Genomic DNA, 115,343 nt, shown 5'->3' with positions numbered 1-115,343 from the left:
TATTCCGTTGTGTACTTTCGGAAAGTTCCAAAGACTGACATTGCTGTTCCAATGCTTCCACCAAAACCTTTCGGTTTGCCAAAGAAACTTGAGGTTGCTTTTCCTCTATCTGTTGTTTAAAGGCTTCCACTGTTGGAAACCTATGGTAAAAAGGCTTTAGATTTTGATTTTCTTCTAGATAATCACAGATAAGTTGTGAGAAGTAGTTGGTGTCTTTAAACGGAATACAGTCTGTTGGCATAGTCACTATTCAATTCTGACGTAAATATACAGCGCAAAACTGTTTTATGTCCTAAATTTTAGTTAATTCATATTCAATTTATATCATTATTTTTATCACCTAAACCAGCGCTATGCAAAAAATATTTGTTTTTATAGTTACTGTATTCTGTTGTTCAATTTTCTCTTTTGGACAGGAATTACAATCTCCCGATAGCTTTTTAGGATATGAATTGGGATCCCATTTTTCCAGACACCATCAAGTGGTAGATTACTTTAAATATGTAAGCCAACAACTGCCTGGTCAAGTGAAATTGGAACATTATGGGGATACTTATGAGCGACGACCATTATATGTTGCTTATATTTCTTCGGAAGAAAACCTGAGAAATCTTGAAACTATTCGCCAGAACAATCTTAAAAATGCAGGTGTTTTAGATGGCAACACAACTTCCAATGAAGTTGCCATTGTATGGTTGAGCTATAATGTTCATGGCAATGAAGCATCCAGCACCGAAGCTGCCATGAAAACCCTCTACACCTTATTGACCGAAAAACAGGAATGGCTTAAAAGCACCGTGGTAATTATTGATCCTTGTATCAATCCAGACGGAAGAGATCGTTATGTGAATTGGTATAATGAAACCTCCAGTGCTCCTTACGACACCGACCAACAAGCTAGCGAACATTTAGAACCATGGCCAGGCGGAAGACCTAATCATTATTTGTTTGATTTGAATAGGGATTGGGCTTGGGCTACACAAATTGAAAGTCAGTCGCGATTAAAAATTTACAACAAATGGCTTCCACATATTCATGTGGATTTCCATGAACAAGGGATCAACAACCCTTATTATTTTGCTCCAGCAGCAGAACCATTCCATGAAATCATCACCGATTGGCAAAAAGACTTTCAAACACAAATAGGAAAAAACCACGCCAAATATTTTGATTCCAACGGTTGGCTATATTTTACAAGAGAACGTTTTGATTTGTTATACCCAAGTTATGGTGACACTTATCCAACATTTATGGGAGCCATTGGTATGACCTACGAACAGGCAGGTCACGGCCGTGGTGGTTTGGGGATTATGAATGATGAAGGCACCGAGTTAACCCTTAAGGATCGCATTGCCCACCATACCACTACAGGTCTATCTACGGTAGAAGTTGCCAGCAAAAATGCGGCGAAGCTAAACTCCGAATTCAAAAAATTCTTCGAAAACAGTAATGTGGATTATCAAAGTTATGTTTTGAGTGGAGAACAAGATAAAATTGAAAGCTTAAAACAATTATTAGACCAACATGGTATTAGCTATTATAATGGCTCCAAAACTAAGGTGAACGGCTATCTATACAACAAAGGAGACAAAGGTTCTATGGACATCACCTCCTCCGATTTGGTTATAAGCACCAACCAGCCAAAAGGTAAAATGGTACAAGTATTGTTTGAACCAAATGTCAGCCTAAGCGATTCGCTAACCTATGACATTACTGCCTGGAGTGCTCCATTTGCCTTTGGATTGGATGCCTTGGCCAGTACCAAATTGATTCCGGCAAAAGCTGAAGCTGCAACCTCTACCCCAACACCAAAAATAGACACCAAAGCAACGGCATATATGGCCAAATGGAACCATATTACCGATGCCAAATTCTTGGTGGAATTAATGAAGCAAAAAATTAAAATACGCTTTACCGAAAAACCCATTACCACCAGTGCCCCTGAGCAAACATTTGATCGCGGTTCCTTGATTATCATAAGAGGAGACAATCAATCTGTGGAAGACTTTGATTCCAAAGTGATGGCTTCCGCTAAAAAATTCAACAAGAATCCAATTGCGGTGATGAGTGGTTTTTCAAAGTCTGGGCCAGATTTTGGATCGCCAGATGTGAAATTGGTCAATACGCCTAAAGTTGCGTTACTTTCTGGCGAATCTACATCTCCCTATGGTTATGGTGAATTATGGCACTTCTTTGAGCAACAATTACAATTCCCTGTGACTTCTTTAAACACTAAGTATTTTAAAATGTATGATTTGAAAAAGTACAACGTATTGATTGTGCCCGATGGCAACTATGCCAAGGTATTGGACAACGGTGCTTTAAAAAATCTGCAAGCATGGATTCAAAAGGGAGGCAAACTGATTGTCATTGACGGTGCCCTAAAAAGCTTTGCTGATAAAAAAGGATTCAGCTTAAAAGCCCATGAAGTTAAGGATTCCATTTCTATTGACAAGAAACTGATTTCCTATGCCGATCGTGAACGTGAAGGCATTAAAAAACTTATTACAGGGGCCGTTTTTAAAACGAAAGTGGACAGCACCCATCCATTGGCTTTTGGATATACAGACACCTATTACACATTAAAACTGGGCAATGATTCCTATGAGTTATTGGAGGATGGTTATAATGTGGTGCATATTGGAGAGAACCCAAAAAGTGTTTCTGGCTTTACAGGAACCGATGCTCTTGAAACCCTAGAAAACTCTTTAATATTTGGAGAAGAACGAATCGGCGAAGGAAGTATTGTCTATATGACAGACAATGTCATGTTCCGAAGTTTTTGGGAAAACGGAAAGCTATTCCTGGTGAATGCTGTCTTCTTTGTCAATAATAACCTATTTACCATATAAAAGAAAAGCAGCACAATGTGCTGCTTTTTTTATCTTGTTGCTTGAGGGCTTATTTTACCACTTCCGCATATAAATCGAAATCTTCTGCTTCTATTACTTTAACAGTCACAAATTCCCCAGTTTTCAAGTAAGTTGATGTGGCATCAATCAAAACTTCATTATCCACATCTGGGGAATCAAATTCAGTTCTACCTACAAAATAATTACCTTCCTTTCGGTCGATGACCACTTTGAACTCTTGACCGATTTTTTCTTGGTTCAACTCCCAAGAAATTTGTGATTGGATTTCCATAATTTCATTGGCACGTTCCTGTTTTACATCTTCAGGCACATCGTCTTCCAAATTATAGGCATGGGTATTTTCCTCATGTGAATAGGTAAAACATCCCAAACGCTCAAAACGCATTTCTTGAACCCATTCCTTTAGAGTCTGGAAATCTTCCTCGGTTTCACCCGGATACCCTACAATTAACGTGGTTCTAATGGTCATATTTGGAACTGCCTTTCTAAACTCTTCGATCAGTTTGGTCGTTTTGGCTTTGGTAGTTCCTCTTCGCATACTTTTCAAAATGGAATCAGAAATGTGCTGCAACGGAATATCCAAATAATTACACACTTTTGGCTCGCGGTTCATCACGTCCAACACATCCATTGGGAATCCTGTTGGGAAGGCATAATGCAAACGAATCCACTCGATACCTTCTATTTTCACCAAAGCCTCCAATAATTCGGCAAGATTACGCTTCTTATACAAATCCAAACCGTAATAGGTCAAATCCTGCGCGATCAAGATCAGCTCCTTCACGCCATTGGCCGCCAACTTTTCTGCTTCAATTACCAACTCCTCAATAGGTGTACTTTTGTGTTTTCCACGCATCAACGGGATAGCACAAAAACTACATGGACGGTCGCAACCTTCAGCAATCTTCAAATACGCATAGTTTTTAGGAGTTGTTGTTAAACGCTCCCCTATCAACTCATGTCTATAATCTGCTCCCAATGCCTTTAACAGCCCAGGAAGCTCTGTAGTTCCAAAATATTGATCTACGTTAGGAATTTCCTTTTCTAAATCCGGTTTATAACGCTCACTCAAACAACCTGTCACAAACACCTTATCTACATCACCTGCCTCCTTTTTTTGCATGAATTCCAAAATAGTGTTCACACTCTCCTCCTTGGCATTATTGATAAAACCACAGGTATTGATCACCACAATATTTCCTTCCTCTTCATGAACAACGTCCTTGCCACTAGCTTTTAACTGCCCCATCAACACCTCACTGTCGTAAACATTCTTACTACAGCCAAGAGTTACCACATTGATTTTGTTCTTTTTAAGTGATTTTGTTCTCATATCAAAAATTCAGGCTGCAAAGATACGTAATGCTTAACGATTTACCGTATGACATTAACAAATTAGAATGGCAATGGAAAGCTTTCGTATATTTAGAACACTAAAAACATCCCAAGACCATGAAACCTACTCATTTTACCTTGTTCATTTTACTGATTTTCGTCCTGTCTGGTTGCTCAAAAGATGACCAAACAGATAGTTCCCCCATAACTTCCGAAATCTATTTTCCTCCAATGAATTCCAACAATTGGGAAACTATTTCTCCTTCGGAATTAGGTTGGAATGAGAGTGAACTCCAACCTTTATTGGACTATTTGGAGGCCAAGAACACCAAAAGTTTTATGATTCTTTATGATGGCAAAATTGTGGTTGAAGACTATTTTAACGGGCATTCGTCCTCTTCCTTATGGTATTGGGCAAGTGCAGGAAAAACATTAACATCAACAGTTGCCGGGATTGCGCAAGATGAAGGCCTTATCAACATTCAATCTAAGGTTTCTGATTATTTGGGAGAAGGCTGGACATCTGCCCCATTGGAAAAGGAGAATTTAATTACCTGTAAAAACCTATTGTCGATGGATTCTGGATTGGATGATAGTTTGGGAGATGGGGTTTCACCTGAAAATTTGCAATACCTAGCCGATGCCGGCACTCGATGGGCCTACCATAATGTATATGTTAAAATGCAGGATGTAATTGCAGAAGCTAGCGACTTAACTTGGGACAGCTACTTTGAAACGAAATTGGCTTCTAAAATAGGTATGTCTACAAACGGTACTTGGACCAATCTAGGGGACCTTAGTGTGTATTTCAGCAACACCCGAAGCATGGCTCGCTTTGGCCTGCTTATTTACGCCAATGGTAAGTGGGAAGATGACACCATTGTCTCTGAAGAATTTCTAAATGAAGCGACCAACACATCGCAAAGTATCAATGAAGCTTACGGCTATTTATGGTGGTTAAATGGCAAATCCTCTTTTCACTTGCCACAAACCCAATATGAATTTAACGGGTCATTAATCCCAAATGCGCCATCTGATATGTTTGCTGCATTGGGGAAAAACGATCAGAAAATTTACATCTCGCCCAATGAAAAATTGGTCGTGATTAGGATGGGAGAAGCCGCCGATGGAGAAAACTTTGCCCTCTCCAATTTCGACAACGAGCTTTGGGAATACATCAATGCATTCATCAATTAATTATAACCTTTAGGCATTTCTCTCAGTTTTGTTGCCTGCTCATAGGCCATGGCCCATTGTAATAATTGTATTTCGCTAAAAGGTTTCGAGATAAAGGTAAGGCCTTTGGGTTCTCCACTATCAGCAGTATAGCCCATGGGCACCGTAATCGCAGGGTATTCGGCAACCGCGGCAAATCCTGCATGGAAATTATTAATAGACAATATGACATCTAGTTGATGCTTTTGCACTGGAGTGTCCAAAAACAATTTCCCATTTGTTTTAAGGGTCGATTTGATGTTTTCCAAGTCCTTCTCAGTCCCGTTGTCAGCTACAATGCCTTCAAACAGCTTTTGTCCATAAGGCATTCTATTGATGGAATCTTCCCTATTAAACACAATAACATCTTCAACCGAGGCTACCTTAACATTATTATCTGCGTAATGTTTCAAATAAGTTGGTAAATCCTTTTTCATATCAAGGTTAAGCAACCTTATAAAATCTGGGAGTTGTATTTCCTGTGCTTCAATCTCTATAATTTCAGCTCCAAAATTCGCCAAATCCTGTAAGGCTTTGGAGTATAATGGGTCTTCTTTTAGACTTGCGAAACATCCAAACTTTTTCCCTTGTAAATCGATAGGTTTAAAATTATCTAAATCGAAAGTCTCTTTTGAAATACCATCGGTTGCTTTGAAGTCGTCCATATCTTTTCCTAACATGGCATGAAGTAAAATAGCATTATCTATAACATTCTTGGTCATAGGGCCCGGCGTATCTAAAGTTGACGAAATAGGTACAATTCCACTTCTGCCCAACAAACCAATCGTTGGCTTCAACCCTACATTAGAATTTTGACTTGAAGGCGACAAAATAGATCCGGAGGTTTCACTACCAACCGCTGCCACACAAAAATTGGCAGCAACTGCTACCCCACTACCAGAACTGGAACCACCGGTATCCAAAACTTTTCTTCCATAAGGGTTTAAGGTTTGACCTCCAATGGCACTATACCCACTCGGGCAATCGCCGCAAAAGAAATAGGCCCATTCGCTTAAATTGGTCTTTCCTAATATCAATGCTCCATTGGCCTTTAATTCCTTTACAATAAAAGCATCTTCCGTAAAATTGTCTTTTAAAGCAACAGCCCCAGCTGTGGTAGGCATACCGGAGGCATTAATGTTATCCTTCAATAAAATTGGCATTCCAAAAATGGGATGCTTCAGGCCATGTGTTTTAATAAGTTCATCACACTTTCGTGCTTCTTCTATCACTTTTGGGTTTAAGGCAATGACAGAATTTAAAGAGTTCGGATTGGCTCTGTCATATTTTCTAATGCGATAAAGGTAGAATTTGGTCAGTAATTCATAGGACAATTTTCCCTCTTGAACATATTTCTGTAACCTTGGAATATCCTGCTCCAAAACAAACGGCTTCAAATTATTATATTCGGTTTCTGAAAAGGAAGCCAATTCAGCATTGAAAGGTTCCCATAACTGTTCGACTTCCATATATTTTGAGTCCAAAACCTTGAACTCGGTGAATTGCTTGGTAGAGATATCAATGATATCTGTAGTATCAGATTTTGATTGTACAGGACTTTGGGAATTATGCTGTTTACAGGAAGAAAACAGAAGCAACAATAGAGTGAAAGCTAAGAATCTCATAGTTAGTATTTTTACTAAAAATACTAAAAAAATAAAGCTCACCGATTAAGGTAAGCTTATTGTATCATTTATATGGTTGTGGAATTAGTTTTTGAAGAAAGAATCCACAAATTCAAATTTATTGAATACTTGTAAATCTTCAATCCCTTCACCAACTCCAATATATTTCACCGGAATTTTAAATTGATCTGAAATACCAATCACAACGCCACCTTTAGCCGTACCATCCAATTTAGTAACCGCCAATGACGTTACTTCTGTGGCAGCCGTAAATTGTTTTGCCTGTTCAAAAGCATTTTGACCTGTAGAACCATCCAACACCAATAACACATCATGTGGCGCATCTTCTACTACTTTCTGCATCACACGTTTCACTTTGGTAAGTTCGTTCATCAAATTCACCTTATTATGCAAACGTCCTGCTGTATCGATAATTACCACATCGGCATCTGAAGTCACTGCACTTTGCAACGTATCAAAAGCCACAGAAGCAGGATCACTTCCCATGGATTGTTTGATGATAGGCACGTCTACTCGATCTGCCCAAACCTGCAATTGGTCTATTGCAGCAGCCCTAAAGGTATCTGCTGCTCCAAGTACCACTTTCAATCCTTGTTGCTTGAACTGGTGTGCCAACTTACCAATGGTCGTCGTTTTTCCAACACCATTTACACCAACCACCATCATAACATAAGGCTTTTTATTGGAGGGCACCGTGAATTCAGTCGCGTTACCAGCATCAATTTCCGATAACAACCCCGCAATTTCTTCACGAAGAATTTTATTGAGTTCGGAGGTCCCTAAATATTTGTCACGTGCCACACGCTCTTCGATGCGCTCAATAATTTTTAAGGTAGTATCCACCCCGACATCACTGGTCACCAAAATTTCCTCTAGGTTGTCCAATACCTCATCATCGACTTTTGACTTTCCAGCTACAGCCTTGTTCAGCTTTGTGAAGAATGATGTTTTGGATTTTTCCAACCCTTTGTCTAGGGTTTCCTTTTTTTCCGAAGAAAATATTTTCTTAAAAAAACTCATGTTTAATTGGTGTTAGTTTTGGCCTTTCAAAAAGCCAAAAAGCACTTTACAAATTCCCTGCCTTAAACTGCAATCTGCAATTTTGGCAGAAAAACCTATCAAATATAGATATAAAAAAACTGCTTTCAAATGAAAGCAGTTACAATTAAATTATGAACAAATATAATTTATTTTTTGTTTAAAAAGTCGTTCACTAATTCTGGAGCCATAACAGATTCTACGAACATGTAAGCACCACTCTTAGGAGACTTCACCATCTTGATGGCTTTTGTTAATCTTTTAGATCCTGTTTGTAAAGTTGCTACTGATTTCTTTGCCATGATTCCTAATTATTTAATTTCTTTATGAACTGTCATACGCTTCAAGATTGGATTAAATTTCTTAATCTCCATTCTATCCGGCGTGTTTTTCTTATTCTTGGTAGTGATGTAACGTGAAGTTCCTGGCATCCCAGACTCCTTGTGCTCTGTACACTCCAATATAACCTGAATTCTATTACCTTTCTTTGCCATTGTACGTGCCTTTAACTGTTATGCTATTATTTTAAAAATCCTTTAGATTTTGCTTCTTTGATTGCAGCAGAGATACCAATTTTATTGATAGTCTTCAACGCAGAGGTAGAAACTTTTAGAGTTACCCATTTATCTTCTTCAGGAATATAAAAGCGTTTTTTGATCAAATTTGCATCAAATTTACGCTTAGTCTTATTCATAGCGTGAGATACGTTGTTTCCAACCATCGCTTTTTTTCCAGTAAGTTCACAAACTCTTGACATTCTTTCTAACTTTAAATTATGTTATTTCAAAACAGGCTGCAAATTTAGAAAAAAGATTATATATCAACAAACTTAATTCGCTTCTTTTTCAAATCTTTTTTAAAATTTCTTTTTGAAGCATCTCAAAGGCCTTGTTGGCCGCCTTGTTTATCACCTTTACGCGGTGGTTCCCAAAGTTAAATTCTTCACTATACACGCCACTTTTAGAGGCAATTGCAATAAATACCACGCCTACTTCCTCATCTGTATCATCTGTGGTAGGCCCTGCATTACCTGTGGTCGCTATGGCATAATCACTATTGAACATTTTCAAGGCTGCGGTCGCCATAGCTTCAGCCACTTGGGCACTTACCACGGAAAATTGATCAATAAGGGCTTCTGAAATGTGCAGTACATTCATCTTAGCTTCCTTAGTATAACTTACCACACTTCCCTTAAAATATTTGGAAGCACCAGGGTGTAACGTAAAGCTCTCTGCAATTTTCCCACCCGTACAGCTTTCGGCAGTGGCAAGTGTTTTACCCATGAGAGTCAGTTGCCTTCCTATAATAGCCTCTAGGGATTCATCCTCTTCAAACCCCACAAAAATATCTTCTATCTGAGGCAAAAGGGCATTTACTTGTCTATCTATTTCAGCTTCCACAACTTCCCTATCCATTCCTTTTCCGGTTAAGCGTAAACGCACTTTTCCCAAATTCGGCAAATAGGCCAACTTGACAAACTTTGGCAGATTGTCTTCCCAGTCTTCTATACGGGCAGCCAAATTGCTTTCGCCCATGCCATAGGTTAGAATGGTTTTATGTTTGATATATGGGAATTTAAATGCCTTTTGAAGTTTAGGAATGACCTCATTTTCAATCAAAGCTTCCATTTCAAAGGGCACCCCAGGTAATGAAACAAATACTTTTCCATCCCTTTCCATCCACATGCCTGGAGCAGTTCCGTTAACGTTCATCAAAACCTGTGCTTTTGAAGGCACCAAAGCCTGATCGATGTTCACCTGCACCAAAGGTTTCTTGATATAATGTTCCCAAAGGTATTTGATATGCGCCAACACCTCTTGGTTTTGGACTAGCGTATCGTTAAAATATTCTGCAATCGTTTTCTTGGTGATATCGTCTTTGGTAGGTCCCAAACCTCCAGTAACTATAATGATATCGGCATTGTCTTCAGCCTCCTTAAACGCCTTTAGAATATGCTCCTTATCATCCTGAACAGAAGTGATCTGATACACAGAGACCCCAATTTTATTTAGGGCCTTACTGATAAATGCTGAATTTGTATCTACAATTTGACCTATGAGAATCTCATCGCCAATTGTAATGATTTCGGCTTGCATTATAGGTTATAATCCTTTTTTAATTCTTCGGATGCATTTTCGATGGCTGTTAGCACAAGATCCAATTTATCCGAAACGTCTTCTTCTTTCTTCTCAAATTTCCCCCAATCCTGAACCACGATCAAATCTTCCAAAACACCAAGTTCGAACAAATCTATGGTTGGTTTCATTTTATGGGCCGCTTGATAGGTATTAAAATAATCCTTCTCCGATACGGCTTTTTTCAATCTAGCCGCATCTTCTGGTACTTCTTCCAAAAAAGCAGCCACCAAAGCCACGATAAAATCCTCGTCGTTATCGGCCAACTCTCTTACTCTATATAATTTATAATGCTGTTCCATTTATTTTACAGTTATTGAAAACAAAGGGGTCCCTTCTATAGCCCCAACCAATTTGTCATTTGCATTTACCTTGCCTACTCCGGCAGGCGTTCCTGTAAAGATAATATCTCCTATCTTTAAAGTGAAATATTTTGAGACATATTCGATGATTTCATCAATTTTCCAAAGCATCAAATTGGTATTCCCTTGTTGCACAAGCTCATCGTTTTTCTCCAAAGTAAAGTTAATGTTGTTCACATCTTCAAAATTGCTTTTTGGCAACCAATTGCCAATTACAGCTGCTCCATCAAAAGATTTTGCTTTTTCCCAAGGAAGTCCTTTAGCCTTTAACTTCGCCTGAAGATCCCTTGCGGTAAAATCGATACCCAAACCAATTTGATCATAATATTTATGGGCAAATTTCTTATCGATATATTTCCCAACCTTATTGATTCGCACCAAAACTTCTACTTCGTGGTGTACATCGTTTGAAAAATCTGGGATAAAAAACGGTTGTTTCTTTAACAAGATAGCCGTATCGGGCTTCAAAAACACTACAGGCTCCTCGGGTCTTTCATTTTCAAGCTCCGCGATGTGCTCTGTGTAATTTCTACCTATGCAGATAAGTTTCATAGTCCTAAAACAATTAGCAATACAACTAATTAGTCCAATTTATTATTAAACGCTCTCAATTTAATGGCGGTGAGTACCTTTTTGGTGTACAAAGGAAAATCGGCATTCAACAACCAACCAAAATATCCAGGTTCATCATTCAGTACATCCTGAACACGCTTCCCTTTGTGTTTTCCAAAGGTGAAGCATTCCTCTTCCTCTTTATTGAAAGCTATAAACCCTGCAAAGTCGGCAAATTTCTTTCTAGAGCTGAATTCCGCCAAAAACTTAGCATCATTTTCCAACTCCTCATACTTCGCCACCTGAGCTTTCAATACTTCGTAAGTAGCATTGGTATCGGCCTCTGCGCTATGTGCTCCGTCCAAATTCTTGTTACAGTAGAATTGGTAGGCTGCCGACAAGGTACGCTGTTCCATTTTATGATAAATGGTTTGCACATCAATAGCGACACGGTTTTTCATATCAAAATCCATTTCGGCACGAAGCATTTCCTCTGCCAATAAAGGAATATCAAATCTATTAGAGTTAAAGCCTCCCAAATCAGAATCCTTGATAATGTTATGAATCTCTTTTGCCAATTCCTTAAATGTAGGCTTGTCTGCGACATCTTCATCAGACACCCCATGGATTGCGGTTACTTCTGGCGGAATAGGCATTTCTGGATTTACCAACCAAGTATTGCTTTCTTCCTTTCCGTCTGGGTATACCTTTAAAATGGAAATTTCAACAATTCTATCCTTTGAAATATTTACTCCGGTGGTTTCCAGATCAAAAAAGCAAATTGGTTTTGTAAGATTAAGATTCATTTTTATCAAATTTTGGGCTAAGATAACGAGAATAAAAAAAGCCTTAAACTAAATTAAGGCTTTTTTATAAGGTCTGATTGAAACCTACACATTATCAATATTAAAATATCCCCCCTTGTTTTCGGTGCGTTCCAAAGACTGGCTCACGATTAAATGTGCCACATTAATCATATTCCGAAGTTCACAAAGCGAGGTCGTAATTTTTGATGCTTTATAAAAATCCTCCACTTCTCTATGGATGAGATCCAACCGTTTTTTAGCTCTTTCCAAGCGCTCATTACTTCGTACAATCCCCACGTAATTGTGCATCAATGCCTGTAATTCCTTTAAATTATGCTGAATTAAAACATGCTCTTTGGTAATGCTCGTCCCTTTGTCATCCCAATCTGGAATGTCAACATTAGCAAGCACACTTTCATGTGCTTCGTGATATTTGAAAATGTTATGCGCATACACCAAGGCTTCCAACAAAGAATTTGAAGCCAATCGATTGGCGCCGTGCAGACCTGTTCTGGAACATTCCCCACAGGCAAACAAATTGTCAATAGTAGTTTTTCCTAATTTATCCACTTGAATGCCTCCACATAAGTAATGCGATGCCGGCACCACAGGAATCCAATCGGTTTTTATGTCGATATGGCTGTCCAAACACTTTTGATAAATATTTGGAAAATGCTTGACAAATCCATTAAAATCCAAATGGGTGCAATCCAAGAACACATGGGACTCCCCCGATTTTTTCAATTCGCTATCGATGCTTTGCGATACAATGTCCCTAGAGGCCAATTCGGCACGCTCGTCATACTTCAACATAAAACGTTCGCCTTCCTTATTTCTTAAATAAGCCCCAAAGCCCCTAACAGCTTCCGATATTAAAAAAGAAGACTCCCCTTTGGCACCATACAATGCCGTTGGATGAAATTGCACAAACTCCATATCTTTAATGCGCGCCTTTGCACGATAGGCCATGGCAATGCCATCACCTGTAGCAATAATAGGGTTGGTGGTATGACCATACACATAACCAATACCTCCCGAAGCCAGTATGGTACTGCTTGCCTTTATGGTTGAAATCTCCCCTGTTTTTTGATTAAACACATAAGCACCGTAGCATTTCAGCTCTTCTGGGTCTGCTCCTTCTATATGATGATTGGTAATTAAATCTATCGCAAAATGATGAGGGAGAATAGAAATATTGTGCAGTTGATGCGCCCGCTTTAGCAAGGCACGTTCAATTTCATAGCCGGTGATGTCCTTATGGTGTACCACACGATATTCTGAATGCCCACCTTCTTTCCCCAAATCGAATTTTCCTTTGGCATCCAAATCAAAATTGGCGCCCCAAAGCAGAAGTTCTTCCATGCGCTTCGGACCTTCCTCGACAACCATCTTAACTACATCTTCCTCACAGAGTCCGTCCCCGGCGATTAAAGTATCCTTTATGTGTTTTTTAAATGAATCCTTTTGCTTATCCAACACAATGGCAACACCTCCTTGGGCATACTTGGTATTAGATTCTTCTTCATTGGCTTTGGTTACAATAATAACATTCCTATTAGGAAACTTCTCAGCAATCTTTACGGAAAAGGTCAATCCTGCAACTCCAGAACCAATCACCAAATAATCTGCGGTCATCATAATTTCATTCGAGATTAAACAACATTTATTTAGACAGTTCCAACATGCGCTCTATAGGCTGCAAAGCACGCTCAATAATATGCTCAGGGACTTCAATTTGTGGCGACTCGTTCAACAAACAATCATACAATTTTTGCATGGTATTCATTTTCATAAAATGGCATTCGCTGCAAGCACAGGTATTATCTTCCAAGGCTGGCGCCGGAATCAACTTGGCTGTTGGAATTTCCTCTTGCATTTTATGAAGAATCCCAACTTCAGTAGCCACAATAAATTTTTCGTTTGGATGCTCCTTCACGAAATTAATCATCCCAGCAGTGGACCCGATGTAAGTGGCCGTATCCAAAATGTGCGTCTCCGATTCTGGATGTGCAATAATTTTATAGTCCGGATACTTTTTATGTAGCTCGATCAACTTATCCATCGAAAAAGCCTCGTGTACCACACAACTACCATCCCAAAGCAACAAATCTCTTCCTGTTTCCTTCATGATATAGCGACCAAGATTTTTATCGGGCGCAAAAATGATTGGTGTTTCCTTTGGAATTGATTCCACTATTTTCAAAGCATTTGAAGAAGTACACACAATGTCACTCAAAGCTTTGATTTCCGCGGAACAGTTAACATAAGTAATCACCACATGGTTAGGATGCTGCTTAATAAAGGCGTCAAAACTTTCAGGCGGACAAGAATCGGCTAAGGAACACCCCGTATTTAAATCTGGCAATACCACTGTTTTGTTTGGGTTTAATATTTTGGCTGTTTCCGCCATAAAATGCACCCCGGCAAACACAATAATATCGGCATCTGTCTCGGCGGCTTTTTGGGACAATCCCAAACTGTCCCCTACATAATCGGCTATATCTTGTATTTCCGGCACCTGATAATAATGCGCCAAGATTACTGCATTCTTTTCCTTTTTCAGGCGCTTTATCTCTTTCACTAAATCTATTGTCTCACTCATAGCTTCATCATTTTCATTCACGAATTCTAAATCAACAGATCATCATTTTAATTTTTCACCTCAACATTGGCAATTTCCAACTGCAAATTGTTCAAAAGCAGCTCTCCTTTGCTAAGCATGTTAAAGATTTCGTTCTTGTTGTCTTCAAAATTATGTTTCAGTTCCAAAAAGAAATTATTGTAATAGGTTATTCCTGACTTTAAATTCTCTGCAAACGTTGCCAAATATTTCTGTTCCTTTTTGGTCATTTCCACTTTAGCCGTTTCCAATTTATTTTTCAGGTAATCGATATAGATATACAATTCCTTAATGAACATGTTTGGACGATCAGTTCTAGAAATTACATTGTCACGTCCGTAGATATGATCCACCATTGTTTTCAAACTCATCACTTTGGAATAATAAGCCATATTTGGCCCTGGGCAAATGGAAACACCTTCCCCTTCCTTCTTTGTATCTAAATTATATTTCAACAAGGCCGAAGTTCCCAAACCTACACAAGTGCATGATTTTTCGGTAATCTTGTTCAATTCCAATTGATAAGCTTCTTTTGAAAGATTTTGAGCGTCCAAAGCTTTAATTTTGAAATGCTGATACTCCCGAGACGCAGTACACACCCCTGTTTCCTTAAACTCCTTGTTCAAGGCCACATATTTTTTAGGACAGGAACTCCCTGGTCTTCCTTTATCAATCAAAGCATCACGCTCTAAATCTTTGGTGTTTTCCTTAAGATTATTGAAAGGCACTCCCAAAGGAGAAATATCGCTTAAATACAAATCCTTTTCTTGGGCGGAAGCCAATTTCTCTAAAGTCTTTTCATCTACGGTTGTTGCTTCCGGAACCAATAAAAATGGACTTCCCCATCCTACAGAATCCAATTGATAGACATCCAACAACAATTCGTGTTCCTCGTGAGTTCCCACTCCACCTTGAGCCGTAATTTTTATTTGCAAAGGTCCCTTTGAAATTGCTCTATTTTGAGCCTCCAATTCCTTGTTCAAAACTTCTTCAATAGATGCTCTCAGTTCCTCGCGTTTCTCCTTGAACTCCGCCAATACTGGACCCAACAAATACCCATCGGTGGCAAAGGCATGACCTCCACAGTTCAATCCAGATTCAATTCTATATTCAGATACCCAAAGTCCTTTTTTGGCCAAGAATTTCCCTTGAATCAATGCCGAACGATAATCGCTTACCTTTAAAATGATTCGCTTTTTAAAAGTCCCTTCTGAAGTTGGATAAAAATCATCAAACTCACTCATATAGGCATACAATCGAGGATTCATCCCTGCCGAAAGCACCACAGAACCATTCAAGTTACTATTGGCAAAACCACGCAAGGCGGCATGTGCATCATTATAGGCCACAGGGAGTTTTTCATCTTTGTTGTAATTGTCCTTGTCAACCTTGGTCATGATGTTCACATCGATACTTCCCTTCACCAAATGTTGGTTTAACCAAGACTTTAGCTCCGATAGTCCTTCACCTTTTTCTGTTAGCCTTTTAAACTCTTCTCTAAGGTGAGCATTGGAAGGCAGCATATCGAGATAGGCCTTAAAACTTTCTCCCGTGTCAAGAGCTGCTTGCTTTACAGCTTCTATTTTTTGATCGACTACTTCATTTATCAAGTTAAGGTATGAGGTAATGCGCTTTGCCCGAAAATCGTCTACCTTATTGGTAATTTCCTGATAAGGCAACTCAAAAGTTTCGCTGTACATTTTTCGTAATTTCTCGATAAGCATATCGTCTACCAAAGAAATCACCGAATCAATGCCATATTGCGCTACCTTCAAAGGTGAATCGATTGTAAAGCCAATCCCCATAACCGGAATATGAAATGAATGCGCTTTGTTATTCATTCTATGTTGTTTTTAAAATTGCAAACCTCAAATGTATCGATTTGAACTTGCAAGAATTATGATATATGTCATATAAAGATCCTTGCAGAGGACTGCATTTTTACGTAGAATTAGGGCACAAAAAAAGCCTTAACTAAAAAGTTAAGGCTTTAAATATTATTGGCTTTAAAGATTAAATATCTCTATTTACATCCCAAGCTTCCAAATAATCTTTAACAGCTTTTACAAATTGTCCACCAAGCGCACCATTCACTACTCTATGGTCATATGAATGCGACAAGAACATTCTGTAACGAATTCCAATGAAATCACCATCTGGAGTTTCTACTACCGCTGGCACTTTTCTAATAGCTCCTAAGGCCAAAATCCCAACTTGCGGCTGATTGATAATCGGCGTCCCCATAATGCTTCCAAATGTCCCCACATTGGTCACTGTGTAAGTCCCTCCTTGGATTTCATCGGGTTTCAGTTTATTAACTCTAGCTCTATTAGCCAAGTCGTTTACCTTTTTGGTCATTCCAACCAAATTCAGCTGATCGGCATCCTTGATTACCGGTACAATTAAGTTACCATCTGGCAAGGCTGCTGCCATCCCTAAATTGATATGCTTTTTCTTTATGATTTTATCTCCTTGAACCGAAATGTTCATCATAGGGAAATCTTTAAGGGCTTTGGCTATAGCCTCCATAAAGATTGGCGTAAAGGTTAAGTTTTCACCTTCGCGTTTTGCGAAACCGTCTTTAACTTTTTTACGCCAGTTCCAGATATTGGTAACATCGGCTTCTATAAAACTTTGTACGTGAGCAGAAGTCTGTACCGATTCCACCATATGGTGTGCAATCAATTTCCCCATACGGCTCATTTCGATGATTTCGTCCTCACCACTAGCTACAACAGGAGCTGCTGCAGGCTTGGCTTGCTGGGTTCCGTTAACTTGAGGAACGTCAACTTTAGCTGGTTGTGGTGTCGCTATCGCATCCTGAACTGGTTGGCTACCTCTGTTTTCAAGGTAAGCTAAAATATCATTTTTGGTCACACGACCTTCTTTTCCTGTTCCTGAGATTTTATCAAGTTCAGCTTGGCTGATACCTTCTTCCTTGGCAATGTTTCTCACCAATGGCGAATAAAATCTACCCTCTGTAGATACTACAGGCGCTACAGCTTCTTGCGCAGCCTGTACCGTTTCCGCTACTTGGGCCACAGCAGCTGGTTCTGCTTCAACTTCCTCCTTCACCGGTTCTGCCTGTGGTGCAGCTTGAGTATCTGCAACATCGGCATCCGTCTCAATAATAGCTATTGTTTGCCCTACTTGAACTACATCATCTACATTGAATAGCTTTTCAACCAAAACGCCATCAACCTCACTAGGCACTTCACTATCTACCTTGTCTGTAGCAATTTCCAAAACCGCTTCATCCATCTCGATAGTATCTCCTACCTCTTTTAACCATGATGTTATTGTTGCTTCCGCAACACTTTCCCCCATCTTCGGGAGCTTTAATTCAAATTTTGCCATATCTATAATGAAAAGATCTGTTTTTATTTTTCGTCTGCAAAATTAATAAAAAACCAATGTGTTCTTTAAGATTTTTTCAATTAATTCTGTTCTAACAAAATCACTTTCCCTCTGTTTTTTGAGCTGTTACTTCCGAGGATAAAGGTAGAGTTTTTTGAAAGAATTTTAAATTTTGCGTTTCTATTTATTTGATTGTCGCACATATACTGAATGATTTTTTTAAAACTCAATAGGTTAGCGTCAAATATTATTTCAGTGTGCGGTTTCACTTGCTGTATCTCATCAACGACGGAAACTTTTTTGGCTAGTGCTTCCTCCAAACCTTCTGCCATTTTATCAGAAACCAATATGTAATGATTTACCTTTGGATTGGCAGGTTTAGGTTCTCTACTGGCCACATATGCCATCCGAATTCCAAACCAAACGGCTAAGTTGAAAAGAATATTCTTTTTAAAATGTTTCTTGTAGAAAATTTGCATGGCACCGTAAAATCGGCGGGCGTAAACGGCATCTTTTAAGGTGCTTTCTCCTTTATAATGAATTGCTGTTATGGTTCCGTTATAATAGTTATCATAGCCCGCTTCAAGAACTTTATAAGATAAGTCTACATCCTCACCATACATAAAATAGTCCTCATCAAAACCTTGCACTTCATTATAAACTGCTCTTTTAATCAACATAAAAGCTCCAACAAACACAGGGATTTTGCCAACCTCAAACTCTCCAAGTTGATTGGCATAGTATTCCTTTGTAAACCCTGTCACCTTTTTTAAAGAGACATATGGGGTTGGAATGTTGCGTTTGCTTTCGGGCAGAAAATGGCCCGTACCGTCCACCAATCTACAGCCTACAATCCCGACCTTTTCCTTTGCATCTGCAAAAGCCAACAATTGTACAAAAACATCTTCTGGCAATACGGTATCTGGATTTAAAATACACAGATATTCCCCTTTTGCGTTACGAACCGCCTGATTATTTCCCTTGGAAAAACCTACGTTATCCTTATTTTCTATTAAAATAACTTCGGGAAACATTGTCTTGACCATTTCACAACTATCATCGGCAGAATGATTATCAACTACAATAATTTCCGACTCGATATCTTTAGTAGCTTCAACGACACTTCTTAGACAAAGTTCCAAAAAATAACGAACGTTATAATTTAATATGACAACGGATAATTTCACTAAAAAGAGACTAGGACTTTAAGGACACCTCAAAAGGAATTCTGTTAATGATACTTCTTCCCAAGGTAATCTCATCGGTATACTCGAGTTCATTACCAACGGAGATGCCTCGGGCAATGGTAGAGGTTACAATATTGAAGTCCTGAATTTGTTTGTAAATATAAAAGTTGGTTGTATCGCCTTCCATCGTAGAGCCTAACGCAAAAATAAGTTCCTTTATTTTGCCCTGCTTTACTTTTTCTACAAGCGATTCAATATTGAGATCGTTTGGACCTACACCATCCATGGGAGAAATTTTACCACCTAGCACATGGTACAAACCTTTAAAGGAACTGGTATTCTCTATAGCCATGACATCCCTAATATCTTCCACAACGCAAACTGTATCCTCCATTCTATTTGGGTTGGAACAAATTTCACAAAGTTCTGTATCGCTAATATTATGGCAACTTTTACAGAATTTAATTTCGTTGCGCATGGTACTCAATGCTTCCGAAAGCAATTGGGTGCGTTCCTGCGGTTGCCCTAACAAATGCAGGACCAATCTTAAGGCCGTACGCTTGCCAACCCCAGGCAACTGGGACATTTCATTAACTGCTTTTTCCAGAAGTTTTGAAGAAAATTCCATGCTGCGAATTTACTATAATTTACGGACTATTTAATTATGGGATTCTTATTAAATTACTTATTATTGTCTACCATAACAATTGAAAAGTAACATTCTAATTTTTAAAATCATCCTAAATTCCCCCCTATGACCCCGGTTACCATTGCGCTTTTAATTCTAGGTTATTTTGTAGTATTAATCCTTATTTCGTTTTTTACTGGAAAAGAAGACAGCAACGAAGCCTTTTTTAAAGCCAACAAATCGGCGCCTTGGTATTTGGTGGCTTTTGGAATGATTGGCGCTTCTCTATCTGGGGTCACGTTTATCTCGGTTCCTGGAGCGGTGGAAACCAAACAATTTGGGTATTTACAGGTAGTGTTCGGCTACTTTTTTGGCTATTTGGCCATTGCCTATATTTTACTCCCTATTTATTACAAACTGAACCTCACCTCCATTTACACCTATTTAAAAACCCGCTTTGGAATTATAAGCTACAAAACAGGTTCGGTGGCTTTTTTGGTTTCCAGGACGGTTGGTGCTGCCTTTAGATTGTTTTTGGTAGCCAAAGTGCTTCAGTTACTTATTTTTAATGAATTCGGCATTCCTTTCGCCGTTACCGTGGTAATTACCATAGCCCTAATTTGGCTATACACTTTTAAAGGCGGCATTAAAACCATCATATTTACGGACACACTGCAGACCTTTTTCATGTTGGTTTCCGTAGTGGTGACCATTACTTTTTTAGCTTCTGCTTTGGATCTTCACAGTTTTACTGATGTTTATACCACCGTAAGCGAAAGCCCTTTAAGCAAAACGTTTTTTTTAGAAGACATTAATGATTCCCAGTACTTTTTCAAGAGTTTTTTGGCGGGAATGTTCATTACCATCACCATGACCGGATTGGATCAAGATATGATGCAGAAAAACCTAACCTGTAAAAACCTAAAGGAAGCTCAGAAAAACATGATTTCCTTCAGTATTGTGTTGATTTTTGTAAACATTCTATTTCTGGTTTTAGGGCTTTTATTGACTCAGTATGCCCAACAAAATGGCATTACCGCCAAAAAGGACGATTTATTCCCTACCATTGCCATGCTACCGGAAATAGGCATTATAACTTCGGCATTCTTTTTATTGGGACTTATTGCGGCCGCCTACTCCAGTGCAGATTCTGCCTTGACAGCTTTGACCACTTCCTTCTGTATTGACATCATTGAATTGGACAAAAAACCGCAGGAACAACAAAAAAAGACAAGAAAAAGAGTGCATATAGCTACCAGCATCCTACTTATTCTTGTCATCCTCATCTTTGATGTTCTCTTTACGGATGTTTCTGTAATTTGGGAATTGTTTACCGCAGCAGGCTATACTTATGGTCCGCTTTTAGGATTGTTTGCTTTTGGAATCTATACCAAGTTCCAAATCAAAGACAAATTAGTTTGGATTGTAGCCATAGTTGCTCCAATAGTTTCTTACCTATTAAACACCTATTCTGAAGAGCTGTTAGGTGGTTACCAAATAGGTTTTGAAATTTTGATAATCAATGGTCTTTTCACATTTCTAGGATTAATACTGATTCGTAGAAAGCAAAACTAAAGTGCAAGTCACTTCATAGGCGATAGCATTAGCCTCCAGAATTTTGTAAAACTCAGGGTTCTCTGTCCCTGGATTAAAAATTATACGTTTCGGATGTAAGGACACCAGATGGTCATAATACGCGGTTTGCCGTGACGGATTGAGGTATAATGTCACGGTATCAACATGATCATAATTCAACAATTCATCATCAATATCAACACCAGCAACGCTTCCCTTTTTAATTCCATAGGCTACTACTTCATGGTCGTGAGCCAACAATCTTCCTATGGCAAAATTGGAATATCGGGAAGGATTCAAGGAAGCTCCAAAAACTAGGGTCTTTTTGTTCATCTGTTAAAAAGGTGTTAAGGTGTGTTAAATTAAGTAACACATCACTTTTGGGGGCGTCTATCCTCCAAACATTTTCACGCTAACTTACATATTTTTTGATGAAACACATTTCACTTTTTATTGCATTTCTATCATTGTCAACGCTATACGCAAAAACCGATTCAGAAAGCGCGCCAAGGGACGGTTCGGTTACAGGAACAGTGATAGATGCCAACCTGAACCAAGCATTACCCTACGTAAATATAATTATTAAAAACGAAGCAGGAGAAACCATTACCGGTGGAATTACCGATGACCAAGGTTACTTCGAAATCAAACACATTCCAGAAGGAAAAAATGTAATCACCATTCAATATATGGGCTACAAAACCGTATCAAAACCATTGGTCATTGGCAATGGTAAACATAAAATAGACTTAGGAAACATTTTACTGGAAGAAGACATTGCCAGCTTGGATGAAGTTACCGTGGTAGCCGAAGTGTCTTCTGTACAACAAAAGGTAGACAGAAAAGTCATTACCATAGGAAAAGACCTTACCACCACAGGAGCGTCTGCTTCTGAAATCATGAACAACCTTCCCTCAGTTACCGTAGACAGTCAAAGTGGAGACATTAGCCTTCGAGGCAATGAAAATGTACGTGTTCTGTTGGACGGGAAACCTACCAACGTTCCGGCGGCACAATTGCTCAAGCAAATTCCTTCTACGTCCATTAAAAGTGTGGAATTGATCACCAATCCTTCGGCAAAATATAACCCTGAAGGAATGAGTGGTATCATCAACATCATACTACACAAAAATGCAAATGTGGGATTCAACGGAAACCTGAACGTTGGCTTTGCTAAGGAAATCAGTCCAAACTTTAATAGTTCTATAGACATGAACTACCGAAACGGTAAACTTAACTTCTACGGGAACTATGGAAACAACATTGGTAAGAGTACCGGTGGTGGAAAAATAGACCGATTTGATGACAACACCGAACAAATTTTCAAGAACTGGAACAACAACAAATCTCATCTGTATAAACTTGGGATTGACTATTACATAAATGACAACAATGTGTTTTCGGTGTATACCAATCAAAACCTTTACGACGGAAAGAGAAGTAACAGTACAGACATTATTTATCTACTGAATGACAATCCAAATTTCCGTCAGTATTTAGACAATGAAAATGAAAACACCACTTCCTCATACAATGCGGCCTTTAAGCACGATTTTAAAAAAGAAGGCCACAATATTAGTTTGGAAGCCGACTACAGCACGTTTGACAGTGATGAAATTGCCGACTTCTCTTTTACGGACAATAGTTCTTACCGAGACCTTGTAAACAACAAACGTGACAATACCTTGATCAATTTGGATTATGTGAATCCACTTTCAGAAACTTCTAAGTTGGAAATTGGAGCAGAATATAGAGCCAACAATGCCGATAATTTTTACAACACCACCAATACCAATCTTTACGATTCTGATTACGAATACAACCGAAGCATTTATTCCTTCTACACTACTTATGGGCAAACTTTTGACAAGTGGTCCTATCAAGTAGGCGCAAGGATTGAGCAATATGAAGTAGAAGCCATTTTTGACCAAGTTACGCAAGAAACCTCAACTTTCAACGACGAGAAATTCAGCATTTATCCTTCTGCCTTTTTAACGTATAACACTTCCGAAAAAACATCTTTACAATTAAGTTATAGCAGACGTGTGGACAGACCTGGACTAGGACAAATCAATCCTATCAGAGAATGGAGTTCGCCTAGGGTAACCTCTATTGGAAACCCGGAACTGAGACAACAGTTTACCAATTCCCTAGAATTGAATCTTACCAAAAATGTGAAAGGCGGAAATATTACTGCGGGGACTTTCTATAGAATTATCAACGATGAAATCAATCGTTCTGTATTTATGGACCCGGAAGACCCTGCAGGAGATCGCGTGATATTAACCTATGACAATTTTGACCGCAACAATGCTTTCGGTTTTGAAGCTTCCAGCAATTACAGACCAACCAAATGGTGGAATTTCAATGCAAGTGCCGAATATTATTTTAAGACCGTAAGAGGTGTGGTGGAACAGGAAAATCTGGAAATCAAAAATTCCACCTTCAATTTACGTATGAACAACAACTTTAAAGCGACTAAAAGCTTGAGCTTTTCGCTTTTTGGAATGTACCGCGGACAAGATGAAAACCTTCAGCACAAAAGAAAACCTATGGTGATGGTAAATACAGGATTACGTTATAGCTTCTTGGAAGATGACAGAGCTACCTTCAGCTTTAGCTACAATGACATTTTCAACACTATGAAATTTGCTTTTGAACGCGACAGACCTTTCCCTAGCGAAGGTGAATTTAACTGGGAAAGTAACCAATGGCGTATAGGCCTTACATATCGTTTTGGAGGAGGTAAATACAAAGCTTTAAATAGAAAACAAAGAGACAACAATGAAACCCAAGGTAGCGGTGGATTCATGTAACAAAAATGACATATTTAGTAACCCATACAATAGTTGATGGTTAGTGTTAATGTTTGGTTACTAAATAAGAAACCCCGAGGTCTTAGGCCTCGGGGTTTCGCTATTGTTAAAATAATGTTATTATTTTAAGAATGTGTTAATTTTCTCCAAATCCAAGGGTATCTTTGTAATCGATTACTTCTGCATGTTTAAATTGATTTGAATTAGCCTTCATCAATTGAAAAACCTAAGGAATAATCAACCTCGAAGACCTCAATTTTTTGGGGTCTTTTTTTCTTCCAAAAACTGTAACAAACCATTTTCAAAACCGTCTTTTTTATACACAGCTCCTCAACTGATTTTAATTAATTTGAATTAGCCTTCATCAATTACAATTCGTTGATTTGGTAAATGTTGGATTTTAAAAACCCAGGTGCTTAGGCCCTGGGTTTTAGCTTAAATGTTAATTAACGTTAAAAGTGTTAATTATTGAAATAAAATTGAAATTTCAACGTCTATAGTGTAGTGATAAGTTTTAAAGTTAATCAACAGAAGTATTTTTATAGTTTTAGTGTTAGTAAGGTTGGTTAATAGCTGAAAAGCCCGTGATTCTCAATCACGGGCTTTTTATTTTATGAATGGTCATTAATGTTATTGAAAAGTGATTACCACTTAATAACCACACTTCCCCAAGTAAAGCCACTTCCAAAAGCTGCCAACACGACTAAATCACCTTCCTTAATTTTGTTTTGTTCCCAGGCTTCGGTTAAAGCAATAGGAATGGAAGCAGCTGTCGTGTTTCCATAACTTTGAATGTTGTTGAACACCTGGTCGTCATTCAACTTAAATTTATTCTGGATGAACTGTGAAATCCTCAAATTGGCCTGATGTGGAATCAACATATCAATATCGGAAACCTGCAGATTATTCTTCATCAATCCCTCCATAATCACTTCACTAAAACGAACTACGGCATTTTTGAATACAAACTGCCCGTTCATATGTGGCATATAACTAACATCGTCAGGATCGTTGGACCTTAAAATGTCGCTTACCCAACGTTTTCCCATCCCTGGTGCAATCAAGCTCAATTCTTCAGCATGCTCCCCTTCAGAATGTAAATGGGAGGACAATATTCCTTTTGTTGGATCTTCTTCTCTACTCAATACCGCAGCTCCTGATCCATCTCCAAAAATTACAGACACGCCTCTCCCCCTAGTGGTTTTATCCAAACCTCTTGAGTGTACCTCACTACCAATCACCAAAACATTTTTATACATCCCTGTTTTAATATATTGATCGGCAATGGAAATTCCATATACAAATCCCGAACATTGGTTTCTAATATCCAAGGCCCCCACAGTTTTAATGCCCAAAGCTTTTTGAACGGCAACCCCAGGTCCAGGAAAGTAGTAATCTGGACTCAATGTGGCAAATACAATAAAATCGATATCGTTTTTGTCTATTCCGGCACGTTCTATGGCTATTTCAGCCGCTTTAACACCCATTGTGGAGGTGGTATCTCCTGTTTTGTCTTCAACCCAACGACGTTCCTTAATACCTGTACGCTCTTGAATCCAGGCGTCGTTGGTATCCATCATTTTGGATAAATCGTCATTAGTCACCACATTATCGGGCACATAATAACCTAAACCAACTATTTTTGAATTGTACATAAATCCTTATTATTTTAATCAAATCGAACTGCTTCACTGCCATTTTTGAATAAATGACAAAAAACAAGGTGTAAATTTAATCATTATTCCATCTTTATTAAACTAAACCCCTAAAAGATTTCTTCCACACGAAGGCATTATTTCCTATTAACAATGTCAGTTTGTCACCTTTTTGGTCTTGGTACTTTTTTTGTCCTGTTCCAAGAAAATTATAAAAACATAAAATTTAGATATCATGGCAAAAGGAAATATTAATGTTTCGGTTGAAAACATCTTTCCGTTGATCAAAAAATTCTTATACAGCGATCACGAAATCTTTTTACGCGAGTTAATCAGTAATGCGACGGACGCTACCCTAAAACTTAAACACCTTACCAATATTGGTGAAGCGAAAGTTGAATATGGCAACCCACAAATTGAAGTAAAAATTGATAAAGATGCCAAGAAACTTCACATTATAGACCAAGGTCTTGGTATGACAGCCGAAGAGGTTGAAAAGTACATTAACGAAGTGGCTTTTTCTGGTGCCGAAGAGTTTTTGGACAAGTATAAAGATTCAGCAAAAGACTCAGGAATCATCGGGCATTTCGGTCTTGGGTTCTACTCTGCCTTTATGGTAGCCGAAAAAGTTGAGATCATCACTAAATCATTTAAAGATGAGCCTGCTGCTCATTGGACTTGTGACGGATCGCCTCAATTTACTATGGAGCCTCACGGCAAAACTGAAAGAGGGACAGAAATCATTCTTCATATTGCAGACGATTCAACCGAATTCTTGGAAGAATCCAGAATTAGAGAGTTATTGTTGAAATACAACAAGTTTATGCCTATTCCAATTAAGTTTGGAACCAAGAAAGTAAACGATCCAGATTTCACGCCTAAAACAACTACCGATAAAGACGGCAAGGAAACTACAGAGCCTCACAAACAAATAACTGTAGACAACATCATCAATAATCCAAATCCAGCTTGGACCAAGCAGCCAACCGATTTGGAGGACCAGGATTATAAAGACTTCTACAGAGAATTGTATCCAATGCAATTTGAGGAGCCTTTATTCCATATCCATTTAAATGTTGACTATCCGTTCAACTTAACTGGGATTTTGTATTTCCCAAAAATGACCAACGATTTAAGCATTCAAAAGGATAAAATTCAATTGTACCAAAACCAAGTGTTTGTAACGGACAATGTAGAAGGAATTGTTCCTGAATTCTTAACGATGTTGAAAGGGGTTATCGATTCTCCAGACATTCCATTGAACGTGTCACGTAGTTATTTACAGGCAGACGGTGCCGTGAAAAAGATTTCATCATACATCACGCGTAAGGTGGCTGATAAGTTGAAAACCTTATTCAACAACAATCGTGAAGACTTTGAGAAAAAATGGGATGACATCAAGATTGTGATTGAGTACGGAATGCTTTCTGAAGAAAAATTCTTTGAAAAAGCGGAGGCTTTTGCTTTGTACCCAACCGTGGATGGCACTTACTACACTTACCAAGAATTGATTGACAAAATCAAGGACAACCAAACGGATAAGGACAATAAAACAGTGATTCTTTATGCTTCCAACAAAGACGAGCAACACAGTTATATTGAAAGCGCCAAAGCCAAAGGTTACGAGGTATTGTTATTGGATTCTCCAATCGTGAGCCACTTGATGCAAAAGTTAGAAACCTCTAAAGAGAATATTTCATTCTCACGTGTAGATGCAGATCATATTGACAATTTGATTAAGAAAGATGACACAAAAATCTCTAAACTTTCTGAAGAGCAAAAAACTGCTTTAGACACCTTGTTGAAAGAAACGATTCCTGCAGAAAAATTCATGGTGCAATTGGAAGCGATGGATAGAGATGCTGCACCATTCATGATTACCCAGCCAGAGTTCATGCGCCGTATGAAAGAGATGCAAGCCACTGGTGGTGGTATGTTTGGAATGGGCAATATGCCAGAAATGTACAATTTGGTGGTAAATACCAACTCTGAATTGGTAGGCCAAATTTTGGATACCGAAGCTAAAGATGAGCAAGAGCGTTTGATCAACCAAAGTTTGGATTTGGCAAGATTGTCACAAGGCCTTCTAAAAGGTGAAGAGCTTACCAACTTCATCAAACGAAGCTACCAAATGATCAAATAATGGTAATTATATACTATTTGCAAAACCTTCCTGCACTTACAGGGAGGTTTTTGTTTTTATACCCTTTTCAAAAAACACCGTTTACTCAACAAACAGTCCCGTTTACTAAGTTCCCTTTTTAAAATCATGAATTGCCTAGTAGGTTTGAAGTATTAACTTTTAAATCTAACATCATGAACAAGCAATTCAACTTAAGCATTGAAAGTCCCTGTCAAGAAAACTACAATGAATTTTCTCCTACCTGCAACGGCGGATTTTGCAAATCCTGCAAAACAGAAGTAGTAGACTTCTCTGGAATGGACTCCCAAGAAATCACAGATTATTTCAAAAACAATACAACCCAAAACGTTTGTGGCAGATTCAAAAGCTCGCAATTGACGGCCCACCAACCTACAATACCAATCAAGAGAACATCAAACTTTTTAAATGGATTGGCCTTTGCCTTTTTATCCTTATTTGCACTCAACTCTGCGCAATCACAAACCATTCACCCCAAGCCTGCAACTTCGGAAAATCCACCATCAAAAATTCAGGATACTTCATTCCAAAAGACTTTTATAGTAAAGGGAACTGTGTCGGACAATGAAGCACCATTACCAGGAGTGAATGTGGTATTGCAAGGTACCTCTATAGGTACTAGCACCGATTTTGATGGCAATTTTGAATTCCCCATCAAACTAAAAAAAGGGGATGTTTTAGTGTTCAGTTATGTGGGCATGGAATCCCAAAAGTTGGTAATTACCAATGACCAAACAGCATCCAATGTCACCTTAAAAGTAAACATGTCAATGACTGAATGCATGATTTTAGGCAAAGTGGCCGTAAAAAAAGCTTATAAATCAAAAAGACGTTAACCCAATCTGCTGTATATGAAATACCTTGTTGTTATAGTTTCAATTTTCTATATAAATAGCTCTAAAGCGCAACTATCGGATTTTGCCCATATCGATTTCACAAAGGCAGATAATACGGCTAAACTTCACCAAGGAGCTGATTTGGAAAACCTAGGTTTGCTTGCCCACCAATTGACCGCAAATCTTTCCACCGACGTTGAAAAATTTAGAGCTATTTACTTTTGGGTATGCCACAACATCAATGGAGACAGCAATCAACACAACAAAGTTGACAGAAAACGCAAAAAAACGCATGGTGATAGCGCAGCCTATTCCATGTGGAATGAAGATTACAAAAAAATTGCCTTTAAAAAGTTATTGAAGCACAAAAAAACCATGTGCACTGGCTATGCCTATCTCATTAAGGAACTTTGTTTTTTGGCCAATATTGATTGTAAAATTATTGACGGTTATGGCAGAACTGTTAACTCCAATGTTGAGGAACTGGAAATGACCAACCATTCTTGGAATGCTGTAAACCTAAACGGCAAATGGTATTTGTGTGATGCCACTTGGTCTAGTGGCTACACCATAGGCTATACTTTTGTAAAAGATTATAACGATGGGTACTTTTTAACCGATCCCATTTTGTTTGCAAAAAACCACTTTCCTATTGACCAACAATGGGTATTGACGACCAACGTATCTCGAGAAGATTTCACCTCGTCTCCTATGGTTTACGGAGAAACATTTCAGCACCAAATACAATCGGTAACTCCAAGTAATTTAAATACGTCCATAAAAAAAGAGGAAGACCTCAACTTCAGCTTTAAAAGCCCCAAGGAAATTTCAAACAACAATATTTCACTGGTCTATTTTAACAGTTCACAGGAACAGACTTTAAAAATTTATGACCTTAAAAACGAAAACGGGTACATTTCCTTTAAAACCAACTTTAACCACAAAGGGATTTATGACGCTCATCTAAAAATTGGAAAGGACATTGTGGCGACTTACACTATTGAAGTCTCCAGGTAAAAACCTGCAACAGCCAAACGTAAGAAATTGTATATCAATAAAAAAACTAGTATTTTTAATCTTACGTAAGTCTTTATCTTTTCCAATATGAAAAAAATTCTAACCATTTTCGTCATCAGTTTAGTGCTGCTTTTGGCAGCCTACTTTGCCTTTGTATATTATGTGCCCTATAGTGAAGGCACACGATCTGGAGAACTCATTAAAGTGAGCAACAAAGGTGTTGTTTTTAAAACTTGGGAAGGAGAAATCAGCCAAGGGATTAGTGGCGCAGAAATATTTAAGTTTTCTGTTCTGGACAAGGACAAGGATGTCATACAGAAACTCAATGAACTTCAGGGCAATTATGTGAAGGTGACTTATATTGAACGCTACACAACCTTAGCATTTTGGGGCGACACCAAATACTTTGTAACCGCCGTAGATAAGGACATCTCTCCACACTTTAATAAAAAATCGGATTAAACTGATTGTAGATACATAGCCCCATGTATTTCCCTTAAAACATCTCGTTCATTCGTGACATATTTCATTCGTTAATCCATTCACAAAACAGGGCTCAGCTCTAACTTTTGCCCTATATTTGCTGTAAATAAAACCTTATGTCATTTAAAGATTTAAATCTCAACAAACCCCTTTTAAGAGCCATCGCCGAAGCTGGTTATGACGATCCTACCCTTATTCAGGAAAAAACCATTCCTGTTGTATTGGAAGGAAACGACCTAATAGCCTCTGCACAAACGGGAACTGGAAAAACAGCGGCGTTTGCACTTCCCATACTGCAACTGTTGTTTGACAAGCAGGATGCGCCTAAAAAAGGCAAAAAAATAAGAGCTTTAATTGTTAGTCCTACAAGGGAATTAGCCATTCAAATTGGCGAAAACTTTAAAACTTACAGCACGTACACCAATCTTAGGTCTACCGTAATTTACGGAGGCACGGGCATCGAACCACAAATTGATGTACTCAACAAAGGAGTGGATATTTTAATTGCAACCCCTGGGCGTTTACTGGACCTTCATAAACAGGACGTAGTTAATTTGGATTATGTTGAGACCTTGGTTTTGGATGAAGCCGATTTAATGCTAGACATGGGATTTATTGATGATGTGAAGAAAATAGAACGCCTGTGTCCTGAAGACAAACAGATTTTGCTGTTTTCTGCCACCATGCCATTTAAGGTGGAACAGTTGGCCAATACCATTTTAAAATCACCGCAACGTATTGAAGTAACGCCTACTTCCTCCGCGGCGAAAGATATCAGCCAAGTCCTTTACTATGTTCCTAAACGCAATAAAATTGAACTTTGTTTGCACTTGCTTCGTAACACCATCAAAGGGAGTATTCTAATTTTTAGACGTACCAAATTTGGTGTGGACAAACTGGAGCAGACCCTTCTCAAAAATGGTTATAAAGTTGAAACCCTTCACGGTGATAAAACTCAAAATGACAGGCAGGAAGCTTTGAAGAAGTTCAAAAATGGCTATGTAAACATTTTAATCGCCACAGATGTTGCCGCACGTGGAATTGACATCAATGAACTGGATGCAGTCATCAATTTTGATTTACCAAATGTGCCAGAAACCTATGTGCACAGAATAGGAAGAACAGGAAGAGCTGGTAATATTGGCCACGCCTATTCCCTTTGTTCCGCCGACGAAAAAACTTATATTAAATCCATTCAACAATTAATTAATGTACAAATACCAGTAGAGGAAGATCATCCCTATCCTTTAGATCCTAAAGCAAAGCCAGAGGTTCATCGCTCAAAAAAAACAGGCAGCAAGCATAAAAAAGGGAGAAAAGGAGAAGGTTCCAAAAAGAAAAAGAAACGCTGGTATTAATAGTTAATCCTCAATCAAACAATGAAATACTTCGGTATATTTTTAATTATTTTCGCATTTACAACACAAGGTTTTTCTCAAATTGACTTGCTGCATCACGACACTCAGCCAAGTGAAATGGCCGTTACCGTACCCTTCGAAATTGGAGACCGGGTTACCATGTATTCTTCAGTTTTGGACGAAGACCGTGTTATCAACGTCTATTTACCTAACAGTTATTCAAAGGCAACACATAAAGATTACCCCGTAATTTACCTTTTGGACGGAGCAAGGGATGAAGATTTTATCCATATTTCAGGACTTGTGCAGTTTGCCTCTTTTTTATGGATCGACATGGTTCCTGAATCCATCGTTGTAGGTATCGCCAATATAGATAGAAAACGCGATTTCACGTTTCCTCCTAGTGTAGCAGACCATTCACAAAATTTCCCAACAGCAGGAGGTTCTGAAAAATTCATCAATTTCATTGAGATGGAATTACAGCCTTACATTGAAAAAAGCTACAGAACCACTAGAACCAAGACCATTATTGGTCAATCCTTAGGAGGACTTTTGGCTACCGAAATTTTATTCACCAAACCTCATCTCTTCAATAATTATCTTATTGTAAGTCCTAGTCTTTGGTGGGATGAAGAAGCTATTTTGAAAAAACAGCCAGCTATCATCCATGCTAATTACAAGGTAGCAAAGAATATTTTCATTGCGGTAGGAGGACAAGAAGATGACGTTATGAAACGTGAAGCCAAAGCTTTATACACGCTTTTACAGGGTAGCGAAAATAGCGCCATTACCACCAATTTTGAATTGTTCGAAGAACAAAACCATGCAGACATTTTACATTTAGCCGCCTACAAAGGCCTTCAAACTATTTTTAAAAAGGAAGAATAATTACACTTTAAGTCGGCTGTTGAAATAATGTTTTAATAAAGGGATTTGCACCATCACCATTATTGCCAACATAGCCATTCCATACATTGTAGACTGTGAAAATTTAATCCCAGAAAATACATTCAGTTTAGGGATTTTTATATACTCCAAGGGAAGGCTTGATGCCCATTCTTTTGACTGGGAAGGTGCAATAAATACTATATAAAGCACCAAAGCGCATAAACCGGCCGAAAGCAGCCACCACACTGTTTTTGATATCAAAGGTTTGTAGGCGATGCTTTTTGACACAGATAACTGATTAATTTCCTGCATCACTTTTGAAGTAAACTCAAACGACGGTGATTCGGTTTGAGAATTCTCCATGAACTTTTCAACCAATTGCTCTAACTCTTTATCGTGTTCACTTTTCATAACGCGCTATCATTTCAGGTTCTAATTGTGCTTTTAATATGGAAGCCAACTTTTTTCGGCTTCTAAACAATTTCACTTTGACATTATTGGGAGTAATACCAACCACTTTAGAGATTTCCTCCAAACTCTGTTCTTCAAAATAAAACAAGGTCAACAAAAAACTATCCTCACTAGGAAGCTGCTTTAAACAATCTTGGATAAGCTGAGATTTTTCCGATTCCAAAATACCATCCAAAGCATTGTCCAATGTTTTTATTTGGGGCATTGTGATGTCATCTACAGGTACATTTGCCTGATATTTTTTGTTCTTTTTAATGCTGTCCAAACAACTGTTGTAGGCCACTTTATAAATCCAGGTTGACAATTTAGAATCTCCTTTAAACTTCGTCAAGGATTTATACACCTTTATAAAAGTATCCTGAGCCACTTCCTCTGCTTCTTCCCTATTTTTCAACATTCTAAGCGCCAAAGTAAAGACCATATCCTTGTAACGGTCTACCAATGTGGAAAATGCACTAGTGTCCCCTTCAATAATTTGGTTGATGATTATATGCTCTTCGATGGCCATGTGACAAATAGGACGACTCCTTCACTTTTGAGGTTACAACTTTTTCAAAAAAATATTTTTTCCATCTTTTTGTAACCTCCATGGAAAAAGTATCGTCATAAGATAAAAACATATTAAAAGTAATCAATTAAAAAACAAGTATCATGGAAGAAATATTAATACCTATTAGCTTTTTCTTGGCCGTTTTCGGGGTAATCTACCTTTTTTTATCCACCAGAAACAAAGAACGTTTGGCCTTAATTGAAAAAGGCGCGGATGCCAGCATTTTTGCAATGGGCAGACAGCACACGGCCCCCATTTGGAAAGTCATCATTTTAAACCTAGCACTTTTATTAATGAGTATTGGTGTTGGTATTTTTGTCTCACAAATACTTGTATCTATTGGAGTAGACGAAGATATTGCCATGCCAGGAACCATCTTTTTAATGGCTGGAGTTGGCCTATTCATAGGTTTTAAAATGACTCAAAATTTGGATAAGGAATAAATTACAAGCCTAATTTATAACCTCAATACCGCAAACTGCCATTCTTCGATGGCAGTTTTTTTATGCTTTAGAAACTGCATAGATTACGTATCTTTAAAACCTTAAATAAAATTTTATTGTTTTAATGAAGAAATTATTAATAGCTGCTGGTCTAATTGCAACGTTTATTGCTTGTAAAAATGAGACCAAACCCACCGAAACAGATTCTCAAACAATCAATGCAAATATGCCCAATGCCGACTTTGACAAAGTATTGGAAGCCTATTATCAAGATGCCTTAAAACTGAATCCTTTAAATGCTACAGCAGAGGGAGACAACAGATACAACGATTTGCTCCCGAACATGTTATCGGATGACTTTATGGCAAAAACGAAAGCTCATTATACCAACTATAAAGAGCAAGTAAATGCATTCCAGGATGCCCAATTGAGCGAGAGCCAACAACTTTCAAAAGCCATCCTAAATTGGGAATGCGATATCAATTTGGAACGCCTTACGTTTAGAGAAGACTTAATGCCTATCAACCAATTTTGGTCCCTGCCTTTAATGATAGGCCAATTGGCCAGTGGTGCTGGTTCGCAACCCTTCAATACTGTAGAGGACTATAATAACTGGTTACTTCGTGTAGAGGGTTATTTGGAATGGATGGCCTCTGCAGAAGCAAAAATGAAAGAAGGTGTAACCAAAGGCTATACCCTTCCAAAATCATTGATTACAAAAGTGCTTCCTCAATTAGAGGCTCTTACCAACGCTACTACCGAAGAGCATTTGTTTTTCCTTCCTATTAAAAACTTTCCAGAAGATTTTACAGAGGAAGACAAAACCAAATTGACTGAAGCCTATAAAAACCTTATCGAAACCAAAGTGGTGTCTGCCAACAAAAAGTTGTTGGATTATATGAGCAAAGACTATTTGGAAGCAGGAAGGACTACAAGTGGTATTTCAGAAATTCCAACTGGACTAGATTACTATGCCTTTGCGATTAAGCAGTACACCACGACCAACATGACGGCGGATGAAATTCACCAGTTGGGATTGAGCGAAGTTGCTCGTATTTCTTCTGAAATGGAAAAAGTGAAAGCTCAAGTTGGTTATGAAGGAGACCTAAAAAGTTTCTTTGATTTTGTGAGAAACAATAAAGAACTGATGCCTTATACGGAGGCACAACAAGTGATTGATCACTTCAACAATATCCATGCAACAATGCAACCACAATTGGAAAAACTGTTCGATTTAAAACCAAAAACCCCTTTTGAAGTAAGACGTACTGAGGCTTTCAGGGAAGCTTCGGCAAGTGCAGAATACAGTCCAGGTTCTGTTGACGGAACAAGGCCTGGTATTTTTTATGTACCGGTTCCAAATGCTTCGGAATACAACAACTTTATGGACGAATCATTATTCCTACACGAAGCCATTCCAGGGCACCATTACCAAATTTCATTGCAACAGGAAAATGAAGAGTTACCGAGCTTTAGAAAAACCTTATATTACAGTGCCTATGGCGAAGGATGGGCTTTGTACACGGAATCCCTTGGAAAAGAATTAGGACTTTACTCAGATCCCTACCAATATTTTGGAATGTTAAGTGCAGAAATGCACCGCGCTATCCGATTGGTAGTCGATACAGGAATCCACACTAAAGGCTGGTCAAGAGAGCAGGCTATTCAATATTCTTTGGAAAATGAAGCTGAAAGTGAATCAAGCATCATCTCTGAAGTGGAGCGCTACATGGCGATTCCGGGGCAAGCACTTTCATACAAAATTGGTCAGTTGAAGATTTTGGAATTGAGAGCCAAAGCCGAAAAGGAATTAGGAGACAAATTCAGTATTTCTGAATTCCACAACCAAGTATTAGAGTCTGGAAATATGCCATTGGCCTATTTGGAAACCAAAATAAATACTTGGATAAACGCTAATAAATAATGCGACACATCTTATTCTATATAAGCATCCTATTTTGTGGTGGTTTGGCAATGGCCCAAACCACCATCAAGGATGGAAGCACAAATGAACCTATTCCCTACGCCACTATTTCCTTCGGGAATGGCAACGGTATTTTTGCCGATGATGTAGGCATGTTCATTTTCACCAAAAAGCTATATCCGGATATTGATTCTCTTTTCATTTCGGCCTTAGGATATAAGGACTTAGGGGTTGCTACTGAAAACCTTCCTAAGAATCTACTTTTAGAACCTCATATTGACCAATTGGAAGAAGTTGTTTTAAATGTAAATGTGCCAAAAGAGGACCGAAAATTCAAAAAGGAAACTCAAAAACCCTATTTGGACGATGATTATTATAAATGTTGGTTACCAACCATAGAATCTGAAATTGCCGTCTTTTTCCCAAATGAAACCTCTCAAGACAAAGAAATAGCTACCATTCATTTCCCAATTACTTTGGAATCCAAAGACTGGGAAAAACGTAAAAAGGCCAATGCCGACAAACAACCGTTTTCTACCCTCTTTAAAGTAAAATTTTACGAGAATAAGCAAGGTTTTCCTGGAGACGTACTCACCTATGAAAACATCGTTTTTGTAGCGACTGAAAAACACGGCGATGTTTTTGAACTTGATGTAACCGAACATGAATTGGATATCCCCGACAATGGTTTTTTTGTATCGCTTCAAGTATTGGGTTATACCGATAAAAACGGAAAATTGCTACCCAACAAAAAATACAAAGAAGTGAAGTCTAGAGATGGAATTTTAAAAATCCCAACCAATTTTAGACCGCTGCTACCGTTTACAGATGAAATTGCAGAAAATAACACTTACATAAAGCGGGTATTCCTAAACGATAATGAGTGGGTTCGGTTTGAAAAAGGAAGCGGGATTGAATCCTCACTATTAAAATCCAACCTTACCAATTACGGTATTGGAGTAACTTACAAAGTTTTTAAAGAGGAATAGGCACTATTTACTTCACAGGAAAATCAAAATAAGTGTCTGGAAATGGCTCCCAACGCAAGGTAAAATGCCACCACTCCTTTGAATAACTCCTAAAGTTATGCTTATTCATAACCTTTTGCAGTAATTGCCGATTTTCCTTTTGTTCTTTAGTAATACCTTCATAAGATACCCAAGAAGGCATTCCAAAAAAATCGTAAGGACTTCCCATGTCCAAAGGCTCTAAAGTTTCCGCATCTACAATAGTAAGGTCCAAGGTACTCCCCCTACTGTGTCCAGAGCGCGTCGCAATATAGCCATCACGAAATAAATATTTCTTATTGACATTAGGATAGAATTCTTGCTTTTGAATCGTGTCCGTCAAATTACGTGCCCATTCCATAAAATGGTTAACAGCTCGTTGTGGCCTGTAACCATCATACACCTTTAAGCACAAGTTTTGCTGTTGCAATTCATCCTGTACCAACTTCAGAGCTTCGGCTGCCTGCTTGGTTAATATCAATCTGTTGGATTGATAGCCTGTAATAGTATCTCCAACAAAATTATGGGAGCTATAATATCGAAGTTCCACCTTAATATCCGGAATAACAGAATCTACATACACAAAACCATCGGGCAAGGTATTTGTCTCCTGTAATTTAAAGGCAAAACTTATGACTATAAATAGTATTATCAGTATTTTGTTCTTCATAATGTAAGGCTAATTTAGAAAAATTAAGGCTATGGATTTATTTTCTGGTGAAAAACTGATTTGGAAATTGCCTGACGCAGAACTTATTTACATCGCAAATTTCTTCTCAAACCATGAAGCTTCCAATTATTTTGAAAGGCTTTTGGAAGATATTAATTGGCAGCAGGATGAAATAAAAGTATTCGGAAAAACCTATCAACAGCCAAGATTAACAGCTTTATATGGCGAAAGCAATACGCCTTACAGTTATTCAGGTATTACAATGCATCCTAATCCGTTCTCCAAAGATCTTTTGGAAATCAAAACTAAGGTTGAAGAGGAAACCCAACATCATTTTAACTCCGTGCTTTTAAACCTCTACAGAAATGGCAATGACAGTAATGGTTGGCATGCAGACAATGAGGCTTCATTAGGAATCCATCCTGTGATTGCTTCGGTAAGTTTTGGTGAAGAGCGTTATTTTCATTTTAAACACCGTCAATTAAAAAATGAGCGACATAAAGTGCTATTACAGCACGGAAGTTTATTGATTATGAAAGGCGCTATGCAGGAACATTGGTTGCATCAAATTGCTAAAACGAAACGAAAGGTTGGCTCCAGAATTAATCTAACCTTCAGAAAGTTGATTTAAAGAATCCCATAAAAAGAAAAAACCGAGATCCCTCAATCTCGGTTTTCCTAATTTGCTGTTTTACATGTGTAGATTTAGGGTCTCTAAAGCCAACAACATAATGCAAATATTAATTAATTAATCCATTGAACTAAAAACTAAATTTCTAGTACACTTCAAATGTAAAACAATATTTCATTGCATCGATTAAAATACATAATAAATCGATGAAATACACATAATTTTAACATTTAAAGACAAAAACACACGTTTTACCGACAAAATGCATCTTGAAATTTTCAATTTTCTCCTCTGAAAAAGCAACAATTTAATAGAGAAAACGTTTCCCAAATAGAATGATGGGTACTTTTGTTTAAATTTGAAAATAAACCAAGGACCAGCTATGAAATCTATTTTTTTCCTTTTAACCTGTTTTGTTTGTGTCAACCATAGTTTAATGGCACAGGACGCAAATTTCACCACTGAAAATATCTCAGTAAACGAAATTATTGATGGCACCTTATTAATACCCAATGGCATTCAAAAGCCACCATTGGCAATTTTAATTGCAGGATCTGGTCCAACAGATAGAAATGGAAATCAAAATTTTGCAAAAAACAATTCACTAAAAAAATTGGCCGAAGCTTTAACCAGAGAAGGCATTGCTACATTTAGATATGACAAGCGTTCGGTGAAATTATTACAAACTGGAAAGTTAGACGAAGAAATCATGTTTGACGATTTTGTAACTGATGCCTCGGATGTACTACAATATTTCAAAAAGAAAAAGGCCTTTTCCAAGATATACATCATAGGACATAGCCAAGGTAGCCTCATAGGCATGTTGGCAGCCAAAGACAATGCCAATGGGTTTATTTCGTTGGCAGGACCAGGTAAAGGTATCGATGAAGTTTTAAAAGAGCAGATTGCTAAAAGCGCACCTCAATTTTCTGAAGAAAGCAACAGAGTTATCGATATCTTAAAGTCTGGTCAAACCACTACAGAGTACTCACCTGCCCTAAACTCCATTTTCAATATAGATATCCAGCCCTTTATGATTAATTGGATGCGATATGATCCACAAGCTAGTATTGCAATGCTGGACATGCCTATCTTAATACTAAATGGTACCAATGATTTACAAATTTCCGAGGCAGATGCGGAGCTATTGAAAAGTGCAGCGCCAAATGCCCAATTGAAAATCATAGATAAAATGAATCATGTATTCATAGAAGTGGATGACAACGAACTTGAAAATTTTAAAACTTACAATGATGCCTCTCTGCCTATTTCTCAAGATTTAGTGGAAAGTATTTCGGCTTTTATAAAATCAAATTAAACTAAGTACATTCAAGTTAAAACATTCATTTTCAAATATTTTACTAAGATTAACGAAAAATAAGGTTGCTAATCGATTAAATTGTGTACGTATAGTTGTGTTAAATTAGTTTTAATAGGATTACCAATCCCACTAATTAACCATGCGAGCAACAATTTTACTACTTGTCACTTGCCTATTGGGAATATATTCCTCCAAAGCCCAGGAATTTGCCATAGGAGCCAAAGGGGGATTAAATTACTACACCATAGGCGATATCAATTCTAGAGCCAATTCCATTGCAACTATGGATGAAGATGAAATATTCTCCCCAAACAAGGAATTAGGTTATCAATTTGGAGGTTATTTTACTGTTGAATATGGCAAGTTCTTTCTAAGGCCAGAAATAGTTTATCTATCCTCCAAAAACAGTTATGACTTTCCGGATAAAAAAGCTTATTGGAAAACCTCTAGGATAGAAGTCCCTATTTTGGCTGGTTTTGAAATCTTTGATCCTGTGTCCATTTATCTTGGACCAGGATTCAATTTTTATAATGATACCACACTTGATGGCGTTCAAGTAACGTCCTATAGTGATGGAGGTCCAGACTTGGATACAACCACGGTTAACTTCAGTTTTGGAGTCATGGTACGTTTTGGTAGGTTTGGAGTAGATCTTAGGTACGAACAAGGCCTTAAAGAAACCGAAGAAGAATTGTTGGACATTATCCACAGTGCTTATGGTGTTAACCTAGCAGATCTAAGATCCTATAAACCTAATATGCTACGCTTAAGTGTTTTTATAGACATCTTCCGCACCAACCCCGATGATCTCGATGGCTTTTTCTCAAACCTATTCAAGAGCAACAAATGCCATTGTCCTTATAATTAAATTATCGCCCTATATAAATGAAGAAAAGCACCCTCTAAAAAGGGTGCTTTTCATTTCAACTAATTAACCAACCAAATGTAATATGACTATTACGATTGCATAAATTCCAATAGTCATGCCAAAAACAATTTTGTCATGATTAAATTTTCACATATCTTTATGATATCATTTCAATATCACAATAAATCAATCAAAGATGAAAGAAGAAAAAATTATCGTCCCCGCCAATGGCTATCTTATGCTGTTTCTATTTCTTGTCCTATTTTTTGGAGGTATTGCGGCTATCGCCGTATTCCAAACCCCTTGGTTTGTATTTGCCATAATTTTGGCTATCCTAATTGCTTTAGGTTTTATAATGGTTCAACCAAATAACTCCAGAGTTTTATTGCTGTTTGGAGAATACAAAGGTTCTGTAAAAAAGAATGGTTTCTATTGGGTGAATCCCTTTTATACCAAAAAGAAAATATCGCTTAGAGCCAGTAATTTTGATAGCGAACGTCTTAAGGTAAATGACAAATTGGGGAATCCAGTAATGATTAGCACCATTTTGGTTTGGCGTGTACAGGACACCTACAAAGCCGCTTTTGATGTAGACAATTACGAGAACTTTGTAAGAGTGCAAACCGATGCCGCTGTAAGAAAGCTGGCAAGTATGTACCCTTATGACAATTTTGCAGACGAAGGTCATGACGAAGACATTACATTACGTTCCAGTGTAAACGAAGTTAGTAATGCTCTTGAAAAAGAGATTGACGAACGTCTTTCCATCGCCGGTATCGAAGTCTTGGAAGCAAGAATTGGTTATCTAGCCTATGCTCAAGAAATTGCAAATGCCATGTTAAAACGTCAACAAGCTACTGCCATTGTTGCGGCCAGACATAAAATTGTGGAAGGAGCGGTTAGCATGGTGGAAATGGCATTGGAAGAACTCAACAAAAAAGAAATTGTAGAATTGGATGAAGAACGCAAAGCCGCTATGGTTAGCAACCTCATGGTTGTTCTTTGTGGCGACAAAGATGCTTCTCCAGTATTAAATACAGGAACCCTAACTCATTAATATGAAAGAATACAAAGTAAGCTCTAGATCTATGGGGCTACGAAATCCAAGCCAAAAACTTGAGGACCATCTCAACCAACATGCCCGTGAAGGCTGGAAGTTGATACACATTAATGCATCCATGACAACCATAGTTTTTGAGCGTGAAAAATTTAGATAAAACATCTTAAAAGCACTTCTTATGGAAAAGGAGTTTTTTGAAAAACAACAAATAGGAAATTGGATTTATATCCTACTAGGGGTAGATTTTATGGTAGTTTCTCTTTTCCTTTTTAATGAATACAAGAAAGGAGAAACCAATTTAAATGAAACTCTTTTGAATCTAGGTTTTGTTCTAATTCTAAATTTACTAATAGTTTTTTTTATTCGAAATAATGCTATCTATACAAAGGTGTCAAAAGAAGGTGTCCTATACAAATTCCCTCCTTTTTGTAGCAAATGGAAATTGATCCCGTTTGAAAAAATTACAGATTTCCAAATTCAGAATTATTCCAGTTTTAACCATGGTTGTGCCGTTGGCAAATGGAATCTCTTTTCCAAAGAAGATACCATAACAACATTAGGAACAGACAAAGTAATGAGGATTATGTACGATGCCAAAAAGCCACTTCTTATAAGTACCTCCAAGGCCAATGAATTTTATGATACCTTGAAGAAGTTTAAATCAGAAACATATAATCCAGAATTTATAGAAGAAAATTATGTCTAAAAAGAAAGCTTTTGCATTACGGATTAATGAAGAGATGCTCAAAGCCATTGAAAAATGGGCTTCGGATGAGTTCAGGAGCACTAATGGTCAAATTGAATGGATGCTGATGCAAAGTCTTAAAAACCACAATAGAGCACCAAAAAAGAAAACAGATTCAAATGAAGAAAGCGACACTTAGAGGTCGCTTTTTTTTGTGGAATAATTTTGTCACTTTTGCAGCTCAATTCACTTACCCATGAGATATTTTATTTATTGCGTCATTAGCTGTTTATCAATGTTTTTTTCAATCCAAAACAGCCATGCACAAACCCTTTATGTTGGCAAACCCGAAAGCGCTTATTCCGAAGATTTTGAAATACCAGTTGCAGTAGACTCTATTAACTTCAGTAATTTCTCTTTAACCATCTCGCCAACGGATTCAGCCCTAAAACTGGAGCAAGTTATTCTCAACAAAAAACTATCCCAAGGTTCCTTAAGTTTTTCTGAAAACAATGGAAGCTATATCATAAAATATTCAGGAGATGCTCCAGTAGCTATATCCAAAAAACAAGCTTTATTCAACATAAAAGCGCACACGCAAGAACGTTTTAAAGACGTGCAGCTACTTACTATTGACAAAGCTCAATTTGACCATGCAGGCAACGTTGCTCAAGTGGCTACCAAAATAGAAAACAGTACCGTCAATAAATTTGTATTGTTTAAAAATGATGCCATTGTATTGGGATTACTAATGTTGGCACTAGGATTTGTCTTCTACACCGAATCTCAAAAAAAGGGATTCTGGCCAGTATTCTATAAATATGTTCCAGGCTTGTTGATGTGTTATCTTATTCCTGCAGTCTTCAATTCTTTTGGATTAATCTCTGCCGACGTTTCCAAAACTTATTATGTAGCCAGTCGCTATTTACTGCCAGCGTCCTTAGTTTTATTGACCATTAGCATTGACCTTAAAGCCGTTTTCAATTTAGGTTGGAAAGCTTTGGTGATGTTCTTTACTGGTACCATTGGTATTGTAATTGGTGGTCCAATTGCTATTTTAATTATTTCTACCTTCTCTCCCGAAACAGTTGGTGGCGTTGGCCACGATGCGGTTTGGAGAGGTTTAGCCACTTTGGCCGGAAGTTGGATTGGGGGTGGTGCGAACCAGGCAGCTATGTTGGAAATCTATGAATTCAACCAAGAACTTTACGGAGGAATGGTATTGGTAGATATAGTTGTGGCCAATATTTGGATGGCAGTCCTGTTATTGGGAATTGGCAAGCGAAACAAAATTGACAATTGGCTAAAAGCCGATAACAGTGCCATTGACAAACTACAGGAAAAAGTTCAGAATTTCAGTGAAAAGATTACCAGAAACCCAACACTCACAGACCTTATCGTTATTTTGATGTTTGCCTTTACAGCAGTTGGAATTGCTCATTTTTCTGCGGATAAAATTTCGACGTTTTTATCAGATAATTTTGAAGCTGTAAGCAACCCAAAAAGTGCCCTTTCCTCTTTTGGAAGTCAGTTTTTCTGGTTGATTTCCATAGCTACATTAATTGGTATTTTATTGTCATTTACCAAAGCCAAGAATTACGAAGGTGCTGGTGCCAGCAAAATAGGAAGTGTTTTTATTTATGTTTTGGTAGCTACAATTGGAATGAAAATGGACCTTGGTAAAATTTTTGAAAATCCAGGATTAATTTTAATTGGTTTGGTTTGGATGACCATCCATGCTGGCCTGCTTATTTTAGTTGCCAAACTTATTAGAGCTCCTTACTTTTTTATGGCTGTTGGAAGCCAAGCGAATGTTGGAGGTGCAGCATCGGCGCCTGTTGTTGCAGCTGCTTTCCACCCTTCCCTTGCAACGGTTGGTGCCCTTTTAGCAGTATTTGGTTATGTAGTGGGAACCTATGGAGCCCTCCTATGTGCCGAGTTGATGAGAATCGCTTCGGCCGGTTAGTTTTTAATTTTTTTTTATAAGATATTTGCCATCCAATAATTTTTTAAAATGAAGAACGCATTAATAGTAGCCCTTGCCTTTTTGGCAATTTCCTGTGGAACGGATTCTCACGATTTAACAGTTAAAGTTCGTGTTGACGGTTTAAAAAAAGGAACCGTTTACCTTGAGCAGCAGCAGGATTCAACTTTTGTAGTTGTAGATTCGGTTGTCGTGAATGGCAATCCCGAATTTCAGTTGCACAGCAGCTTAAACGAACCTCAAGTTTTGTCAATAAAACTGAACAAAAATGACAATGACGATCGTTACATTTCATTTTTTGCGGACAAGGGCATTACTGAAATCAACACAACCCTAAAGAACTTTAATTTTGATGCCTCTATCAAGGGATCGAAACAACAGGAGGTTTTGGAAGAATACCTATTGATGATATCTAAGTTCAATAACAAGAATTTGGATTTGATCAAAGAACATTTCGAATCGGAAAAAAGCAATGATTCTATAAGCTTTGATTTCGAAACTCAATACAACACGCTTATAAAACGTAAATATTTGTATACAATTAACTTTGCTGTAAACCATAAAGACAGTGAAGTATCTCCATATTTAGCCCTTACGGAAATCCCAAATACATCGGTTAAATATTTAGAAACCATTTACGATGCTCTAAATGATAACATCAAAGCATCTCTTTACGGTAAAAAATTAAAAGCTGAAATAGAAGTTAGAAAAGCAGATTCAACAACTGTAGCTTCAGATACAGAAGACGCTCAATAATATTTTGAAACATCATTAAAAAAGCCAGCATATTGCTGGCTTTTTTGTTTACAGTAATGACATAATACTTCTGTAATAATTTCGTTACCTTGTAGAGAAGTTAATTTTATGATTTTGAACAAGGAACGCTTACGAAAATGGGGAAAACGAATTGGTTATGGTCTACTACTTCTAACAGCTCTTTTAATTTGCTTTTATTACAGTATTTACTTTGGTGCTTGGGGAGAAATTCCAAGCAAAAATAAACTCTCTAGTCTCAAACAAAGCCAAGCAACTCAGCTACTTGACAGCAACAACAAACTTATTGGCAAGTTATATGTGTACGACAGGCAATCCATTCCTTTTACCGAATTTCCGCAACACCTTATCGATGCCCTCATCGCTACAGAGGATTCAAGGTTTTACGAGCATCATGGAATTGACAACAAAAGTCTTTTAAGAGTCTTTTTCAAAACCATTCTAATGGCCGATAAATCTTCGGGAGGCGGTAGTACCATCACCTTACAATTGGCTAAAAATTTGTTTGGGAGACAAGATTATGGCGCCATAAGTATTGTGGTCAATAAAATAAGGGAAAGTATCGTGGCCAAAAGAATTGAAGATCTATATTCCAAAGAAGAAATCCTGACACTGTACCTTAACACAGTTCCCTTTCCTGACAATACTTATGGTATTGAAAGTGCCTCTCAAAAATTCTTTAATAAACACGCCAAGGATTTAAACCTTTTGGAAGCAGCTACACTTATTGGTTCTTTAAAAGCAAATAACAGCTATAACCCTAGGTTATTCCCTGAAAATTCGATGGAAAGAAGGAATGTTGTGCTCAATCAGATGGTAAAATACGACTATCTTCCACAATCTAGCATTGACAATATTACTGAAACTCCCATTAACTTAGATTATCAGTATTACGCTCCTAATCAAGGTTTAGCTCCCTATTTTAGGGCTGAAGTAAAAAAACAGTTGGACTTTATTCTCAAACAAAAACAGTTTAGAAACTCCAATGGAGAACCCTATAATATTTTCCATGACGGCCTTAAGGTGTATACTACTTTGGACAATACCATGCAACAATATGCTGAAAGAGCCATGAAAGAGCATATGAAAAACCTTCAGAAGCAATTTGAAAAAGCTTATGGGAACAATGCTCCTTGGTTAAAGAACAAATCTGCTTTTCTTGCTGCCAAAAAAAGGTTACCAACTTACAAGCGTTTAAAAAATTTAGGTTTGGATGAAAAAGCTATTCAAGACTCTTTAAACAAGAAAAAATCCACGGAACTTTTTTCATGGGATGACAACAGTATTGCCTCTCTATCCACATTGGATAGTTTAGAATACTTCTCCAAATTTCTAAACGCAGGAATGGTTTCTGTAGAAGCAAAAACAGGAGCTATCAAGGCTTATGTGGGAGGAATCGATTATAGTTTTTTCAAGTACGACCACGTGGCCCAAAGTAAACGGCAGGTAGGTTCTACTTTTAAACCAATTGTCTATACGGCCGCACTTGAAAACGGTATGGTTCCATGTACTTATTTCCCTTTAAAAGCCATTACCTATACCAATGTGGACAATTGGACGCCTACAAACGCCTCAAAAGAAGTAGACGAAAACCTTAATTATTCGCTTCAAAAGGCTTTAAGCAATTCAGTCAACACCATTGCCGTAAAAGTATTGTACGAAACGGGAATCGATCATGTGATCTCCATGGCCCATAAAATGGGAATTGCTTCCGAAATTGAAAATGTGCCTTCCATTGCATTGGGTTCTTCAAATCTTAGATTATTGGAACTTGCCAAAGCCTATTCCAGTTATGTCAACAATAGCCTACCGTCAACGCCCATATTTATCACTAAAATTGAAGATAAGAATGGTAATGTCATTGCCAGTTACGAAGACCTCTATAAAAGTCCAAAAACTGTAGAAAAGGCCTTTAGCGACAATACTAGACAAATCATGTTGGAATTCATGAAAGCTACGGTTAATGAAGGTACGGCGCAGCGCTTGCGCACTTCTTATAAATTCAGAAATGATTTAGCAGGAAAAACCGGAACCACCCAGGACAATAAAGACGGTTGGTTTGTTGGCCTAATGCCAAACTTGGTCACCATTACTTGGGTTGGAAACGACAACCAACAAATTGGGTTTCAAAGTACCCGAATGGGTCAAGGCGCCAATTCGGCATTACCCATTTTTGCCAATTACTTAAAACTGCTTAACCAAGATTCTAGGTTCAACCGTTATACCAGAGCTCGCTTTGAATCTCCTTCCTTTGAGGTCTTGGCGAGTTTAGATTGCCCGCCTGTCCAAGAAGACAACTTTTTACAACGTTTACTTGGCAACAAAAAGGACCAAAGAGAATTTAAGAAGAAAAAGAAAAAAGGGATTTTTTCATGGCTGAAGCGCAAAAAGGATAATTAACAAAAAAGCATAAAAAAAGCCTCTCAAAACTGAGAGGCTTTTTAGAGCCGATAGAGGGACTCGAACCCACGACCTGCTGATTACAAATCAGCTGCTCTAGCCAGCTGAGCTATATCGGCAAAGCGAGTGCAAATATAATCCTGAAAACTATATTTGCAAACATTTTTTTAAAAGAAATTATCCTAAAGCGTTAATTTTTTCAATCAGTGTTTCTGCGCTTTCTTCCAGCTCTTGGTTAATAGACTTAAAATGAGCTTTTTTGTCTTCTACATTCTTGTCATTTACCTTTGCAATTAAAGCATCAAATTTTTCAATTGCTTCGTCAATAATTGCTTCGCTCTTCTTTGTGTCCTTGTCTGTATTGTTATATTCCCATACATACACAGCCTCAATAATATCACCTAAAACGTAGTTAATGTCCTTTTTTAGGTTTCTAACATTTGCCATAATTTGTAATTTTAATTTGCTACAAAAGTAAGTAATTAATTGAAATAAAGTGAGGTCCTTCCTCTAAATACAAAGCTTTGTAAAGGCTTTGTAGTTTTAAACGTAAACTTCCAAAAGTGTGGCATCCTTGGCATCTATAGTAAACGTATCAATAGCATATGGCATCAATACGGTTTCACCTTTCACCAAGGTTGCCTTTGCCCCTTCAGTTTCTATGGTAGCTTTTCCTTCCACACACATGTAAATAATAAACGAATCGTGAGTGTTCTTCTTTTCAAGTTTGGAATCTACTTTTAAATAATTGGTAGTAAAATATGGGCAACTTACCATTTCATTAGATTTGTTTGCATCAGTAGGATACTCTACCCTAAAGTTGTCTGGCATATCAAAATCTATCGCATCAATTGCCAAATCGTTGTGCAACTCCCTTCCGTTACCATTGCTGTCTACCCTATCCCAATCATACACCCGATAAGTAACATCGCTGGTTTGTTGTATTTCTGCCAAAAGCACCCCTGCCCCAATGGCATGTAAACGCCCTACTTCAATAAAATAAGTATCTCCTGTGCCTACTCTATCGAAGTTCAATATTTTGGTCAAGGTCTTTTTTTCTAGATGTTTTAAGTACATCTCTGGAGTTACCTTTTGGTTGAAACCAACAATAAGATTAGCGCCTTGATCTGCCTGCATAACATACCACATCTCGGTTTTACCGAATGAATTATGGCGCTTTAATGCCAATTCATCATTGGGGTGTAATTGAATTGAAAGATCTTCCCTGGCATCGATGAATTTGATAAGCAACGGGAATTTATCACCAAAAATTTTATAGTTATTTAATCCTATGAGCTTATCCTTGTAAGTATGTAATAATTGCTTTAAGGTTTTACCTTTTAGGGCTCCATTAGCCACTACTGAAGTGTCTCCTTCCACATCACTAATTTCCCAGCTCTCACCTACATTTTTTGAAGTTCCTTTTTTATGCAGTACTTTTTTAAGTTTTTCACCTCCCCAAATCTTATCTTTTAAAATGGGGTCAAATTTTATGGGGTATAAAAGTTCGTTCATGCCTTACTGTCCTGAGTAGGTTACATAATTTCGTTGGGTTTCATATAAGGTGACTTCCAAATCGAGTTTGGAATCCAATCGGGCCTTGAGTTTGTTGTAGATCACTACGACAATATTTTCAGCAGTGGGATTTAGGTCCTTAAATTCTTCGACCTCCAAATTCAAGTTTTTATGGTCAAAAGGCTCTTCTACTTCTTCCCTAATGATATTCTTTAAGACCCTAAGGTCTATAACATAACCTGTTTCTTTATCAATCCGTCCCGTGACGCTCACAGATAATTCGTAGTTGTGACCATGGTAATTTGGATTACTGCATTTTCCAAATACCTCTAAGTTTTGCTCGTCCGACCAATCTTTCCGATAAAGCCGATGTGCCGCATTAAAATGGGCCCTCCTACTTACAGTGACTATCATTTTGAAATATTTATATGTTGGTAGAATTTTTCAAAAATAATCTTAAACCATGCTGTATACACTTCTGGGTGTGTGACCATATCGGACTTTACTTCTTCCAATCCCATCCATTTCCAAGCAGCTACTTCGTCTGGGTTTATTTCAGGTTCTTCATTGTAATGTCCCACCAATATATGGTCATATTCATGTTCTGTAAGCCCATTGTCAAAAGGTGCTTTATAAATGAAGGAAATAGTATCTTTCAAATCAGTTACAAAGCCCATTTCCTCCTGCAATCGTCTTTTCCCTGCTTGAATATTGGTTTCTCCAACACGTTGGTGACTGCAACAGGTATTGGTCCACAACCCTGGTGAGTGATATTTATGAAGTGCACGTTGCTGCACCATCAATTCATTTTTATCATTGAACACAAACACAGAAAATGCCCTGTGCAACAATGCTTTTTCGTGAGCTTCCATCTTGGCCATTGTACCAATTTGCTCATCGTTTTCATTAACTAAAATGACTTGTTCTTCAATCATACCGTAAAAATACCAATCAAATTTCAAATGAACATAATCCTTACCCTAATTGTTGCCTGAAAAATCACAAAAACAAAGATGATTACTTTTAAGTGAAATTGGTTAAAGTTAATTATACATAAGTCATCAAAAAATAACGTTTATACTATATCCTCTGCAAATGAAGCCTTTAAAAAGTGGAATCCTTAATTGTAACATGCCTGAAGAAGACGTATATTTGCCGTCCAATTTAAGCGCATGAATTTTAAAGACGAAATCAAAAGAAGACGTACGTTTGGTATCATTTCTCACCCTGATGCCGGAAAGACTACTTTAACAGAAAAACTCTTGCTTTTTGGTGGGGCCATTCAAGAGGCCGGTGCCGTAAAAAGCAATAAAATAAAAAAAGGAGCTACGAGTGACTTTATGGAAATTGAACGCCAAAGAGGGATTTCTGTAGCTACTTCGGTACTTGCTTTTGAGTACAATGGTATTAAAGTGAATATCTTGGACACACCAGGTCACAAAGACTTTGCCGAAGACACTTTTAGAACCTTGACCGCTGTTGATAGTGTTATTGTTGTAGTTGATGTAGCCAAAGGAGTTGAGGAGCAAACCGAAAAACTGGTAGAGGTTTGTAGAATGCGAAACATTCCAATGATTGTGTTTATCAATAAATTAGACCGTGAAGGAAAAGATGCCTTCGATCTTTTGGATGAAATCGAACAAAAATTAGGCTTAAGTGTAGTACCATTGAGTTTCCCAATTGGTATGGGGTATGACTTTAAAGGTATCTACAACATTTGGGAAAAGAACATCAACCTATTTAGCGGCGATAGCAGAAAGAATATTGAGGAAACTATCGAGATTTCCGATTTGGAATCGCCAGAACTGAACAAATTGGTAGGTGATAAAGCAGCGGATACCCTTAGAGAGGAAATAGAATTGGTACAGGGTATCTATCCTGAATTCAGTAAGGAGGATTATTTAAGTGGTCAACAACAACCTGTATTCTTTGGTTCTGCCTTGAACAATTTTGGAGTAAGGGAATTGTTGGATTGCTTTGTGGATATAGCGCCTTCTCCAAGACCAAAACAAAGTGAAGAGCGTTTGGTAAATCCAGATGAATCAAAATTTACCGGTTTTGTATTTAAAATCCATGCTAATATGGATCCAAACCACCGTGACCGTTTGGCATTCATTAAAATTGTATCCGGAGAATTTAAACGTAATGCGCCTTATCTTCACGTTAGAAATAACAAGAAATTGAAATTCTCTAGTCCAAATGCCTTTTTTGCAGAGAAAAAGGAAATCGTAGATATCTCCTACCCTGGTGATATTGTTGGACTTCATGATACGGGTAACTTTAAAATTGGAGATACGCTTACCGAAGGTGAAACCATCAATTACAAAGGAATCCCAAGTTTCTCTCCGGAACACTTTAGATACATTAATAACGCCGACCCATTAAAGTCAAAACAATTGTTCAAAGGAATTGACCAATTGATGGACGAAGGGGTTGCTCAGTTATTTACACTGGAACTCAATGGACGTAAAGTAATCGGTACTGTTGGAGCCCTTCAATATGAAGTAATCCAATACAGATTAGAGCACGAATACGGAGCCAAATGTACCTACGAAAACCTAAATGTTTTTAAGGCTTGTTGGGTAGATCCTGAAGATGTCAAAAATGAAGAGTACAAAGAATTTTTACGTGTGAAGCAACGCTACTTGGCTAAAGACAAGCAAGGACAACTTGTATTTTTGGCTGATTCAGCATTTTCATTGCAAATGACACAGCAAAAGTACCCGTCAATTAAGTTCCACTTTACTTCAGAATTCAAGTAATAAATTAACATTTCAATCGTTTTAGTAAGAAATTAAATACAAACGAAAGGGTTTGCCACTTATTTGTTGTCGCTTATCGAAAATATTGTTGAAAGATTCGGCATTTTGATAATTTCAACCTGTGAAGATAACCCCAAAATCGTCTACTTATGAAAATCCAAGCTAACCAATTCAGTAATGGAGACATTACTGTATCTTTCGATCCTTGCCAATGTATCAACTCAGAACGATGTGCCAAAGAACTTTCAAGTGTCTTCAGGCATTCTGTTATTCCTTGGGTTGATTTGGATGGAGCTCCAAGTGAAAAAATCATTAAACAAATTGAAAAGTGTCCTTCTGGGGCCTTAAGCTATAAAGCAAAAGTTGCAGAGTTTGCTTAAAAAACTTTCAATTCAATACCATAAAAAAAGCCTTTGATAATCATCAAAGGCTTTTTCTTTTATGCTTGTCCCGTTGGTCCAAAATTTAATGGAATTGGTGGTTGCTCATAATCTTTTATCTCACCATGAGCTTGCTCAAATCTATGAACATTATCCCCCAATGCCTTTAATAGTCTTTTGGCGTGCTGTGGAGTTAAAATAATTCTAGACTTCACCTTACTTTTTGGAGTTCCAGGCATTATACTAACAAAATCAACAACAAATTCTGAAACTGAATGGTTAATGATTGCCAAGTTGGAATAAGTTCCTTCAGCAATTTTTTCATCCAATTCAATATTGATTTGTCCTTGTTTCTTTTTCTTTTCTTCGTCTGCCATATGTTATGTTATTCAAATTAATGTAAAAAAAGAATCCCGCTTACGCGGGAATTCTTTTTAGTTATAATTCATTTCTTCTTTGGCTTTCATCATTTCATTGAACTCCTCTTTAGATCCTACGATAATACTATCGTATCGTCTAACACCTGTACCGGCTGGAATTCTATGTCCAACAATTACGTTTTCTTTCAAGCCTTCAAGAGCATCAATTTTTGCACTTACTGCTGCTTCGTTAAGAACTTTTGTAGTTTCCTGGAACGATGCCGCAGAGATAAATGACTTAGTCTGTAGAGAGGCTCTCGTAATACCTTGTAGGATTGGAGTAGCTGTAGCTGGACTAGCATCTCTAGCCGATACTAAAGCTTTATCCTCTCTTCTCAAGATAGAATTTTCATCTCTTAACTGACGAAGGGTAACGATTTGACCTGGCTTCAATTTCGCAGAATCTCCTGCGTCCTCTACTACTTTCATTCCGAAGATCTTGTCGTTTTCTTCAATAAAGTCAGATTTGTGTACCAATTGGTTTTCTAAGAAGATAGTATCTCCAGAATCAATAATCTGAACTTTACGCATCATTTGTCTTACAACCACCTCAAAGTGCTTATCGTTGATCTTCACCCCTTGTAGACGGTATACTTCTTGAACTTCGTTCACCAAGTATTGTTGTACTGCAGATGGTCCTTTAATGTTCAAGATATCTGTAGGCGTGATCGATCCGTCAGACAATGGCATACCAGCTTTAACGTAATCGTTCTCCTGAACAAGGATTTGGTTAGATAACTTCACTAAGTATTTCTTAACCTCTCCAAGTTTAGACTCGATAATGATTTCACGGTTACCTCTCTTAATCTTACCGAAGGATACCACACCATCAATCTCAGTTACTACCGCTGGGTTAGATGGGTTACGAGCTTCGAACAACTCGGTTACACGTGGAAGACCTCCAGTAATATCCCCTGCCTTAGCAGATTTACGAGGAATCTTAACCAAAATCTTACCTACGCTAATCTTCTCTCCATTATCAATCATCAAGTGAGCACCTACCGGTAAGTTGTATGAACGGATAGTTTCACCTTTTGAATCTTCAATATGAAGTGTTGGAATCAATTTCTTGTTTCTAGATTCTGAAATTACTTTTTCTTGGAATCCAGTTTGCTCATCGATCTCAACTTGATACGTCATCCCTTGCTCGATGTTTTCATAACGTACCTTACCGGCAAATTCTGAAATAATTACACCGTTATAAGGGTCCCAAGAACAGATTACATCACCTTTCTTAACAGCATCTCCACTGTTTACATATACAAACGATCCATAAGGAATGTTGTTTGTACTTAAAGTGATACCTGTTTTGGCATCTACAAGTTTCATTTCTGAAGTTCTGGAAATAACAACATCTACTTCCTTCCCTTCATTATCAACGGTCTTAACAGTTTTTAAATCTTCGATTTCTGCAATACCGTCGTACTTCACGATTAACTTGTTCTCCTCAGAGATGTTACCGGCAATACCCCCTACGTGAAAGGTACGCAATGTTAACTGTGTACCAGGCTCTCCAATAGACTGCGCTGCTACAACACCAACGGCTTCACCTCTTTGTACAATTTTACCAGTGGCAAGGTTTCTACCGTAACACTTAGCACAAATTCCTTGTTTAGCCTCACAACTTAATGGTGAACGTACTTCTATAGTTTCAAGTGCAGAGTTCTCGATTGCTCTAGCAATAGGCTCATCGATATGCTCTCCTGCTTTTACCAATAATTCTTCTGTAATAGGATCGTAAACATCGTTCAATGAAGTACGACCTACAATTCTATCTTCAAGTTTCTCAACAACCTCTTCGTTTTTCTTCAAGGCCGCTACTTCAATACCTCTTAATGTACCACAGTCTTCACTGTAAATGATAACATCTTGAGAAACGTCTACCAAACGACGCGTCAAGTAACCCGCATCGGCCGTTTTAAGAGCCGTATCCGCAAGACCTTTACGAGCACCGTGCGTAGAGATAAAGTATTCCAAAATTGAAAGTCCTTCCTTAAAGTTAGAAAGAATTGGGTTTTCAATAATTTCACCACCTCCAGCATTAGATTTCTTAGGTTTTGCCATCAAACCACGCATACCGGTCAACTGACGAATCTGCTCTTTCGATCCACGAGCTCCAGAATCAAGCATCATGTATACAGAGTTAAATCCTTGTTGGTCCTCACGGATACGCTTCATAGACAACTCCGTCAATTCAGCATTCGTAGACGTCCAAATATCAATTACCTGGTTGTAACGTTCGTTGTTGGTAATAAGTCCCATGTTATAGTTGGCCATGATACCATCTACCAAAGTATTGGCTTTATCGATCATGCTGTGTTTTTCAGCAGGGATAATAATATCACCTAAACTGAAAGACAATCCCCCTTGGAATGCAAACCTATATCCTAAACCTTTGATGTCGTCCAAGAAAGCCGCTGTTTCAGGTACACTAGTAACTTTAAGAATGTTACCAATAATATCTCTAAGCGATTTCTTAGTCAAAACTTGGTTAATATATCCTGCTGCTGCGGGTACTTTTTCGTTGAAAAGTACACGTCCAACAGTAGTTTGAATGATTTGGGTGGTCAATTCACCTGCCTCATTAAAGTCTTTTGTTCTTACCTTGATACGGGCATTCAAGTCTACTCTTTTCTCGTTGTAAGCAATAGTTACCTCGTCTGGAGAGTAGAATGTCAAACCTTCACCTTTAACAGTTACATCTTCGGTAGTTAAACGCTCCTTGGTCATGTAGTACAGACCAAGTACCATATCCTGAGAAGGTACGGTTACCGGAGATCCGTTAGCAGGGTTCAAGATATTGTGTGATGCCAACATCAACAATTGTGCTTCCAAAATAGCCTCTGGTCCTAATGGTAAGTGTACCGCCATCTGGTCACCATCGAAATCCGCGTTAAACGCCGTACATACCAATGGGTGTAACTGGATAGCTTTACCTTCGATCAACTTAGGCTGGAAAGCTTGGATACCAAGTCTGTGAAGCGTAGGAGCACGGTTCAAAAGCACTGGATGTCCTTTTAATACGTTTTCCAAGATGTCCCACACAACTGGTTCTTTTCTATCTATAATTTTTTTCGCAGATTTTACAGTCTTAACAATTCCTCTTTCAATCAATTTTCTGATGATAAAAGGCTTGTACAATTCTGCTGCCATGTTCTTTGGCAATCCACATTCAAACAATTTTAATTCCGGTCCAACAACAATTACCGAACGTGCAGAGTAATCAACACGTTTTCCTAATAAGTTCTGACGGAAACGCCCTTGCTTACCTTTTAAGGAATCAGACAATGACTTAAGTGGTCTGTTAGAATCTGTTTTTACAGCAGACGACTTACGTGTGTTATCAAACAATGAATCTACAGACTCTTGTAACATACGCTTTTCGTTACGTAAGATTACTTCTGGAGCCTTGATTTCTACCAATCTCTTCAGACGGTTGTTACGGATGATTACACGACGGTACAAATCATTCAAATCTGACGTTGCAAAACGACCTCCATCCAATGGCACCAATGGACGTAATTCTGGTGGAATGACAGGAATAGCCTTCATGATCATCCACTCTGGTCTGTTTTCACGGTTAGCATTAGAATCTCTAAACGCCTCAACAACCTGTAAACGTTTTAACGCTTCGGTTTTACGTTGTTTAGAAGTTTCGTTGTTGGCTTTGTGACGTAGGTCATAAGACAATTCATCCAAATCAATTCTCGCTAAAAGCTCGATCAAACACTCGGCTCCCATTTTAGCGATGAATTTGTTAGGATCTGTGTCGTCCAAATATTGGTTTTCTTGTGGAAGTGATTCCAAGATGGTCAAGTATTCCTCTTCTGTCAAGAAATCCAATTTTTGTAATGGGTCACCTTCTACACCTTTTGCATTACCTGGTTGAATTACCACATAACGCTCGTAGTAGATGATCATGTCCAATTTCTTGGATGGCAATCCTAATAGGTAACCAATTTTATTTGGAAGAGAACGGAAATACCAAATATGTGCTACTGGCACAACAAGGTTAATGTGTCCTACTCTATCTCTACGTACCTTCTTTTCTGTTACTTCAACACCACATCTATCACAAACAATTCCTTTGTAACGGATTCTTTTATATTTACCACAAGCACATTCAAAATCCTTAACGGGACCAAAAATACGCTCACAGAATAAACCATCTCTTTCTGGTTTATGAGTTCGATAATTAATAGTTTCAGGTTTCAGAACCTCACCACGAGATGCCGCCAAAATAGACTCTGGCGATGCTAAACCAATCGAGATTTTATTAAATCTCTGTACTGTATTCTTATCTTGTTTTCTAGCCATAATACTTTGTAGTCTTTATCAGTTTCCGGTAAGTGATACTCACCTACCGGAAGACTGAAAACTTTTTTATTCTTCTAATCTAATATCCAATCCTAATCCTTTCAATTCGTGCATTAATACGTTGAAAGATTCAGGTAGTCCTGGTTCTGGCATCGGCTCTCCTTTTACGATTGCTTCGTAAGTTTTAGCTCTACCTATAACGTCATCAGATTTTACTGTTAAGATTTCACGTAGTGTGCTTGATGCTCCATAAGCCTCAAGTGCCCATACCTCCATCTCTCCGAAACGCTGACCTCCAAACTGAGCCTTACCTCCAAGTGGCTGTTGCGTAATCAATGAGTATGGCCCGATAGAACGTGCGTGCATCTTATCGTCGATCATGTGGCCTAGTTTGATCATGTAGATAACCCCTACAGTTGCAGGTTGGTCAAAACGATCTCCTGTTCCACCATCATATAAGTAAGTGTGTCCAAATCTTGGGATTCCTGCCTCATCGGTAAGTTCATTGATCTGGTCTAGAGTTGCACCGTCAAAAATAGGGGTTGCATAAGTGCGTCCTAATTTTTGTCCAGCCCATCCAAGAACCGTTTCATAAATCTGCCCGATGTTCATACGTGATGGTACCCCTAGTGGGTTCAACACGATATCAACTGGAGTTCCGTCTTCCAAGAACGGCATATCTTCCTGACGAACGATACGTGCAACAATACCTTTGTTACCGTGACGTCCTGCCATTTTATCACCTACTTTAAGTTTACGTTTTTTAGCAACATAAACCTTAGCTAGTTTTATGATACCAGATGGTAACTCATCTCCAACAGAGATTGTAAATTTCTCGCGACGTAAAGATCCTTGTAAATCATTTTCCTTGATTTTGTAATTGTGGATCAAATCTGCTACAAGTTCATTTAAGTGATCATCTGTAGTCCATGTTCCTGAAGTTAAGTGCGTATAGTCATCTACAGCATTTAACATCTTAAGGGTATACTTTTTCCCTTTAGGAATAATTTCTTCACCAAGATCATTAAAGATACCTTGTGCAGTTTTTCCGTTTACAATGTTGAATAATTTTTCAACCAATACATCTTTAAGTTCATCGAACTTTCTGTAGTAAACGCTTTCTAATGCATCGATATCCTCTTTATCCTTAGCTCTCTTACGTTTGTCTTTTATAGCTCTAGAGAACAACTTCTTGTCGATAACAACACCATGTAACGAAGGTGAAGCTTTCAAAGATGCATCTTTAACATCTCCAGCTTTGTCACCAAAGATTGCTCTCAATAATTTTTCTTCTGGAGTAGGATCGCTTTCTCCTTTTGGTGTAATCTTACCAATAAGAATATCTCCTGGCTTGATCTCTGCACCAATACGAATCATACCGTTTTCGTCAAGGTCTTTAGTAGCCTCTTCCGATACGTTAGGGATATCATTAGTTAACTCTTCGTTACCCAATTTGGTATCTCTAACTTCCAACGAATACTCATCGATGTGGATAGATGTAAAAATATCATCGCGTACTACTTTCTCAGAAATCACAATCGCATCCTCGAAGTTGTACCCTTTCCATGGCATGAAGGCCACTTTCATATTTCTACCTAATGCAAGCTCTCCATTTTCTGTTGCATATCCTTCACAAAGTACTTGTCCTTTCTTAACCTTGTCACCTTTAGTTACAATTGGCTTAAGGTTGATAGATGTACCTTGGTTAGTTTTTCTAAATTTAATTAATGGATAAGTTTTAGTATCGCTATCAAAACTTACCATAGCTTCTTCCTCAGTACGCTCGTATCTGATTACGATTTCATTGGCATCAACATACTCAACTGTACCAGCTCCTTCTGCATTGATCAATACCCTTGAATCTGAAGCTACTTGACGCTCTAATCCGGTTCCCACAATAGGTGCTTGAGGACGTAATAATGGTACTGCTTGGCGCATCATGTTAGATCCCATCAAGGCACGGTTCGCATCATCATGCTCCAAGAATGGAATTAAAGATGCCGAAATAGAGGCGATTTGGTTAGGCGCTACGTCTGTATAGTGTACATTTTCCGGTTCAATTACAGGGAAATCACCTTCCATTCTGGCAATTACCTTATCATGTAAAATCTTTCCTTCGTCATCCACCTTAACAGTTGCCTGAGCAATCAATTTCTCTTCTTCTTCCTCTGCACTTAAATAGATTGGCTCTCCTTTGATGTCCACCAAACCTTCTTTAACCTCGCGGTAAGGAGTTTCGATGAATCCCATAGAGTTTACTTTGGCGTAAACTGACAATGAAGAAATCAAACCAATGTTTGGTCCTTCAGGAGTTTCAATAGGACAAAGACGTCCATAATGCGTGTAGTGAACGTCACGAACCTCAAATCCGGCACGCTCTCTAGAAAGACCACCTGGCCCTAATGCCGAAAGACGACGCTTATGCGTGATCTCTGCCAATGGGTTGGTTTGGTCCATAAATTGAGACAACTGGTTTGTACCAAAGAACGAGTTGATAACAGAAGATAAGGTCTTCGCGTTGATCAAATCGATAGGGGTAAACACCTCATTGTCCCTAACGTTCATACGCTCACGGATAGTACGAGCCATACGCGCCAAACCAACACCAAATTGGGCTGACAACTGCTCTCCTACCGTACGCACACGACGGTTAGACAAGTGATCGATATCATCAATCTCTGCCTTAGAGTTGATAAGCTCGATTAAATATTTAATAATGGTAATGATATCTTCTTTGGTAAGCACTTGCTTGTCCATTCCAATATCCAAACCTAATTTTTTATTCATTCTATAACGTCCAACTTCACCTAAAGAGTAACGTTGGTCACTAAAGAACAATTTTTCAATAATACCTCTCGCAGTTTCCTCATCTGGCGGCTCGGCATTACGTAATTGACGATAGATATGTTCTACAGCTTCTTTTTCAGAGTTTGTAGGGTCTTTTTGAAGGGTATTATGAATAATGGCATAATCTCCTTGTTGTGCATTTTCTTTGTGTAAAAGTACGGTCTTAACACCTGCATCAAGGATTTCCTCGATGTTATCCTTATCGATAATAGTGTCACGGTCCAATACTATTTCATTACGCTCGATAGATACCACCTCTCCTGTATCCTCATCTACGAAATCTTCGTGCCAAGTATTCAATACACGAGCAGCTAACTTACGTCCTAAAACTTTCTTTAAACCTGATTTGGAAACTTTAACCTCTTCAGCAAGGTCAAATATTTCAAGAATATCTTTGTCTCGTTCAAAACCAATAGCTCTAAACAATGTGGTTACAGGTAATTTTTTCTTCCTATCAATGTAAGCATACATTACTTGATTGATATCTGTAGCAAATTCAATCCATGATCCTTTAAATGGAATAACTCTTGCTGAATATAATTTGGTTCCATTTGCATGGAAAGATTGGCTGAAGAATACACCAGGAGAACGGTGTAATTGAGAAACTACAACACGTTCAGCACCGTTTATACAAAAGGTACCACTAGGTGTCATGTAAGGAATAGTTCCTAAGTACACATCCTGGACAATGGTCTCGAAATCCTCATGTTCAGGGTCTGTACAGTACAATTTAAGCCTTGCCTTTAATGGTACACTGTATGTTAAACCTCTTTCAATACATTCCTCAATTGTGTATCTTGGTGGATCGATAAAATAATCCAAAAATTCCAAGACGAATTGGTTTCGCGTGTCTGTGATTGGGAAATTTTCCATGAAGGTGTTGTATAGACCTTCATTCCCTCTTTCTTCCGATTTTGTTTCTAACTGGAAAAAATCCTGAAAGGACTTTATTTGAATATCCAAGAAATCGGGATATTCCGTTCTATTTACAATAGAAGAGAAATTTAATCTTTCAGCTGTTTTTGCTAACATCGATGAACGAGATTTTGATTAAAAATAATATAAAGGATGTATATAACAGTTATATACACAAAAGGGTTTAGGTCTTAGAGGTTACCTCTAGACCTAAACCATATTTTGTAGGTTAGTTAAGCTTACTTAAGCTCAACCTCAGCTCCAGCTTCTTCCAATGAAGCTTTTAAAGCTTCTGCTTCATCTTTAGATACAGCTTCTTTAACTGTGCTAGGTGCACCGTCAACTAATTCTTTAGCTTCTTTCAATCCTAAACCAGTTAATTCTTTAACCAATTTAACAACTGCTAATTTAGAAGCACCAGCTGCTTTAAGGATTACGTCGAATTCAGTTTGCTCTTCTGCAGCTTCTCCACCTGCAGCAGCTCCACCTGCAGCAACTGCTACAGCAGCAGCAGCTGGCTCAATACCGTACTCGTCTTTTAATATTGTAGCTAATTCGTTTACTTCTTTAACTGTTAAATTAACTAATTGTTCTGCGAAATCTTTTAAATCTGCCATTTTCTATCGTTTTAATAAAATTTTTAAAAATATATTTGTTTAAGTGCGTACTTATTTGGATTATCCTTCTTTCTCGGATAACGTCTTGATGATACCGGCCAATGTACCGCCTCCAGACTTAAGAGCAGACACAACGTTCTTAGCAGGCGATTGTAGCAATGCCACGATATCTCCAATAAGCTCTTCTCTAGATTTGATGTCAACCAATGCATCTAATTGATCGTCCCCAACATAAATTGCTTCTTCAATAAAAGCTCCTTTAAGCAACGGCTTTTCAGATTTTTTACGGAAGGCTTTGATAACCTTTGCTGGCGCGTTTCCTGTTTCAGAAAACAAAATTGACGTATTTCCTTTAAGTACACCTGGCAGCTCTCCAAAATCTTTCTCAGAAGCTTCCATGGCTTTAGCCAATAATGTATTCTTTACTACAGCTAATTGTACGTTTGCTTTAAAACATGCACGACGTAACTCTGAAGTGTTTCCTGCATTTAATCCAGAAATATCTGCTAAATAAATATTAGGATTCTCTGCTAACTGAGCAGTCAACTCTTCAATAACTTGTGATTTTTCTTCTCTTGTCATAATATAAAAGTTTAACTACTTAGTTTATTTTTGTATCTACTGCAATACTTGGACTCATAGTACTAGAAATGAAAATACTTTTCACGTAAGTACCTTTAGCTGCAGTAGGCTTCAATTTCATCAATGTAGAAAGTAATTCCTGTGCGTTACCTACCAATTTGTCAGCGCTAAAAGACGCCTTCCCGATTGGAGCGTGAACGATACCAGTTTTGTCTACTTTGAAATCAATCTTACCTGCTTTTACTTCACTAACAGCTTTAGCCACATCCATAGTTACAGTACCAGTTTTAGGGTTAGGCATTAAACCTCTAGGTCCCAAAATTCTACCTAATGGTCCTAATTTACCCATAATGCTAGGCATTGTAACGATAACGTCTACGTCTGTCCAACCGTCCTTGATCTTTTGTAGGTACTCGTCTAAACCTACATAATCAGCTCCAGCTTCTTTAGCTTCAGCTTCTTTGTCAGGAGTTACCAAGGCCAATACTTTCATATCCTTACCTGTTCCGTGAGGAAGAGAAACTACACCTCTAACCATTTGGTTAGCTTTACGTGGGTCTACTCCTAAACGAACAGCGATATCTACAGAAGCATCAAATTTAGTATAAGTAATTTCCTTTAATAAGTTTGAAGCTTCCTCAAGAGAATAAAGCTTGTTTTTCTCAACTTTAGCTCTTGCTTCCTTTTGCTTTCTTGTTAATCTTGCCATTTCAAAAATTTTTAGTTAGGAGCTTCCCCGCCTTTAACAGTGATTCCCATTGATCTTGCAGTACCTGCAACCATTGTCATAGCAGACTCAATTGTAAATGCATTCAAGTCTTGCATTTTGTCCTCTGCAATAGCTCTAACTTGATCCCAAGTTATTTTAGCTACTTTCTTTCTGTTCGGTTCTCCAGATCCCTTTTTTACTTTGGCCGCTTCCATTAATTGTACAGCAGCTGGAGGAGTTTTGATTACAAAATCAAAAGATTTGTCTTTGTAAACAGAGATAACTACTGGTAATACTTTACCAGCTTTATCTTGGGTTCTCGCATTAAATTGCTTACAGAACTCCATGATATTAACTCCAGCAGCACCTAAAGCGGGTCCAACTGGTGGCGACGGATTCGCAGCACCTCCCCGAACTTGTAATTTAACTACTTTACTTAATTCTTTTGCCATTTTAATAAATTTAGTTTTGCATGTCTCTTAATATGGAAGCAAAAAGACATACGATATATCTGGTAACAATTATTAAACTTTTTCCACTTGCATATAACTCAACTCCAATGGTGTTTTTCTTCCAAAAATTCGCACCATAACTTCAAGTTTACGCTTCTCTTCATTGATCTTTTCGATAGTACCATCAAATCCATTAAATGGACCGTCAATTACTTTTACTGTCTCACCAATGGTGTAAGGGATTGCCACATTAGCATCGGCATCTACCGTAAGCTCATCCACTTTACCTAACATTCTGTTTACTTCAGATTGTCTTAACGGCACAGGATCACCTCCCTTTGTTTCACCTAAAAATCCAATTACGTTGGTAATGGATTTGATGATGTGTGGAATTTCTCCACTTAAATTAGCTTGAATCATTATATAACCAGGAAAATACACACGTTCCTTGTGTATCTTTTTCCCGTTACGTATTTGAATCACCTTTTCTGTAGGAACCAATACTTGGTCAACAAAATCCTCTAGACCCAATCTCGTAATTTCATTCTCGATATAGGTTTTGATTTTGTTTTCTTGACCACTTACGGCTCTAACAACGTACCATTTCTTATTTGTGTTTGTCTCAGACATTCAAAAGTGTTTTAGCTGATTAAATCAAAATATTGTTTAATAACTTTACTAAAAACAGTATCCACTCCCCAAATAGCCAATGCAAAAACAATAGAGAAAACAGCCACAAGAACAGTTAAGCTTTGCGCTTCTGCCCAAGTAGGCCATGACACATTATTCTTTAATTCCTCAAAGGATTCCTTTATATAATTAACAATTCCTGCCATTTGACTTAAAAGTTTTTATCAGATTACAAACTCTCAACTTACGTTAAAAAAATGTAATCTAAAAATTTGCACGGGTTGCGAGACTCGAACTCACGACACCTGGTTTTGGAGACCAGTGCTCTACCAACTGAGCTAAACCCGTAAATATAAATCAAGGCGTCTTGCTAAAATGTACAAGACACCTTAATTTATAAACTATAAATATTATTAGTCTAAGATTTCAGTTACCTGACCAGCTCCTACTGTACGTCCACCTTCACGGATAGCGAAACGTAAACCTACGTTCATCGCGATTGGTTGGATCAATTCTACAGTAATAGTAAGGTTATCTCCAGGCATTACCATCTCAACTCCATCAGGAAGGCTAATGTTTCCTGTTACGTCAGTTGTACGTACGTAGAACTGTGGACGGTAGTTGTTGTGGAATGGCGTGTGACGTCCACCTTCTTCTTTCTTAAGGATATAAACCTCAGCTTTGAACTTTTTGTGTGGAGTTACAGAACCTGGCTTAACGATTACCATACCTCTAGAGATTTGGTTTTTATCGATACCTCTTAATAAGATACCTGCGTTATCTCCAGCCTCACCTCTATCCAAGATTTGACGGAACATCTCGATACCAGTAATAGTAGAAGTCAATTTCTCAGCTCCCATACCGATGATCTCTACAGGATCTCCAGTTTTAGCTACACCAGTTTCGATACGTCCAGTTGCAACAGTACCACGACCAGTAATAGAGAATACATCTTCGATAGGCATCAAGAAAGGCTTATCCATATCACGTACTGGTTCTTCAATCCAAGCATCAACAGCTTCCATCAATTCCATTACTGTATCAACCCACTTTTGCTCACCGTTAAGTGCACCAAGAGCAGAACCAGCAATTACAGGACCGTTATCTCCATCATACTCATAGAAAGACAACAAATCTCTGATTTCCATTTCTACTAACTCTAAAAGCTCCTCATCATCAACCATATCAACTTTGTTCATGAAAACAACGATACGAGGAATACCTACCTGACGACCTAAAAGGATGTGCTCACGAGTTTGAGGCATAGGACCATCTGTTGCAGCAACCACCAAGATAGCACCATCCATTTGCGCAGCACCAGTTACCATGTTCTTAACGTAATCGGCGTGACCAGGACAATCTACGTGTGCGTAGTGACGATTTGCAGTCTGATACTCTACGTGAGATGTATTAATTGTAATACCTCTTTCCTTCTCTTCCGGAGCGTTATCAATTTGATCGAATGATCTTGCTTCAGATAAACCCGCATCAGCTAATACTTTTGTAATAGCGGCAGTTAAAGTTGTTTTACCGTGATCTACGTGTCCGATAGTACCAATGTTTAAGTGTGGTTTCGAACGATCAAAAGTTCCCTTTGCCATGTTTAATTTATTTAATCTTAATTTATATTAGTGTTCAAATTTAATTCACTGTAATATGAGCCAATGACGGGATTTGAACCCGTGACCTCTTCCTTACCAAGGAAACGCTCTACCCCTGAGCTACACCGGCTTTTTAAAAAGAGCGGGAGACCGGGTTCGAACCGGCGACATTCAGCTTGGAAGGCTGACGCTCTACCAACTGAGCTACTCCCGCTTTTTAAAAATTTAAATAGAGTAAAAAAGTGGGGAGAGCAGGATTCGAACCTGCGAAGACATAGTCAGCAGATTTACAGTCTGCCCTCGTTGGCCGCTTGAGTATCTCCCCAATGGTTTTTACAATATTTTAGATCATTTCTCTTAAAGAACTTGAGCCGATAGAGGGACTCGAACCCACGACCTGCTGATTACAAATCAGCTGCTCTAGCCAGCTGAGCTATATCGGCTTTTGATGCCTTTTTGTACAACAAAAAAGTCCGCTATTTCTAACGGACTGCAAATGTATATATTTATTTCTTTATTCAAAACATTTTTTGAAAAATTTTGTCATATATGTGTTCTTAATTTTTCTTTTCGCTTTTTGAGTTGGCGCTCCAAGGATGAAACGGCACTATCGGCCCCTTCTTCAAATGTCTTGCATTGTTTTTTAACGACAAGACTATCTCCGGGAACACTTACCCTAGCCTCGAAGATTTTATTCTCCTTAGCACTAGTATTTTCCACTTTCAGAAATACGTCAGACTGGATAACCCTGTCATAAAATAAATCTAATTTATCCATTCTCTTTTGGATAAACGCTATCAACTTTTTGTCTGCATTAAAGTTGACTGACTGTGTGTTTACTTTCATATGTTTAAAAATTTAAAAAGAATGTAAGACCGCTGCCCATAAAAAAAATTTAATTTTTCAAATTCCTATTTAAAAAATTAAATTCTGCTATAGGTATGGATGCAATCCTTCATTCTTAATGGTTAGACATTGAACAATTATCTATTCGTGTTTTTTACTTCTTGGATGTGCGTTTGAATACACCTTTTTCAACTCGTTTATACTGTTGTGGGTATAAACCTGTGTTGCTGCAAGACTGGAATGCCCAAGAAGTTCTTTTACTGCATTCATATTTGCACCTTGACTCAGTAAATGTGTGGCAAACGAGTGCCGCAATATGTGAGGGCTCCTTTTTACTTTTGTAGATGCCCTACTAAAATAATCATTTATAATTCTGTAAACAAGAGTTTCGTAAATTTTCACACCTTTTTTTGTCAAAAAAAGAAACGCTTCATCCACAATATTATCTAAAGAACTTCTTACTTCAAGGTACTGCTTGGCTGTTTGCACCACAGAATCTATTAACGGGATGATACGCTCTTTATTTCGCTTCCCTAGAACTTTTAACGTTTTATTGGCTAAATCCAAATCGGCCACCTTCAACTGCACCAATTCAATCCTCCTTACACCAGTAGCATAAAACAGCTCTATAATCAAACGGTCACGCAGCCCTTCAAAATCGGTTTCGCATTGCAGAGCCGTGATTACCGCATTCATCTCATCTTCGGAAAAAGGAACCTGTACCTTTTTTGGAGCTTTTAGCGCCTTATGTTTAGCCAATGGATTACTTTCCATATCTCCGATCTTTACCATAAACTTATAATAGGAATTCAATGACGACACCTTTCTATTGATACTGCGGTTACTTATTCCCTTTTCTACCAAGGAAACAATCCAGGTTCGTATTTGTCGATACTCTAAATCCTGTAACGACTGTTCTCCATATTCCGAAGCGATAAATTCTTGAAAGTCTCCCAAATCTTTAGAATATGCCTTTATGGTAAGCAGGGCATATTTCTTTTCGTGCAGTAGGTAATCTGTAAAAGCTATTATGGACATATTCTCTATGGAATGAATATCATTAAAAGTACAAAGTATTATTTACTTAAGTAACGGCAAAAAAAAATCCTGCGATTGCAGGATTTTAATTAAGAATAAATGTATTCTTAGATGTTTTCTAGATCTCTAAGAGTCTGGATATATTGAGCTTTTTGAATTTGAGCTCTACGCTCTACTGATGGCTTAGTAAACTGCTTTCTAGTTTGCAATGCACGCTTAGTACCAGTTTTATCAAATTTACGCTTGTAACGCTTTAGCGCTCTATCTATATTTTCTCCTTCTTTAATTGGTATAATTAACATAGTATCTTAACCTCCTCTCTTTTAGAATTTTTCGGTTGGCAAATATAAGAAGTAATCTATTAATTGCAATTAAAATGAAAAAAAATATTTACTCCTTATATAAAGACGATCTTTTGGTTAAATCCTGAATCAATTGTTCATCTTCTTCACTCTCCAACAAGGTGTTATAGGTTTTCCAAAATTCCTTGTTATATGGTTTCACAGAAAAGATATCCGGATTCCAATCCTTTTGCGCTTCTAATGCAATCGCTTCTGGATCTACAATAATCTCCGTAAATAGGATTTCCTGCACCGAATAATAATAGCGTTCAATTGGATCGTAAGCTTCATTTTGATCTTTGGAAGAAACCTTTGCCCCCACATTGACCAGTTTTGGAGTTTCATAATAAATGTAACTAGGATACATTTTGTCATTATACTCCATATAGGTCATTACCAACTTATGGTTTACCTGTGTCCCGAACAAATTTTTACTTCTACTCTTTTGCTGAGGGGAAGATGCTACCAATTCGTATTCTATTTTCTTCACCGCGTAATTGTCCCAATAAATGTAAATCCAACCATTGGCCACATAACCGTCGTTATAAATCCCAGGTGTTTCCAGATTCACAAAATCGGTACTAGCATCAATCTTAATTTTATAAATCTTTCTACCATTATCCACCAAAACAGTATCCAATTCAAATTGATGGTTTTCTAACATGTGATCACCAAAAAGTGCTTTATTGGAATTAGTGTTTCTAAGTAAATTCAATTTACCCTGAAACAAATGCTCCAAACCATTGGTTCTTCTATCATTCCATTTTATAGCTTTAACCAAGGAAGCCGTTGCAATGGTATCGCGTCTTAGGTTTTTAGCCCTTAGGTTTCTAAGCTTCTTTTCCTGCTTCAAATAAGCTGTATAGGCCAACAAACTATCTACATCGCGCAAATCATAACTCTTGCGCATTTCATCTACATTAATCTTTAAGTTTACGTCGGCATCGGAAGTAAAACTGGAATCGTATAGGGTAATAGCGCTTTCTATGAGCCACTTGAATTCCTTTTTATTTCGTTCCTTATGTCTTAAAAAACCTTTTTGAACATATGGTTCCTCAGGGAAATTGTCCCCCAATTTCCCCAAGGCCCGTTCCACAATTTCGTTTCCTGTTTCTGGTCTTGTTTCAGCCACCAAAAGAATCTCATCCAAGGAAGCAATATCTTCCTCCAAATAAATTTCCATGCTGTTGTCAAATTCACCAACTGGCACTTTATAACTCTTATACCCAATGGAAGATATTACCAAGGTGTCCTTTGCAAACTCGTTAGGAACCAAAAGGACAAACTTTCCATCGGCGTTACTTACCGTACCAATTGTTGTGTTTTGAACATAGATACTGGCACTTTCAACAGGCATCAATGTTGCAAAATCCACAATTTTATTTTTGAGTTCTTTTTGCGCAAAGGAAGGCATCGCACAAAAGCCGATAGCCATGGCAAAAAGAACCTTAAAATGGGGACTTCTCATAAAATATTAGGTTGCTGGTTTATAATCTTTTTTGTCGATTACCATTTTGGAAATGATCTCACGAAGGATTTCGGAAGTACCTCCTCCAATAGGCCCTAGCCTACTATCTCTTAAAAGGCGCGCCATTGGATAGTCCTCCATATAGCCATACCCACCTAAAAACTGTAAACAACCATAGATTACCTCATCTGCCATTTTAGTGGATTGCAGTTTGGAAATTGTCGCTTCCTTAACCACATACTCTCCTTTATTCAATCTATTGGCTACAGAATAGTTGTACTCCTTGCACAATTCCATAAAACTGTACATATCGGCATACTTGTGTCTTAAGGCTTGGTATTGATCAATTGATTTACCGAAAGTTTTTCTTTCAGACATATATTGAAGGGCATACTCCAAAGCATACTCTGCTCTAGCGTGGGCGTTCACTCCCATAATCAGTCTTTCCAAAGCAAAGTGCTGCATGATATAAGGGAATCCTTTTCCTTCTTCACCCATTAAGTTAGAAGCTGGCACCACCACATTGTCAAAAGCTATTTCCGCAGTATCAGATGCTCTCCATCCCAATTTATCCAATTTAGAAGCAGAGATTCCTGGGGTATCCTTATCAATCACAAACATACTGATCCCTTTATTTCCCAATTCTGGGTTTGTCTTGGCAGCCACTACCATATAGTCACAGTAGTAACCATTGGTAATAAAAGTCTTTGATCCGTTAATTAGATAAGAATCTCCTTCTTTAACCGCTGTAGTTCGCATTCCTGCCACATCACTTCCTCCAAAAGGCTCACTTACACAAAGGGCTCCAATTTTGGTTCCAGCAATGCTAGGTTCCAAATATCTCTTTTTAATATCGTGGTTGCCTTCTTTATTCAAATGCGTCATGGCCAAATAGGTGTGCGCCCAAATAGCTGCAGCAAATCCTCCTGAATTCACTTTCTGTAATTCTTCCAAAAGAATCACGGTATAAAACAAATCTAAATCAAGTCCCCCGTAGGCCTCTGGATAAGGCAATCCAAGGTATCCCATCTCTCCAAATTTCTCCCAAATAAACCGCTCTATAGTCCCAGTTTTTTCCCATTTATCTATATGTGGTACGACTTCTTTTTTTAAAAATTCCTTAAGGCTTTCGCGAAAAAGCTGATGTTCTTCAGTGAAGTACATGCTATTCATAAATATAGTATTCTAGAGTTAATTAAGCGTCAAATATAGCTTAATTATCTCAAACCGATGAACAGGAAAGTCTTTTACTTTTGTTAATTCCTCCAGCGATTTAAACCCCTCGCGAAGCGTCCGTTCTTCAATAATTTTATGGGCAATTTCATAGTCAATATACTTAATGGTCACCAGCTCATCCCTGGAAGCTGTGTTCAATTTTACCTTAATTAAATTCTCCGGTTCCTTCACAAAAAATCGTTCGGACATGCGCTCGATGACCTCAGGTGACAGACCATATACCTCCTGCAACTGCACCATCGATATAAAGCCTGAAGACAATGTTTTTCTATAATCAACAATCCGTTTGGAAAGCACTTCTCCAATACCGTTCACTTTCCTTAAATCCTCTTGACTCGCCTTATTTAAATCTATTTTTGTTAGTGGAGGATTTACCTTAATGGATTTCGGTTTTGCTTCAGAAGTATTCATCACCCAATCTGGGAATTTAAAATAGGGAGCCATGGTATTCAACAACGAATCAGAAACCATTGTAACCTGTTGGAATTCCTCTTTGGAATTAATCCACTTTCCCTGTTCCCTAAAATGAAGCAATCTGTCAATTTCCTCATTGCTCATCCCCAAAGTATACCCTTTGTAATCTGTAATAAAGTTTGGGTTGAATGGAAAGATTTTTGGTTGGCGTTTTTCGATTTCAACAACTTTAAGAGAATCGATCTCCTTTTGAAATTTTTCAAGATTTTCATTATCGAAATCAATTTCCTTCCTTGGGAAATCCACAAAGAAATATACTAATTGAAGAATAACAATTAGGCTCAATAAAGACAAAATCCCATTCCGTTGTTGTTTGGTAAACACGAAATGGGATTTTATATTTTTCATTTTAATTGTTTTTACATATGTTCGGTCAAATCTGTTGCTCCTTCTTCCAATGCATCATGTTTCACCTCTATGGCTTCCTTATATTTTCCAAGTTCTCTACGGATAATCGGTGCCAAAATTATCACACCAATAATGTTAGGTACCACCATTGCAAAAATCATGGCATCGGAGAAATCGATAACAGCTCCAAGGCTGATAGAAGATCCTACAACCACAAAAAATAGGAATAAAATTTTATATACTAAATCTGATGTTTTTCCTTTTCCAAACAAAAACACCCACCCTTGCATTCCGTAGTAAGACCAAGAAATCATGGTAGAAAACGCAAATAGGATTACTGCCAAGGTCAACACTACAGAGAAATGAGGAATCACAGAGTCAAACGCAATAGCTGTTAACTCAACACCTTCCTTAATTGGCACCCCGTACTCCATAAATTGCCCGTTGAAATTGGTAATTACAATTACCAAAGCAGTCATAGTACAGATAACCACGGTATCTACAAATGGTTCCAAAAGCGCTACAATTCCTTCAGAGGCTGGATACTTGGTTCTTACTGCCGAGTGGGCAATAGCTGCCGAACCAACACCTGCTTCATTGGAAAATGCACCACGACGAATCCCTTGGATCATCACTCCTACAAGACCTCCCGCGATTCCCAGTCCTGAAAAGGCTCCATCATAAATCAACGCAAAAGCGTCATCGATAAGTGTGAAGTTAGCTCCTAAAATAATCAAAGCTGCCAACACATAAATCCCAGCCATGAACGGTACAATTTTTTCCGTTACAGAAGCAATTCTTTTGATTCCTCCAATAATCACTACGGCTACAATAACCGCCATCACAATTCCAAAATACATCCCTGCATTGGAAACGTCTTGCAATTCAAACAACTTAATAAATTGAGCTGCCGCTTGATTGGCTTGGAACATATTTCCACCTCCAAAAGAACCACCAATTACAAACACCGCAAATAAAACTGCCAATATCTTTCCAAAACCAGCCATTCCTTTTTCCTTAAGACCTTTGGTCAAGTAGTACATTGGTCCTCCGTAAACGGTTCCATCTTTTCCAACGTCTCTATACTTCACCCCTAAGGTACATTCTGCAAATTTGGAAGCCATCCCTAAAAGTCCAGCCATGATCATCCAAAAGGTTGCCCCGGGACCACCAATAGACAAGGCTACGGCCACACCTGCAATATTCCCCAAACCTACAGTGGCAGAAAGGGCTGCTGTAAGGGCCTGGAAGTGGGACACTTCTCCTTCCGCACTATCATCCCTTAAGGTTTCAATGATATTTTCATGATCGTTAGGCGTCACATCGCCATACAAAGTGTCAGCTCCATGCTTTTCAATATCTTCATATTTCCCCTGTACCACTCTAATTGCCGTACGGAAACCTGTAATATTAATGAATTTGAAATAAACGGTAAAATATATAGCACCTCCTATCAACACAATAAGCACCCACGGAATACTGTAGGTGTCTGAAAAGGGAATTTCCTTGAAAATCCACTCTACAAACCATCCGGTATAGTCCTTAAAAAAGGCATCGATTTTTTCGGAAGTTGACTCTTGTGCAAAAGTTAAAATTGGTAATAAAACTGAAAGTAACGATAGAAGATATTTCTTCATATGGAATTTTAAATTTAGTTATTTCTTAATTAATTATTGTTAGGGTCGCCAAGATGCTAAAAAAAATTGAACTAATAAAGCCTTGGTTGTTAAAATCAAAAATTAACTACCTGATATTGTAGACCGAATTCAGTTTTTGAATCTGCTCCGGACGCCCCAAAACAATGATCTTGGAGTTGACTCCTAGCTTCATTTCAGCCTCTGGATTTACAATATATTCCCCGGCCCCATTTTTAAACCCGATGATATTGCACCCCGTTTTATTGCGCAAATCCAAGTCTCGAATGGTCTTTTCATCGGCATCACTGCAAAGCTTTGCCACTTCAATTTCTTCAATATTCACATGCGACCTTCCTACTATGGAAAGGTTGTCTATAAACTCAATCAAATCAGGAACCACAACCAAGGAAGCCATATGGTCCCCTCCAATTTTATCGGGAAGAATGACATTGTCTGCTCCTGCCAATTTCAATTTATTATAGGTTGTCTCCTGTGAAGCCCTACTAATGATCCTTAAGTTCTTATTAATTTGTCTCGCGGAAAGTACCACAAACAAATTATCGGCATCATTTGGCAACGCCGAAATCAACGTACTTGCTCTGTTGATACCAGCCCTGTGGAGCACCTCATCTTCATTGGCATTCCCGTGAATGAAATTTACCAGCTCACTTTCAAACTTATCAATAAGCTCTTTATTCTGCTCAACGACCACAAATGGTTTATTGTAGGCTATCAACTTTTTGGCCGCCTGTGTCCCGTTTCGGCCATACCCACATATAATGATATGGTCCTGAAGTTGGTCAATTCGCTTTTGCATATTCTTTTGTTTTAATTCTTCAAAACTATTTTGGCTTAGCAAATACTCTGTCAATACACTAATCACATACCCCACAATGACAATGCTCGCCAAAATCAAAAACACTGTAAAAATTTTGGATTGATCATCCAACGGACGCACCTCTCCAAACCCCACCGTAGTAATGGTAATAACCGTCATGTAGAGGGCATCAATCCAATTATAACCAGAAATGATCCTGAACCCAATCATTCCCGAAAAAACCAAAAAAGCCAACAGCAATATCGCGATGGTTGTTTTGGATTTGGAAAGACGAAGTAAGGTACTGTTCATATATTTATAGATCAAAAACCGAAGAACGCTTGGTATAGAGTAAGTCCTTGACACGCATTAAAAAGGAAAGAATCAAATACAGGGCAAAACCAAAACCAAGGGTTACAAAGGTCAAGTAAATAAAGGACGTCCTTACCACTTTGGCCCTAATCCCCAAACGGTCGGCAATACGTTGACACACATAATAGCCGTGTTTCTGAAAATGCAGTAATATCTTGTAGAATATATTCATTAAAACAAATTTGATGATTTTAAATTACAAAAAAAAGCCACTTTCGAAAAAGTGGCTTTTTAAAACTATATATTCCGTTTAGAGATGAATTATAGCATCTGCATTCCCATCTGGATCACCGTTAACAGTTCCATCTGTGGAAGGATTACCCAATAACAAGACTCCTGCTGCATGTGGTGCCGCCATGGAAGTTCCGCTTATGCTATTATACCCTCCATTTTTCCATGTAGAATAAACACCTACTCCAGGGGCACAATAATCTACTGGAGGGTTTCCATAGTTTGAAAAATACGCCCAATTATCATCAGAATCCATGGCCGAAATGGTATAGATATTAGCTCCATTGGCTCTTGCTGGTGAATGACTATTGGCATTGTTGGATTCATTTCCTGCCGCCAACACAAACTTCACACCCGATTCTGCTGCAGCTGCAATAACTGCATTATCCAAAATCTGTGATACACCTCCGCCCAAACTCATATTGGCAACATCTCCTGCTTCTCCTTCAGCCTTAACATAATCCACACCCGCAATAACTCCTGATAAACTACCACTTCCGCGACGGTCCAATACACGAACGGCCACAACCGTAGTCCCGGGAGCAACACCCACAGAACCTATATTATTGTCCAAAGCTGCGATGGTTCCAGCCACATGGGTTCCATGACCATTTTGATCATCGGCACTGTTTGCTCCAGAGCCTGATAAGAAAGAAACGCTTCTAGACACATCCACGTTCAAATCGGGATGATCCAAATCTATACCCGAATCAATAATCCATGCCGTATGGCTTGATGCTGTGTTTCCACCACCAACTCTAGTAGTTCCGTAAGGTATTTGTTGTGTATCGCTAGTCCCCGTATTTCCTCCTCCAGGTTTTCCTTTATAGGGAGAAATGCTCATGGTGAAATTTTGTTCAATCCTCAAAACTCTTGGATCGTTCTGTAAATTTTGTAATTGGGCTTCAGATAAATTGGCAGCAAAACCTTTAACAGCATGGCCAAAGGTTGCCGTAATATGGGAATCCTCCAATCCTATTGTTTCAAACTCATTTAAAAACAAACGTTTTAACCCATTCATTTGCGAGGTATATTCCTGAAGTGTTTTCACCTTTGGCAAAGGTGCCATTCTTTGGTTGGCGTTATTATACACTACAATATAACTTCCAGGAATCACTTTTGACTCCATAAAAGACACCGTTTCTATTTCTTCATCTACTTGATCGGTTGCATCTGGTTGACAATTAAAAATTGTCAAACCCAAAGTCCCCATTATAGAATACTTAATAATTGATTTTAGCTCCATCTTTTTTAATTTTTATTCATTCAAATGTTAATTTATTTAACAATTTAAATTTTTAAGCCGAAAACCAAGAAAATAAATTCTTAAAACATTAAGCTATTAGACCAACTGTAGAATATTTGCGCCAATCGCACAGTCAAGACACTTTTGCCTTTCACAATAGTTCCTCTTTAACTGAATCAAGGCTTGCGATTGTAGTGCGTTTTGACATTTTATCCCCAAATTGGCAAAGGCAGAAAGCAAACTATTACTTTCTGCATGAATCTGTTGCGCCAATTGCACCACGTTATCAATCTCCTTTCCATTTGCTTTGCAATGGGCAAATTTTATTGGGATAATAGTATTGATAAGAAGTAAGTCGACGAAGGTTTTGGTCAATCGTTTTTTGGATGGCTTGGAGCTTTTGCCAAAAGAATAATGGGTTTCCCAATACAGTGACGTTTCACAATCCAAAACCTTATGATAATCTTCAAGCGAGTTAAGTTCCATAAGTTTTGAAAACAATTGCTTTTCATTTGCATATAGACTTGCCAACTGCGATAATCTGATAGTCGGGAAATTTGGCGGCCTCAGCCTAAAAAATTGCGGTGCTAAAACAGACACATTGGAAAGCTGAAATTTCTGCTTCAGAAATCCATACTCTTTTTGAAGTTTCAAATAGTAAACATCCTCCAATTCACTGTCCAACCAACCGCACTGCCCAAAGAAAAGTGCTTCCAAACCAAATTGGTTGCTCTGCAATTTTCTGACTACGGAAAAATCAACCGACTGTGCCAAACTGAAAAATGCGTCGCCATTGACTTTCAATCCAAAGTTTTTGGCCAACATTTTGAACAATACAGCCTCCCAATCATTTTTTGAATCTGAAAGCAGTTTCTCAATAGTTTGATACTTCTGTTCCAAACGCTCAATGTACAAACGCTCCAACCAATTGTTTAAAACAAACCGATCAGTTTTGGACAGATTGTCTTCACAATAAATCCATTTATTCCCTTTGGAATATAGTTCGGAATAGGTGTCCAACAACTGCGTGTCCACTTTATCCTTTAATTGCAAAGTGGGAATTTCGGAATTATCTTTTCTGAAAATTTCGGTATCATGTTCCCATACCACATGTAAAATCACATTGTCGTAAGCTTGGTCCTGTTCGTGCCCGTGCACAAACCAATCGGAAGATTTTACATGCACCTCAACATTACCCGCCCACAGCTGATTTCCAATTTTTATTTGAGCATTGAAAAAATCAGGACCAGAATCTGTATTATGCTGCCCTACATTTGCTAGGGTCACTGTTTCCCCAGAAGTAGTTTTAAGATTCGATGTCTTATGGATTTTATATTTCCAGAGATAATGTAGAAAATCTTCTTGCATCTCTTAAAAATAAGAAATATTTACATCGCAACATATTGAAATACAAACACAAGAAAGAAATCTAAAATAAAAAACATACTTTCTTTACTCAATATACCCCATTTTACTCATCCAGTCATTATTGAACATTTTCCCCACATAGCGGCTTCCATGGTCGTGAAACAGTACCACTACCACATCATCTTTGGTAAAATGCTCCTTCATTTGAAGCAATCCTTTTACGGCTGCTCCAGCAGAATTCCCAAGAAACATCCCTTCTTCCTTTGCCAATAATTGGGTGTAAATGGCTGCATCCTTATCGGTGACTTTGGTAAATCCATCAATAATACTAAAGTCTACATTTTTTGGCAGAATATCTTCCCCTATTCCTTCTGTGACGTAAGGATAGATTTCCTTCTCATCAAAAATACCCGTTTCATGATATTTTTTAAAAACACTGCCATAGGTATCAATTCCCCAGACCTTAATATTGGGATTTTGCTCCTTTAAATAACGCCCTACACCTGAGATAGTACCACCAGTACCCACTCCCACCACAAAATGCGTTACTTTCCCATCCGTCTGTTTCCAGATTTCTGGCCCTGTACTTTCGTAATGTGCTTTGGTATTACTAGGATTATCATATTGATTAACATACCAAGAATTTGGAATTTCTTTTGCCAATCGCTTCGCTACGGAATAATAACTTTGGGGATCGTCAGGAGCCACAGCTGTTGGGCACACTACTACTTCTGCTCCCATCGCCCTAAGCACATCCATTTTTTCCTTGGACTGTTTGTCGTTGATTACAAAAACACATTTGTAACCTTTTACAATGGCTGCAAGCGCTAACCCCATTCCTGTGTTTCCGGAAGTCCCTTCAATAATAGTGCCTCCAGGCTGCAGTCTTCCATCTGCTTCGGCATCTTCTATCATCGTTAAGGCCATTCGGTCCTTTACGGAATTTCCAGGATTGAACGTTTCATATTTCGCCAATACCAAACAAGGCAATTCTGCGGTAAGTTTATTGAGTTTCACCAAAGGGGTGTTCCCAATGGTTCCTAAGATATTTTCTGCGTAGTCCATGCTTTAAAATTACCATAAATAAACAAATGGCAAAAGTTAAAGATGTCACCTTCTTCTAATTACTCGAACCTGATGGCTTTGACTGGAGAAATTCTAGTAACAATATATGAAGGCACCAACAACATGAGCATACAAGCTAAAAAACAGCCTATATTCAGCAACAATATATTTTTAAGGCTCACGTAAACTGGAATAGTCGTCATATAATATTGTTCGGGATTTGGAAATTGCAAAACACCAAAATAATATTGGATAGCCAAAAGCGACAGCCCTATCAAATTTCCCCAAAACAAGCCCAAACCAACTAGGTAAGTCGCATTATAGAGAAACACTTTCCGAATGCTCCAATTAGAACTTCCCAAGGCTTTTAAAATCCCAATCATTTGGGTACGTTCCAAAATCAATACCAAGAGCGCCGTAATCATATTGATCCCCGCCACGATAATCATGATTCCAATAACCCCATAAGTATTATTGTCGAAAATATTGATCCATTCAAAAATTGAAATGTATTTCTCGGTAATCGTTTCAGCATTCAGGTTGGAAGGGGTTGCCTCATAAATCTCTAGTCCTTTTTCTTCAATTTGATCAAAATCATTAATAAACACCTCAAAATTCCCAACTTGATCTGCTTGCCATTTGTTAAGTCTTTGCACCTGCTTCAAGTCACCAATAATAAAGGTCTTATCAAAATCCTGAAACCCAGAATTGTAAATTCCTACCACCGTAAACTTTCTGATATTTGGGATTTGATTGGCATCCTCCTTTCCAAACACCATCTGAAAAGAATCTCCTACCTCAAACTTTAACCTATTGGCAATGTATTGTGAAATGAGCACTTCATTCCCCATCTGCTCACCAAATTCTGGAAGGCGTCCTTCAACCAAAAAATCCTGAATATATTTCCAATTGTAGTCCTGACCTACACCTTTTAATACCACACCTTCAAAATCGGTTTCGGTACGGATGACACCAAACTTCTTGGCCACGCCTTGCACATGCGAAATGCCCTCTATTCCCTTAAATTCGGGATAAAAATCTTGATTTAAAGATACCGGTATTTCTGACTCATCAGAGACATTGGTATCATAATTGGAAATGGTGACGTGCCCATTAAAGGCCACAACTTTATCGCGTATCTTTTTTTGAAGTCCCAACCCTGTGGCCACAGCAATGAGCATAACGATAATTCCTATGGCTATGGCGGTAATGCCAATTTTTATAATTGGGGCCGAAACACTACTTTTATACGCTTTACTGCCAATAATGCGTTTAGCTAAGAAAAATTCGTAATTCAAAATACTTTTATGCGATTAACCGTTTTCAAAAATACAGTTTTATTATTTGTTTTAATAGCGTTTTCCTGTGGAAACATTGCCACTTCCGAAGCTGGCGGCAACGCTTCCAATTTTTCAGACTTTAGTTATACCTCCAAGGAAGTTGACCTTGATGCTCCCATTGCAGTTGGCGCCAACCAAACCGAAGCCTACTTACCTTTATTACAAGGAAAAAAAATTGGGATTGTGGCCAATCAAACCTCTGTGATCTTTCATAAAAAAGGTTACACCCATTTGGTGGATTCTTTAGTTGCCTTAAAAACAAATGTTGTAAAAGTATTTGCACCCGAGCATGGTTTTAGGGGCACTGCCGATGCCGGAGAACATGTAAAAGATGGCATCGATTCCAAAACCAAATTACCAATCATCTCTCTTTATGGAAGCAACAAAAAGCCATCAGCAACTCAATTGGAAGGTTTAGATTTAGTGGTATTCGACATCCAAGATGTGGGTGCTCGATTTTATACTTACATCTCTACCTTACATTATGTCATGGAAGCTTGTGCCGAACAAAACATCCCTGTTTTGATTTTGGATCGCCCTAACCCTAACGGACATTATATAGACGGCCCAATTTTAGAAAAAGAATACAAAAGTTTTGTAGGCATGCACCCTGTACCGGTGGTACACGGTATGACCATTGGGGAATATGCAAAAATGATCAATGGCGAACATTGGCTGGACAATGGAGTTACGTGTGATTTGGCGGTAATTCCGGTTCAAAATTATACCCATCAAAGAAGCTATAGCCTTCCCATTGCGCCGTCTCCAAACTTACCTACCGATAAAGCAATTAACCTATACCCTAGCCTTTGCTTTTTTGAGGGCACCAATGTAAGTGCTGGACGTGGGACTCCAAAACCATTTGAAATCTACGGAAGTCCTTATTTAGATAAAAGCATGTACACATTTAAGTTTTTACCGCAACCAAATGCGGGCTCCAAACACCCTAAACATAAAGGGATGTTATGCTACGGAGAAAACCTAAGTGACTCTCCAAACTTAGCTCGTTTGGATTTGAATTACCTCATCAACGCCTACCAAAACACCATTGACAAACCGATTTTTTTCAATGACTTTTTCACCAAATTGGCGGGGACCAAAACCTTGCAAAAACAAATTGAAAAGCGCCACACGGCAGACGAAATCAAAAAAACTTGGGTGCGCGGCTTGAAGACCTATGACCAAATGCGTCAACCTTATCTTCTTTACAAATAATAGTTATTCCTTATTTAAAAGCTGAAGTGCCCGTAAAGGGTAATCGGTGATAATACTGTTGACCTTATAATCAATCATTCTTTGGATGTGGGCAGTTTCATTAACTGTCCACGGAATGATTTTATAGCCCGAAGCTTGATATGTGGCTACCATTTCCTTTGAAAGAAGTTCAAAATACGGACTTATGATTTCTGGTTGAAAGCTGAGTTCCATGAGTTTCTCTTCAATGGATTCTGTTTCATCTACCAAAAGTGCTACGGACATTTCGGGCGCTTGCTTTTTTACTTCCTCCAGAATTCTCACGTCAAAGGACTGTAAGTTGCAACGCTCAAACACTTGCTTTTTTTCAATATCCTTCAATACCAATTGTACAAAATCTGCAGGTTCTGGAGTGTACAGCACATCATAATCAGGTCTTGCCTTCAACTCAATATTATAGGCAATATGCCTATTTAAACTATCAGCAAAATCAAATACTTCAGTCATGAGTGGCTTAAAAGTCCGCATATTTTGTTGCTGCGAAAACCTTGGATGTTGTTTGCTACCACAATCGAATTGCCTTATGGAATCATAGGTCATCTCATAAAGGTTATAAGCCATATCATCTACCAAGGGAATTTCATTGCTGAAGGGATCCAAACAATAAAACCGACTGATAAAAGGCTCGTGCGACACCACGACCTTTCGGTCTTTGGATACCACCACATCCATTTCCAAAGTTTGCACACCAACCTCAACAGCTCTTTGAAATGCTGGAAGTGAATTTTCCGGAAGCATCCCCCTGCAGCCTCTGTGGCCCTGTACCCCGATAAACTGTTTGGAATTACAATTGGTCATAATTGCGAAGAGTAAGAAATGACATGCTGCTTTATAAATCTTCATTGACTGGTAAAATTGTGGGCTTTTTATATTTCTGAAAAGGCTGTGTCAACAAATTTCCCAAATTGCCATTCTCCTCTTCATTTGGAAATACATCCACACCGTACACCAATTTGTCTCGGTCCAACTCCATATAAGTCCCTAACAAACGGTCCCAAATAGAAAAAATATTTCCATAATTGGAATCCGTATAAGGTAACACATAATGGTGATGAACCTTATGCATATCCGGGGACACAAAAAAATAACTTAAGAATGTATCCAAACGCTTGGGCATTTTAATATTGGCATGTGTCCACTGGGTAAACACCACCGAAAGCGATTGGTAAATAAACACCAAAGCAATAGGAGTACCAATGACCACCACCCCAAACAAGGTAAACACAAACCGAATGACACTTTCGATTGGATGGTGACGATTGGCCGTAGTGGTATCTACATTATGATCGGTGTGGTGAACGAGATGCACCATCCACAAGGGTTTTACTTTGTGTTCTACATAATGAGCCAAATAGGCGCCAAAGAAATCCAGCAACAACACTCCCAAAAGCGCATACAACCAAAGCGGCATCTCTGGCAGCCAATTCAAAATTCCGAAGTTATGCTCTTGGACCAAATTGGCCGTTTTGAACAACAAAAAGGCCAAAAGCAAATTGACCAACGCCGTTGTTGCCGTAAAAAACAAATTAGGGATGGCATGTCGCCATTTGTGGTATTTGAATTGAAATAAAGGAGCTGCGCCTTCCAACATCCAAAAGAAGGCAATCCCTCCAACCAAAATAATGCTTCGGTGGAGCGAAGGAATGGTTTCGAAGTAATCAATAATAGATTCCAAGAAGAAAAGTTTTGACTAAAGATACTAAAAATGCTCTCTCCTAAACTTCCTTTTATTGGGAATCGCCTAAAGCTTAATACGCCTTTTCATTTCCTCCACAATATTGAAAGCGGCAGGGCAAATGGCTACATTCTTTAGTGTAAGATTGGAGATTTGCTGAAACTTTTTTCTATCGGTATGCGGATATTCCCTGCAAGCTTTGGGCCTTACTTCATAAATCGAACAATAATTGTCTGCTCCCAAAAACGTACAAGGCACACTTTGCAGTACGTAGTCATTATCTTCGTCTACCCTTAAAAATTCATCGATAAATTTGGATGGTTTCATACGGAAATGCTTCGCAATCCTGTCCACATCCTTGTCAGTAAATAAAGGTCCCGTGGTTTTGCAGCAATTAGCACATTCCAAACAATTGGTACGTTCAAACTCTTCCTCATGCAACTCCTGCATGATATAGTCCAATTGCTTAGGTGGCTTTTTTTTAAGCTTGGCAAAGAAGGTTTTGTTTTCCTTATGTCTATCTTTGACCTGTTTTGGTAGATTTTTGATGATGTCTTCCATGCTGCAAAAATAAGAAACTCCCAAGATACCATCACCAAGCACCCAACTATTAACAGTACTGCTATGAAAGATTTATTTGGACAAGCCCTTTTGGATTACCACCAAGGTAATTACACGGAAGATTTGACAACCTCTACCAATATTTCGGAGGAAGATGAACTGCCGCTTCCTTATCTCTTCAGAACTTATAAGGACATGCCCAAATTGGAACAAAAAGCCCTTCAACTTGCCAAAGGAAAGGTCTTGGATGTGGGTTGTGGTGCAGGTGGTCACAGTTTGTATTTACAGGAGAAAGGACTAAAAGTTAAAGCCATCGATATTTCTGAAGGAGCCGTTACCGTTGCCAAAGATAGAGGTGTTACAAATGCTGAAGTTCTTCCTATTCTGGAAGAAACCGAAACCTTTGACACTATTTTGCTGTTGATGAACGGTACGGGAATTTTCCAAGAACTTTCCCAAGTAGCTACCTACCTATACCATTTAAAATCCCTGCTGAATCCAAATGGGCAAATTTTAATCGACTCTTCAGATATCAAATACATGTATGAAGACGAAGATGGCGGTTTGTGGATTGACACCAATGCCAATTATTATGGCGAACTGGACTACTTTTTAAGCTACAAAGGTGAAAAGGAACTTCCCATGAAATGGCTGTACCTTGACTTTAATACGCTCTACACTGCCTGCACTTCCGTTGGACTAAAATGTGAACTCGTAAAGGAAGGAGACCACTTTGATTATTTGGCAAGGCTTAGCCTGTAATCATATTCAAAGCTTTATCTCCTATTCTGCAACATCTCCGAATACAATTCTTCTACTTTGGTCCTAGCCCAAGGTGTTCGTCTAAGAAATGTCAAACTTGATTTAATGGAAGGATTATGTGTAAAGCAGCGAATATTGACCATATATCCCATATACTCCCAACCATAATGTTCCTGAAGCTCAGTCACCATTTGTTTTAAGGTAATACCGTGTAATGGGTTATTGGGCTGCTCCATGATTTCAAAAATTAGCTACGAGGCTCGTTAGATCGTCTTCCTCTATAACGTTTTGGCTTTTTATTTTTGGATGTGGTATTCTTTGATCCTTCACTTTTAGAATTTGCCTGGCCAGTTTTTGGTCGGCGTGATTTCTGATTTCTGTTCCCTTGCCCAGGTTTAATAGGCTCAGTAGATGCATTGGGATCAGGTTCGAAGCCTTCCAAGATTTCCACAGGAATGTTCTCTCCCACCAATTTTTCAATGGCTTTTAAATAGGTGGTTTCATCGGCGCTCACCAAAGAAATGGCTTCACCACTAGCACCTGCCCTACCGGTTCTTCCTATACGATGTACATAATCTTCAGAAATGTTGGGCAGTTCAAAATTCACCACATGCGGCAATAAAGGAATGTCCAATCCGCGGGCAGCAATATCCGTTGCCACCAACACATTGATGCTTCCATCCTTAAAGCCTGCCAAAGCTTTGGTTCGGGCACCTTGACTTTTATTGCCGTGGATTGCCGCTGCCGTAATGCCACTAGAGATCATCTTTTTGGTAAGTTTGTTGGCGCCATGCTTGGTACGAGTAAAGACCAAGACCTGTTTCCAGTTGCCTTCACTAATCAACTTTATGATCAAGCCTGTTTTTTTGCCTTTGGCAACGCGATAGACTTTTTGATTAATCGCTTCGGCTGTTGAATTTTCAGGGGTTGCCTCCACTTGAACAGGATGTCTCAAAATACTATGGGTCAGCTTTTTGATGTCCTTGGAAAAGGTAGCCGAAAACAATAAGTTTTGACGCTTCGCAGGAATCATTTTCATGATTTTTTCAATGTCGCGTAAAAAACCCATGTCCAACATTCGATCGGCTTCATCCAATACAAAGAATTCCACTTTAGCCAAAGACAACAACTTTTGATTGTGCAAGTCCATCAATCTCCCTGGAGTAGCGATCAATACGTCAACTCCTTTTCTTAAGGTTGCTACTTGTGGGTTTTGGTTCACCCCTCCAAAAATAACGGCAGATTTAATATCCAGAAACGTGCTATACTCCTTCACATTGTCATGTACTTGAGCCGCCAATTCCCGCGTAGGCGTCAACACCAAGGCACGAATTGGGCGATTTCTTAAAGGAGCCTCTTGAGACAATAAGTGTAACATTGGCAAAGTAAACCCTGCGGTTTTTCCGGTTCCGGTTTGTGCCGATGTCAAGACATCTTTCCCTTCTAAAATGGATGGAATTGCTTTTTGTTGAATTGGAGACGGTTCGGTATACCCTTTTTTATCTACCGCTTTTAAGATGGCTTCTGTTAGCCCGAGTGCTTTAAATGACATATAAATTGTTTGGAAATGACAATCTATAGTGTAGCGTCATTCTTTTTAACAAGCCGCAAAGGTACGCTAATTTTTACAATGCTATTCCTCTACAAGAATTTGGTAAAGAATATAAATCCTAAAAAAACTCGCGATACTGCAGCACCCTAAAATCGAAAGTGGTAAAGTCTGGATTTTTAGCTTTGAGTTGTTGATAAAGAGGCATACTCCCAATAGCTCTGTTGGCCGATCCCGATGCTGAAGTCAAGGAAACCGTCTTAATCTCCCGAACTTCTTCATTTTTATCTTTTAATTGAAATGAATGGATGCGTGGCACTTTGCTTTCTACAGGCTGTAGTTTAATACCGTATTCCTTGCAATGCCTTCTGAAGAAATATTCTGGGCCATTCTTGCTATTGCCTCCTGTAAACAATAATGTGTTGATATTGGGATATTTTTGTAGATAGCCAATTACATCCCTCAATTTGATATTGGTCATACCCAAATCTGAAGCATCGATTTTTTCCCGTTGGGCACTTTCCACAATATCGCAAACCCCTATTTTGTGTTTATGCAAGAACTGCTTGCGTTCTTCTACAGCTTCCCGGGAATTGTCATAACGAAGATTCAAATTATGAATAGCATCTATATACAACCACAAAGAGTTGTAATAACTGCCATAACAAAAATCAACATCTTTTTCCAACAACTCACCCATGGAAAAGCGTGGTGGCGGCAACGTGCCTACAATGAGCTTGGTAGTATCTTCGAAAATAAAAGGTGGGAATGGATGTTGGTGCAGAAACATCTATTGAGTGCTTAACATTTTCTCGACTTCGGTAATGACAGCTCTATACTTTTTTCGGTTAGGTTTTGTAAGGTTTTGAGTTTCCTGATGCAACTCCCCTAAAATGACATTAGCTTCTTTGGTATCTCCTTTTTCATTTAAAAAATGAACCAATTGCAAACGCTCTTCATAATTACTGTAAGGCGTGTCAATATACCGAAGTTGCTCCTCGGCCTCTTCCATTCGTCCCTGTTCCTTTAGGGCCAATCCATAGAAAAATTGCACTCGGGATTTCATAAACTCCTTTTCCTCTTTAATCTTTTCAGCAGAAGCTACCACATTACCATAATCTCCAGTATAGTAATAACACTTAAGCAATTGGGACATCACATAGTATTGATTGTGCCAAGTATCCTGTAAAGCCAATTCATAGTGCTTGATAGCGTTTGAATAATCTTGAATTTGAAGATAGGCGTCGGCTAGATCTACCCTGTTTTGGTAAGTTTCGGAAAATTGTAATTTCCGTTCCAAATCCTTGACCTGTTTAGTGGGATTGATTATGGTTGTAAGATTATCATGGATTTTCTCTACATCTCGTTTATTGTACACCTGAGTTATCAGGTAAATGATGCTCCCCACAACCGGTACGAACATAATTACGAAAAACCAATAATTTTCATTTTTGTTCCTGTAAAGATGGTAAATACAGTAACCCTGCAGAGCTACAATAAAATAATAGGCCATTGAATAGATTTTAAGCGAAGCTAATGTACTAAAGTAATTTTTAAATTTTTAGTATATTAAAGCAGAACCAATAAAATCTAAATATTATGGGAAAAGGCGATAAGAAAACCAAACGCGGTAAAATTCATCGAGGCACCCACGGTGTCCTGCGTCCTAAAATCAAGAAACGTCAAAAAACCGAAGACAAGATCAACGTGAACAATAAATCTAGAGTTTAGCCTATCTTGTAAATACCAATTCGGTTTCTGAAGACATGGTTTCGCTATACCCATAGCCTTCATAATTGAAGCCTTTTAAATCATCCAAGGTCTTCGCATCCGTATCGATAATGTAGCGCGTCATATAGCCTCTTGCCAATTTTGCAAAGGTCATGATCATTTTGTATTCACCATTTTTGAAATCCTTGAATGTACAAGTAATTACAGGCACTTTTAGAGCTTTGGTATCAATGGCCTTAAAATATTCGTTGCTGGCAAGGTTTACAAACAATTCGCCCTCTTCCAATTCATCATTCAAAGCTTGGGTGATTTCCTTCTTCCAAAACTCATACAGGTTTTTATTTTTACCCACTGGGAATTTAGTCCCCATTTCCAAACGGTACGGCTGCATTAAATCCAAAGGCTTCAAAATTCCATACAAACCAGAAAGGATGCGCACCGTATCTTGAAGTTTTTCTATTTTATCCTGAGGTATGGTATAAGCATCCAATCCTCTGTATACATCACCGCTAAAAGCATACACCGACGGCCTTGCATTCTCAACTGTAAATGGCAATTCCCACTTCTGGTTACGCTCATAATTCAACTGACCTAAATTATCGGAAATCTTCATAAGTTGAGATAAGCTTTTGGCCGATTTCTTCTTCAATAACTTGTTCAACCGTTCTGCTTGTTTCAGGAAACAGGCTTCTGTAGATTGTTGGGTTGGCAATTGACTCTCAAGGTCTAAGGATTTTGCAGGTGATAATACTAATTTCATGCTTAGTTTTTTGTTGTCCCAAAATTACAATTACCGTATCTATTTTTCAATTTTGGGATTCTATATTTTCTATGGCAGTATAAGCAAAAGTAATTATATGCATTAGTTTAGGGTCAATTCCTCCCCAAACTGCAGCACATAGCCATTATTGTCGTAAATGGCAAATTCGCGCATGCTGCACTGGAAATTATCTATGGGGTAGCATACCTCTACATTGTCTTTAACCGTTTGCCAAAGTGTATCTACGTTCACCGTCCTTATGTAGAAAGAGCCCGTAAATTCAGCTTTATTGAAAGGAACCATGTCATTTGGTTTGGTAAGAATCAATTCTACACCGTCCCGGTGTATGGAGGCCCATTTTGTGACTTCATCAAAGGCATCACAAACAAAGCCCAATTGACTTGTATAAAACTGAATCGTGGCTTCCACATCTTCAGTATACAGCATTGGCACAAGGTTATACAATTTCATACGGATAATTGGTTTGAATTACCCTATGAATTTACTAAAAAAGATCTATTAATTTACCGAAGGAACCTATTCAATATCCAAATTTTGGTGTTTGGCGTAAACCCGCCATTTTTCTATACATTGCAGCATATCTTCCGGAATATCTGCATTAAAATGCATGAACTCCCCAGTCGTTGGATGACTAAAACCCAGCGTTTTAGCATGCAAAGCCTGCCTAGGAAGCACCTTAAAACAGTTTTCTACAAACTGTTTGTATTTTGTGAATGTAGTCCCTTTCAAAATACGTTCGCCACCATAGCGTTCGTCATTAAAAAGGGTGTGCCCAATGTGTTTCATATGCACACGAATTTGGTGAGTACGGCCGGTTTCCAACTTACAGGAAATCAAGGTTACATAGCCGAAACGCTCCAACACTTTATAATGGGTTACGGCCGGCTTCCCCTTGTCTTCATCCTCTCCTTCAAAAACTGTATTCTGTAAACGATTTTTAGGATGTCTACCAATATTGCCCTCAACAGTGCCTTCATCCTCTTCCACATTTCCCCAAACCAAAGCTATGTATTCACGCTCACTGGTTTTGTCAAAAAATTGCTTCGTTAAATGGGCCATAGCCTCTTCTGTCTTGGCCACAACCAACAAACCACTGGTGTCCTTATCGATACGGTGAACCAATCCAGGACGGTTACTGGAATTGTTTGGCAAGTTTTCAAAATGATAAATAAGGGCATTGATTAAAGTCCCCGAATAATTCCCATGTCCAGGATGCACTACCAAACCAGCTGGCTTATTGACTACCAATAGCTGATCGTCTTCAAACACAATATCCAAAGGAATGTTCTCTGGTGTTAAAAGTTCCTCATAGGGAGGATACTCAAACAACACACGAATCCTATCCAAAGGCTTCACTTTGTAATTGGCTTTTACAGGAACATCATTCACGTGAATATTCCCATTTTTCGCGGCAGATTGAATTTTATTGCGAGTGGCATTCTCAATAAAATTCATCAAATATTTATCGATGCGAAGAGGTTGTTGGCCAGTTTTTACAGTAAACGCGTGGTGCTCATACAACTCATCATCATTCTCGTCTATAGGCGTATATTGGTCTGTCATAATATTTTATTCTGCCCTGTTTCCGTTACCCAGCACCAAGTCAATCTTGGAAGTCAACGGCAACATGTCTCCTGCTTTAAGAGGTTGTCCCTCAAATTCTACATCAATTACTTCATCTTTACCCAAATCGTCCACATACCTAATCTTTCCAACTTCAAATCCTAAAGCCTCCAAAGTAGGTTTGGCTTGACGGAACGTACGTCTTACAATATCCGGCACGGCGACCTTACGGTAACCAGATGGGTTCAATATTACATAAATCTTGCGGTTTTCCTTTACCTGCGTACCCGCCAATGGATATTGTTCAATTACCGAATATTTTGGGTAATCTGGATTGTAATTAGCTGAATCCTGAATTTCCATACGCAAACTGCGATCGTTCAATTGGATCTCAACAGTCTCCAAAGTTTTCCCCTTCAACTCAGGTACTTCAATAAATTCACCGTGATTGGTGGTACTTTTCAACCATTGCAAGATCAAAAAACACATCAAAAATATTACGGCTAAGGCTAGGGCTAATTGTTTTAAAAAAACTTTACTGGTAAGAAACTTTACAAGACTCATGTAATGATTTTAAGTTAGGGCAAATATATAAAACTCAAAGGTTTTTTCTTTTCCTTTAATATGCTAATTTAGCTTTCCTAATATTACATACGTTCTGTGAGCGTTTAAAGATTATTTATAAAGAATTTCCTTCCCTTCGGGGTACTATCATGAAGAAACATATTGCCATTATAATGGGCGGATATTCCAGCGAATATGAAATATCCCTTAAGAGTGGTCAAGTGGTTTACGAAACCTTGAACCCAGAACTTTACACTGCTTACCGCATCCATATCTTTAAAGACAAATGGGTGTATGTTGACAAAAACAACACGGAATTTCCTGTAGATAAAAATGACTTCAGCGTGATGGTTGAAGGAAAAAAAATCCAGTTTGATTGTGTGTTCAATGCCATTCATGGCACTCCTGGAGAAGATGGCTATATGCAAGGGTATTTGGAGTTGTTGAAAATTCCACATACAAGTTGTGGCATGTACCAAGCAGCCCTTACCTTTAACAAACGAGACTGCCTTAGCACCCTAAAACCTTACGGAATTAAAACCGCCACCTCCTATTACCTCAATCAAGGAGACTCTGTAAATGAAGATGAAATTATAGCCAAGGTTGGGCTTCCTTGCTTTGTAAAGGCCAATAAAGCTGGTAGTAGCTTTGGGGTGAGCAAAGTGTACAAAAAAGAGGAATTCCAAAACGCGCTTGAAGTTGCCTTTAAGGAAGATGATGAAGTCATCATAGAATCCTTTTTGGATGGCACCGAAGTATCTGTTGGAGTGATTACCTATAAAGGTGAAGTTACCGTACTTCCCATTACCGAAATTGTAAGCAACAACGACTTTTTTGACTACAAAGCCAAATACCTTGGCGAATCTCAGGAAATTACTCCTGCCCGCCTATCGGAAGAACAGGCCGAAAAAGTACGAACCCTAGCCAAAAAAGTATACGAAATTCTGAAGATGAAAGGCTTTAGCCGAAGTGAATATATCTTTAAAGATGGAGAACCACACCTATTGGAAGTCAACACAGTGCCAGGCCTTACCAAAGCTAGTATCTTGCCACAACAAGCTGCTGCAGCAGGTATCAGCTTAGGCGAACTGTTTGAAAATGCCATTGAGGAAAGCCTTAAAACCCAACACTCTTAAATTATTAAGTATCTTTGATGCTGTAACCGCTTAACAACTGTAATGAGACGCGCAATTTTCCCTGGTTCCTTTGATCCAATTACCCTTGGACACTACGACATTATTCTAAGAGGTGTAAAACTTTTTGACGAAGTGGTAGTGGCCATTGGTATCAATTCCGATAAGTCTTATATGTTTTCACTGGAAGAACGCAAGCATTTTATTGAGGAAGCTTTTAAAGACGAACCAAAGGTTAAAGTTGTTACTTACGAAGGTCTCACCATTGATTTTTCAAAAGAAATAGATGCGCAATTTATTTTGAGAGGCCTTCGTAACCCAGCCGATTTTGAATTTGAAAAGGCCATTGCCCATACCAACAGAAAACTTTCGAGAATAGAAACGGTATTTTTACTTACATCGGCAAGAACCTCCTTCATCTCTTCATCTATTGTAAGAGACGTCATTAGGAACCACGGAGACTACACAGTTTTGGTACCCGACAGCGTGAAACTGAAGTAACCAAATACACTTTAAAAAAATTTAGCTGGTTGGTTTTGGATTTGGAACAAAAAAAAGCATCAGATCATTCTTGCCACGCAAAAAGTATAACTGACGCCTTTTTAAAAAATTGATTAATAGCAATACTAATATATAACATAATCCCCTCAACCTTAAGTTTTTTCGACGAGAAGCAATTAAAAAAGATTAAGCGTAATCCTACAAATCGAATATTGCAGTTCACCGATAAAATTGGTTAATTCTCCCAATAAACGCATTTTAAAAGCCATACAATTCTCTCAATAAGAGAATATTACACATCAAAACACATCTTGTAATATTTTCATTTTCAAGCAACTGATGTAACCTTAGTTACCTTCTCGATGAAAAACTATGCGTTACTTTGCACAAAACAAATATGATTATGGGAATACTAGATATGCTATTCGGAAATAAATCTGATGAATTAAAATCGCTTTATGAAAATGGAGCAATAATTATTGATGTAAGAAGCGTTGGAGAATACAATGGCGGCGCCATTCCAGGATCTAAAAACATCCCGCTACCTCAAATAGCTACCAAAGTTAAGGACATCAAAAAACTAAACAAACCAATTATTACCTGTTGCGCTAGTGGTATGCGCTCAGGTTCTGCGGCAAGTGTTTTAAAAAGCCATGGTATTGAAGTTGTCAACGGTGGAGGCTGGTTGAACTTGAGCAGAAAATTGGACCTAGTATAAAAAGAAAACTTGATTGATTACATGTTTGATAAATGATTTTGATTGATGGAAAAGCCCGAGGGATGATTGACTCGGGCTTTTTTTATTATGTGTTTTTCAAAACCATTTAAAATTCCATGAAAGGATACTGAGCCACAAGTTCTTCCTTTTTTTCTTTAAGAACCTTTAAAAAGCCTTGATGTGCTTCTGAATTTGGATTGAAAGGCCGGTGCAACATTCCTTTTTGAACCGTATCTACAATCTTCATTATAGGCTTCGTACTACCATGGAACCACACCTTCTTAAACCGCTCCCACACATAGTTGATGGCTGTAGGATTAGGATGCACCATATCTTCTGCATAAAAACGGTAATCGCGCAATTCATCCATCAAAATTTCATATGAAGGAAAATAGCAGGTTTGCTGTCTGGGTTCCACAACTTGATGCACCGCACTTATCAAATGCGCCTTACTTTGAGTATTTTCTACAAAGCCATCCTTTAAATGTCTTACAGGGGACACTGTAAAGATAACAGATACTTCAGGATTCACACTTTTAGCCAAAGCCACCATTGCCTGTAAGGATTCAGCAATAGCATCTATTGCCAATAATTCTTTACTAAATTTCTTTTGAGGTACCTTATGGCAATTGACTACTACTTCATCACTTTCTATCAAGCGGTATATCCAAGCGGTGCCGAGGGTAATGACAATATGAGATGACGTTTCAAGAGCTTGTTTGGTTTGTTGAATGCTCTGGTTAAGATTCTGTAACAAATCGTCCTTTGAAGATGCACTTAATTTGGAATGTGCTCCATAACAATGCCATTGCTCATTATGAAAAAACACATCTTCTTCTGTGTATTCTTTGTCATTAATAGCGTTGAGCAGCAAACTTTCAATTGCAAAAGGATGGAACAGAATTCCAAAAGGATTTAAGGTATTCTGGAATTTATAATACGCTAACTTCTCCCCGATATTTTCAACAAAACAAGACCCCAACAGAATCAATCTAGAGTTGTAATCTATCAGATTGTGCTGTTGGGGTTTTAAAGGTATTTCTGTTTGTAGTTTCATATATCTAGTTCAGGTACTCCGCGGCAGCTTCCAAAGCTGCTGCAATACCATCAGGATTCTTTCCTCCCGCAGTAGCAAAAAATGGTTGTCCACCACCACCACCTTGGATGTGCTTTCCAAGTTCTCTAACAATTTGGCCTGCGTTTAAGCCTTTATCAGCAACGATTTCCTTGGAAATATAGCAAGACAATAAGGCTTTACCCTCCTGTTTTGTTGCAAACAATAGGAACAAATTATCAAATTGCCCACCTAATTCAAAAGACACGTCCTTAATTCCGGCTGCATCCAAATCAACTTCCTTAGCCAGAAACTGAATACCATTCACCTCTTTAAGTTCATTAATCAAATCTCCTTTTAGGTTCTTGGCCTTATCTTTTAATAATTGCTCAATCTGTTTTTTAAGCGCTGTATTTTCTTCCAATAAACCTTCCACAGCTTTCACCGTTGACTTCGGATTTTTAAGTGTTTGCTTTAAGGCGTCAAAATCCTTATCCACATCCACAAAATAGTTTTTCACCGCTACATTGGTAATCGCCTCAATACGACGTACACCTGCCGCTACGGCACTTTCCGAATTAATTTTGAAATACCATATATCACCCGTTTGCGCTACGTGTGTACCACCACAAAGCTCCATAGATTTCCCAAAACGAATGGCACGTACAGCATCACCATACTTTTCACCAAATAAGGCAATAGCCCCTTCATCGATAGCCTGCTGCATTGGAATGTTTCGTTTTTCTTCTAACTTAAGATTCTCCTGAATACGCGCATTTACAAATTCTTCAATAGCATCCAACTGCTCTCTGTCTACCTTTGCAAAATGCGAAAAGTCGAATCGTAAATATTTTGGGCTTACCAAAGACCCTTTTTGCTCTACATGAGTTCCCAACACAGTACGCAATGCTTGGTGCAACAAGTGAGTTGCTGTGTGATTGGAAGCAGATAGCTGTCTCAATTCTGCATCTACAACCGCTTTGAAAGTCGCATCTAAATGCTTAGGAAGTGTCTTTGCGTAATGGATAATTAAACTATTTTCCTTTTTGGTATCGGTTACGTAAATAACATCACCATTAGGAGTTTCAATATATCCTTGATCTCCAACTTGACCTCCTCCTTCTGGATAAAACGGCGTCATATTGAATACCAATTGGTATTGCTCTCCATCTTTTTTGGTAGTAACTTTTCTATAACGCGTCAATCTTACATCAGCACTCAGCGTATCATATCCAATGAACTCCTCAGCTTCGTCTTCCAATAAAATCACCCAATCTGAAGCCTCTACTGTAGAAGCGGCTCTGGAACGACTTTTTTGTTTTTCCATTTCGGTGGCAAAACCAGCCTCATCAATGCTATATCCCTTTTCACGGGCAATCAATTGGGTTAAATCCAATGGAAATCCAAAGGTATCATACAATTCAAAAGCTTTGGCACCTGACACCACATCTCCTTTAGTTTCTTCTACAACCTTATCCAACAACAACAAGCCTTGCTCCAAAGTTCTTAAGAAAGATTGCTCTTCCTCACGAATCACGTTGTAAACCAGTTGTTTTTGAGCCTTAATTTCTGGGAAAGCCTCTCCCATTTGATGGCTCAACGTTTCGGCCAATTTATATATAAATGGTTCTTTCTGCTCCAAGAAGGTGAATCCGTAACGGATAGCACGACGTAAAATTCTTCTAATTACATACCCTGCTCCTGTATTGCTTGGCAACTGTCCATCAGCAATAGAAAAGGCCACGGCTCTCACGTGATCGGCAATCACACGAATAGCAACATCTATCTTTTCATCTTTACCATAAGCTTTATCTGTAACCGTTTCAATCTCTCTTATTATTGGAGTGAACACATCAGTATCGTAATTGGACTGTACGTTTTGCAATACCATACACAAACGCTCAAAGCCCATTCCCGTATCAATATGCTTGTTCGGCAAGTTTTCCAAGCTTCCGTTGGCTTTACGGTTGTATTGCATAAATACCAAGTTCCAGATTTCCACCACTTGTGGGTGATCCATATTCACCAAGTCTCTTCCTGACACTTTTGCTTTCTCTTCTGCAGAACGAATATCAACATGGATTTCACTACAAGGTCCGCATGGTCCTTGATCTCCCATTTCCCAGAAATTATCCTTTTTATTCCCCATTAAAATGCGGTCTTCAGGAACAATGGCTTTCCAGAAATCGTAAGCTTCCTGGTCCATAGGCAAATTGTCGTCCTCGCTTCCTTCAAAAACGGTTACATACAAGATATCCTTATCAACCCCGAATTCCTCTGTAAGCAGTTCCCAAGCCCAAGCAATGGCTTCTTTCTTGAAATAATCTCCAAAACTCCAGTTCCCCAACATTTCAAATAAGGTGTGGTGATACGTATCATATCCTACCTCTTCCAAATCGTTGTGTTTACCGGATACTCGTAAACATTTTTGCGAATCGGCTATACGGGACTCCTTCACTTTGGCATTTCCCAAAAAGTATTCCTTAAAAGGCACCATTCCGGCATTGACAAACATCAAGGTAGGGTCATCCTTTAAAACCATGGGAGCAGAGGGCACGATGGCATGCTGTTTATTTTCGAAAAAACTTAAAAACTTCGAACGGATATCTTGAGATTTCATGTATGTAAATTGATAATCTAAATTCTTAAACTTGATCAAGACTTCAAAAATGCCTTGACACTACTTGCAAATATATTGTTAAATTAAGGCCCTGAGACTCACCGTCTGAAAATATTCGCAATTGTTTTTATAATTTTACAATGGAAATATTTTTGTAGGTTTGTTCGTTCCTTAATAAAAATGCTCCATGAAGGGGCATTTTTCAACTGCAAAAATACTATAAATTGCGACATGAGTAAGGTAAAATATTATTACGATCCAGAAACCCTTTCGTACCGTAAGATAGAGCGCAAAAAACGCACCACCTTTAAGTACGCCCTTGTGTTTCTTTTGGCTGCTGGCCTTTTTGGATTCATCTCAAACTTTATCGCTTCCCAATTTTTTCAATCGCCAAAGGAACGTGCGCTTACCCGCGAATTGCAAAATATGCAGTTACAATTTCAGCTCCTGAACAAAAAAATGGACGAAACCGAAAAGGTACTTGCCAATGTTGAAGAGCGCGACAATACTATTTACCGCTTATATTTTGAAGCTAACCCAATCCCAGACGAACAGCGCAAAGCAGGTTTTGGAGGAGTCAACCGCTATAAAGGCCTTGAGGGTTTTGACAATTCCAAGTTGATAAAAGAAACCAGTCAACGCATGGATATGCTTCAAAAGCGGATCGTGGTACAATCAAAGTCTTTGGATGAAATTGCCGAATTGGCGGCCGATAAAGAAAAGCTTTTAGCTTCTATTCCTGCCATACAACCTATCAACAATTCCGATTTAACCCGAATGGCCTCAGGTTACGGTTATCGTACCGATCCTTTTACCAAAGTGCGTAAGTTCCACTTTGGGATGGACTTTACAGCTCCTAGAGGAACTCCTATTTATGCTGCGGGAGATGGCGTTGTAATACGTGCAGATAACCGCTCAACTGGATATGGAAACCATATTAGAATAGATCACGGCTATGGCTATGTAAGCCTATATGCCCACCTTTACAAATACAACGTTCGCAAAAACCAAAAGGTAAAACGTGGTGATTTGATAGGATTTGTGGGAAGTACCGGAAGGTCTGAAGCGCCCCACCTACATTATGAAGTGTTTAAGGATGATGACCGTATCAACCCGATCAACTTCTATTATGGTAACTTGTCTGCAGAAGAATACAACAAACTTCTGGAGAAAGCCTCTTTGGAAAACCAATCTTTAGATTAATATATTATGCATATCAATCTTCCTGAAAAGCGCTACTACAGTATAGGTGAAGTCGCCAAAGCTTTCAATGTAAATGCCTCTTTAATTAGATTTTGGGAAAAGGAATTCGATGTTATTAAGCCTAAAAAGAATGCCAAGGGCAACCGTAAATTCACCCCTGAAGACATCAATAACCTCAAGTTTATCTACCATTTGGTGAAAGAACGCGGCTTTACATTGGAAGGCGCCAAGACCCATTTAAAAGAAGAACGTCAAAAATCCCTGAGTACCTTTGAAATAATTAGTAAATTAGAGGGCATCAAAGCCCAACTAATAAAAATCAAGAATCAACTTTAAAACACACTATTATGAAAAAGTGGCTTATTCCGGTAATTATTATAGCCGTAATTGGTTTTGGCCTTTACAATTGGGCAGTAGGATTTAACAATACTGCCATACAGCTTAACGAAAATGTAGCTGAAGCCTGGGGAAATGTACAAACAGCCTATCAACGTCGAAATGACCTTATAGGCAATTTGGTAAAAACAGTACAGGGGGCTGCCGATTTTGAACGAGGAACCCTCACAGATGTTATTGAGGCACGTGCCAAGGCAACCTCAACAACCATTGACCCTACCAACATTACACCTGAGCAACTGGAGCAATTCAATGCCGCCCAAGGAGGTTTGAGCAGTGCACTTTCACGCTTATTGGTGGCGGTTGAACGCTATCCAGACTTGAAAGCCAACCAAAACTTCCTGAAGTTACAGGACGAATTGGCCAGTACTGAAAACACCATTCAAACGGCAAGGACACGCTATAATGAAGCCATTAAGCCTTATAACAACCACGTAAAGAAATTCCCAAATTCCATCTTGGCTGGTTGGTTTAACTTTGAAGGCAAGCCATACTTTGACGCCGAACCAGGTGCTGAAAAGCCAGTGGATGTAGAATTCGACTTTAAATAAATCGCTATGTCCAATATTGAAGATTTCCTTAGTGCTGAAGAGGAACAGGAAATTATTGAGGCCATTAGAACGGCTGAAGACCATACCTCGGGCGAAATCCGTGTGCATATAGAACGTAGTTCAAAGGACGAAACACCTTTCGAACGCGCCAAGGAAGTCTTTCACCTTCTAAAAATGGACAACACCAAACTAAGCAACGGGGTACTTCTGTATGTTGCTGTAGACGACCATAACTTCGTTATTTGTGGTGATAAAGGCATTGATGCCGTAGTGCCCGAAAATTTTTGGGACACTACACGAGACGCCATACAATCCAGATTTAAAGAAGGTAATTTTAAACAAGGGATTATAGATGGCATCTTAAAAGCCGGCCACGAACTGAAAGTACACTTTCCGGTTGAGGACGATGATATTAACGAATTACCTAACGAAATATCCCGAGGATAGTGCAGCTTATCAAAATCAAACATATCAGCCTTGGCCTATTATTGAGTGTATTTTGTGCTTTAACAACCTTCGCTCAATTCGATATTCCCCCTAAACCAGAGTTCCAAACCAGCGTGTATGATTATGTCGATCTTTTGACTCCCAATCAAAAAAGCAACCTAGAACGTAAACTCGTCAAATATTCTGACACCACATCCACCCAAATTGTAGTAGCTATTATTGCTACTACCAAAGGTGAAAACATCGGGCTACTTGCTCCTAGATGGGGGCATGAATGGGGTATTGGACAAGCGAAGGAGGACAATGGAGTGTTTATCCTGTTGGCACGTGACGATCGTAAAATTTGGATTTCACCAGGCTACGGTGTTGAGCCTATGCTTACTGCTGGAGTTGTTGGAGAAATCACGAGAAACATCATTATACCTGAATTCAAAAAAGGAGATTATTATAGTGGTCTTGACAAAGGTAGTGACGCTATTTTTATGGCCTTAAATGGAGAATTTAAAGGTACTCGTCAACAGGATATGGGTGAAGAAATTCCCTTTGGCTTTATCCTTTTCATGCTTCTTATTTTTATCATTTTCTTGATTGCTATCTCAAAAAACAGACGCGGAGGCGGAGGCTCTGGACGTGGTCCAGGCAACCGTGGCGGCTTTGACATTTGGGATGCCATTATCTTGAGTCAAATGGGCCGTGGCAATTACCGTGGCGGTGGTGGCTTTGGTTCTGGAGGAGGTTTTGGTGGTGGCGGCTTCGGAGGCGGCGGTGGCTTTGGCGGCGGTTTTGGAGGAGGAGGCTTCTCCGGAGGTGGTGCTGGAGGCAGCTGGTAGTTTTCCAATTATAAAAACATTTTTACTATAAATAAAATAAGCAGCCAAAAGGCTGCTTATTTGTTATAAAAGTTGTTTCTCTTAAAATCCTCCAAAATCATCTATCTCCCCTTTTTTTCCTAGACTATTAAACTTCCAACTAAAACTCAGCATAAAATATTGCTGCAGCACACTACTCTGCTTGTCCTGAATATAGTTCTCGGTTGCCGTACGTTGGGCATTGGTATTCTGATTGAGTAAATCATAGGCTTTTAAAGTAATTGTTGTTCCTTGATCCTTTAATACAGAATAGGCCAACGTTGAATTCCAGAACCAAGCACTTTTTTGAAATCCGCTAGACACATTGGGATTATAGCTGTATTTTATATCATTACGCCATTCAAATTTTTTCGGCAAAAAGGTAGCGGTTCTAATTCCCAAATCATGCCTGATAAACTCTTGATCATCGAAAACCTCAAGATTGTAAGTGCTCTTGTTAAAAGACACCCTATAATTGGGCTCTAGTTCCATAATGTCAGTCCATGTAAATGCAATTCCTCCATAAGGACCAATTGCTCTATTTTTTGAAGCGTATTGCTGATCATTATTAAAGTTAACCGCTCTTGAAATACTCGTATTTGTACCTACTCTAAGTCTCAATGTTTTTAAACTATCCATTTTAATAGTTTTAGTATAACTAGCATTTACATAAATACTATGATTACCATCTACATTTTCATAGGTAGTATACCGCACCAAATCTTCATCGATTACAGACCTTGAAACCACTTGATTTTCGGTAATATTAACACTTGCATATCCCCAAAAACCTGTTTTCTTTTGAAAGTCAAAACTGTTGAAACCTCCGTAAAAAGAATGCCTGTTAGCAGGCTCCAAATTTGGATTCCCTGTCACGATATTCAGAGGGTCTGATACATCTTGAAATGGAGACATCTGACTGATTTGTGGCGGTTGATTACTTAAATTATACCCTGAATACATTGAAGTTTTAGGACTGAACCTATGACTAATATGGCTATTCAATTCTAAGGCCTCAAAGTTTTGCTTTAAGCTCATTTCAGGTCTCAATTCATCACGGTTTTCCAAAGTCCTGAACACATATCCTACTTCCATACCCAAAGACAACTTTTCCTTTTTGTACGATAGTCCCAATGACGGTGTATTTCGTTTATTGGTATAATTAAAATTGGTACTTAGGTCCTCATTAAAACTTGTGTAATCTTGAGCGGCATCGTCGAAATCAAAGGTACTTCTTATGCTCTCTCTTGTTTCGGTTCTGGTGCCATATTCAAAATCCAAAAACAATGTTTTGGCAATAAGCGGTAATCTATAAGTGATTCTAGCAAAAAGGCTTTCCAAATTTTGTTTCCCGTCAGAATACTGATCCCTATCAATGTTTTGAGTATCATCCTCAAACATAGTTTGCGAATTGGCGAATTCATCTGTTTCGGTACTATTAAATTCTGTATTCAAATCAAATTTCAAAAACGCCCCTTTAGTCCCAAAACGTTTGGTCACATTAAAATCGTTACTAAAATTTCTTCCAAAGGTTTCCACAAAAGAGGACGAATTTGAAGCATTGGTTAAGGCTCCAAACTCATCAAAAGATGATTCTTCTTTGGCATAGGTTGTCTGGGATTTCAACAACTTAAAAGAAGGCCTAATATTGATTAAAAATGTAGAATCAACCTCAATATCAAACTCTAAATTTGAACTATGGTTATCAATATTGGAATTGGAATTTACATAGGACTCCGTAAAGTACCTTCTATCTGGAAGAATATTTTCCCGCTTGGTAACAATTTCATTTTCTGAATTGCTGCTCGACAGAAAATAATCGGCAGACACATCGATTCCCTTGGCCAATTCGTCCGCAAAATTAACCCCAACATTATTGGACACCGTAATACCTTCTCCCCCTCCAAAATTTCGGCCATTAAATACAAAAGACCCATTGCCGGTGCCATAAAAGCTACCACCGCCAAACATTTTTTGGATTTCCCCAAAACTAAAACCTGGTGAATTGATATTGTTCCCTCCTGCAAGTACGCTAATGCGTTGGTCATTATCAAAGACATTTACAATGCCGGCAAATTCATAACGTTTATCAGTACCTCCTCCTGCGGCTACTCGACCAAAAACCCCTTTATTATTTTCTTCTTTGATGGTTAAATTAATGGTTTTGTTTTCTGTATCTCCTTCCTCTCCCGCAAAAGCTTCCGATTTGGTTTTAGTATCTACAATTTGGATTTTCTCAATGATTTCTTTCGTTAAGCTTCGGGTGGTAATGGTAGGATCATCCCCAAAGAAAGGCTTTCCGTTTACCAAAATTTTGTTCACTTCCTTTCCATTTACCTTAATCTTCCCGTTCTCATCCACTTCTACTCCCGGAAGTTCTTTTAACAAATCCTCTACGGTAGCATCTTTTTTGGTTTTAAAGGACTTGACGTTAAACTCCAAGGTATCCTTTTTAATGGTGATTGGCGCCCGAGAGGTAATAACCACCTCTTGCAAAGCATTGGCGGATTCCATAGCGATTTCACCTAAATTAATTGGAGATTTGGAAAGGTCAATTTTAGTCTTGTACTCTTGAAGTCCAACATATGAAATCACCAAATTAAGGTGAGTTTCATAGGTTTTTTCCTGAATTTCAAAATGTCCATTTTTATCCGAAATCGTGTAGGTTACCAAGGTAGAATCCTGAATACGTTCCAAATACACCGTAGCAGCTTCCAGAGGACTTTTATCATCCTTAGAAACGATTGTTCCTGAGATTTGTAATGAATTTTGGGAATAGCAAATTACAGCACTTAGCAGTGCCATGACACATAGCAATTGTTTCATTGATTGGTTTTTGATTGATGATTAGTTGATTTGTTAAAGAAACGAATACCTACTTAATTTCGTATGTATTTTCTTATTTTTTTAACAAATCAAAATACTATTCACCTTCTTCCAAAAAGAACAATTCCTCAAAAGGTACTTTAAACAGTTTTGCAATTTTAAGGGCCAATACCGCTGAAGGCACATATTTACTTTGCTCTATGGCATTAATAGATTGCCTGCTCACACCTATGGCTCTAGCCAAATCGGATTGGGTCATGTTATGTCTTGCTCGTTCTACTTTGATGTTATTCTTCATAATCCACCGATTTATGCTTCAGGAAATTAAAGCGAACAATAAAAAAGATTAGCGGTGTAAACATATTGAACACCAGCACGTGAAAGAAAGTAAAATTGTAGACAAACAATATTGCAAAAATCAAGATGACGAAATTAAAAACAACAGCCCATACCAAAGATTCACTTCGCAATTTATAGATGAATTCATCCTCAATCGTTTCTCTTGAAAAGCCCACAAACAAGCCTCCGACAATAATCATTAATGCCGCCAATTCATCGACAATACTATTATCAACCAATTTAAAAAAGCCTTTAGTCTCATTGAGAATAGAATCCTCATTGTAGATAGAAAGAACTTTGACCGTTAATAGATTTGATTCATATCCAAACCACAATAACACACCCCCGATAATAAGGCCGACAATTAACAGGATCCAGCCTATGGTTTTAAACCGATGAGGCAATAAATAATTTGCTTCCATGACTTAATTATTTAAAATTACATCATAAATGTAAATTATTTTTATCAAAAAGTAAAATATAACTGACATTAAGTCCAAAATAATTTACACCTTAATTCGGTGTAAATTAATCTATAACGCTAAAAACTTGTTATTTTTTACGCATGTAAACCGTTACCGGCACCCCATGAAAATCGAAATGCTCACGCAGCTGATTTTCCAAAAAGCGTTTGTAAGGAGGCTTTACATATTGTGGCAAGTTACAGAAAAATGCAAATTGCGGTTGCGGCGTTGGCAACTGCATGATATATTTAATCTTTACATATTTTCCTTTGTAAGCAGGCGGTGGTGTATGCTCTATAATTGGCAACAACACTTCATTCAGCTTACTGGTTTTGATTTTTTTGGAACGGTTGTTATAAACCTCAACCGCCGTTTCAATGGCTTTAAAAATACGTTGTTTGTTCAAAACAGAAATGAACACAATTGGCACATCAGTAAAAGGTTCTATTTCCTTTCTGATAACACGCTCAAATTCTTTTACTGTTTTGGTGTCCTTTTCAACCAAATCCCACTTGTTCACCAAGATCACGATTCCTTTACGGTTGCGTTCTGCCAACCAAAAGATATTTTGTACTTGGCCGTCAAATCCTCTTGTAGCATCCAATACCAACAAACACACATCGCAATGCTCAATAGCACGAATACTTCGCATTACCGAATAAAATTCCAAATCTTCCTTAACCTTGGATTTTCTTCTAATACCAGCGGTATCCACCAAGTTAAATTCAAAACCAAAACGGTTGTATTTGGTATCGATGGCATCTCTGGTAGTTCCAGCAATATCGGTTACGATATAACGATCCTCGCCTATCAAAGCATTAATAAACGACGACTTTCCTGCATTTGGTCTTCCAACCACAGCAAAACGCGGCAACTCATCTTCCTCTACCACTTCTTCCTTTTCAGGAAGCGCTGCTACAACAGCATCCAACAAATCACCAGTTCCGCTACCGTTGATACTGGCAATAGTATAATAGTCGCCTAAACCTAGGGCATAAAATTCAACAGCATCTTCGGCGCGCTTGTTATTATCAACTTTATTTACGGCTAAAAACACAGGCTTGTCCACACGACGCAACAAATTGGCCACGTCTTCATCCATCCCCGTAATTCCAGATTCCACATCAACCATGAAAATGATAGCATCAGCCTCATCAATGGCCAATTCTACCTGTCTGTCAATTTCAGCTTCAAAAATATCATCACTCCCTACAACGTAACCACCAGTATCGATTAGCGAAAACTCTCTACCGTTCCAATCTGTTTTTCCATAATGCCTATCTCTTGTTACCCCACTTACGGCATCAACAATAGCTTCTCTACGCTGAATCAGACGATTAAAAAACGTTGATTTTCCAACATTTGGACGTCCTACTATGGCTACTATATTACTCATTTGTAAAAATTTAAGTTTGCAAAGATACTATTAAATTAACAGTTTTTGCTATGATATTTTGTAGGTTTTTAAAACTATAAAAAAAAGCACCCTAAAGTGCTGTTTATTTATTTCTGATTATATCCAAAACGCTTGAGCTGCTTTTGGTTAGTCCTCCAGTTCTTATTCACTTTTACATACAATTCAAGATGTACCTGCTTCCCGAAAAACTTCTCCAAATCCTTTCTTGCCTCTATACCCACTCGCTTAAGTGCCGATCCTTTGTGCCCAATGATAATTCCTTTTTGGGTATCGCGCTCTACCATGATTACAGAACGCATCCTGATGATATCCTCATCTTCGAAGAATTCTTCTGTATCAATTTCAACGGCATAAGGCACTTCTTTTTTATAGTGAAGTAAAATTTTCTCACGAATGGTTTCATTCACAAAGAAACGTTCCGGCTTATCAGTCAACTGATCTTTTGGATAAAACGGTGGTGATTCTGGTAACAATTCAATGATACGATCAAAGACCTCCTTCACCTGAAAACCTTCCAATGCCGAAATAGGATAGATTTCTGCATTAGGCACCTTTTCGGCCCACAATTGCACCTGCTCTTCCAACTGTCCTTGATCGGACTTATCAATTTTGTTCAGCAATAACAATACTGGAATGCTTGAGGATTGTATTTTTTTGAAAAAGGCTTCATCCTTCAATTCGCGCTCGCCAATTTCCACCATATACAAAAGCACATCGGCATCTTCGAAAGCCGACTTTACAAAATCCATCATGGATTCCTGCAGCTCATAGGCAGGTTTAATGATTCCCGGCGTGTCTGACAACACCACCTGAAAATCTTCCCCATTTACAATCCCCAAAATACGGTGTCTTGTAGTTTGTGCCTTGGAAGTGATAATTGACAATTTCTCTCCTATAAAGGCATTCATGAGGGTAGACTTCCCCACATTTGGATTTCCTATGATATTTACAAAACCTGCTTTATGCATCTTATCAATGTAATAATTATTTGGCAAAGTTACGACCTTCCACTGTTTATTTCGCCAAATTCCACCATTACTTGTATTTTTGTATCTCCAAATGACAACGATCTCATTTTTATGACACTTTATAATATTATCGAACCTAAGGTGGAACAGGTTCCTATCATCATTAGTTCGCCACACTCCGGAACATTTTTTCCAGAAGATATTGCCTCAAAATTATATCCAGAAAAAGCCAATAATCCAGATGACACCGATTGGTTTATTGACAAATTATACGACTTTGCTCCTGCCATGGGTATCACTATGATTACGGCCAACTATAGCCGTTGGGTCATTGACCTTAACAGAACACCGGAAAGCAAACCGCTTTATAATGACGGTCGCGTAATTACAGGTTTGGTAACCACCACCAATTTCAATGGAGATCCTCTATACAAAGATGAATTACCTACTCAGGAAGACATCGCCTGTAGAATTGAAAACTACTACCGTCCTTATCATCAAAAAATAGCGGATTTACTGGAAGACACGAAGCAAAAATTTGGTAAAGCCCTGTTGTTTGATGCTCATTCCATAAGAAAAGTAGTTCCTGGCATTAGAAAAGAAGCTTTCCCAGATTTGATTTTGGGAGACAATGATGAAACCTCAGCTTCCAAAACTATCATAGAAGCTACAATGAGCGCCTTGAAAACCGCCAATAAAGATTTAGAGCATAACCACCCTTTTAAAGGTGGACATATTACACGTTCCTTTGGAAACCCTGCCAATAACATTCACGCGCTTCAATTGGAAATGGCCAAGACTAACTACATGGACGACAGTGAAACCAAGTATCATGAAGAACGTGCCAATGCCACAAGAGCAACCTTAAAACTATTATTTGAAAATCTTATAAACACACTCTAATGCCCACATATATTTTTAAAGGATTATTGACCAATGATGGTTGGCTTGAAAATGCAGCTGTCACGGTTAATGACCATGGAATTATTGAATCCATTTCTTCCGAAGCTACTGCAGAAGGAGAAAACGTAAACGGTTATGCCCTACCCGGATTTCAAAACGCTCACTCCCACGCCTTTCAATATGCCATGGCTGGTTTGGCCGAGCTCCATGAAGGCACCGGAGTCCCTGACGACTTTTGGAGTTGGAGAACGGCTATGTACAATTTGGCCCTAAGCATGTCTCCTCAACATCTAGAGGATATTGCCGCGATGTTGTATGCCGAAATGGTTCGTCACGGGTATACCGCCGTCGCAGAATTTCACTATTTACACCACGACATCAATGGCATGCCTTATTCCAATTTGGCAGAACATGGTGAGCGACTTATTGCTGCGGCCGAAAGAGCAGGCATCAACATTACTTTAGTGCCAATGTTTTACCAAAAAGGAGGTTTTGGAAAACCTGCGGAAGACAAACAAAAGCGCTTTATTTCTCCAACTATTGAAGACTATTACAAACTTCTGGAAAGCTCCAACCAAGCTACCAAAACCTACAAAAATGCGTCCTTAGGAATAGGAATTCACTCCTTAAGAGCTGTAGACCCTAATGACATTATAAGTGTTTGCAAGGATTACAACAACGATTTGCCTTTTCACATTCATGTATCTGAGCAGTTGAAAGAAATTGAGGATTGCATGGCACTTCAAGGAAAACGACCTGTAGAATGGTTATTGGACAATTGCTCAATGACCGAAAATTTCCATTTGGTCCATGCTACACATTTAAACGATCGCGAAGTTGCCGGCATTGCCCAAACAAAGGCCAATGTAGTACTTTGTCCTTCCACAGAAGGTAATTTAGGAGATGGTCTTTTCAGATTCAACCATTTTAAAAATTTGAATGGTCAATGGAGTATTGGTACCGACAGCCACGTAGGATTGAATCCCTTTGAGGAACTCCGTATTTTAGACTATGGACAACGCTTAACAACCCATAAACGCAATACCTATTTCCAACCCAATTCCGGAGATAGCGGATTTAACGCTATTGAAATGGCTTGGAAAGCTGGAAAAAGAGCCATGGGAGAACATCTAGACATTTTTTTTAAAGTAGGGCAATCTTTTGATGCGGTAATTATGGATGCAAAATCACCATTAGCGGCCACGGCTTCTACAAAACACCTTTGCAATACCTTTGTGTACACGAGTGATGTATCGAATATTTTAGGAACGATCATCAATGGAAAATGGGTTGCAAAACAAGGTATTCATAACAACTTAGAAGACATATCATCTAGATTTATCAACACCATGAAGGAACTTGGCTCCAGATTATAAGTGACTACTTCTTGACCAAGAGTTGGGACTGGTTATTTGATTTAGGAAACATTAGCACGTAGACCCCCACACTCAATTCGGAAATATCAATAAAGGGTTGTTGTAATTCCAACTCTCCTTTTGAAGTACTTGCCCCATCATATCTACAATTTGGAATGTGATGGGGTAATTATTTTCCAACCCCAGGACTTCTACTTTAGACGTTCCTGGATTAGGAACAATCTCAACATTAGTTTTAACATTAGGGCTTTCCAAACCCAAAGTTGAATTTTCTAAGTAAGGAGTAAGATCCAGTGAATGTAACTGTGGATCAATTCCCAAAATGGCAACCTGCTCGTTGGTGATATAATAATTCAATCCGTTCGAAGTCGCGATGCCTTCCACCTGATGTAAAAATAAACTCAATTCCAACTTACGCTTATTACCTCCAAAAAAGTCTTCACCATTAAAATCGTATAACAGATAGAGAAAAGGCATTACCAAATCATTGTAACCCGAAAGTACAATGGTATGTTCATGGACTTCAGCACCCGTTATCATACCTTGCACATCATAGCTATCTTCCAATTGCGCCACATAAGTACCGGGTGTTTTGGGCAGTTTATAAAGTTTGGTTCTATGACTTACCCATTCCTTGGTGAACAGAAAAATAGCATCGTCATAAACAATTAAAGCCTCGCAATCGTAGTCGGTGTTATTAACTTCTTGCGAGGTAAAATCGATTTGATCTGAATAGGAAAAATTAATAAAATCCAATTGGGGAAGCTTTCGTCCCAAAGAAGCCTTTTCAATTCTAATAATTCTAAGGTCAGTGCGGTTACCATGTAGATTATTACCAAAATCACCCAAATACACATAGCTATCATCCTGAGCGATATCTTCCCAATCGATATTTTCAACAGAATTTAAAGGGACACTTGATAATAGACTTCCGTTTGTGGGATTTATTTGGTATAAATTAGAATCGGCACTATCATTATGCGTCCATAAGGAGCTCATCCAATATATCAACCCAGAGGTTTCCCTCATGGACTCATCCAATGAGACACTACTTTCAGGGATTAGAATAGTTGTATCATAAGTACAACTGCCATCATTTTGCATGGCTTCAGAATCATAATTATTAGCCAAAGGATCTGTGCAACCTGTTTGCCCGAATACCTCTCCAAACCACAAAAAAACAATTGCTAATTTAATCAACTTTTTAAATCCCATAACACACACCATCCAATCAATAATTTCAAAAGTATTGATTTTCAATATTTTAAATAACTTAAAATCTACACTTTAAAACTAAACTTGTTAACAATTGTTCTTTCCTTCAACCATTATATTCATCCAAATCCTATATCTTTCAGAAAATTAAACTTCAATAATGGACACACCTAAAAAAAACCGAGTTTATATTGCCACAAGTTTGGATGGCTACATAGCCGACAAAAACGGAGGAATAGAATGGCTAGAAAGTGTTCCGAACCCAGAGAACGACGATATGGGCTACGAAGCATTTATGGCAGAGACCGACGCTATAGTTATGGGACGTAATACCTTTGATACCGTTTGCAGCTTTGATATTCCCTGGCCCTATAAAGTCCCTGTCTTTGTAATTAGTAATACACTAGAAGCCATTCCCAAGTTATACCAAACGAATGTTCAATTGTTACGGGGTACGGTGAAAGATGCCTTAAAGCAGCTCCATGAAAAAGACATGTACAGTCTTTACATAGACGGCGGAAAACTCATTCAAAGCTTTTTAAGAGAAGATTTAATTGATGAGCTCATCATTACAACCATCCCAATTTTATTGGGAGACGGCATCCCCTTATTTTCTAGCTTGGACAAATCCTTACAATTTGAATGCCTAAGCTCCAAAAGATTTACCAATAGCCTCTCGCAAAATCATTATAAAAGGCTAAAAAATTAGGCATTAAAGATTCTCAACTAAATAACGCAACCAATTAGCTAAGTTTACATCTTAAACAAAAAGCATCATGAAACGTAATTTCTCGATAATCCTATTTTCTTTAGTCTTTGTATTTGGGATGATTTCCAGTTGCAATGACGATGATGACAATAGTGAAACACCTTCCAATTGCGACCAAGAAACGATATTAAGTTCTGATGAATTCGTAAGCGCAGCGGCCGATCCTTTGATTATTGAGAGCTTAGAAATTGATGATGATTGTTTGCAAATTAGTTTTTACGCTAGCGGATGCGATGGCAGTACTTGGGATCTTAAGCTTATTGACTCAGGAGCCATCCTTGAATCCGATCCTCCTCAAAGAAATCTTCGACTTTCACTTTTAAACCTTGAGCTTTGCGATGCCGTCATCTCCAAGACAATTTCCTTTGATGTTTCCGATCTTCAAGTTGAAGGCACCCAAGTGTACCTCAATATTGTTAATTCGGGAGACCAAATATTATATACCTACTAGAAGGAACTAAGCTTCAACCTGGAAGTTTTGCAAAAATTGCACTAAATCTCCTGGTCCCTTGAGATATGAAGCATTTTGACCTAAAGCTTCCACCTGATTTACTTTAATCACGGGACCTCCAGAAACCACTAAAGGAATATCAGTCATTTCTAGGATGGTTTGAATACTGCCTTCTGTTCTCTCCAAATCATTGGAGGTATATATGGTCATCAATAAATCTGGCTCCACAGCATTTACCACCTTTTCTAAGTTTTCATAAGGTACACTCTGCCCTAGATAAAACACATTCCAACCAGAACTTCTTGTGATGTAATAAGCCAATAACAAAGCTATTTCATGACATTCGCCTTCCGACAAAAACAAGACCATCTTCGGAGCGTTCTTATTACATGGAGCCAAGAGTTCCACAGAATGGAATATCTTCCGACGGATTAAATTTGAAATGAAATGCTCTTGTGCTGGCATGACTTTATTACTGCCCCACAAAACTCCAACCTGCCTAAGGAATGGGTAAATTAAGTGCGTAATGGTAGAAACTAATCCTGCTTTAACAATCTCAGATTTGAATATCTTATCAAACTCAGCTTCATCAAAATTAATCATGGCAACAATCAAGGCGTTTATTTCGTCTTCCTTTGAACCAGATGTCATGGTCTGTGAAACCGCTTCATAGATAGCCTCCGGCGACATTTTGTCTATTTGGGAAATTCTATATCCATTTCTGGTTAAAATTCCAATATTCAAAAGTGCCTTCAACTGTTCTTCAGTGTAATACCGAATATTCGTCTCAGTTCTCATGGGAGTTAAAAAACTATATCTACTCTCCCACTTGCGTAATGTATGCGATTTTATCCCTGTAATTGACACCACCTGTGCCATTGAATAGCTCCCCATTTCAAGTAATTTATAACAAACTTAAATAAAAATAATGAGAAAAAACTTAAAACCCTGAAAAATACCATTTTAAAAATGTAGAACTTATTTTAACATAAAGTTAGACAATTAAAATATTTTACATATATTTGTACAACATTAACTAAAATATTGTTAGACATGAAAAATATACTTCAATTTGCTACACTTATTTTCTTAGTGACCTTCAACACCTCCTGTAGTGATGATGACGACTCTAACGACATCCCTTCAGGACCAACCTTAAACATTGTTCAAACAGCGGCCTCAAATGACGATTTAAGTAGTTTGGTGTCAGCACTTACCGTTGCAGATCAGAATGCCGACTCCGACTTAATCGGTGCCTTAAGTGGAGATGGGCCTTTTACAGTATTCGCCCCAACAAATGACGCATTTTCAGACCTTTTAGGGTCTTTAGACAATTTTAATTCACTTTCCGATTTCGACACCGAAGAAGAACGTGAGTTATTAGGAACAATTCTTCAATATCATGTGATTGCAGGAGCAGCAGCAATGTCATCCGATTTATCTGATGGACAGACCATAACTACCCTACAAGGAGAAAATATCACAGTAAATATAGATGGAGGCGTCTCCATAAGTGATGCTACTTCCACCGAGGCCAATGTTACTACAGCGAATGTGGAAGCTACCAATGGAGTAATCCATATCATAGATAAAGTATTGCTCCCTCAAGAAATAATTGATGTTATTAATCAAGGTACTTTAGTTGATATTGTAGTAGGAGCAGAAAACCTATCTATTTTGGAAGATGTTGTAGTTAAAGTAGGCTTGGTGGAAACTCTTAATAGTGATGGTCCATTTACCGTATTCGCTCCTACCAATGATGCATTTGTTGCACTCTTGGATTCACTAGGTGATGATTACAACAGTTTAGATGATTTCGATACTGAAGAAGAAATTGATCTTTTAAGAAATATAGTTTTATATCACGTTTTAGCAGCAAATGTGCTTTCCACCGATTTATCCGAAACCACGGTTGAAACCGCATTTGCGGGAAATTCACTTGACGTTATTCCTTCAGGAGGTACTTATGTTATAGGTGATGCCTCCGATACCAATGCAAATATTACTGCAGTGGACATTCTAGCATCTAATGGAGTTGCTCATATTATTGACAAGGTTTTATTACCTCAAGCTGCAATTGATTTTGTTAACAGTTTAAGTACTCCAAATATAGTTGAGATAGCCTCCAATGATGAAAGCTTGAGTTTATTGGTTGCTGCACTTGTGCAAGCAGATGCCGGATTGGTAGAACTTCTTCAAACAGATGGTCCATTTACGGTATTCGCACCAACAAACGATGCCTTTGCAGCACTATTGGATACTTTAGGACCTGACTATAATAGTTTAGAAGATTTTGATACTGAAGAAGAGAAAGCACTTCTAGCAAGTGTGCTCACCTATCATGTAGTTGCAGTCGCTGCAGTGTATTCTACAGATTTAACAGATGGACAAATGGTTGAAACAGCTCAAGGCGGTATGCTTACGGTCGATTTGGATGGTGGTGTATTCATTATTGATGAAACAGGAGCGGCGGCTTCTGTGACAGCAGCAGATATAACTGCTAGCAATGGTGTAATCCACATTATTGACCAAGTACTATTGCCTAATTAATATAGCACGTACTCATGATGTACGTTTTTACGTTGGTTGGTTAATTGGTTGAAAACCGGTAATCTACAAATGGTTACCGGTTTTGTATGTAAGAAAAAAATGCTAACTTTAGTAAGATGGCCAAGAAGAAAATAATCATTATAGGCTCAGGATTTTCATCCCTTTCTGCCAGCTGTTACTTGGCTCAGGCTGGTTTTGACGTTTCTATTCTGGAGAAAAACGACACGGTTGGAGGACGAGCCCGACAGCTGAAACGTGATGGTTTTACGTTTGATATTGGTCCAACCTTCTATTGGATGCCGGATGTTTTTGAACGTTTTTTTGAAGATTTCAATACGCATCCTTCCAATTTCTACAACCTAAAAAAATTGGATCCAGCCTATCAAATATATTTTGGACAACAAGATAGCGTTTCAATTTCGGCCGATTTTGAAGACATTAAAGCAACTTTCGAAAACATAGAACCCCAAAGTGGTAACTCCTTACAAAAGTTTATAGATAAGTCTGAAGACAACTACAACCTTGCCATCAAGGATTTGGTATATCAACCCGGGGAATCTGTCACAGAAATTGTGACTTTAAAAACAGTCACTAAATTAAACCGATTTGCTACCAGTATCAAAAAAGATATTTCCCACTATGTCAAAGATGAAAAGCTGCAGCAAATATTAGAATTCCCCGTGCTGTTCCTAGGTGCCAAACCCAGCAACACGCCATCCTTTTACAATTTCATGAACTACGCCGACTTTAAATTGGGAACTTGGCATCCTGAAGGCGGTATGTATATGGTAGTTGAAGCTATGAAAGATTTAGCCGAAAGCCTAGGAGTGAACATACTCAGCAATAGCCCGGTGAAATCGATAAATATTGAAAAAAAATCCGTTACTTCTGTCAAAACAAGCTCCGAAGAATATACTTGCGACATCCTCTTAAGCGGCGCCGATTACCATCATACCGAAACCTTGCTTCCAAAACAGTTCAGACAGTATTCTGAAGCCTATTGGAACAAGAAAACCTTCGCCCCTTCAGCGCTATTGTTTTACGTAGGTTTCGACAAAAAACTTAGCAACGTATCTCATCATACGCTTTGCTTTGACAGTGATTTTGAGATTCATGCCAAAACCATATACAACACCAAAGAATGGCCCGACAATCCACTCTTTTATGCCAGTTTCCCTAGTATTACAGATGCCACAACAGCTCCCGAAGGTAAAGAGGCTGGCATTTTCTTAATTCCATTAGCACCAGATTTAGAAGACAATGAACTTATCAGAAATCATTACTTCAAGCAAATTATAGAGCGTTTGGAACACCTAACGGACCAACCACTTTTTGACCATATTCTTTTTAAGGAATCCTACTGTATCAACAATTTCAAAGAGGACTATAATGCCTATAAAGGGAATGCTTATGGCTTGGCAAACACCCTCATGCAAACCCATGTATTACGCCCTAAATTAAAAAGCAAAAAAGTTAACAACCTCTATTTCTGCGGACAGCTTACCGTACCGGGCCCCGGAGTACCACCTTCTCTTATCTCCGGAAAAATTGTTAGTGAACTGATTCAAAAACACACCAAACTATGAAAGCACTTTTTGACACTTCCAGCCTCAAATGCAGCAAAATTGTAACCCAAGAGTACAGCACTTCCTTTTCCATGGGCATTAAACTTTTTGCACCTTCCATTAGACCTACCATTTATGCCATCTATGGGTTTGTACGCTATGCCGATGAAATTGTCGATTCCTTCCACGAGTACGATCAAGAGGTGTTATTTGAAGAGTTTAAAGAGGAATACCAAAAAGCCATAGAACGAAAAATTAGCTTAAACCCAATATTAAACGCCTTTCAAGAAGTAGCGTGGAAATATGACCTGCATACCTATGCCGATGATTTCTTGAAGCGAATGGAAATGGATTTAAAAATAAAAGACTATACCACCAAAGAGGCCTACGAAAATTATATTTATGGCTCCGCCGATGTAGTTGGTCTTATGTGTCTAAGAGTTTTCACCAATAATGACGAAGACATGTTTCAGCTTTTGAAAACACCAGCACAATACTTGGGTTCGGCGTTTCAAAAGGTCAATTTCTTAAGAGATTTTAAAGACGATATGGAAATACTAGGTCGCTCCTACTTTCCTAATGTAAACAACAATTCCCTATCTGAACTCAACAAAAAAGACATTATTGAAGATATTGAAAATGATTTTCGTGAAGCCTTCAAAGGTATTGTGGTGTTGCCGCTTGAAAGTAGATTAGGTGTGTATTTAGCCTATAAATACTATTTAAATTTATTGAAAAAACTAAAGAGATTGGATTCCAAACATATATTAAATGAGCGCATTAGAATCTCTAACCCCTTAAAAATTCTTATCTTAACAAAGGCTTACATACGCTTTAAATTAAATTTTATCTAAAACATATTGGTATGGAAATTCTATTGTACATAGCAATTACCGTTCTCACATTCTCCTTTATGGAATTGGTTACTTGGTTTACCCATAAATATGTCATGCATGGCTTTTTATGGTATCTCCATGAAGATCACCACCAACCTAAATACCCTCATGTATTTGAGAAAAACGATGCTTTTTTCATCATTTTTGCCATCCCCAGTATAGCGCTATTCTATTTTGGAGCCATTCCAAAATTAAACTTCATGTTTTTTATTGGCTTCGGCATTTTTTTCTATGGCATTGCTTACTTCTTAATCCATGATGTTTTAATTCATCAACGCTTTAAATGGTTTAAAAACATCAAGAACAAATACCTTATTGGACTAAGAAAAGCGCATAAAGTACATCACAAACATTTGGAAAAGGAAGACGGCGAATGCTTCGGAATGCTATGGGTTCCCAAAAAATTTCATAAACAGTTCAAAGCATAATGAGGCCCTACACCTATCTACTTGTAAATTTTGCCTGTATCCTTATTCCTGTTATTGCTAGTTTCTACAGGAAATACCCTTTTTATAAAGATTGGAAAGCCTTTTTTAAGGCCAATGTAATAGTGACCTTTTTATTTTTAATTTGGGATTGGTATTTCACCAATATTGGAGTTTGGGGATTTAACAGCGACTATTTACTAAGAATAAATATTGCCGATTTACCTATTGAAGAAATTCTATTTTTTATCTGTATTCCCTTTGCCTGTGTGTTTACTTATTTCTCCCTAAACTCACTGATTGCAAAGAATCCATTGAACACAATTCAGGCAAAAATCACGACAATTCTAATTGTCGTTTTTAC

The 115,343-nt window shown here is 38.3% G+C and carries 114 protein-coding genes and 6 tRNA genes (2 of these 120 cut by a window edge); 45 read left to right on the top strand and 75 right to left on the bottom strand.

What is annotated here, in order from left to right; translation table 11 throughout:
• Window positions 1-241 carry the beginning of a bacillithiol biosynthesis cysteine-adding enzyme BshC gene (gene bshC, locus BKM32_RS08615; RefSeq protein WP_076663450.1) on the bottom strand. It extends 1,364 nt beyond the left edge of the window, so only the first 241 of its 1,605 coding nucleotides appear in the window; the start codon lies at window positions 239-241; its stop codon lies beyond the left edge, outside the window.
• 112 nt (window positions 242-353) lie between these two features.
• On the opposite strand from bshC, the gene BKM32_RS08610 reads away from it, so the two are divergent.
• A complete protein-coding gene (locus tag BKM32_RS08610) occupies window positions 354-2,852 on the top strand; it encodes a M14 metallopeptidase family protein (RefSeq protein ID WP_076663449.1) in 2,499 nt (832 codons plus the stop codon).
• A gap of 49 nt (window positions 2,853-2,901) precedes the next feature.
• Here BKM32_RS08610 and rimO read toward each other — a convergent pair whose 3' ends face one another.
• Window positions 2,902-4,206, bottom strand: coding sequence for a 30S ribosomal protein S12 methylthiotransferase RimO (gene rimO, locus BKM32_RS08605; protein ID WP_076663448.1), 1,305 nt, complete (start codon window positions 4,204-4,206; stop codon window positions 2,902-2,904).
• Between the two features lie 119 nt (window positions 4,207-4,325).
• Between rimO and BKM32_RS08600 the strand changes: the two genes are divergently transcribed.
• Complete coding sequence (locus BKM32_RS08600; protein WP_076663447.1) at window positions 4,326-5,405, top strand: serine hydrolase; 1,080 nt, start codon at window positions 4,326-4,328, stop codon at window positions 5,403-5,405.
• Here the strand turns inward: BKM32_RS08600 and BKM32_RS08595 are convergent.
• The 15 genes from BKM32_RS08595 to recR form a co-directional block, all read right to left on the bottom strand.
• Complete coding sequence (locus tag BKM32_RS08595) at window positions 5,402-7,048, bottom strand: amidase family protein (protein ID WP_076663446.1); 1,647 nt, start codon at window positions 7,046-7,048, stop codon at window positions 5,402-5,404. The genes BKM32_RS08600 and BKM32_RS08595 overlap by 4 nt on opposite strands.
• Before the next feature lie 84 nt (window positions 7,049-7,132).
• Window positions 7,133-8,089 carry a signal recognition particle-docking protein FtsY gene (gene ftsY, locus BKM32_RS08590; protein WP_053977454.1) on the bottom strand — a complete coding sequence of 319 codons (957 nt, stop codon included), beginning with the start codon at window positions 8,087-8,089 and terminating at the stop codon, window positions 7,133-7,135.
• Between the two features lie 167 nt (window positions 8,090-8,256).
• Window positions 8,257-8,409: a DUF4295 domain-containing protein gene (locus BKM32_RS08585; protein ID WP_076663445.1), complete on the bottom strand. Its 153-nt coding sequence runs from the start codon at window positions 8,407-8,409 to the stop codon at window positions 8,257-8,259.
• A 9-nt stretch (window positions 8,410-8,418) separates the two neighbouring features.
• The gene (gene rpmG / locus BKM32_RS08580; protein ID WP_031444791.1) at window positions 8,419-8,601 is read right to left on the bottom strand and encodes a 50S ribosomal protein L33; all 183 of its coding nucleotides are present in this window, start codon (window positions 8,599-8,601) and stop codon (window positions 8,419-8,421) included.
• A gap of 26 nt (window positions 8,602-8,627) precedes the next feature.
• Window positions 8,628-8,864, bottom strand: a complete 237-nt coding sequence (gene rpmB, locus BKM32_RS08575) for a 50S ribosomal protein L28 (RefSeq protein ID WP_053977453.1) — start codon at window positions 8,862-8,864, stop codon at window positions 8,628-8,630.
• A gap of 88 nt (window positions 8,865-8,952) precedes the next feature.
• A complete protein-coding gene (locus tag BKM32_RS08570) occupies window positions 8,953-10,203 on the bottom strand; it encodes a competence/damage-inducible protein A (protein WP_076663444.1) in 1,251 nt (416 codons plus the stop codon).
• Window positions 10,203-10,544, bottom strand: a complete 342-nt coding sequence (locus BKM32_RS08565; RefSeq protein ID WP_076663443.1) for an Hpt domain-containing protein — start codon at window positions 10,542-10,544, stop codon at window positions 10,203-10,205. Before BKM32_RS08565 ends, BKM32_RS08570 begins: the two co-directional genes overlap by 1 nt.
• Window positions 10,545-11,156 carry a fumarylacetoacetate hydrolase family protein gene (locus tag BKM32_RS08560; RefSeq protein WP_076663442.1) on the bottom strand — a complete coding sequence of 204 codons (612 nt, stop codon included), beginning with the start codon at window positions 11,154-11,156 and terminating at the stop codon, window positions 10,545-10,547.
• Window positions 11,157-11,185: 29 nt separating this feature from the next.
• The gene (locus tag BKM32_RS08555) at window positions 11,186-11,962 is read right to left on the bottom strand and encodes a 3'-5' exonuclease (RefSeq protein WP_076663441.1); all 777 of its coding nucleotides are present in this window, start codon (window positions 11,960-11,962) and stop codon (window positions 11,186-11,188) included.
• Window positions 11,963-12,046: 84 nt separating this feature from the next.
• Window positions 12,047-13,600, bottom strand: a complete 1,554-nt coding sequence (nadB, locus tag BKM32_RS08550; RefSeq protein WP_076663440.1) for an L-aspartate oxidase — start codon at window positions 13,598-13,600, stop codon at window positions 12,047-12,049.
• Window positions 13,601-13,625: 25 nt separating this feature from the next.
• Window positions 13,626-14,564 (bottom strand): quinolinate synthase NadA, encoded by a 939-nt coding sequence (nadA, locus tag BKM32_RS08545; protein ID WP_076663624.1) that lies wholly within the window; start codon window positions 14,562-14,564, stop codon window positions 13,626-13,628.
• A gap of 47 nt (window positions 14,565-14,611) precedes the next feature.
• Window positions 14,612-16,423: a hypothetical protein gene (locus tag BKM32_RS08540; RefSeq protein ID WP_076663439.1), complete on the bottom strand. Its 1,812-nt coding sequence runs from the start codon at window positions 16,421-16,423 to the stop codon at window positions 14,612-14,614.
• Window positions 16,424-16,595: 172 nt separating this feature from the next.
• On the bottom strand, window positions 16,596-17,939 hold the full coding sequence (locus BKM32_RS08535) for a dihydrolipoamide acetyltransferase family protein (protein ID WP_076663438.1): 1,344 nt from the start codon (window positions 17,937-17,939) through the stop codon (window positions 16,596-16,598).
• A gap of 80 nt (window positions 17,940-18,019) precedes the next feature.
• Window positions 18,020-19,126, bottom strand: coding sequence for a glycosyltransferase family 2 protein (locus BKM32_RS08530; protein ID WP_076663437.1), 1,107 nt, complete (start codon window positions 19,124-19,126; stop codon window positions 18,020-18,022).
• A gap of 10 nt (window positions 19,127-19,136) precedes the next feature.
• Window positions 19,137-19,754 carry a recombination mediator RecR gene (recR, locus tag BKM32_RS08525; protein ID WP_076663436.1) on the bottom strand — a complete coding sequence of 206 codons (618 nt, stop codon included), beginning with the start codon at window positions 19,752-19,754 and terminating at the stop codon, window positions 19,137-19,139.
• 126 nt (window positions 19,755-19,880) lie between these two features.
• On the opposite strand from recR, the gene BKM32_RS08520 reads away from it, so the two are divergent.
• Window positions 19,881-21,329, top strand: a complete 1,449-nt coding sequence (locus BKM32_RS08520; protein ID WP_076663435.1) for a sodium:solute symporter — start codon at window positions 19,881-19,883, stop codon at window positions 21,327-21,329.
• Here BKM32_RS08520 and BKM32_RS08515 read toward each other — a convergent pair.
• The gene (locus BKM32_RS08515) at window positions 21,300-21,662 is read right to left on the bottom strand and encodes a CoA-binding protein (RefSeq protein ID WP_076663434.1); all 363 of its coding nucleotides are present in this window, start codon (window positions 21,660-21,662) and stop codon (window positions 21,300-21,302) included. The two genes, BKM32_RS08520 and BKM32_RS08515, sit on opposite strands and share 30 nt — an antisense overlap.
• Before the next feature lie 98 nt (window positions 21,663-21,760).
• Here BKM32_RS08515 and BKM32_RS08510 point away from each other — a divergent pair, with 98 nt between their 5' ends.
• Complete coding sequence (locus BKM32_RS08510) at window positions 21,761-24,145, top strand: outer membrane beta-barrel family protein (RefSeq protein WP_076663433.1); 2,385 nt, start codon at window positions 21,761-21,763, stop codon at window positions 24,143-24,145.
• 644 nt (window positions 24,146-24,789) lie between these two features.
• Here the strand turns inward: BKM32_RS08510 and BKM32_RS08505 are convergent.
• A complete protein-coding gene (locus BKM32_RS08505) occupies window positions 24,790-25,800 on the bottom strand; it encodes a 3-oxoacyl-ACP synthase III family protein (RefSeq protein WP_076663432.1) in 1,011 nt (336 codons plus the stop codon).
• A 235-nt stretch (window positions 25,801-26,035) separates the two neighbouring features.
• Between BKM32_RS08505 and htpG the strand changes: the two genes are divergently transcribed.
• From htpG to BKM32_RS08475, 6 genes are all read left to right on the top strand, one after another.
• Entirely contained in the window at window positions 26,036-27,943 is a 1,908-nt protein-coding gene (gene htpG, locus BKM32_RS08500; protein ID WP_076663431.1) for a molecular chaperone HtpG, read from the top strand.
• A 173-nt stretch (window positions 27,944-28,116) separates the two neighbouring features.
• On the top strand, window positions 28,117-28,797 hold the full coding sequence (locus BKM32_RS08495) for a carboxypeptidase-like regulatory domain-containing protein (RefSeq protein ID WP_076663430.1): 681 nt from the start codon (window positions 28,117-28,119) through the stop codon (window positions 28,795-28,797).
• Window positions 28,798-28,812: 15 nt separating this feature from the next.
• The gene (locus tag BKM32_RS08490) at window positions 28,813-29,814 is read left to right on the top strand and encodes a transglutaminase domain-containing protein (protein WP_076663429.1); all 1,002 of its coding nucleotides are present in this window, start codon (window positions 28,813-28,815) and stop codon (window positions 29,812-29,814) included.
• An 87-nt stretch (window positions 29,815-29,901) separates the two neighbouring features.
• The gene (locus tag BKM32_RS08485) at window positions 29,902-30,276 is read left to right on the top strand and encodes a 6-phosphogluconate dehydrogenase (RefSeq protein ID WP_076663428.1); all 375 of its coding nucleotides are present in this window, start codon (window positions 29,902-29,904) and stop codon (window positions 30,274-30,276) included.
• Window positions 30,277-30,413: 137 nt separating this feature from the next.
• Window positions 30,414-31,655 carry a DEAD/DEAH box helicase gene (locus tag BKM32_RS08480; RefSeq protein ID WP_076663427.1) on the top strand — a complete coding sequence of 414 codons (1,242 nt, stop codon included), beginning with the start codon at window positions 30,414-30,416 and terminating at the stop codon, window positions 31,653-31,655.
• A gap of 21 nt (window positions 31,656-31,676) precedes the next feature.
• On the top strand, window positions 31,677-32,543 hold the full coding sequence (locus tag BKM32_RS08475) for an alpha/beta hydrolase (protein WP_076663426.1): 867 nt from the start codon (window positions 31,677-31,679) through the stop codon (window positions 32,541-32,543).
• Here the strand turns inward: BKM32_RS08475 and BKM32_RS08470 are convergent, their stop codons facing one another.
• Complete coding sequence (locus tag BKM32_RS08470) at window positions 32,544-32,954, bottom strand: hypothetical protein (RefSeq protein ID WP_076663425.1); 411 nt, start codon at window positions 32,952-32,954, stop codon at window positions 32,544-32,546.
• The gene (locus BKM32_RS08465) at window positions 32,944-33,522 is read right to left on the bottom strand and encodes an RNA polymerase sigma factor (RefSeq protein WP_053977431.1); all 579 of its coding nucleotides are present in this window, start codon (window positions 33,520-33,522) and stop codon (window positions 32,944-32,946) included. Before BKM32_RS08465 ends, BKM32_RS08470 begins: the two co-directional genes overlap by 11 nt.
• Before the next feature lie 143 nt (window positions 33,523-33,665).
• Between BKM32_RS08465 and BKM32_RS08460 the strand changes: the two genes are divergently transcribed.
• The 3 genes from BKM32_RS08460 (at window position 33,666) to BKM32_RS08450 (ending at window position 36,920) form a co-directional block, all read left to right on the top strand.
• Window positions 33,666-34,007: a DUF6249 domain-containing protein gene (locus BKM32_RS08460; protein ID WP_076663424.1), complete on the top strand. Its 342-nt coding sequence runs from the start codon at window positions 33,666-33,668 to the stop codon at window positions 34,005-34,007.
• Window positions 34,008-34,131: 124 nt separating this feature from the next.
• Window positions 34,132-35,931: a DUF885 family protein gene (locus BKM32_RS08455; RefSeq protein WP_076663423.1), complete on the top strand. Its 1,800-nt coding sequence runs from the start codon at window positions 34,132-34,134 to the stop codon at window positions 35,929-35,931.
• Window positions 35,931-36,920, top strand: a complete 990-nt coding sequence (locus BKM32_RS08450) for a hypothetical protein (protein WP_076663422.1) — start codon at window positions 35,931-35,933, stop codon at window positions 36,918-36,920. Before BKM32_RS08455 ends, BKM32_RS08450 begins: the two co-directional genes overlap by 1 nt.
• Before the next feature lie 7 nt (window positions 36,921-36,927).
• Here BKM32_RS08450 and BKM32_RS08445 read toward each other — a convergent pair whose 3' ends face one another.
• The gene (locus BKM32_RS08445) at window positions 36,928-37,608 is read right to left on the bottom strand and encodes a M15 family metallopeptidase (protein WP_076663421.1); all 681 of its coding nucleotides are present in this window, start codon (window positions 37,606-37,608) and stop codon (window positions 36,928-36,930) included.
• Window positions 37,609-37,639: 31 nt separating this feature from the next.
• On the opposite strand from BKM32_RS08445, the gene BKM32_RS08440 reads away from it, so the two are divergent.
• The 10 genes from BKM32_RS08440 (at window position 37,640) to BKM32_RS08395 (ending at window position 47,331) form a co-directional block, all read left to right on the top strand.
• Window positions 37,640-38,239: an alpha-ketoglutarate-dependent dioxygenase AlkB gene (locus BKM32_RS08440; RefSeq protein ID WP_076663420.1), complete on the top strand. Its 600-nt coding sequence runs from the start codon at window positions 37,640-37,642 to the stop codon at window positions 38,237-38,239.
• A 436-nt stretch (window positions 38,240-38,675) separates the two neighbouring features.
• Window positions 38,676-39,557 (top strand): alpha/beta hydrolase, encoded by an 882-nt coding sequence (locus BKM32_RS08435; RefSeq protein ID WP_253187437.1) that lies wholly within the window; start codon window positions 38,676-38,678, stop codon window positions 39,555-39,557.
• Between the two features lie 142 nt (window positions 39,558-39,699).
• On the top strand, window positions 39,700-40,428 hold the full coding sequence (locus tag BKM32_RS08430) for an outer membrane beta-barrel protein (protein WP_123812086.1): 729 nt from the start codon (window positions 39,700-39,702) through the stop codon (window positions 40,426-40,428).
• 196 nt (window positions 40,429-40,624) lie between these two features.
• Window positions 40,625-41,485 (top strand): SPFH domain-containing protein, encoded by an 861-nt coding sequence (locus tag BKM32_RS08425; protein WP_076663417.1) that lies wholly within the window; start codon window positions 40,625-40,627, stop codon window positions 41,483-41,485.
• Between the two features lies 1 nt (window position 41,486).
• A complete protein-coding gene (locus BKM32_RS16365; protein ID WP_076663416.1) occupies window positions 41,487-41,645 on the top strand; it encodes a DUF4177 domain-containing protein in 159 nt (52 codons plus the stop codon).
• 21 nt (window positions 41,646-41,666) lie between these two features.
• Window positions 41,667-42,194 (top strand): hypothetical protein, encoded by a 528-nt coding sequence (locus BKM32_RS08415; protein ID WP_076663415.1) that lies wholly within the window; start codon window positions 41,667-41,669, stop codon window positions 42,192-42,194.
• Window positions 42,187-42,372 (top strand): Arc family DNA-binding protein, encoded by a 186-nt coding sequence (locus tag BKM32_RS08410; protein ID WP_076663414.1) that lies wholly within the window; start codon window positions 42,187-42,189, stop codon window positions 42,370-42,372. The genes BKM32_RS08415 and BKM32_RS08410 overlap by 8 nt, the downstream gene beginning before the upstream one ends.
• A gap of 552 nt (window positions 42,373-42,924) precedes the next feature.
• Window positions 42,925-44,139, top strand: a complete 1,215-nt coding sequence (locus tag BKM32_RS08405) for a DUF819 domain-containing protein (RefSeq protein WP_076663623.1) — start codon at window positions 42,925-42,927, stop codon at window positions 44,137-44,139.
• Window positions 44,140-44,187: 48 nt separating this feature from the next.
• Window positions 44,188-44,913 (top strand): DUF4369 domain-containing protein, encoded by a 726-nt coding sequence (locus BKM32_RS08400; protein ID WP_076663413.1) that lies wholly within the window; start codon window positions 44,188-44,190, stop codon window positions 44,911-44,913.
• A 108-nt stretch (window positions 44,914-45,021) separates the two neighbouring features.
• Window positions 45,022-47,331: a transglycosylase domain-containing protein gene (locus tag BKM32_RS08395; RefSeq protein WP_076663412.1), complete on the top strand. Its 2,310-nt coding sequence runs from the start codon at window positions 45,022-45,024 to the stop codon at window positions 47,329-47,331.
• A gap of 45 nt (window positions 47,332-47,376) precedes the next feature.
• Here BKM32_RS08395 and BKM32_RS08390 read toward each other — a convergent pair.
• The 5 genes from BKM32_RS08390 to idi all read right to left on the bottom strand — a co-directional run bounded on the left by BKM32_RS08390 (window position 47,377) and on the right by idi (window position 49,781).
• Window positions 47,377-47,450, bottom strand: a tRNA-Thr gene (locus BKM32_RS08390).
• Between the two features lie 58 nt (window positions 47,451-47,508).
• On the bottom strand, window positions 47,509-47,778 hold the full coding sequence (locus BKM32_RS08385; RefSeq protein ID WP_053977418.1) for a hypothetical protein: 270 nt from the start codon (window positions 47,776-47,778) through the stop codon (window positions 47,509-47,511).
• Between the two features lie 96 nt (window positions 47,779-47,874).
• Window positions 47,875-48,846 (bottom strand): type I phosphomannose isomerase catalytic subunit, encoded by a 972-nt coding sequence (locus BKM32_RS08380; protein ID WP_076663411.1) that lies wholly within the window; start codon window positions 48,844-48,846, stop codon window positions 47,875-47,877.
• A 3-nt stretch (window positions 48,847-48,849) separates the two neighbouring features.
• Window positions 48,850-49,260 carry a 6-carboxytetrahydropterin synthase gene (locus tag BKM32_RS08375; RefSeq protein WP_053977416.1) on the bottom strand — a complete coding sequence of 137 codons (411 nt, stop codon included), beginning with the start codon at window positions 49,258-49,260 and terminating at the stop codon, window positions 48,850-48,852.
• Window positions 49,257-49,781 carry an isopentenyl-diphosphate Delta-isomerase gene (gene idi / locus BKM32_RS08370; RefSeq protein WP_076663410.1) on the bottom strand — a complete coding sequence of 175 codons (525 nt, stop codon included), beginning with the start codon at window positions 49,779-49,781 and terminating at the stop codon, window positions 49,257-49,259. The genes BKM32_RS08375 and idi overlap by 4 nt, the downstream gene beginning before the upstream one ends.
• Before the next feature lie 237 nt (window positions 49,782-50,018).
• Here idi and BKM32_RS08365 point away from each other — a divergent pair, with 237 nt between their 5' ends.
• Both BKM32_RS08365 and BKM32_RS08360 read left to right on the top strand, forming a co-directional pair.
• Entirely contained in the window at window positions 50,019-51,608 is a 1,590-nt protein-coding gene (locus BKM32_RS08365; protein WP_053977414.1) for a peptide chain release factor 3, read from the top strand.
• 149 nt (window positions 51,609-51,757) lie between these two features.
• Window positions 51,758-51,988, top strand: coding sequence for a (4Fe-4S)-binding protein (locus tag BKM32_RS08360; RefSeq protein ID WP_053977413.1), 231 nt, complete (start codon window positions 51,758-51,760; stop codon window positions 51,986-51,988).
• A 59-nt stretch (window positions 51,989-52,047) separates the two neighbouring features.
• Here the strand turns inward: BKM32_RS08360 and BKM32_RS08355 are convergent, their stop codons facing one another.
• From BKM32_RS08355 to BKM32_RS08220, 28 genes are all read right to left on the bottom strand, one after another.
• Window positions 52,048-52,365, bottom strand: a complete 318-nt coding sequence (locus BKM32_RS08355; RefSeq protein ID WP_076663409.1) for a DUF3467 domain-containing protein — start codon at window positions 52,363-52,365, stop codon at window positions 52,048-52,050.
• Between the two features lie 57 nt (window positions 52,366-52,422).
• A complete protein-coding gene (gene rpoC / locus BKM32_RS08350) occupies window positions 52,423-56,724 on the bottom strand; it encodes a DNA-directed RNA polymerase subunit beta' (RefSeq protein ID WP_076663408.1) in 4,302 nt (1,433 codons plus the stop codon).
• Window positions 56,725-56,790: 66 nt separating this feature from the next.
• Window positions 56,791-60,603: a DNA-directed RNA polymerase subunit beta gene (gene rpoB / locus BKM32_RS08345; protein WP_053977410.1), complete on the bottom strand. Its 3,813-nt coding sequence runs from the start codon at window positions 60,601-60,603 to the stop codon at window positions 56,791-56,793.
• Between the two features lie 122 nt (window positions 60,604-60,725).
• Window positions 60,726-61,103, bottom strand: coding sequence for a 50S ribosomal protein L7/L12 (gene rplL / locus BKM32_RS08340; RefSeq protein WP_076663407.1), 378 nt, complete (start codon window positions 61,101-61,103; stop codon window positions 60,726-60,728).
• A 60-nt stretch (window positions 61,104-61,163) separates the two neighbouring features.
• On the bottom strand, window positions 61,164-61,685 hold the full coding sequence (rplJ, locus tag BKM32_RS08335) for a 50S ribosomal protein L10 (protein WP_053977408.1): 522 nt from the start codon (window positions 61,683-61,685) through the stop codon (window positions 61,164-61,166).
• Between the two features lie 19 nt (window positions 61,686-61,704).
• Window positions 61,705-62,394 (bottom strand): 50S ribosomal protein L1, encoded by a 690-nt coding sequence (gene rplA / locus BKM32_RS08330; protein ID WP_053977407.1) that lies wholly within the window; start codon window positions 62,392-62,394, stop codon window positions 61,705-61,707.
• An 11-nt stretch (window positions 62,395-62,405) separates the two neighbouring features.
• Window positions 62,406-62,846 carry a 50S ribosomal protein L11 gene (gene rplK, locus BKM32_RS08325; RefSeq protein WP_053977406.1) on the bottom strand — a complete coding sequence of 147 codons (441 nt, stop codon included), beginning with the start codon at window positions 62,844-62,846 and terminating at the stop codon, window positions 62,406-62,408.
• A gap of 72 nt (window positions 62,847-62,918) precedes the next feature.
• The gene (nusG, locus tag BKM32_RS08320) at window positions 62,919-63,476 is read right to left on the bottom strand and encodes a transcription termination/antitermination protein NusG (RefSeq protein ID WP_053977405.1); all 558 of its coding nucleotides are present in this window, start codon (window positions 63,474-63,476) and stop codon (window positions 62,919-62,921) included.
• 11 nt (window positions 63,477-63,487) lie between these two features.
• Window positions 63,488-63,682 (bottom strand): preprotein translocase subunit SecE, encoded by a 195-nt coding sequence (gene secE / locus BKM32_RS08315; RefSeq protein ID WP_053977404.1) that lies wholly within the window; start codon window positions 63,680-63,682, stop codon window positions 63,488-63,490.
• Between the two features lie 69 nt (window positions 63,683-63,751).
• A tRNA-Trp gene (locus tag BKM32_RS08310) sits at window positions 63,752-63,824 on the bottom strand.
• 65 nt (window positions 63,825-63,889) lie between these two features.
• Window positions 63,890-65,077: an elongation factor Tu gene (gene tuf / locus BKM32_RS08305; protein ID WP_053977403.1), complete on the bottom strand. Its 1,188-nt coding sequence runs from the start codon at window positions 65,075-65,077 to the stop codon at window positions 63,890-63,892.
• Window positions 65,078-65,135: 58 nt separating this feature from the next.
• Window positions 65,136-65,207 (bottom strand) — tRNA-Thr (locus BKM32_RS08300).
• Between the two features lie 11 nt (window positions 65,208-65,218).
• A tRNA-Gly gene (locus BKM32_RS08295) sits at window positions 65,219-65,291 on the bottom strand.
• A gap of 29 nt (window positions 65,292-65,320) precedes the next feature.
• A tRNA-Tyr gene (locus BKM32_RS08290) sits at window positions 65,321-65,402 on the bottom strand.
• A 44-nt stretch (window positions 65,403-65,446) separates the two neighbouring features.
• Window positions 65,447-65,520, bottom strand: a tRNA-Thr gene (locus tag BKM32_RS08285).
• 100 nt (window positions 65,521-65,620) lie between these two features.
• Window positions 65,621-65,923: a ribosome hibernation-promoting factor, HPF/YfiA family gene (hpf, locus tag BKM32_RS08280; RefSeq protein ID WP_053977402.1), complete on the bottom strand. Its 303-nt coding sequence runs from the start codon at window positions 65,921-65,923 to the stop codon at window positions 65,621-65,623.
• 141 nt (window positions 65,924-66,064) lie between these two features.
• Entirely contained in the window at window positions 66,065-66,961 is an 897-nt protein-coding gene (locus BKM32_RS08275; protein ID WP_076663406.1) for a tyrosine-type recombinase/integrase, read from the bottom strand.
• A gap of 107 nt (window positions 66,962-67,068) precedes the next feature.
• Window positions 67,069-67,263, bottom strand: coding sequence for a 30S ribosomal protein S21 (gene rpsU, locus BKM32_RS08270; protein WP_053977400.1), 195 nt, complete (start codon window positions 67,261-67,263; stop codon window positions 67,069-67,071).
• A gap of 88 nt (window positions 67,264-67,351) precedes the next feature.
• Complete coding sequence (locus tag BKM32_RS08265; protein ID WP_076663405.1) at window positions 67,352-68,770, bottom strand: carboxypeptidase-like regulatory domain-containing protein; 1,419 nt, start codon at window positions 68,768-68,770, stop codon at window positions 67,352-67,354.
• A 6-nt stretch (window positions 68,771-68,776) separates the two neighbouring features.
• Window positions 68,777-69,943, bottom strand: coding sequence for an acyl-CoA dehydrogenase family protein (locus BKM32_RS08260; protein ID WP_076663404.1), 1,167 nt, complete (start codon window positions 69,941-69,943; stop codon window positions 68,777-68,779).
• An 18-nt stretch (window positions 69,944-69,961) separates the two neighbouring features.
• Entirely contained in the window at window positions 69,962-70,828 is an 867-nt protein-coding gene (locus tag BKM32_RS08255) for a helix-hairpin-helix domain-containing protein (RefSeq protein WP_076663403.1), read from the bottom strand.
• 11 nt (window positions 70,829-70,839) lie between these two features.
• On the bottom strand, window positions 70,840-72,465 hold the full coding sequence (locus BKM32_RS08250; RefSeq protein ID WP_076663402.1) for a sodium:alanine symporter family protein: 1,626 nt from the start codon (window positions 72,463-72,465) through the stop codon (window positions 70,840-70,842).
• A 106-nt stretch (window positions 72,466-72,571) separates the two neighbouring features.
• A complete protein-coding gene (locus BKM32_RS08245) occupies window positions 72,572-73,594 on the bottom strand; it encodes a TrkA family potassium uptake protein (protein WP_076663401.1) in 1,023 nt (340 codons plus the stop codon).
• A 4-nt stretch (window positions 73,595-73,598) separates the two neighbouring features.
• Window positions 73,599-73,826, bottom strand: a complete 228-nt coding sequence (locus BKM32_RS08240) for a PspC domain-containing protein (RefSeq protein ID WP_053977394.1) — start codon at window positions 73,824-73,826, stop codon at window positions 73,599-73,601.
• A gap of 78 nt (window positions 73,827-73,904) precedes the next feature.
• Window positions 73,905-75,131, bottom strand: coding sequence for a S8 family peptidase (locus BKM32_RS08235; RefSeq protein ID WP_076663400.1), 1,227 nt, complete (start codon window positions 75,129-75,131; stop codon window positions 73,905-73,907).
• A 96-nt stretch (window positions 75,132-75,227) separates the two neighbouring features.
• Window positions 75,228-76,499, bottom strand: coding sequence for a DUF2851 family protein (locus BKM32_RS08230; protein WP_076663399.1), 1,272 nt, complete (start codon window positions 76,497-76,499; stop codon window positions 75,228-75,230).
• Between the two features lie 84 nt (window positions 76,500-76,583).
• A complete protein-coding gene (locus BKM32_RS08225; RefSeq protein ID WP_076663398.1) occupies window positions 76,584-77,564 on the bottom strand; it encodes a PLP-dependent cysteine synthase family protein in 981 nt (326 codons plus the stop codon).
• A 59-nt stretch (window positions 77,565-77,623) separates the two neighbouring features.
• Window positions 77,624-78,862 carry an ABC transporter permease gene (locus tag BKM32_RS08220; protein WP_076663397.1) on the bottom strand — a complete coding sequence of 413 codons (1,239 nt, stop codon included), beginning with the start codon at window positions 78,860-78,862 and terminating at the stop codon, window positions 77,624-77,626.
• Window positions 78,863-78,871: 9 nt separating this feature from the next.
• On the opposite strand from BKM32_RS08220, the gene BKM32_RS08215 reads away from it, so the two are divergent.
• Window positions 78,872-80,119 carry an exo-beta-N-acetylmuramidase NamZ domain-containing protein gene (locus tag BKM32_RS08215; protein ID WP_076663396.1) on the top strand — a complete coding sequence of 416 codons (1,248 nt, stop codon included), beginning with the start codon at window positions 78,872-78,874 and terminating at the stop codon, window positions 80,117-80,119.
• A 3-nt stretch (window positions 80,120-80,122) separates the two neighbouring features.
• Here the strand turns inward: BKM32_RS08215 and BKM32_RS08210 are convergent, their stop codons facing one another.
• From BKM32_RS08210 to BKM32_RS08200, 3 genes are all read right to left on the bottom strand, one after another.
• On the bottom strand, window positions 80,123-80,956 hold the full coding sequence (locus BKM32_RS08210; RefSeq protein ID WP_083702136.1) for a glycerophosphodiester phosphodiesterase family protein: 834 nt from the start codon (window positions 80,954-80,956) through the stop codon (window positions 80,123-80,125).
• Between the two features lie 31 nt (window positions 80,957-80,987).
• A complete protein-coding gene (locus BKM32_RS08205; RefSeq protein ID WP_076663394.1) occupies window positions 80,988-81,833 on the bottom strand; it encodes a sterol desaturase family protein in 846 nt (281 codons plus the stop codon).
• A gap of 66 nt (window positions 81,834-81,899) precedes the next feature.
• Window positions 81,900-82,394 (bottom strand): YkgJ family cysteine cluster protein, encoded by a 495-nt coding sequence (locus tag BKM32_RS08200; RefSeq protein WP_076663393.1) that lies wholly within the window; start codon window positions 82,392-82,394, stop codon window positions 81,900-81,902.
• Between the two features lie 63 nt (window positions 82,395-82,457).
• On the opposite strand from BKM32_RS08200, the gene BKM32_RS08195 reads away from it, so the two are divergent.
• Window positions 82,458-83,156 (top strand): bifunctional 2-polyprenyl-6-hydroxyphenol methylase/3-demethylubiquinol 3-O-methyltransferase UbiG, encoded by a 699-nt coding sequence (locus BKM32_RS08195; protein WP_076663392.1) that lies wholly within the window; start codon window positions 82,458-82,460, stop codon window positions 83,154-83,156.
• 14 nt (window positions 83,157-83,170) lie between these two features.
• Here BKM32_RS08195 and BKM32_RS08190 read toward each other — a convergent pair whose 3' ends face one another.
• The 4 genes from BKM32_RS08190 to BKM32_RS08175 all read right to left on the bottom strand — a co-directional run bounded on the left by BKM32_RS08190 (window position 83,171) and on the right by BKM32_RS08175 (window position 86,218).
• Window positions 83,171-83,392: a VF530 family DNA-binding protein gene (locus BKM32_RS08190; RefSeq protein WP_076663391.1), complete on the bottom strand. Its 222-nt coding sequence runs from the start codon at window positions 83,390-83,392 to the stop codon at window positions 83,171-83,173.
• 11 nt (window positions 83,393-83,403) lie between these two features.
• Window positions 83,404-84,708, bottom strand: coding sequence for a DEAD/DEAH box helicase (locus BKM32_RS08185; RefSeq protein ID WP_076663390.1), 1,305 nt, complete (start codon window positions 84,706-84,708; stop codon window positions 83,404-83,406).
• Window positions 84,709-84,826: 118 nt separating this feature from the next.
• Window positions 84,827-85,495: a uracil-DNA glycosylase family protein gene (locus BKM32_RS08180; RefSeq protein WP_076663389.1), complete on the bottom strand. Its 669-nt coding sequence runs from the start codon at window positions 85,493-85,495 to the stop codon at window positions 84,827-84,829.
• Window positions 85,496-86,218, bottom strand: a complete 723-nt coding sequence (locus tag BKM32_RS08175; RefSeq protein WP_076663388.1) for a hypothetical protein — start codon at window positions 86,216-86,218, stop codon at window positions 85,496-85,498.
• Between the two features lie 86 nt (window positions 86,219-86,304).
• Between BKM32_RS08175 and BKM32_RS08170 the strand changes: the two genes are divergently transcribed.
• A complete protein-coding gene (locus tag BKM32_RS08170) occupies window positions 86,305-86,436 on the top strand; it encodes a 30S ribosomal protein THX (protein ID WP_076663387.1) in 132 nt (43 codons plus the stop codon).
• Window position 86,437: 1 nt separating this feature from the next.
• Here the strand turns inward: BKM32_RS08170 and yaaA are convergent, their stop codons facing one another.
• From yaaA to BKM32_RS08150, 4 genes are all read right to left on the bottom strand, one after another.
• Window positions 86,438-87,196 (bottom strand): peroxide stress protein YaaA, encoded by a 759-nt coding sequence (yaaA, locus tag BKM32_RS08165; RefSeq protein ID WP_076663386.1) that lies wholly within the window; start codon window positions 87,194-87,196, stop codon window positions 86,438-86,440.
• Between the two features lie 102 nt (window positions 87,197-87,298).
• Window positions 87,299-87,667, bottom strand: a complete 369-nt coding sequence (locus BKM32_RS08160; RefSeq protein ID WP_253187436.1) for a VOC family protein — start codon at window positions 87,665-87,667, stop codon at window positions 87,299-87,301.
• A gap of 66 nt (window positions 87,668-87,733) precedes the next feature.
• Window positions 87,734-88,780, bottom strand: a complete 1,047-nt coding sequence (locus tag BKM32_RS08155) for an RluA family pseudouridine synthase (RefSeq protein ID WP_076663384.1) — start codon at window positions 88,778-88,780, stop codon at window positions 87,734-87,736.
• Window positions 88,781-88,786: 6 nt separating this feature from the next.
• Window positions 88,787-89,344, bottom strand: a complete 558-nt coding sequence (locus BKM32_RS08150) for a PASTA domain-containing protein (protein WP_053977381.1) — start codon at window positions 89,342-89,344, stop codon at window positions 88,787-88,789.
• A gap of 149 nt (window positions 89,345-89,493) precedes the next feature.
• Between BKM32_RS08150 and BKM32_RS08145 the strand changes: the two genes are divergently transcribed.
• From BKM32_RS08145 to BKM32_RS08135, 3 genes are all read left to right on the top strand, one after another.
• Window positions 89,494-90,480: a D-alanine--D-alanine ligase gene (locus BKM32_RS08145; protein WP_076663383.1), complete on the top strand. Its 987-nt coding sequence runs from the start codon at window positions 89,494-89,496 to the stop codon at window positions 90,478-90,480.
• A 42-nt stretch (window positions 90,481-90,522) separates the two neighbouring features.
• Complete coding sequence (coaD, locus tag BKM32_RS08140) at window positions 90,523-90,978, top strand: pantetheine-phosphate adenylyltransferase (protein ID WP_076663382.1); 456 nt, start codon at window positions 90,523-90,525, stop codon at window positions 90,976-90,978.
• 403 nt (window positions 90,979-91,381) lie between these two features.
• Window positions 91,382-91,696, top strand: coding sequence for a rhodanese-like domain-containing protein (locus BKM32_RS08135; RefSeq protein ID WP_053977378.1), 315 nt, complete (start codon window positions 91,382-91,384; stop codon window positions 91,694-91,696).
• Between the two features lie 106 nt (window positions 91,697-91,802).
• Here BKM32_RS08135 and BKM32_RS08130 read toward each other — a convergent pair whose 3' ends face one another.
• Together BKM32_RS08130 and alaS are read right to left on the bottom strand one after the other, a co-directional pair.
• Entirely contained in the window at window positions 91,803-92,753 is a 951-nt protein-coding gene (locus BKM32_RS08130; RefSeq protein WP_076663381.1) for a GSCFA domain-containing protein, read from the bottom strand.
• A 4-nt stretch (window positions 92,754-92,757) separates the two neighbouring features.
• Window positions 92,758-95,370 carry an alanine--tRNA ligase gene (alaS, locus tag BKM32_RS08125; RefSeq protein WP_076663380.1) on the bottom strand — a complete coding sequence of 871 codons (2,613 nt, stop codon included), beginning with the start codon at window positions 95,368-95,370 and terminating at the stop codon, window positions 92,758-92,760.
• A gap of 231 nt (window positions 95,371-95,601) precedes the next feature.
• On the opposite strand from alaS, the gene BKM32_RS08120 reads away from it, so the two are divergent.
• From BKM32_RS08120 to BKM32_RS08100, 5 genes are read left to right on the top strand one after another with little or no spacing between them, the layout of a single operon-like run.
• On the top strand, window positions 95,602-96,573 hold the full coding sequence (locus BKM32_RS08120) for a M23 family metallopeptidase (protein WP_053977375.1): 972 nt from the start codon (window positions 95,602-95,604) through the stop codon (window positions 96,571-96,573).
• Between the two features lie 6 nt (window positions 96,574-96,579).
• The gene (locus BKM32_RS08115; RefSeq protein ID WP_053977374.1) at window positions 96,580-96,909 is read left to right on the top strand and encodes a MerR family transcriptional regulator; all 330 of its coding nucleotides are present in this window, start codon (window positions 96,580-96,582) and stop codon (window positions 96,907-96,909) included.
• Window positions 96,910-96,920: 11 nt separating this feature from the next.
• Window positions 96,921-97,520, top strand: coding sequence for a LemA family protein (locus BKM32_RS08110; RefSeq protein WP_053977373.1), 600 nt, complete (start codon window positions 96,921-96,923; stop codon window positions 97,518-97,520).
• Between the two features lie 6 nt (window positions 97,521-97,526).
• Complete coding sequence (locus tag BKM32_RS08105; RefSeq protein ID WP_076663379.1) at window positions 97,527-97,967, top strand: TPM domain-containing protein; 441 nt, start codon at window positions 97,527-97,529, stop codon at window positions 97,965-97,967.
• Window positions 97,964-98,797, top strand: a complete 834-nt coding sequence (locus BKM32_RS08100; RefSeq protein ID WP_371328833.1) for a YgcG family protein — start codon at window positions 97,964-97,966, stop codon at window positions 98,795-98,797. Before BKM32_RS08105 ends, BKM32_RS08100 begins: the two co-directional genes overlap by 4 nt.
• Before the next feature lie 81 nt (window positions 98,798-98,878).
• Here BKM32_RS08100 and BKM32_RS08095 read toward each other — a convergent pair whose 3' ends face one another.
• The 5 genes from BKM32_RS08095 to era all read right to left on the bottom strand — a co-directional run bounded on the left by BKM32_RS08095 (window position 98,879) and on the right by era (window position 104,829).
• Window positions 98,879-101,641 carry an outer membrane beta-barrel protein gene (locus tag BKM32_RS08095; protein WP_076663378.1) on the bottom strand — a complete coding sequence of 921 codons (2,763 nt, stop codon included), beginning with the start codon at window positions 101,639-101,641 and terminating at the stop codon, window positions 98,879-98,881.
• A gap of 97 nt (window positions 101,642-101,738) precedes the next feature.
• A complete protein-coding gene (locus BKM32_RS08090; RefSeq protein WP_053977371.1) occupies window positions 101,739-101,939 on the bottom strand; it encodes a helix-turn-helix transcriptional regulator in 201 nt (66 codons plus the stop codon).
• Window positions 101,929-102,402, bottom strand: coding sequence for a hypothetical protein (locus BKM32_RS08085; RefSeq protein ID WP_053991728.1), 474 nt, complete (start codon window positions 102,400-102,402; stop codon window positions 101,929-101,931). The genes BKM32_RS08090 and BKM32_RS08085 overlap by 11 nt, the downstream gene beginning before the upstream one ends.
• A 130-nt stretch (window positions 102,403-102,532) precedes the next feature.
• On the bottom strand, window positions 102,533-103,840 hold the full coding sequence (gene der, locus BKM32_RS08080) for a ribosome biogenesis GTPase Der (RefSeq protein WP_076663377.1): 1,308 nt from the start codon (window positions 103,838-103,840) through the stop codon (window positions 102,533-102,535).
• A gap of 107 nt (window positions 103,841-103,947) precedes the next feature.
• Window positions 103,948-104,829 (bottom strand): GTPase Era, encoded by an 882-nt coding sequence (gene era, locus BKM32_RS08075; protein ID WP_053977368.1) that lies wholly within the window; start codon window positions 104,827-104,829, stop codon window positions 103,948-103,950.
• Here era and BKM32_RS08070 point away from each other — a divergent pair.
• Together BKM32_RS08070 and hutF are read left to right on the top strand one after the other, a co-directional pair.
• Complete coding sequence (locus BKM32_RS08070) at window positions 104,824-105,732, top strand: N-formylglutamate amidohydrolase (RefSeq protein WP_253187435.1); 909 nt, start codon at window positions 104,824-104,826, stop codon at window positions 105,730-105,732. The genes era and BKM32_RS08070 overlap by 6 nt on opposite strands.
• Window positions 105,732-107,108: a formimidoylglutamate deiminase gene (hutF, locus tag BKM32_RS08065; protein WP_076663376.1), complete on the top strand. Its 1,377-nt coding sequence runs from the start codon at window positions 105,732-105,734 to the stop codon at window positions 107,106-107,108. Before BKM32_RS08070 ends, hutF begins: the two co-directional genes overlap by 1 nt.
• Window positions 107,109-107,180: 72 nt before the next feature.
• Here hutF and BKM32_RS08060 read toward each other — a convergent pair whose 3' ends face one another.
• Complete coding sequence (locus tag BKM32_RS08060; protein ID WP_076663375.1) at window positions 107,181-108,368, bottom strand: hypothetical protein; 1,188 nt, start codon at window positions 108,366-108,368, stop codon at window positions 107,181-107,183.
• Window positions 108,369-108,483: 115 nt separating this feature from the next.
• On the opposite strand from BKM32_RS08060, the gene BKM32_RS08055 reads away from it, so the two are divergent.
• The gene (locus BKM32_RS08055; protein ID WP_076663374.1) at window positions 108,484-109,032 is read left to right on the top strand and encodes a dihydrofolate reductase family protein; all 549 of its coding nucleotides are present in this window, start codon (window positions 108,484-108,486) and stop codon (window positions 109,030-109,032) included.
• A 67-nt stretch (window positions 109,033-109,099) separates the two neighbouring features.
• Window positions 109,100-109,543 (top strand): hypothetical protein, encoded by a 444-nt coding sequence (locus tag BKM32_RS08050; RefSeq protein WP_123812085.1) that lies wholly within the window; start codon window positions 109,100-109,102, stop codon window positions 109,541-109,543.
• Window positions 109,544-109,549: 6 nt separating this feature from the next.
• Here the strand turns inward: BKM32_RS08050 and BKM32_RS08045 are convergent, their stop codons facing one another.
• Window positions 109,550-110,437 (bottom strand): MerR family transcriptional regulator, encoded by an 888-nt coding sequence (locus BKM32_RS08045; RefSeq protein ID WP_076663372.1) that lies wholly within the window; start codon window positions 110,435-110,437, stop codon window positions 109,550-109,552.
• A gap of 159 nt (window positions 110,438-110,596) precedes the next feature.
• Between BKM32_RS08045 and BKM32_RS08040 the strand changes: the two genes are divergently transcribed.
• The 5 genes from BKM32_RS08040 to BKM32_RS08020 all read left to right on the top strand — a co-directional run.
• Window positions 110,597-112,093, top strand: coding sequence for a fasciclin domain-containing protein (locus BKM32_RS08040; RefSeq protein ID WP_076663371.1), 1,497 nt, complete (start codon window positions 110,597-110,599; stop codon window positions 112,091-112,093).
• 116 nt (window positions 112,094-112,209) lie between these two features.
• The gene (locus tag BKM32_RS08035; protein WP_076663370.1) at window positions 112,210-113,679 is read left to right on the top strand and encodes an NAD(P)/FAD-dependent oxidoreductase; all 1,470 of its coding nucleotides are present in this window, start codon (window positions 112,210-112,212) and stop codon (window positions 113,677-113,679) included.
• Window positions 113,676-114,512: a squalene/phytoene synthase family protein gene (locus BKM32_RS08030; protein ID WP_076663369.1), complete on the top strand. Its 837-nt coding sequence runs from the start codon at window positions 113,676-113,678 to the stop codon at window positions 114,510-114,512. Before BKM32_RS08035 ends, BKM32_RS08030 begins: the two co-directional genes overlap by 4 nt.
• 11 nt (window positions 114,513-114,523) lie before the next feature.
• Window positions 114,524-114,982: a sterol desaturase family protein gene (locus BKM32_RS08025; protein ID WP_076663368.1), complete on the top strand. Its 459-nt coding sequence runs from the start codon at window positions 114,524-114,526 to the stop codon at window positions 114,980-114,982.
• Window positions 114,982-115,343, top strand: the 5' portion of a protein-coding gene (locus BKM32_RS08020) for a lycopene cyclase domain-containing protein (RefSeq protein ID WP_076663367.1). It continues 346 nt past the right edge of the window; 362 of the gene's 708 nt are visible here — the first part of the coding sequence; its start codon is at window positions 114,982-114,984; its stop codon lies off the right edge, out of view. The genes BKM32_RS08025 and BKM32_RS08020 overlap by 1 nt, the downstream gene beginning before the upstream one ends.

Origin of the sequence: Mangrovimonas sp. DI 80 (assembly GCF_001975575.1) — a bacterium.
Classification (GTDB): domain Bacteria; phylum Bacteroidota; class Bacteroidia; order Flavobacteriales; family Flavobacteriaceae; genus Mangrovimonas_A; species Mangrovimonas_A xylaniphaga.
This window is presented reverse-complemented; position numbering and strand designations above follow the sequence as displayed.

Excerpts from the sequence above, each read along its gene's own strand:
- alaS (WP_076663380.1), bottom strand. The coding sequence starts at position 95,370 with ATGAAATCTCAAGATATCCGTTCGAAGTTTTTAAGTTTTTTCGAAAAT.
- rpoC (WP_076663408.1), bottom strand. The coding sequence starts at position 56,724 with ATGGCTAGAAAACAAGATAAGAATACAGTACAGAGATTTAATAAAATC.
- BKM32_RS08460 (WP_076663424.1), top strand. The coding sequence starts at position 33,666 with ATGGAAGAAATATTAATACCTATTAGCTTTTTCTTGGCCGTTTTCGGG.
- BKM32_RS08130 (WP_076663381.1), bottom strand. The coding sequence starts at position 92,753 with ATGAAACTACAAACAGAAATACCTTTAAAACCCCAACAGCACAATCTG.
- BKM32_RS08475 (WP_076663426.1), top strand. The coding sequence starts at position 31,677 with ATGAAATACTTCGGTATATTTTTAATTATTTTCGCATTTACAACACAA.
- BKM32_RS08360 (WP_053977413.1), top strand. The coding sequence starts at position 51,758 with ATGAAAATCCAAGCTAACCAATTCAGTAATGGAGACATTACTGTATCT.
- rpmG (WP_031444791.1), bottom strand. The coding sequence starts at position 8,601 with ATGGCAAAGAAAGGTAATAGAATTCAGGTTATATTGGAGTGTACAGAG.
- BKM32_RS08570 (WP_076663444.1), bottom strand. The coding sequence starts at position 10,203 with ATGCAAGCCGAAATCATTACAATTGGCGATGAGATTCTCATAGGTCAA.
- BKM32_RS08170 (WP_076663387.1), top strand. The coding sequence starts at position 86,305 with ATGGGAAAAGGCGATAAGAAAACCAAACGCGGTAAAATTCATCGAGGC.
- BKM32_RS08105 (WP_076663379.1), top strand. The coding sequence starts at position 97,527 with ATGTCCAATATTGAAGATTTCCTTAGTGCTGAAGAGGAACAGGAAATT.
- rplJ (WP_053977408.1), bottom strand. The coding sequence starts at position 61,685 with ATGACAAGAGAAGAAAAATCACAAGTTATTGAAGAGTTGACTGCTCAG.
- BKM32_RS08505 (WP_076663432.1), bottom strand. The coding sequence starts at position 25,800 with ATGTACAATTCAAAAATAGTTGGTTTAGGTTATTATGTGCCCGATAAT.
- BKM32_RS08050 (WP_123812085.1), top strand. The coding sequence starts at position 109,100 with ATGAAACGTAATTTCTCGATAATCCTATTTTCTTTAGTCTTTGTATTT.
- BKM32_RS08610 (WP_076663449.1), top strand. The coding sequence starts at position 354 with ATGCAAAAAATATTTGTTTTTATAGTTACTGTATTCTGTTGTTCAATT.
- nadA (WP_076663624.1), bottom strand. The coding sequence starts at position 14,564 with ATGAGTGAGACAATAGATTTAGTGAAAGAGATAAAGCGCCTGAAAAAG.
- hutF (WP_076663376.1), top strand. The coding sequence starts at position 105,732 with ATGCCCACATATATTTTTAAAGGATTATTGACCAATGATGGTTGGCTT.
- BKM32_RS08230 (WP_076663399.1), bottom strand. The coding sequence starts at position 76,499 with ATGCAAGAAGATTTTCTACATTATCTCTGGAAATATAAAATCCATAAG.
- BKM32_RS08235 (WP_076663400.1), bottom strand. The coding sequence starts at position 75,131 with ATGGAGCTAAAATCAATTATTAAGTATTCTATAATGGGGACTTTGGGT.
- tuf (WP_053977403.1), bottom strand. The coding sequence starts at position 65,077 with ATGGCAAAGGGAACTTTTGATCGTTCGAAACCACACTTAAACATTGGT.
- BKM32_RS08215 (WP_076663396.1), top strand. The coding sequence starts at position 78,872 with ATGCGATTAACCGTTTTCAAAAATACAGTTTTATTATTTGTTTTAATA.
- era (WP_053977368.1), bottom strand. The coding sequence starts at position 104,829 with ATGCATAAAGCAGGTTTTGTAAATATCATAGGAAATCCAAATGTGGGG.
- BKM32_RS08255 (WP_076663403.1), bottom strand. The coding sequence starts at position 70,828 with ATGAAAAATATAAAATCCCATTTCGTGTTTACCAAACAACAACGGAAT.
- secE (WP_053977404.1), bottom strand. The coding sequence starts at position 63,682 with ATGGCAGGAATTGTTAATTATATAAAGGAATCCTTTGAGGAATTAAAG.
- BKM32_RS08535 (WP_076663438.1), bottom strand. The coding sequence starts at position 17,939 with ATGGCAAAATTTGAATTAAAGCTCCCGAAGATGGGGGAAAGTGTTGCG.
- BKM32_RS08480 (WP_076663427.1), top strand. The coding sequence starts at position 30,414 with ATGTCATTTAAAGATTTAAATCTCAACAAACCCCTTTTAAGAGCCATC.
- BKM32_RS08115 (WP_053977374.1), top strand. The coding sequence starts at position 96,580 with ATGCATATCAATCTTCCTGAAAAGCGCTACTACAGTATAGGTGAAGTC.
- BKM32_RS08560 (WP_076663442.1), bottom strand. The coding sequence starts at position 11,156 with ATGAAACTTATCTGCATAGGTAGAAATTACACAGAGCACATCGCGGAG.
- der (WP_076663377.1), bottom strand. The coding sequence starts at position 103,840 with ATGAGTAATATAGTAGCCATAGTAGGACGTCCAAATGTTGGAAAATCA.
- BKM32_RS08375 (WP_053977416.1), bottom strand. The coding sequence starts at position 49,260 with ATGATAGTCACTGTAAGTAGGAGGGCCCATTTTAATGCGGCACATCGG.
- BKM32_RS08250 (WP_076663402.1), bottom strand. The coding sequence starts at position 72,465 with ATGAAGAAATATCTTCTATCGTTACTTTCAGTTTTATTACCAATTTTA.
- BKM32_RS08485 (WP_076663428.1), top strand. The coding sequence starts at position 29,902 with ATGAAAAAAATTCTAACCATTTTCGTCATCAGTTTAGTGCTGCTTTTG.
- BKM32_RS08035 (WP_076663370.1), top strand. The coding sequence starts at position 112,210 with ATGGCCAAGAAGAAAATAATCATTATAGGCTCAGGATTTTCATCCCTT.
- rpsU (WP_053977400.1), bottom strand. The coding sequence starts at position 67,263 with ATGTTAATTATACCAATTAAAGAAGGAGAAAATATAGATAGAGCGCTA.
- BKM32_RS08055 (WP_076663374.1), top strand. The coding sequence starts at position 108,484 with ATGGACACACCTAAAAAAAACCGAGTTTATATTGCCACAAGTTTGGAT.
- BKM32_RS08160 (WP_253187436.1), bottom strand. The coding sequence starts at position 87,667 with ATGAAATTGTATAACCTTGTGCCAATGCTGTATACTGAAGATGTGGAA.
- BKM32_RS08260 (WP_076663404.1), bottom strand. The coding sequence starts at position 69,943 with ATGAATAGCATGTACTTCACTGAAGAACATCAGCTTTTTCGCGAAAGC.
- BKM32_RS16365 (WP_076663416.1), top strand. The coding sequence starts at position 41,487 with ATGAAAGAATACAAAGTAAGCTCTAGATCTATGGGGCTACGAAATCCA.
- rplL (WP_076663407.1), bottom strand. The coding sequence starts at position 61,103 with ATGGCAGATTTAAAAGATTTCGCAGAACAATTAGTTAATTTAACAGTT.
- rpmB (WP_053977453.1), bottom strand. The coding sequence starts at position 8,864 with ATGTCAAGAGTTTGTGAACTTACTGGAAAAAAAGCGATGGTTGGAAAC.
- BKM32_RS08355 (WP_076663409.1), bottom strand. The coding sequence starts at position 52,365 with ATGGCAGACGAAGAAAAGAAAAAGAAACAAGGACAAATCAATATTGAA.
- BKM32_RS08520 (WP_076663435.1), top strand. The coding sequence starts at position 19,881 with ATGACCCCGGTTACCATTGCGCTTTTAATTCTAGGTTATTTTGTAGTA.
- BKM32_RS08185 (WP_076663390.1), bottom strand. The coding sequence starts at position 84,708 with ATGTCATTTAAAGCACTCGGGCTAACAGAAGCCATCTTAAAAGCGGTA.
- rplA (WP_053977407.1), bottom strand. The coding sequence starts at position 62,394 with ATGGCAAGATTAACAAGAAAGCAAAAGGAAGCAAGAGCTAAAGTTGAG.
- BKM32_RS08555 (WP_076663441.1), bottom strand. The coding sequence starts at position 11,962 with ATGAATCTTAATCTTACAAAACCAATTTGCTTTTTTGATCTGGAAACC.
- BKM32_RS08400 (WP_076663413.1), top strand. The coding sequence starts at position 44,188 with ATGAAGAACGCATTAATAGTAGCCCTTGCCTTTTTGGCAATTTCCTGT.
- BKM32_RS08180 (WP_076663389.1), bottom strand. The coding sequence starts at position 85,495 with ATGTTTCTGCACCAACATCCATTCCCACCTTTTATTTTCGAAGATACT.
- BKM32_RS08275 (WP_076663406.1), bottom strand. The coding sequence starts at position 66,961 with ATGTCCATAATAGCTTTTACAGATTACCTACTGCACGAAAAGAAATAT.
- BKM32_RS08490 (WP_076663429.1), top strand. The coding sequence starts at position 28,813 with ATGAAATACCTTGTTGTTATAGTTTCAATTTTCTATATAAATAGCTCT.
- BKM32_RS08145 (WP_076663383.1), top strand. The coding sequence starts at position 89,494 with ATGAAGAAACATATTGCCATTATAATGGGCGGATATTCCAGCGAATAT.
- rimO (WP_076663448.1), bottom strand. The coding sequence starts at position 4,206 with ATGAGAACAAAATCACTTAAAAAGAACAAAATCAATGTGGTAACTCTT.
- BKM32_RS08380 (WP_076663411.1), bottom strand. The coding sequence starts at position 48,846 with ATGAACGAACTTTTATACCCCATAAAATTTGACCCCATTTTAAAAGAT.
- hpf (WP_053977402.1), bottom strand. The coding sequence starts at position 65,923 with ATGAAAGTAAACACACAGTCAGTCAACTTTAATGCAGACAAAAAGTTG.
- coaD (WP_076663382.1), top strand. The coding sequence starts at position 90,523 with ATGAGACGCGCAATTTTCCCTGGTTCCTTTGATCCAATTACCCTTGGA.
- BKM32_RS08455 (WP_076663423.1), top strand. The coding sequence starts at position 34,132 with ATGAAGAAATTATTAATAGCTGCTGGTCTAATTGCAACGTTTATTGCT.
- BKM32_RS08265 (WP_076663405.1), bottom strand. The coding sequence starts at position 68,770 with ATGAGAAGTCCCCATTTTAAGGTTCTTTTTGCCATGGCTATCGGCTTT.
- ftsY (WP_053977454.1), bottom strand. The coding sequence starts at position 8,089 with ATGAGTTTTTTTAAGAAAATATTTTCTTCGGAAAAAAAGGAAACCCTA.
- BKM32_RS08445 (WP_076663421.1), bottom strand. The coding sequence starts at position 37,608 with ATGAAGAACAAAATACTGATAATACTATTTATAGTCATAAGTTTTGCC.
- BKM32_RS08045 (WP_076663372.1), bottom strand. The coding sequence starts at position 110,437 with ATGGGGAGCTATTCAATGGCACAGGTGGTGTCAATTACAGGGATAAAA.
- BKM32_RS08200 (WP_076663393.1), bottom strand. The coding sequence starts at position 82,394 with ATGGAAGACATCATCAAAAATCTACCAAAACAGGTCAAAGATAGACAT.
- BKM32_RS08425 (WP_076663417.1), top strand. The coding sequence starts at position 40,625 with ATGAAAGAAGAAAAAATTATCGTCCCCGCCAATGGCTATCTTATGCTG.
- BKM32_RS08030 (WP_076663369.1), top strand. The coding sequence starts at position 113,676 with ATGAAAGCACTTTTTGACACTTCCAGCCTCAAATGCAGCAAAATTGTA.
- recR (WP_076663436.1), bottom strand. The coding sequence starts at position 19,754 with ATGGAATTTTCTTCAAAACTTCTGGAAAAAGCAGTTAATGAAATGTCC.
- BKM32_RS08600 (WP_076663447.1), top strand. The coding sequence starts at position 4,326 with ATGAAACCTACTCATTTTACCTTGTTCATTTTACTGATTTTCGTCCTG.
- BKM32_RS08410 (WP_076663414.1), top strand. The coding sequence starts at position 42,187 with ATGTCTAAAAAGAAAGCTTTTGCATTACGGATTAATGAAGAGATGCTC.
- BKM32_RS08470 (WP_076663425.1), bottom strand. The coding sequence starts at position 32,954 with ATGAAAAGTGAACACGATAAAGAGTTAGAGCAATTGGTTGAAAAGTTC.
- BKM32_RS08405 (WP_076663623.1), top strand. The coding sequence starts at position 42,925 with ATGTTGGCACTAGGATTTGTCTTCTACACCGAATCTCAAAAAAAGGGA.
- BKM32_RS08585 (WP_076663445.1), bottom strand. The coding sequence starts at position 8,409 with ATGGCAAAGAAATCAGTAGCAACTTTACAAACAGGATCTAAAAGATTA.
- htpG (WP_076663431.1), top strand. The coding sequence starts at position 26,036 with ATGGCAAAAGGAAATATTAATGTTTCGGTTGAAAACATCTTTCCGTTG.
- BKM32_RS08245 (WP_076663401.1), bottom strand. The coding sequence starts at position 73,594 with ATGAACAGTACCTTACTTCGTCTTTCCAAATCCAAAACAACCATCGCG.
- BKM32_RS08565 (WP_076663443.1), bottom strand. The coding sequence starts at position 10,544 with ATGGAACAGCATTATAAATTATATAGAGTAAGAGAGTTGGCCGATAAC.
- BKM32_RS08210 (WP_083702136.1), bottom strand. The coding sequence starts at position 80,956 with ATGACCAATTGTAATTCCAAACAGTTTATCGGGGTACAGGGCCACAGA.
- BKM32_RS08095 (WP_076663378.1), bottom strand. The coding sequence starts at position 101,641 with ATGAAACAATTGCTATGTGTCATGGCACTGCTAAGTGCTGTAATTTGC.
- BKM32_RS08135 (WP_053977378.1), top strand. The coding sequence starts at position 91,382 with ATGGGAATACTAGATATGCTATTCGGAAATAAATCTGATGAATTAAAA.
- BKM32_RS08195 (WP_076663392.1), top strand. The coding sequence starts at position 82,458 with ATGAAAGATTTATTTGGACAAGCCCTTTTGGATTACCACCAAGGTAAT.
- BKM32_RS08465 (WP_053977431.1), bottom strand. The coding sequence starts at position 33,522 with ATGGCCATCGAAGAGCATATAATCATCAACCAAATTATTGAAGGGGAC.
- BKM32_RS08025 (WP_076663368.1), top strand. The coding sequence starts at position 114,524 with ATGGAAATTCTATTGTACATAGCAATTACCGTTCTCACATTCTCCTTT.
- rpoB (WP_053977410.1), bottom strand. The coding sequence starts at position 60,603 with ATGTTAGCAAAAACAGCTGAAAGATTAAATTTCTCTTCTATTGTAAAT.
- BKM32_RS08190 (WP_076663391.1), bottom strand. The coding sequence starts at position 83,392 with ATGGAGCAGCCCAATAACCCATTACACGGTATTACCTTAAAACAAATG.
- BKM32_RS08440 (WP_076663420.1), top strand. The coding sequence starts at position 37,640 with ATGGATTTATTTTCTGGTGAAAAACTGATTTGGAAATTGCCTGACGCA.
- BKM32_RS08070 (WP_253187435.1), top strand. The coding sequence starts at position 104,824 with ATGCATCTTATCAATGTAATAATTATTTGGCAAAGTTACGACCTTCCA.
- BKM32_RS08120 (WP_053977375.1), top strand. The coding sequence starts at position 95,602 with ATGAGTAAGGTAAAATATTATTACGATCCAGAAACCCTTTCGTACCGT.
- BKM32_RS08395 (WP_076663412.1), top strand. The coding sequence starts at position 45,022 with ATGATTTTGAACAAGGAACGCTTACGAAAATGGGGAAAACGAATTGGT.
- BKM32_RS08225 (WP_076663398.1), bottom strand. The coding sequence starts at position 77,564 with ATGGACTACGCAGAAAATATCTTAGGAACCATTGGGAACACCCCTTTG.
- BKM32_RS08175 (WP_076663388.1), bottom strand. The coding sequence starts at position 86,218 with ATGGCCTATTATTTTATTGTAGCTCTGCAGGGTTACTGTATTTACCAT.
- BKM32_RS08385 (WP_053977418.1), bottom strand. The coding sequence starts at position 47,778 with ATGGCAAATGTTAGAAACCTAAAAAAGGACATTAACTACGTTTTAGGT.
- BKM32_RS08430 (WP_123812086.1), top strand. The coding sequence starts at position 39,700 with ATGCGAGCAACAATTTTACTACTTGTCACTTGCCTATTGGGAATATAT.
- BKM32_RS08365 (WP_053977414.1), top strand. The coding sequence starts at position 50,019 with ATGAATTTTAAAGACGAAATCAAAAGAAGACGTACGTTTGGTATCATT.
- BKM32_RS08110 (WP_053977373.1), top strand. The coding sequence starts at position 96,921 with ATGAAAAAGTGGCTTATTCCGGTAATTATTATAGCCGTAATTGGTTTT.
- BKM32_RS08595 (WP_076663446.1), bottom strand. The coding sequence starts at position 7,048 with ATGAGATTCTTAGCTTTCACTCTATTGTTGCTTCTGTTTTCTTCCTGT.
- BKM32_RS08510 (WP_076663433.1), top strand. The coding sequence starts at position 21,761 with ATGAAACACATTTCACTTTTTATTGCATTTCTATCATTGTCAACGCTA.
- BKM32_RS08450 (WP_076663422.1), top strand. The coding sequence starts at position 35,931 with ATGCGACACATCTTATTCTATATAAGCATCCTATTTTGTGGTGGTTTG.
- nusG (WP_053977405.1), bottom strand. The coding sequence starts at position 63,476 with ATGTCTGAGACAAACACAAATAAGAAATGGTACGTTGTTAGAGCCGTA.
- BKM32_RS08515 (WP_076663434.1), bottom strand. The coding sequence starts at position 21,662 with ATGAACAAAAAGACCCTAGTTTTTGGAGCTTCCTTGAATCCTTCCCGA.
- BKM32_RS08155 (WP_076663384.1), bottom strand. The coding sequence starts at position 88,780 with ATGACAGACCAATATACGCCTATAGACGAGAATGATGATGAGTTGTAT.
- BKM32_RS08150 (WP_053977381.1), bottom strand. The coding sequence starts at position 89,344 with ATGAGTCTTGTAAAGTTTCTTACCAGTAAAGTTTTTTTAAAACAATTA.
- BKM32_RS08240 (WP_053977394.1), bottom strand. The coding sequence starts at position 73,826 with ATGAATATATTCTACAAGATATTACTGCATTTTCAGAAACACGGCTAT.
- BKM32_RS08415 (WP_076663415.1), top strand. The coding sequence starts at position 41,667 with ATGGAAAAGGAGTTTTTTGAAAAACAACAAATAGGAAATTGGATTTAT.
- BKM32_RS08495 (WP_076663430.1), top strand. The coding sequence starts at position 28,117 with ATGAACAAGCAATTCAACTTAAGCATTGAAAGTCCCTGTCAAGAAAAC.
- BKM32_RS08435 (WP_253187437.1), top strand. The coding sequence starts at position 38,676 with ATGGCACAGGACGCAAATTTCACCACTGAAAATATCTCAGTAAACGAA.
- BKM32_RS08040 (WP_076663371.1), top strand. The coding sequence starts at position 110,597 with ATGAAAAATATACTTCAATTTGCTACACTTATTTTCTTAGTGACCTTC.
- nadB (WP_076663440.1), bottom strand. The coding sequence starts at position 13,600 with ATGATGACCGCAGATTATTTGGTGATTGGTTCTGGAGTTGCAGGATTG.
- yaaA (WP_076663386.1), bottom strand. The coding sequence starts at position 87,196 with ATGAAATTAGTATTATCACCTGCAAAATCCTTAGACCTTGAGAGTCAA.
- BKM32_RS08540 (WP_076663439.1), bottom strand. The coding sequence starts at position 16,423 with ATGAATAACAAAGCGCATTCATTTCATATTCCGGTTATGGGGATTGGC.
- BKM32_RS08090 (WP_053977371.1), bottom strand. The coding sequence starts at position 101,939 with ATGAAGAATAACATCAAAGTAGAACGAGCAAGACATAACATGACCCAA.
- rplK (WP_053977406.1), bottom strand. The coding sequence starts at position 62,846 with ATGGCAAAAGAATTAAGTAAAGTAGTTAAATTACAAGTTCGGGGAGGT.
- idi (WP_076663410.1), bottom strand. The coding sequence starts at position 49,781 with ATGATTGAAGAACAAGTCATTTTAGTTAATGAAAACGATGAGCAAATT.
- BKM32_RS08085 (WP_053991728.1), bottom strand. The coding sequence starts at position 102,402 with ATGGAAGCAAATTATTTATTGCCTCATCGGTTTAAAACCATAGGCTGG.